Source organism: Paraburkholderia dilworthii (assembly GCF_000472525.1).
GTDB classification, from domain to species: Bacteria; Pseudomonadota; Gammaproteobacteria; order Burkholderiales; family Burkholderiaceae; genus Paraburkholderia; species Paraburkholderia dilworthii.
The window spans coordinates 1-112,298 of the sequence record NZ_AWZT01000011.1; the positions used below are offsets into that span (position 1 = coordinate 1).

Sequence of the window (112,298 nt, forward strand, 5' to 3'; positions counted from 1 at the left end):
CGTGATCACCAAACAAATCCGATCAACGTCGCCGAGGCGAAGCCGACGGCCCGCTGCGCCGACGCAAGCCGCTGGTTGAGAGCAGACCCTTCCGGCGAGCACGCAGTGTGAGGCGGGACGTATGACTGCCTTGTCACTGGCGCCGAATGTGCGGGAGCACGGATTCCAGATGCACCACTGCCCCTCCCGAGCCGGGGGATCCACCTACGAGCTGGCGGTGTGAAGCCGCTTTCTTTGCTTATCTTTCTTTGCGGCGGCAAAGAAAGTAAGTGCCGCCCCGCACAGGGGCAACACTAATAGACCACTGCCAATTCAAGGAAAGGCCAAAGGTCCCAACAACAACAGAACACCACCCTAGGGACAACCAAAATCCCATTATATGACCACATAAATCACATATTGGAGCTTTCTCAAAAACACCCCTACAATCCCCTCCAACAGCAAAAACCAAAAATTCTGCGAAAGCGAAAAAAACCGGAGACAAAGCCAAACCATGCCTAACACAGCCCTCAGGCAGCACCCCCGCGCCCACGACGCCGCGCGCACTCAAGGCCCGCTCTCCGGCCCCGCGCTGTAAGCGCAAAAAACCATCGAAAAGCGAATCGCCATGAACAAAGCGATGCCCAACCACGCCGCGAGCGCATCTGAAGCCGACTTGGCGCCGCGTGCCGATCATGCGTCCAACGGAGCGCCGGGCTCGATTGCTGCCGCCGCCAAAGCGCCGCGTGCCGCCGCCCAGCCCGCCGTGGCAAATGGAATCGCGTTGCCGAGCACGCTGCTCGACATCACGCCGCAACAAGCCGGCACGCAGACGCTTTTGCGCGGCCTCGCGATTCTGGAAGCGGCCGCTGCAGGTGTGCGCGATCTACGCACCTTCGGCGCCGCGCTCGGCACGACGCGCAGCACCACGCATCGGCTGGTGAGCAGCCTCGTTCAGGCGCGCTACCTGCGCCAGGTGCAAGGCGGTTACCTGCTCGGTCCCAAGCTGATCGAACTGGGCACCATCGCGCTCGAACAGATGCCGCTCACCGCAGTCGCGCGTCCGCATCTCGAATCGCTCGCGGAACAGACGCTCGACACGATTCACCTCGGCGTGCGCGATGGCGACGACGTCCTGTATATCGACAAGATTCCCGGCACGCGCGGCCTCGAAATGCGCTCGCGCGTTGGCCACCGGATGCCGCTCGCGTCGACGGGTATCGGCAAGGCGATGATGCTCGACCTCACACCGGACGTCTGGCAGTCGCTCTTCGACGCATCGCGGCGCGCGCTCGCCGGCGTCACGTTCAAGCCCGATAACCGTCCCGACGCGCAGACCTTCATGCAGCGCATGACGAACTACGCCGCCGGCGGCTACACGTTCGACCTGGAGGAAAACGAAGCGTCGATTCGCTGCGTCGCGGCTCCGGTGCGCGACGCGTCGGGCGCGATCGTGGCGGCGCTTTCGGTGGCAAGCACGATTCCGTATATGTCGCTGGAACGCATGGACGAACTGATCCCGGTCGTGCAGCGCGAAGCGCGCGCGATTTCCGAAGAACTCGGCTGGCGTGCCCCGCAACCCACAACCCGCAGGATCAAGCGATGAAACACGCGGGTTCTCCCACACCGCCGGACATGCAACTCGCAGCCGGCGCCGTCCAGGCCAACGCGCCGGCGAACGCCGAAGCCCACAGCCACGCGGCCCTGATCGGGCTCGATTGGGGCACCACGTCGCTGCGCGCGTATCTGTACGACGCGTCGGGCAATGTGCTGGCGACGCGCGCATCGACGGCCGGCATCATGAACCTGCCGCGCAGCGCGGAGCAGGGCGGTTTCGACGCCGCCTTCGAGGACGCCTGCGGCGCGTGGCTCGACGCCGCGCCTCGCACACCCGTCATCGCCGCGGGCATGGTCGGCAGCGCGCAAGGCTGGCTCGAGGCGCCCTATGTCGATGCACCCGCGAACGCGGATGCACTCGCGGCCGGCATCGTCCGCGTGAAGGCGGCTTGCGGCGCGACGCTACATGTCGTCCCCGGCGTGCTGCAACGCGGCGAGTTGCCCAATGTGATGCGCGGCGAAGAAACACAGATTTTCGGTGCGCTGGGTCAGGATGCCCGCGACGCAGACAGCAGCAAGCGCGCACTGATCGGCCTGCCTGGCACGCACGCGAAGTGGGTGGTGGTGCAGGCCGGCCGTATCGAACGGTTTCATACGTTCATGACCGGCGAAGTGTTCGGCGCATTGCGCGAGCACACGATTCTCGGCCGCACGATGGTCACGCCAGATCGTCCGGATTCCGAAGCATTTCTGCGTGGCGTGAACATCGCGCACGACAAGGGGCAGGCGGGCGTGCTCGCAACCGTCTTCAGTTCGCGCACGCTCGGCCTCACGGGAGAACTTTCGCGCGAACAGCAGCCGGACTATCTGTCGGGTTTGCTGATCGGGCATGAACTGGCCGGCCTCGAAGCCGTGCTGAAACAACAGCAGGATTCGCTCGCGGGACAGAGCCTGCGTCTGATCGGCAACGAAGCGTTGTGCGAGCGCTATCGCGTCGCGCTCGCGCAGTTCGGCTGCACGCAGGCCGAGCTCGTCAAGCATGCAACCGAGCGCGGCTTGTGGCGCGTCGCCTTGCAGGCGGGGCTCGTCAGCCCGGCTTCGCATGCGGCGCGCGCCGGTTAGCCACGCACGCCGCCATCCACGAAACAAGGAACCGACATGCAACCTCACATCAATCTGCCCGCTCCGTACATGCCGCACGCGGGGTTGATCGCGGCGTTCGAGGCATGTCCGCTGATCGCGATCATGCGCGGCGTGACGCCCGCCGATGCGGCGGAGCACGGCCAGGCGCTGTACGAAGCCGGCTTTCGCATCGTCGAAGTGCCGTTGAATTCGCCGCAGCCGTTCGACAGCATTGCGGCGATCCGCAAGGCGCTGCCCGCCGATGCGATCGTCGGTGCGGGCACGGTGCTGCATCCGAGTTTCGTCAAGGACGTGAAGTCCGCCGGCGGCGAGTTGATCGTGATGCCGCATAGCGATCCGGAAGTGGTTACCGCCGCGAAAGCGCAAGGCATGGCCTGCGCGCCCGGCGTTGCGACGCCGACCGAAGCGTTCATCGCGCTGAAAAACGGCGCCGACGTGTTGAAGATGTTTCCCGCCGAGCAACTCGGCTGCCAGGTCGTGAAAGCCTGGCGCGCGGTGATCGCGGCGCAGGTGCCGCTCGTGCCGGTCGGCGGCATCGCGCCGGACAACATGGGGCCGTTTTTGAGCGCCGGCGCGAATGGCTTCGGGCTCGGCTCGGCGCTGTATAAGCCGGGCCAAAGCGCGGCGGTGACGGCTTCGCACGCGAAGGCGTTCATCAACGGATTGCGCGTTGCGCGCGCGGGTGCGAAGAAATGACACGATTGGCGGGCAAAGTCGCATTGGTCACCGGCGCTGGGCGCGGCATCGGGGCGGCGATCGCGATTGCGTTTGCGCGCGAGGGCGCAGCGGTTGCGCTTGCCGAGCTCGACATCGAAACGGCGCGGCAGACGGCTCAGCAGATCACATCGGAAACCGGCGCGCGCGTTTTGGCGGTGCACACCGACGTCACCCAATCGGCTTCGGTTCAGCATGCAGTGAGCGAAGCGGAAAAAGCGCTCGGCCCACTCGACGTGCTAGTGAACAACGCAGGCATCAACGTGTTTTGCGATCCGCTGACCATGACCGACGACGACTGGCGCCGCTGCTTCGCGGTCGATCTCGACGGTGTCTGGAACGGTTGCCGCGCGGTGTTGCCGGGCATGGTGGAACGTGGCGCGGGCAGCATTCTGAACATTGCGTCGACGCACGCGTTCAAGATCATTCCGGGCTGTTTTCCGTACCCGGTCGCGAAGCACGGCGTGATTGGCCTCACGCGCGCACTCGGCATCGAGTACGCGCCGCGCAACGTGCGCGTCAACGCAATTGCGCCGGGCTACATCGAGACGCAGTTGGCGCATGACTGGTGGAACGAACAGCCGGACCCAGCCGCGGCAAGGCAGGCGACGATCGATTTGCAGCCGATGAAACGCATCGGCCGCCCGGAAGAAGTGGCGATGACGGCGGTGTTCCTCGCATCGGATGAAGCGCCGTTCATCAACGCCACGTGCATCACCGTGGATGGCGGCCGCTCGGTGCTGTACCACGACTGAGCCAAAGAACCTGAGCCAACCAACAGCGCAGCAAATCGAGCAAAAAAAGGCAGAAAAAAGCAGCAAAGCGAGCAGCACAAAAACAGAAGAGAAACGCAGCAGGAAGCGAACAAAAAAACGCAGCACCGTTTCACCGGACGACGCGCTGGCCGCGTGTGTCACAACCGGTACAAGAAGACGCGGCCGATACCTTCTCGTTATCAATTAGTCAGGAGACACGCAACATGAAACGCAGAATTTTCCTCACGCTGGCAGCAGCGGCGGCGGGTGTTCTTTTTAACGCACCGGTTGCGCAAGCCGCCGATCCGGTCAAGATCGGTTTCCTCGTCAAGCAGCCCGAAGAACCGTGGTTCCAGGACGAATGGAAGTTCGCCGAAATGGCCGCCAAGGAAAAGGGCTTCACGCTGGTGAAGATCGGCGCGCCGTCGGGCGAAAAAGTGATGAGCGCAATCGACAACCTGTCGGCACAAAAGGCGCAAGGCTTCGTGATCTGCACGCCTGACGTCAAGCTTGGACCGGGCATTGTCGCGAAGGCGAAGGCCGACGGCCTGAAGATGATGACCGTGGACGACCGTCTGGTCGACGGCGCGGGCAAGCCGATCGCGTCGGTGCCGCACATGGGCATCTCGGCGTACAACATCGGCAAGCAGGTCGGCGACGGTCTGGCCGCGGAAATCAAGAAGCGCGGCTGGGACATGAAGGACGTGGGCGCGATCGACGTGACCTACGAACAGCTGCCGACCGCGCATGACCGCACGAGCGGCGCAACGGACGCGCTGGTCGCCGCGGGCTTCCCGAAGGCCAACATCGTCGCCGCGCCGCAAGCGAAGACCGACACGGAAAACGCGTTCAACGCCGCTAACATCGCGCTGACAAAGAACCCGCAGTTCAAGCACTGGGTCGCCTACGCGCTGAACGACGAAGGCGTGCTTGGCGCGGTGCGCGCAGCAGAAGGCCGCGGCTTCAAGGCTGACAACATGATCGGCATCGGCATCGGCGGTTCGGATTCGGCGTTGAACGAATTCAAGAAGCCGAACCCGACGGGCTTCTTCGGCACGGTCATCATCAGCCCGAAGCGTCACGGCGAGGAAACCTCGACGCTGATGTACGACTGGATCACGCAAGGCAAGGCGCCGCCGCCGCTCACGCTGACGACCGGCATGCTGGCCACGCGTGCGAACGTCGGCGAAGTGCGCGAGAAGATGGGCCTCGCTTCCAAGTAACGCGCGGTGCGATGAAGAATTGCCGGCGCGTCGCCTTCGATGTGCGCGCCGGCAACGGCAATTGAACATGAGCAGTAGACATAGGCCATGCCTTGCAGGTGTCGAACTACGACGCGAGGCAAGGCGCGGTCGAGATGAAACAGCGAGGAGGCGAAGTGTCAGCGACGCTACGTTTTGACAATATCGGCAAAGTCTTTCCAGGCGTGCGCGCGCTCGACGGTGTGTCCTTCGACGTCAACGTCGGCCAGGTGCACGGCCTGATGGGCGAAAACGGCGCAGGGAAATCGACCCTGCTGAAGATACTCGGCGGCGAATATCAGCCCGACTCGGGCCGCATGATGATCGACGAAAAAGAAGTGCGCTTCACGAGCGCGGCTTCGTCGATTGCAGCCGGGATCGCGGTGATTCACCAGGAACTGCAATACGTGCCCGATCTGACGGTCGCGGAAAATCTGCTGCTTGGCCAATTGCCGAACTCGTTCGGCTGGGTCAATAAAGGCGATGCGAAGCGCTTCGTGCGCGAACGTCTCGAAGCAATGGGGGTCGCGCTCGACCCCAACGCGAAGCTGCGCAAGCTCTCCATCGCGCAACGGCAGATGGTCGAAATCTGCAAGGCGCTGCTGCGCAACGCCCGTGTGATCGCGCTCGATGAACCGACCAGTTCGCTGTCGCACCGCGAGACGGAAGTGCTGTTCAAGCTGGTGCGCGATCTGCGCGCCGACAACCGCGCGATGATTTACATCTCGCATCGCATGGACGAGATTTACGAACTGTGCGACGCGTGCACGATTTTCCGTGACGGTCGCAAGATCGCTTCGCATCCGACACTCGAAGGTGTATCGCGCGACACGATCGTCAGCGAAATGGTTGGGCGCGAAATTTCGGACATCTACAACTATTCGCCGCGATCGCTCGGCGAAGTGCGCTTTGCGGCGAAGGCGATCGAAGGCCACGCGCTCACGCAGCCGGCCAGCTTCGAAGTGAGGCGCGGCGAGATTGTCGGCTTCTTCGGCCTGGTGGGCGCGGGCCGTAGCGAACTGATGCATCTGATCTACGGCACCGAACACAAGAAGGGCGGCGAACTGCTGCTCGACGGCAAGACGATCCGCGTAAAAAGCGCGGGCGAGGCAATCCGTCACGGCATCGTGCTGTGCCCGGAAGACCGCAAGGAAGAGGGCATTGTCGCGATGGCGACCGTGTCGGAGAACATCAACATCAGTTGCCGCCGTCATTATCTGCGCGCGGGAATGTTCCTCGACCGCAAAAAAGAAGCCGAAACCGCCGACCGTTTCATCAAGCTGCTGAAGATCAAAACGCCGAGCCGCCGTCAGAAGATCCGCTTTCTCTCAGGCGGCAATCAGCAGAAGGCGATTTTGTCGCGCTGGCTCGCCGAACCCGATCTGAAAGTGGTGATTCTCGACGAACCGACTCGCGGTATCGACGTCGGCGCGAAGCACGAAATCTACAACGTGATTTATCAGCTTGCAGAACGCGGCTGCGCGATCGTGATGATCTCGTCAGAATTGCCCGAAGTGCTGGGTGTGTCCGACCGCATCGTCGTGATGCGCCAGGGCCGCATTTCCGGCGAGCTGTCACGCAAGGATGCAACGGAACAAACGGTGCTGAGCCTCGCGTTGCCGCAAAGCTCGACGGCCCTGCCTGCAACCGGAACTGCCGCTCAACAGGCGGCCTGAACATCATTTGGACGAAAGTCCGGCAACCCGTGGGGAACGGGAGGAGTCTTCAAAATGCAAGCTAGAGAAAACCTCGCGCAACAGGCCGCCAAGAGCGCCGCCGAAGCGCTGATTCCGCAGACGAGCGACAAGGCCAAATGGTGGCAGCAGATCACCGAGTACAGCTTGATCCTGATCTTCGTGGTGATGTTCGTGACGATGTCGCTGACCGTCGACCACTTCTTCTCGATCGAGAACATGCTCGGCCTCGCGCTGTCCATTTCGCAGATCGGCATGGTCGCGTGCACGATGATGTTCTGTCTGGCTTCGCGCGACTTCGACTTGTCGATTGGTTCGACGGTTGCGTTCGCCGGCGTGTTGTGCGCGATGGTGCTCAACGCCACCGACAACACCTTCATTGCAATCGTCGCGGCGGTTGCGGCGGGTGCGGTGATCGGTTTCGTCAACGGCGCGGTGATCGCGTATCTGCGCATCAACGCACTGATCACCACGCTCGCGACAATGGAAATCGTGCGCGGCCTCGGCTTTATCGTGTCGCACGGCCAGGCTGTCGGTGTGTCGTCGGATACGTTTATCGCGCTGGGCGGCTTGAGCTTCTTCGGTGTTTCGCTGCCGATCTGGGTCACGCTGCTGTGCTTCATCGTGTTCGGCGTGATGCTCAACCAGACCGTGTATGGGCGCAATACGCTTGCCATCGGCGGCAATCCGGAGGCGTCGCGTCTCGCGGGCATCAACGTTGAACGCACGCGCGTCTATATCTTCCTGATTCAGGGCGCCGTCACAGCGCTCGCCGGTGTGATTCTGGCGTCGCGGATCACGTCGGGTCAGCCGAATGCCGCGCAAGGCTTCGAGCTCAACGTGATTTCCGCATGCGTGCTCGGCGGCGTGTCGCTACTCGGCGGCCGTGCGACGATTTCCGGCGTCGTGATCGGCGTGCTGATCATGGGCACGGTCGAGAACGTGATGAACCTGATGAACATCGACGCGTTCTATCAGTACCTCGTGCGCGGCGCGATTCTGCTCGCCGCCGTGCTGCTCGACCAGTTGAAGAACCGCGGTTCGCGGGACTAATTCACTTTGCTCTAAAAGGAATCGAACGATGTCGTCTCCGGCCAATGCAAATGAGCGCCTCGCGAACAACGCATTCGCGCGCTACCCGAGTCTTGTCGACCGCACGGTGTTGATCACGGGCGGTGCGACCGGCATCGGCGCGTCGTTCGTCGAGCATTTCGCGGCGCAGGGCGCGCGCGTCGCGTTCTTCGATATCGATGCAACGGCGGGCGAAGCGCTCGCCGACGAACTCGGCGACTCGAAGCACCAGCCGTTGTTTTTGCCCTGCGATCTGACCGACGTCGACGCGCTGCAAAAAGCGATCGCCGATGTAAAAGCCGCGCTCGGCCCGATCCAGGTGCTGCTGAACAACGCGGCGAACGACAAGCGTCACACCATTGGCGAAGTCACGCGCGAGTCTTTCGACGCGGGCATTGCGGTGAACATCCGTCATCAGTTCTTCGCGGCGCAAGCGGTCATGGAAGATATGAAGGCCGCAAAGAGCGGCTCGATCATCAACCTCGGCTCGATCAGCTGGATGCTGAAGAACGGCGGTTATCCCGTGTACGTGATGTCGAAATCTGCGGTGCAGGGTTTGACGCGCGGTCTTGCACGCGACCTCGGGCATTTCAACATTCGCGTGAATACGCTGGTGCCGGGCTGGGTGATGACCGAGAAGCAGAAGCGCCTGTGGCTCGACGACGCGGGACGCCGTGCGATCAAGGAAGGCCAGTGCATCGACGCGGAACTCGAGCCGGCCGACCTCGCGCGCATGGCGCTTTTCCTCGCCGCCGACGACAGCAGGATGATCACCGCGCAGGATATCGTCGTGGATGGAGGCTGGGCGTGACGGCGACTGTGCACATGGACGCCGGCGCGCAACGTACGCAACGCGCGGCGCTGCTGCTCGACACCAAGTGCACGTTGGGCGAAGGCGCGACATGGTGCGCGAGAACGGGCCGCTTCTACTGGACGGATATCGAAGGCGCCCGTTTGTGGCGCTACGATCCGAGCGACGGCCGCAGCACTTTCTGGCCGATGCCCGAGCGTCTCGCCACGTTTGCGCTGTGCGCCGATGCGCATTACCTGTTGCTTGGCCTTGCATCACATCTGGCGTTTTTTGACATTGCGACCGGAGAGACGCGCCGAATCGTCGACGTGGAAGCGGGGTCGAATACGCGTGTGAACGATGGCCGCTGCGATCGCCAGGGGCGTTTCGTGTTCGGCACGAAAGACGAAGGCTCGCCGTTGCAGGCGATTGGCGGGTTCTATCGGCTCAATCATGATTTGTCGCTGGAGCGTTTGCCTTTGCCCGAGCCGGCCATCTCAAACAGTATTGCGTTTAGTCCCGACGGCGCGACGATGTACTACTGCGATTCGCCCACGCGTGAGATCCGTGCCTGCGACTATCAAGCGGATGGCGGCATCGCCAACGACAGGCTGTTCACGCGCCTGACCGACGCGACGGGCGAGCCCGACGGCTCGACTGTCGATTGCGACGGCGGCTTGTGGAACGCGCAGTGGGGCGGCGCACGCGTCGTGCGTTATGGCGCCGACGGCGTGGAAACGGAGCGCGTTGAAGTGCCCACGGTGCAGCCAAGCTGCGTCGCATTGGGCGGTGCGCAACTGGGCACGCTGTATATCACGAGTGCGCGTATCGGTCTTGATGCAATGGCGCTTGCCGGCGATTCACGGGCGGGCGGCGTGTTTATCGCAACGCCTGCGCGGCGCGGTTTACCGGAGCCAGTGTTTCAGGGCGCGCCCACGTAGCGCAGAATGACGCGGCCTGGTTTTCGTGGCGGTGACTGGAAGAGCGGGGCTGCGGTGATAGGCCGTGTTTGACGGAAACCCAGCAGAAACCGAGCAGCACCCCGCAGCACCCACCAACACTCAGCAGCACCCCAGCAATCGGCACAAATTGGCAGCAAGCAGTTCGGACCAGAGGCGACCGGTTCAAAAAAATCGCCCGGCAGCATCCGTCAGCCACGACGGCAACGTCTCAGCCTCTCGAAGGAGCAGATATGACTGTTGCGAATCTTGTTTCCGCCTCGTCTCAGGCTTCCCAAAGCGCTCAGAGCCGGCGCTCGCGACTCGCGGCGGCGGCCAATCCGGTGCTGCCGGGGCCTAGCACGTCGGCGGTAGCAGTCGGCGAGACATCGGCTGGCGATGTCGCGTGCGTCACGCTCGCCAATGCGCATTTGCGTCTGGACGTCGCGCCGACGCTGGGCGGCGGAATCACGCGTTTCGACTGGCGCGACGACGGCGCGCTCACGCCGATTTTCCGGCGTTGCCGCCATGTCGCCGCCGACACGCAACCGAACGAACTCGCCTGTTATCCGCTGCTGCCGTATTCGAACCGTATCGGCGGCGGGTATTTCAATTTCGCAGGACGGCGCGTCGACGTCGCACGCAATCGCGCGGACGAACCGTTTCCAATTCACGGCGACGGCTGGCAGTCGGCATGGCAGGTCGCCGATTCAGACCGCGAGAATGTGCGCCTGACGCTCGATCGCCATGACGGCAAGCCTTACGCGTTCCGCGCGGCGCAGACTTATAAGCTGGATGGCCCGTCGCTCGTCATCACGCTGGAAATAGAGAACGCGGGCCGCGAGGCTTTGCCTTTTGGGCTTGGCGTGCATCCGTTTTTCGTACGCGACGCCGACACTGAGCTCTCGGCTGCGGCGGGCGGTTTGTGGCTCGCCGGCGACGACTGGCTGCCGGTACGTCACGTGCAGGCGCCGCCCGCGTGGCAGTTCGGCGTCGCATATCCGCTGCCGGAGACCATCGTCAATCACGCGTTCACCGGGTGGAGCGGGCAGGCGGCCGTGGTGTGGCCCAAGCGCCGGCTGTCGCTGAACATCGCCGCCGACACCGATTACTACGTGCTCTACACGCCGCCTGGCGAGGAGTTCTTCTGTTTCGAACCCGTCGATCATCCGATCAACGCGATGAATCTGGCCGGCGGCGCGTGCGAGAACGGCATGACGTTGCTTGGACGCGGCGAGCGGCTCACGAGGACCTTCCGCTTCACGGTCGAACGTACCGGTCTGCGCTCGATGCCGGGCGCGCGGGGATCGCGGCGGCAGTAGAGGCGGCGGCGGCCCGGCGTGAGCCCGACGGTTTGGCCGTGGGCTCGCGGCGACGTGGCGGTTGATTGGCAGGGGTTGGCAGGGGCTGGCAATGACGTGAGGGTAATCGGCGGTAACGGCGGTAACGGCGGTAACCAGGCAAGGGCAGCAATGCCAACAACCGCAACAACGGGCGGTAACGGCGGCAACCCCCAACGCCCACCCACGCGGCACAGGTAAAATACGCGCCTCTTCCGATTACCGGCTCGCCGCGAGGACCCATCATGTCCAACTTCATCCAGACACTCAACGACGCCTGGCAGCGCACGAACTCGCTGCTGTGCGTCGGCCTCGATCCCGAGCCCAGCAAGTTTCCGGGCGCGCTCGCCGGCCGCGCCGACGCCATCTTCGACTTCTGCCGCGAGATCGTCGACGCGACCGCGCCGTACGCGTCGTCGTTCAAGCCGCAAATCGCCTACTTCGCGGCGCATCGCGCGGAAGACCAGCTAGAGCAGTTGATCGCGCACATTCATGCGCATCATCCGGGCTTGCCGGTGATTCTTGACGCAAAGCGCGGCGACATCGGCAGCACCGCCGAGCAATACGCACGCGAGGCGTTCGAACGCTACCAGGCGGACGCGGTGACGGTGAATCCCTACATGGGCTTCGATTCAATTGAGCCGTATTTGCAGCACGAGGGCAAAGGCGTGATCGTGCTGTGCCGTACGTCCAACGCGGGCGGCTCCGATCTGCAATTCCTGGAAACGGGTGTGCGTCCGCTGTATCAGGTCGTCGCGCAACTGGCGGCGGACAAGTGGAATGCGAGCGGCCAGCTGGGACTCGTGGTCGGCGCGACGTTCCCGAAGGAAATCGAGGTGGTGCGCGCGATCGTCGGCGATATGCCGCTGCTGATCCCGGGCATCGGCGCCCAGGGGGGCGACGTGCAGGCAACCGTCAGCGCGGGCCGCACCGCAAACGGCACGGGCATGCTGATCAACTCGTCGCGCGCGATCATCTATGCAGGAAAGGGCGAGGATTTCGCTCAGGCAGCGGCGAAGGCCGCAATGGAAACGCGCGACCGGATCAACGCATTCCGTTGATCGCAAAGTAGCCGCTGGCCATCACGGTCGGCGGCGGCCGTAGCCGCTCAGGCCGCAGCCGTTGGCCCGAGCCGCTCGATGAACGCGGCATGCTGCGGATGCAACGCCTTTAATGCGTCCACATCCGCAAGCTCGAATTCACTGAACTCGAAACCGGGCGCGACCGTGCAGCCCGCGAGCGCGAACGTCGCCGGATCGGCACATTCGGCGGCGAACCACAAACCGGCCGGCACCACAGCCTGGAATACGGTATCGGAATGAGTCAACGCATTGCCGAGCCGATGCGTGACGAGCGCGCCGGACGCGTCCAGCACGTGAACATTCAACGGTTCGCCTGCATAGAAATGCCAGACCTCGTCGGACTTGATCCGATGCCACGCCGAATGCGCGCCGTCGCACAGCAAGTAGTAGATCGCGGTCGACGCCGAACGAGCTTGCGCCGAGCCGCCCACGCGACTCACGCACTCCACCGACCGATAGGTCTCGCTAAAGAATCCGCCTTCCGGATGCGGCTTCAAATGAAAGCGGCGGATCAACTCGTCTTTGGCTGCATGCGAATCCAGCATCCGTTTCTCCCTCCGGCGAGCCTCAATGTTCGCGTTCGTCGAGCAAGGCAAGTACGCCGCGCAGCGCGTGCACCGCGGCCTGCACGCGGATCTGCTCCCGGTCGCCCTTGAAAATCTTCGTTTCAACCGATGTATGCAGCCGGTTGCTCCAGGCGAACGACACCATGCCGACCGGCTTAGTCTCGGTGCCGCCGCCCGGACCCGCGACGCCCGTGATCGACAGCGAGACTTGCGCGCGGCTGTTGCGCAGCGCGCCTTCCGCCATTGCGCGCGCCACCTGTTCGCTGACCGCGCCGTGCTTTTCGATCATGTCAGCGGGCACGCCGATCATTTCGCTCTTCGCCTGATTCGAATAGGTGACGAAGCCGCGCTCGAACCAGCCGCTGCTGCCGGAGATGTCGGTGATGGCGGTCGCGACCATGCCGCCCGTGCAAGATTCGGCCGTAACGAGCATCAGGCGCTCGTCGCGCAGGCGGTTGCTCACGCGGATCGCGAGTTGGTGAACGACGGAATCGGTAGGCATGGCGTCAATCCGGAACGGGGCGCGGCGGTTAAACGGACATGCGCCAGAGCGCAATCACGAGCAAGGTGAAAAACGCGGCAACGAGGTCATCGAACATGATGCCAAAACCGCCCTTCAGCCGGCGATCGAAATAGCTGATGGGCGGCGGCTTCACCATGTCGAAGAAGCGGAACACCACGAACGCCCAGAACTGGCCCGTCAGCGTGACCGGCGTGACCATCAGCAGCACGAGCCAAAACGCGACGATTTCGTCCCATACGACCGGCGACGGGTCGTCGGTGCCGAGCTTCTTCGCGGTGAACCCGCAAATCGCAATGCCGCCGACAAAACCGACCCCAATCAGCACACCCCACTCGACCACGGTTAGATAGCGGCTGAACACGGCGAACGAGGCCCATGCGAACAGCGTGCCGATCGTGCCCGGCGCGATAGGGGACAAGCCGCTGCCGAAACCGAGCGACAGAATATGCAGCGGATGCGAAAGCATGAAACGGGCGGTGGCGCGGCGCGGCTGAGGGCGCTGCGGCTTGGGCGGCTGGCTGCCGACGAGATTATCGGCGGGCGTGAGCGGGCGATCAGTCTGCATGAAAATGGTCGAAGCCTTGCAACGTCAGAGTGAGCGGCGCGCCGGCGGCATCGCGCCAGTCGATAGCCGGGCGGTCGCGCGCCGCTTGAAGAGCGCTTATTGTACCGATGCGCGTGACCGGCACCTCCGCCTCGTGGCCGGCGGCTTGAACGGCGTCGCGCGCAGCCGGCGGCGCGGTGAAGCACAGTTCGTAATCGTCGCCGCCCGCGAGCGTGCAACGCCGCTGCGTATCGAGCGGCAGTTTGCGCAGCGCGGCCGAACGCGGCACAGCGTCGGCGTCGACGGTGGCCCGCATAGTCGAGCGATCGAGGATGTGCTTCAGGTCGCCGGCGAGTCCATCCGATACATCCAGTGCCGCATGGGCGACGCCGCGCAGCGCCAAGCCGAGCACGATTCGCGGCTCCGGGCGCTCGAGTGCGCGACGAAACTGCGCGGCGTCGCCAGCATCGACCGTCCATTCGCCGCGCTGGATTCCGAGCCCGGCGCGTGCGTCGCCGAGCGTGCCGGACACCCAGATGTCGTCGCCCGCCTGTGCGGCGTCGCGGCGCAGCGCGGCTTGCGGCGGCACGCTGCCGAACACGGTGATGCACAGATTCAACGGGCCGCCCGTCGTGTCTCCGCCGATCAGCGCGCAACCATGCCGTTCCGCGAGCGCGAAGAGCCCTTCGCTGAACGCGGCAAGCCACGCTTCGTCGGCTTTGGGCAAGGAGAACGCGAGCGTGAACGCCTGCGGTTGCGCTCCCATCGCGGCGAGGTCCGACAGATTGACGGCGAGCGCTTTATGGCCGAGCGCTTCGGGATCGATATCTGCAAAAAAATGGCGGCCTTCCACCAGCATGTCCGTCGAAATCGCCAGCATTTCGCCGACGCGCGGCGCGAGCAGCGCGCAGTCGTCGCCGATGCCGAGCGAGCCGCGCTCGACGGCCGACGACTGGTCTGCCGCGCGGCGAACAAAGAAACGTTCGATCAGCGAAAACTCTGAGAGCATTGTGAGGAAAAGTGAAGGGACGACTGCCTTTCGCTACGTTTCAGTCTCGGCAGTTGTACCTGTATTGAAGGAATCGGGCCGGCAATTGGGGCTACAATGCCGTCGAACATCTATTCTAATCCGCACTTCGAAGCCCGCCTTATGTCGACTCCCGTCAATAGCAAACTCCGCGAAGCCGCCCTCGATTACCACGAATTCCCGACCCCCGGGAAGATCGCGATCGCCCCCACCAAGCAGATGATCAACCAGCGCGACCTCGCGCTGGCGTACTCGCCGGGTGTTGCGTTCGCGTGTGAAGAGATCGTCGAGAACCCGCTGAATGCCGCGCGCTTCACGGCGCGCAGCAACCTGGTCGGCGTCGTGACGAACGGCACTGCGGTGCTCGGTCTCGGCAACATCGGGCCGCTTGCGTCGAAGCCGGTCATGGAAGGCAAGGCCGTGCTGTTCAAGAAGTTCGCCGGCATCGACGTGTTCGATATCGAGCTGAACGAGTCCGATCCGCACAAGCTGGTCGACGTGATCGCGGCGCTGGAGCCGACCTTCGGCGGGATCAACCTCGAGGACATCAAGGCGCCGGACTGCTTTATCGTCGAGCGCGAATGCCGCAAGCGCATGAAGATTCCGGTCTTCCACGACGACCAGCACGGCACGGCGATCGTCGTCGCGGCGGCGATCACCAACGGTTTGAAGGTCGTCGGCAAAGACATCAAGGAAGTCAAGCTGGTTTCCTCGGGTGCGGGCGCGGCGGCGCTGGCCTGTCTGGACCTGCTGGTCGATATCGGGTTGCCGCTCGAAAACATCACCGTGACCGATCTGGCCGGCGTGGTCTACAAGGGCCGCGTCGAACTGATGGACCCGGACAAGGAGCGCTTCGCGCGTGAGACCGAGGCGCGCACGCTCGCCGAGGCGATCGGCGGCGCTGACGTTTTCCTCGGTCTGTCGGCAGGCGGCGTGCTCAAGCAGGACATGGTCAAGCAGATGGCGGAAAAGCCGCTGATTCTGGCGCTGGCGAACCCGACGCCGGAAATCCTGCCGGAACTGGCGCTGGAAGTGCGTCCGGACGCCGTGCTGTGCACGGGCCGCACCGACTATCCGAACCAGGTGAACAACGTGCTGGTCTTCCCGTTCCTGTTCCGCGGCGCACTGGACGCGGGCGCGACCACTGTTACGCGGGAAATGGAAATCGCGGCGGTCAATGCGATCGCGGAACTGGCGCGCCAGGAGCAGAGCGACATCGTCGCGACGGCTTACGGCATTCAGGACCTTTCGTTCGGTCCGGAATACCTGATCCCGAAACCGTTCGACCCGCGTCTGATCGTCAAGGTCGCGCCGGCGGTGGCAAAGGCCGCGATGGATTCGGGCGTCGCCGAGCGTCCGATCGAAGACATGGACGCGTACGAACAGCATTTGCAGCAGTTCGTGTACCACAGCGGCACGACGATGAAGCCGATTTTCCAGCTCGCGCGCAGTGTCGAGCCGGAGAAGAAGCGCATCGTGTTCGCCGAGGGCGAAGAAGAGCGCGTGCTGCGGGCGATGCAGATCATCGTCGACGAAAAGCTGGCTAAGCCGATCCTGATTGGCCGTCCGGCCGTGATCGAGCAGCGTATTGCGCGCTATGGCCTGCGTCTCGTCGCGGGTCAGGACTATACCGTTGTAAACACCGACCACGACGAGCGCTATCGCGACTTCTGGCAGGAATATCACAAGATGATGTCCCGCAAGGGCATCACCGCTCAGATGGCGAAGCTCGAAATGCGCCGCCGCACCACGCTGATCGGCGCGATGCTGGTCAAAAAGGGCGAGGCGGACGGCATGATCTGCGGCACGATCAGCACGACGCACCGCCACTTGCACTTCATCGATCAGGTGATCGGCAAGCGCGAAGGCTGCGCCGTCTACGCCGCGATGAACGCGCTGGTGCTGCCCAATCGCCAGATTTTCCTAGTCGATACGCACGTGAACGTCGATCCGACGCCGGAGCAACTGGCCGAAATCACCATCATGGCCGCCGAGGAAGTGCGCCGTTTCGGTATCGAGCCGAAAGTCGCGCTGGTTTCGCATTCGAATTTCGGGTCGAGCAACGCGCCGACCGCGCAGAAAATGCGCGACACGCTGGAGATTCTGCGCGAACGCGCGCCCGAATTGCAGGTGGACGGCGAAATGCATGGCGACGTTGCGCTCGACGCCAATCTGCGCCGTGAAGTGCTGCCCGACTCGACGCTCGAAGGCGACGCGAACCTGCTCGTGCTGCCGAACATCGACGCGGCGAACATCTCGTACAACCTGCTGAAAACGGCGGCGGGCAACAACATCGCCATCGGACCGATGCTGCTGGGCGCGGCTCAGCCGGTGCATGTGCTGACGGCGTCGGCGACGGTTCGACGCATCGTCAACATGACTGCACTGCTGGTTGCGGACGTGATCGCGGCCCGCTGATCGGGCCCGCGCCCGGTTGCTCACGGCAGCGGGGCGCAATTCGCGGAAAACCACGACGGCCACTTGTGCCGGCCGGCCTCGTCCGATGAAAAAGAAGGCGTGCCCGCAACGGGCACGCCTTAGGGCGAACAGGGGATAGCCGCCCCAAAATGGCAAACAACCAGGCTTCCATTGCAAGAACTCAGCGCCCCGGATTTCCGGGTAATAAGGCCCGAGTCGCTGCTTTCTTTGCTTGCTTGAGCTCATGTTAGCGTGACCGGGATAAATTTTGTGTCAAAAGTCGTCAAAGCGCGGCTGGTGGGGCTTTCGCATCCAATCGGGCGTTTTTGCAGGCCCGGCGAACGTTGATTCTGGGGACCATTAGCGATACCCTTACGACTTTCATGGTCGTCAAACTCGTGATCTAACAGCCGGGAATCTTGGTAAATGGCACGCAGATGGCAGCGCATCAAGGGCGTGCTGATCGGTGCTGTTGCGCTGTGCGCTTTCTGCGGCGCCGTGCCTCAAGCCGTTGCGCGCAACTACACCGCACCCGCCGGCACGAATGCACAGGCGCAGGGCACCGTCGCGGCGGCGCAACTGCCCCGCGAGGCGGTCAATACATTGAACTTGATTGCCGCGGGCGGGCCTTACCCGTATGAAAAGGACGGCGTCGTGTTCGGCAACCGCGAACGGTTGCTGCCGCCCAACCGGCGCGGCTATTACCACGAATACACCGTTCCCACGCCTCGCTCACGTAATCGCGGGGCGCGTCGCATCGTCTGCGGAGGTCCGCTCAAGCGAACCGACAATTGTTATTACTCGGACGACCACTACACCAGTTTTAATCGTATTGTTGAATGACATCGGGATGAACGGCATGAGCGACAACGTCTACGCGCACGACACCGGAGTCGCGACGGATCTTTTCGCGGCTGGCGACGGCAATCTGTTCCAGCGCGTCATGAAGATGCGCGCCGGCGATCAGGGCCGTGAGAATCGGAACGAGGCTGACAGTGTGGTTTCATCGAACGAGGAGCCCATGAGTCTTTTCAGGACCGTACGACCGAACATCGTACAGTCGATCCGCGCGTTCCGCGTCCAGGATCTCGCCGACGAGGCGAATCAACTCGGACAGCACTTTCTCTATGCGTACTGCGCGAACGCGCAGTCCAAGCAGGAAGTTCTGGAAACCATCGCAACGTCGTTCCTTTTTCCGAAACATTTCGGCAAGAATTATGACGCGCTCTACGATTGCTTGACCGACCTGGTCCACAAGGCCGGCGCGCAGCCGGGCTTCGTGATCGTGCTGGAGCAATTGCCCGTCGCACAGAAATTCGACAAGGAAGGGCGGGAAACGCTGCTCGACGTGTTCCGCGAAGCGGCCGAATTCTGGGCCGAGCGCAAGGTCGCCTTTCGCGTCTTTTATTCGTTCGCCTGAATGCTGTAAGCTTGGCTGCTGAGTTCGCTTTCAGCCGGAACAGAAAGGCCCGCCAATCGGCGGGCCTTTGTCTTTGGCGCTCTCTCAGGTGCTGACGTGCCGCGAGCGCCACTTAAACTGCCGCGCACCCACGGCTGGCGCGATTCCGGCAACCGCCTCGTCCGTCACTTACCAGCCGCCCCAGCCAGCCGCAAGTGCGGACAGAACTGCGATGCCGGCGGTTTCCGTGCGCAATACGCGCGGCCCGAGCCCGACCGCCTGAAATCCGTGATCCGTCGCGGCCGCTTCTTCGGCGGCGGAAAAGCCGCCCTCGGGGCCGACCAGCACGGTGACGGGCCCCTTCGGCGGAACCGCCGGCAACGCGGAGAAAGCGATGCTCGCGCGCGGCGACAACAGGATGCGCAGCTCGTCTTCGGCGGGTACGCGCGGCATCGCGCCGAGCCACGTGGCGATTTCGCGTACCGGCACGACCGTCGGCAGACGGTTGCGCCCGCATTGTTCACACGACGCCCGCACGATGCCTTCCCAATGTGCATGCCGGCGCAGCGCGCGATCACCGCTCAGGCGCACGACGCTGCGTGTGGTGGTCAGCGGCACGAAGCTGGACGCGCCGAGCTCGACCGCCTTTTCGATCAGCCAGTCCATCTTGTCGCCGCCCGCAATGCCTTGCGCGAGCGTGAGCCGGTACGGCGGCTCGACTTCGATGTTGCGGAACTCGCGGATCTTGACGGTGACCGTGCGGCGTTCGATCGCGACGAGTTCGGCGCTGTATTCACCGCCCTCGCCGTTGAAAAGCACGATGGAGTCGCCGGTCTGCAAGCGCAGCACGAGGACGTGCCGGACGACGTCATCGGGAAGTTGCATGATGTCGTCGGGCGAAAGAGGTGTACCGACGAAGAAGCGAGGCATTAGAAAAGTACTCATTAGTTCACGAAAGGTGGCGAGCGAGCGCCCAACGGTAGCCGTCCAGATCCTCCACCTGGGCGAAGCGATCACCCCAGAACTGGTCCTGCGGCTCGCTCAGCGATTTAGCGCCGGCGGCGAGCGCGCGGGCGTAAACCGTGTCGACGTCGTCGACGTAGACATAGAACGATTGCGGTGCAATTGCGCCCGCGCTACGGGGTGTCTTCGCAGTGGAGCCGAACGCGCCTTCTGGCGCGAACATCACGATCAACTGACCTTGATAGGTCATCTCGACGTGCATGACGACGCCGTCGTCCTGCACGCTGTCCCGCAGTTCGAAGCCGAACGCCGCTGTGTAGAACGCGGTCGCGGCACGCGCGTCGCGCACCGTCAGATACGGGGTCAACCAGGGCACACCGGCTGGACGGGAGGCGGTCATGGGCTTCTCCAGATCTATAGGTTGGGGAACGCGTGCGCGGAAGGCAGCAGCGAGTCGCGTATCGAGGGGGCTGGATAGCGGCTCGGGCTAGGCCGTGCATTTTGCCTGCGCTTTAGCTTGACGGCTTTAAGAATTGACCTAGTTTACCGTGCACCGACGGCGATACAGCAAACAGTCCGCCATGCACGGCGGGGCTGTAGTGCTTCAGTGCGTCGATCCGGCGCGCCGCGAGGCGCTCGGCCACCCCATCGGCCGTCAGCGCTGCGGGGTCGAGCGTGTCGCTGGCTGTGGCCATCATCCACAGCGAGCCGTATAGCGGGACAAACGTGCTCATCGTGCGCACCACGGCGAACACGCCGCGCAGGTCGTCGAGCAGGCCAGCAATGCGCTGGGCATGAAAATACGGCGAGCCAAGATGAGCAGACAATGCGGCCGTTGGGCTCATCACGCGCTTGAGCTGACGGTAGAAGCTCGGCGTGTAGAGACCGGCGGCCGGCGAGTCGGGCGGCGTCAGGTCGAACACGATCAGGTCGAACTGCGCGGGCCGTGTGTCGCAGACTGCAGCCACGTAATGCGCGGCGTCGCCGATCACGAGCTCGACGCGCGGGTCGTCGAAAGCGCCGCCGTGCACTTCGGGCATGTGCTCGCGGGTCAGGCGAACCACCTGTTCGTCGAGCTCGGCGACCACGATCTTTTCGATGCCCGGATGCGCGAGCAGTTGCCGCGCGGCGCCGCCGTCGCCGCCGCCCAGCACCAGCGCGGCTTTAGGTGACGGATGAGCAAGCGCGGCCGGATGCACCATGCACTCGTGATAGATGAACTCGTCGCCCGTGGAGGTCATCGGACGGCCGTCCAGCGTGAAGAGGCGGCCCAATTGGCGCGTGCCCCACACTTCGATGCGCTGATACGGCGAATCGACGCACGCGATCAGCGACGCGTGCGGAAATCCGTAGACGGCGTCGGGACCCGGCTGGAAAAGCAACGGTGGCAACGGTGCGCTCAAGGTGGTTTGCTCAGAGAAAGTGGGCGGGTTTCCTTCGTCAAATTGTAAACGGCGACGTGCGCCGCGGCGCCCCGCGCGGAGCAAACCCGGACGCATCGGACGTATCCAGGCCCGCGGCGCCATGCGGCTTTGCGCACAGGGAGCCGGGCAACGTTCTGTTAGAATGTCACGCTTTCAGCCTAGTCCGTTTGCTCTGCCCGTTTCGCGTCTTCCGGCGCCGCACCGTGCGCCGAAGCGAACTGGCCGCCGAGCTCCCGGGCCTCAAGCGCGCACCGCTTTCTGACTCTGTCTCCGGACTCGACATGACGACCCCGTCTCCCGCACCCACTTCCTTGATGGCTAACGCAATTCGCGCGCTGTCTATGGACGCCGTTCAACAAGCGAATTCCGGCCATCCCGGCATGCCGATGGGCATGGCCGAAATCGGCGTGGCCCTGTGGTCGCGCCATCTGCGCCACAATCCGAAGAACCCGCAATGGGCGGACCGCGACCGTTTCGTTCTGTCGAATGGTCATGGCTCCATGCTGCTGTACTCGCTGCTGCAGCTGACCGGCTACGATCTGCCGATCAGCGAGTTGAAGAACTTCCGCCAGATGCATTCGAAGACGCCGGGCCACCCCGAATACGGCGTTACGCCGGGCGTCGAAACGACCACCGGCCCGCTCGGCCAGGGTTTGGCGAATGCGGTCGGCATGGCGCTCGCGGAGTCGCTGCTCGCCACCGAATTCAACAAGCCTGACGCGAAGATCGTCGATCACCATACGTATGTGTTCGTTGGCGACGGCTGCCTGATGGAAGGCATTTCGCACGAAGCCTGTTCGCTCGCAGGCGTGCTGAAGCTGAACAAGCTGATTGCGTTCTACGACGACAACGGCATCTCGATTGACGGCGAAGTGGTGCACTGGTTCCACGACGACACGCCGAAGCGCTTTGAAGCGTACGGCTGGAACGTGATTCCGAACGTAGTCGGCCACAGCGTCGACGCGGTGGATGCCGCCATCAAACAGGCGAAGCAGTCGGACAAGCCGACGCTGATCTGCTGCAAGACCGTGATCGGCGAAGGTGCGCCGACCAAGGCCGGCAGCCACGATTCGCACGGCGCGCCGCTCGGCGACAAGGAAATCGCGGCGACGCGCGCGGCGATCGGCTGGAAATGGGAGCCGTTCGTGATTCCGCAGGAAGTCTATGCGGCGTGGGACGCGAAGGAAGCCGGCGCGCGCCTCGAATCGGACTGGGACAAGGCGTTTGCGGCATACGCGGCGAAATATCCGCAAGAAGCGGCCGAATTCACGCGTCGCACCGGGAAGCAACTGCCGGCCGACTGGAAGGAAAAGGCGAAGGCGATCATCGCCGGCGCGAACGAGCGCGCAGAAACCGTTGCGACGCGCAAGGCATCGCAGCAGGCCATCGAGGCTTTGTCGGCAGTGCTGCCGGAACTGCTCGGCGGCTCCGCCGACCTGACCGGTTCCAACCTGACTAACTGGAAGGCCGCGAAGCCGGTGCGCGTGAACGAGGAAGGCCGCGCGGCGGGCAACTACGTGAACTACGGCGTGCGCGAATTCGGCATGAGCGCCGCGATCAACGGCGTTGCGCTGCATGGCGGCTTCAAAGCTTTCGGCGGCACGTTCCTGACGTTCTCCGACTACAGCCGCAACGCGCTGCGCGTCGCCGCGCTGATGAAGGCGCCGTCCATCTTCGTGTTCACGCATGATTCCATCGGTCTGGGCGAAGACGGCCCGACCCACCAGTCGATCGAACACGTCGCGAGCCTTCGTCTGATTCCGCATCTGCAAGTGTGGCGTCCCGCGGATACTGTCGAAACGGCGGTGGCCTGGACTCACGCGGTCGAACATCACGGCCCGTCGTGCCTGATCTTCAGCCGTCAGAACCTGCCGTTCTCGGAACGCACGGACGCGCAGATCGCCAACATTGAGAAGGGCGGTTATGTGCTGCGCGACTGGAACGACGAGATCGTCGCCCGCAAGATCATCCTGATCGCCACCGGTTCCGAAGTCGAACTGGCGCTGAAGGCGGTCGAGCCGCTGGCGCGTGAGGGCATCGCGGCGCGCGTCGTCTCCATGCCGTCCACCACCGTGTTCGACAGGCAGGACGCCGAGTACCGCGAACGCGTGCTGCCGCACGGCGTGCGCCGTGTCGCGATCGAAGCGGGCGTGACGGATTTCTGGCGCAAGTACGTGGGTCTGGAAGGCGGCGTGGTCGGGATCGACACGTTCGGCGAATCGGCCCCGGCTGGCGTGCTGTTCAAGCATTTCGGCTTCACCGTCGAGCACGTGGTAGAGACGGCTAAAGCCGCACTCGGCTGATCAACGGCCAGGCGTTGCCGCACGCGTGAAGCACGAGCATGAACGCGCGGCAACGCGGCCGGTCAGACGAAACATCGACGTATTTTTTCAGCCATCAGGAGATAGACCATGACGATTCGCGTCGCAATCAACGGCTACGGCCGGATCGGCCGCAACACGCTGCGCGCCTTCTATGAAAACGGCAAGAAGCACGATATCGAAATCGTCGCCATCAACGATCTGGGCGATGCCAAGACCAACGCTCACCTGACGCAATACGACACCGCGCACGGCAAGTTCCCGGGCGAAGTGTCGGTGGACGGCGACTACCTGGTCGTGAACGGCGACAAGATCCGCGTGCTGGCCAATCGCAATCCGGCTGAACTGCCGTGGGGCGAGCTCAACGTCGACGTCGTGATGGAGTGCACGGGCTTTTTCACGACCAAGGAAAAGGCGAGCGCGCACATCAAGGGCGGCGCGAAGAAGGTCATCATCTCGGCGCCGGGCGGTAAGGACGTCGACGCAACGATCGTCTACGGCGTGAACCACAATGTGCTGAAGGCGTCGGACACGGTGATTTCGAACGCATCGTGCACGACGAACTGCCTGGCACCGCTCGTCAAGCCGCTGAACGACAAGATCGGTCTCGTGAACGGCCTGATGACGACCATCCACGCGTACACGAACGACCAGGTGCTGACGGACGTCTATCACGAAGACCTGCGCCGCGCGCGCTCGGCCACGCACAGCCAGATCCCGACCAAGACCGGCGCGGCTTCGGCGGTTGGCCTCGTGCTGCCGGAACTGAACGGCAAGCTGGACGGCTACGCAATCCGCGTCCCGACGATCAACGTGTCGGTGGTCGATCTGTCGTTCATCGCCGCGCGCGACACGACGGTCGAAGAAGTCAACGCGATCATGAAGGAAGCGTCGCAAGGCGCGCTGAAGGGCATCCTCGGCTATAACGACGCGCCGCTGGTTTCCGTCGACTTCAACCACAACCCGGCTTCGTCGACGTTCGACGCAACGCTGACCAAGGTGTCGGGCCGTCTCGTGAAGGTGTCGAGCTGGTACGACAACGAGTGGGGTTTCTCGAACCGCATGCTGGACACGGCTGTGGCGCTTGCTAACGCGAAGTAAGCCGCGTATCACGGCTTTCCGGTCGCCGGCGTGTCATCGTCGGCGGTGTGGTTTGCCGTGATTCAGTTCGGCAACGAAGCCGCTCCCCGGAGCGGCTTTTTTTACGCCTGCGGAGTGGGGAAATAGACGCCGGCGCGTTGCGCGGCGTTCGAGATATGGGTTTCGATGGCTTTGCCAGCTGCGGCTGAATCGCGCGCCTTCAGTGCGTCCAGAATTGCGCGATGCTCGGTGTAGGTCGACAACACCAGCTCGCGCCGGTAAAACGGCATGCGCTGGCTTTCCTTCATGATGTCCGCGCTGCTGCTCAGTATCGACTCAATCGCGGCGTTGCCCGCAATGTTCACGATCCGCATATGGAAGTCGTAGTCGAGGCGCGCGGCCTCGTCCAGTTCGTCACACGCTAGCGCCGTTTGCATAGCCGCAATGTTTTCCTCGAACCATGCGAGGTCCGAATCGCTGACGGCGAGCGCCGCCATGCGGGCAATAAAGCCTTCCAACGCGTAGCGCATCTGATAGGTGTCAGGGAGCGAAGACTGCGCGGCAAAGCGCCAGGATTGCGCCGTCGACGGCTGCGCGCGCTCCACGTACACACCCTTGCCCGGCCTGATGACGAGCAGACCGAGCGCTTCCAGCGTGGACAGCGCCTCGCGCAGCGACGCGCGGCTGATGGCCAGCTCTTCCGAAAGCTGGCGTTGCGCCGGCAGCAGGCTGCCCACCGGATAAACGCCCGCTTCGATCCGCTCGCGGATGGTCGCAATGGCGGCATCGGTCACGGTATGCGGGACGTTTTTCATCAAAGCTCACATGAAAGTATGGTCTGACCAGATTGTAGTACGCCGCTCGAGCGCGCATACGGTCGACCGGCAAATCGCGTCTTCAAGTGCGGCGTCCAATCCGGCAGGACAGGGGTAAACACCGTTTTATCTTTCCTTGACCTCAGTATATCGGCTTCCTACTATCCACCATAACAGTACTGGTCGGACCAGTCTGAACTGATCGAAGTCGAAACCAGGAGGAAGCCGTGCTGAAGTTTCTCAACTCGCTGTTTGGCCGGGTCGTGATAGCGCTGGTGGTCGGCGTCGTGATCGGCGCGATTTATCCGCATTTCGCCCAATCGCTGCGTCCGCTCGGCGATGGCTTTCTCAAGCTGATCAAGATGGTGATCGGTCCGATTGTGTTCTGCGTCGTGGTGAGCGGCATGGCGCACGCAGGCGATCTGCGCAAGGTTGGCCGCGTCGGGCTGAAGGCGGTGGTCTACTTCGAAGTGATGACGACGATCGCGCTCGTGATCGGCGCGGTGCTTGCGTACGCGACGCGGCCCGGTGCCGGCATGAATATAGACCTGCGCTCGCTCGATCCGGCTTCGCTGTCGACCTACACCGAACATGCAAAGAGCCTGAAAGACACCGCGGGCTTTTTGCTGAAGATCATTCCCGATACGGCGTTCAATGCGTTCGCCACGGGCGACATCCTGCAGATTCTGGTTTTTTCAGTGCTGTTCGGCTCGGCGCTTTCATTGCTCGGCAATAAGGCGGAGCGCGTGAGCGGCATGATCGACGAACTCGCGCAGGTGTTCTTCCGCGTGATGGGTTTCATCATCAAGCTTGCGCCGCTCGGCGTGCTCGGCGCGATCGCTTTTACGACCGGCACCTACGGCGTCGAATCGCTGAAGCAGCTCGGCATGCTGGTGCTCGTGTTCTACGCGAGTTGCATCGTGTTCGTGCTCGTCGTGCTGGGCGTCGTGATGCGGCTTGCCGGTTTCAGCATCTTTAAGCTGATTCGCTATCTGCGCGAGGAGCTGTCGATCGTGCTCGGCACCGCTTCTTCCGATGCCGTGCTGCCGCAAGTCATGCGCAAGCTCGAATGGATGGGCGTGAAGGATTCGACGGTGGGTCTCGTGATTCCGACCGGCTACTCGTTCAATCTGGACGGTTTTTCGATCTACCTCACGCTCGCTGTGATTTTCATCGCGCAGGCGACCAATACGCCGCTTTCCACGCACGATCTGATCGTGGTCGTGCTGGTGTCGCTGGTGACGTCGAAGGGCGCCCACGGCATTCCCGGCTCGGCAATCGTGATTCTGGCCGCGACGTTGTCCGCGATTCCGGCGATTCCCGTGCTCGGACTCGTGCTGATTTTGCCCGTCGACTGGTTTGTCGGCATTGCCCGCGCGCTGACGAATCTGATCGGCAACTGTGTCGCGACGGTGGTGGTCGCCGTGTGGGAAAAGGACATCGACCGGGCGCGCGCGCATCGCGTGCTCAACCGTGACGCCGATTTCCGCTATGTCGCCGCCGGCAACGAAGCGGGTATCGAACCGGTGAACGCCAACGGCGCACCGGCCGTTTGAGAGTGGGGCATGTGTGGTCTTCCGGCGCGTGGCGGCGCGTCGGCTTTCATTCGATGAGAGCCCGGTCGGTGCGGTAAGCGAACGAAATGAACCAGTGAAGGCACCGCGCGATGGCACCACGCGATGGCACCAGGCGATGGCACCAGGCGATGGCACCAGGCGATGGCACCAGGCGATGGCACCAGGCGATTTCGTCCGACGAAAAAATGGCCCGGCTGATTCAACTCAGCCGGGCCATTTTTCTGCTCTTTGCAAACCGTTCGACCGTGCCCCCCGACCCGGCCGCCGGCCGCCACCGCGTCAATGCTTGCGATGCGGGCAGTTTTCCTTGGTGCAGACGCCGTACAGCGCCAACGCGTGCTCCTGCAGCTTGAAGCCACGTTCCTTCGCGATGGACTGCTGACGATTCTCGATTTCGGAGTCGAAAAATTCTTCGACGAGCCCGCAGTCGAGGCACACAAGGTGGTCGTGATGCGACCCTTCGTTTAATTCGAACACCGCCTTGCCCGACTCGAAATTGCTGCGCGACAGCAGGCCGGCCTGCTCGAATTGCGTCAGCACGCGATAGACGGTGGCAAGACCGATATCGAGTTCTTCGTGCAGGAGGTTGCGATACACGTCTTCGGCCGTCAGGTGACGCACCGGGCTGTGCTGAAAAATCTCGAGGATTTTGAGGCGCGGAAGGGTCGCCTTGAGCCCGATGTTCTTGAGATCGGTTGGATTGGTCATGACAAGGGATCCCTAGAGTACAATGCTGGGCTCTCATAGTAATGTGTTTTTGCCGTTCTGGTCATCTTCGATGGAATGAAACTCGCGCGGCTCGTCAGCGGGCCCGCACGGTGAGTGAAATGATTTCAAAATCTCAACTGATCTACCGGGGGAGCCGCATGCGGGGTACCTTGATCGCTGTTGCGGCTGTCGCGATTCTTGCGGGATGTTCCACGTACGACAGCCTCACGCAGCGGATTGCTCAAAGCATCACGCCGTACCGGATTACCGTTGTGCAAGGCAATTTCGTTTCGAAAGAAGCCGCTGCGCAAATGCAGGTCGGCATGTCGCGCGCACAGGTGCGTCAGTTGCTCGGTACGCCGCTTCTCGCAGATATGTTCCATGCGGACCGCTGGGACTACGTGTTCTATTTCAAGCGCGGCTCGACTAACGTCGTGCAGCAGCGCGACTTCGTGGTCATGTTCGCCGGCGACCGTGTCGCCAGCTGGAGCGGCGGCGAAGATCTGCCGTCCAACCTCGAATTGCTGGCTGAGATCGACGGCGACAAGCGCGGCAAGAAGGCTGCCGTGCCGAACGTAGCAAGCAGCGCGGGCGCGGCTAGCGCGCCGGTAGCCGCGGCTGCGGCACCGGCCACGGTCGATCCGGTGCGTTCGCCGTCCGTCGAAGGTGCGGCGAGCGCTGCCGCGCCGTCTACCGACGCGAACGCTGAAGCCGCGCAAGCCGCCAATCGTGCGACGAATGCGGTGCAATCGCCGTCGCGCAACGCGCAGTCGTCGGTGCGCTCCACGGCGCCGACCGCGAATGCCGGCGGCGTGCCGCCACAGGGCCCGACGTCCGGCGGCCAGCCGCAGTTCCAGTTCCACCGTCCGCCGCCGCCGCAATCGCCGTCGTCGCAAGATAATCCGGTGGGACCGACGGGTCGGCAAAGCGGCAGCAGCGGTCCGACGTACAACGCGCCGCTTACCGCACCGTCCACTTCGGGAACGAGCGAGTAATCGCGCTGTCCGTGTTTTAAGACGGCCGCTGTGCAATAGCCCGCTGTAACGGCATTTCGCGCTTTGCACGGCGCCGTCCGGTTCTCAGCTGTTTCAATCATGCGCGGCGCGAGGGCGTGCTGCCCGCCGCCGCTTTTGCCCGCCTTCGCCGGGCTGTGTCTTTCGAACCCTGTAGCCATGAAAATTGCGATTGCTGGCGCATCGGGCCGTATGGGCCGCATGCTCATCGAAACCGTTCTTAACGATTCCGACGCCACGCTGTCAGGCGTGCTCGACCGTGCGGGTTCGCCGCAACTCGGTCAGGACGCCGGCGCCTTTCTCGGTAAACAGACCGGCGTGACGCTGACCGACGACATCGAAAGTGTGTTCGCCCAGTCGGACTACCTGATCGACTTCACGCGCCCCGAAGGCACGCTCGTGCATCTGGAAGCGGCGCAGCGTCACAACGTGAAAATGGTGATCGGCACCACCGGCTTCGATAACGCGCAGAAGGCGCAATTGCGCGAAGCGGCGAACAACATCGCCATCATGTTTGCGTCGAATATGAGCGTGGGCGTGAACGTCACGCTCAAGCTGCTCGAATATGCGGCGAAGCATTTTGCGACCGGCTACGACATCGAGATTATCGAGGCGCATCATCGTCACAAGGTCGATGCGCCGTCGGGCACGGCCCTTACGATGGGCGAAGTGATTGCAAATGCGCTCGGGCGCAATCTCGACGACTGCGCGGTCTATAGCCGCGAAGGCGTGACCGGCGAACGCGATCCGTCCACGATCGGCTTTTCGGCGATCCGCGGCGGCGATATCGTTGGCGACCATACGGTGCTGTTCGCGGGCATCGGCGAGCGCATCGAAATCACGCACAAATCGGCGAGCCGTCTGTCATACGCGCAGGGCGCGCTTCGTGCTGTGCGTTTCCTCGAAGGCCATCAGACCGGCTTCTTCGACATGCAGGACGTGCTCGGCCTGCGCTAAGCGCGACGCGCGAGGCGCAACCTGCTTACGCGCGCGAAACCACTTTCCCACGGCGAGATCAGATGGCAGGCGGCAGCGGCATCATCCATTACCTGCAAACCAGCGACGCGATCACGCATGGCGTCGCTTATGTGCTGCTGGCGATGTCGATTGCGAGTTGGTGCTTTCTGATCGTCAAGACCTGGGTGCTGGTGCGGGCCAAACGTCAGGCGACGCGCGCAGTCGCGCGCTTCTGGCAGGCCTCTACGTTGGCCGAAGGCGTGGCGGCACTGAAGCGCGCCGACCGCGAGCGCGTTTTCGCGCCGCTTGCGGAAGCAGCGCTCCATGCAGCGGAAGTCGATATTCCCGGTGCGCTGCTTGCGCGCGTCGAACGCAGCGAGCGTGTGATCAGAGCGCTGCGCCAGGCGCTGAACGCGTCGCAAAGGCGGCTTGAATTCGGCCAGGTGCTGCTGGCTTCGGTGGGCAGCACGGCGCCTTTCGTCGGCCTGCTCGGCACCGTGTGGGGCATTTACCACGCGCTCGGCAGTATCGCGGCGAGCGGTCAGGCGCAGATCGAGAACGTCGCCGGCCCGGTTGGCGAGGCACTCATCATGACGGCCTTCGGTCTGGTAGTCGCGATACCGGCCGTCCTCGCCTACAACGTGCTTGGGCGGCTCGTGCGGCAGTTGTCGGAGGAACTCGACGGTTTCGCGCACGACCTGCACGCGTACGTGTGCGCACCCGCTGGCCAGCCGCAAGCTCCGGTGCGCGGCCAGCAGGCCACGACTCACTAAGCGTACTAACACACGACAGCACTGAGGGCACTAAGGGCACGTCACGGCGGAAGGAGGCGACATGGCATTCGGCGGACTCGAGAAAAAGCAGACGGCCGCGCCAATGGCCGAGATCAACATGACGCCGTTGATCGACGTAATGCTGGTGCTGCTGGTGATCTTCATCATTACCGCGCCTTTATTCACGCATGCGATCCGGCTTGATCTCCCGAAAGTCGCGGCAGCGCCCGCGCGCGAAACGCCGCAAACCATTTCTCTTTCGATCGACGCCGCGGGCAAGCTCTACTGGAACGGCAGCGTCATCACGCTAGAGCAGATGCGCGCGCGCTTCACGCAAGCGGGCAAAGAGACCGACCAGCCGGAAATTCAACTGCACGCGGAGCGCAATACGCGTTATGAGGTGATCGCGCAGGTCATGGGCGCGGCGCAGCAGGCCGGTCTGGAACGGATCGGCTTCGTGACAGACCCACCGCCGCCGGGCACGCAGCAGTAGGCGAGCGGGCGTTCGCCACGCGGCGCAGCCGTCCGCGAACGGTATAATCAGCCCTTTTCCCGCAGTAGGGGAAACGACGCCATTTCATCCAGCAAAAGCACCAAAGCGGCCGGTGCGGAAGCACCGAACCCAGCGATCCCATCACACCATGCACGAAAAATACGTTCCCTCCGACGTCGAATCCGCCGCGCAAGGGCAATGGCGCGCCATCGACGCGTACAAGACGACGGAAACCACCGACAAGCCCAAGTTCTATTGCGTCTCGATGCTGCCGTATCCGTCGGGCAAGCTGCACATGGGGCACGTGCGCAACTACACGATCAACGACGTGATGTACCGCTATCTGCGGATGAACGGCTACAACGTGCTGATGCCGATGGGTTGGGACGCGTTCGGCATGCCGGCTGAAAACGCCGCAATGGCTAACAACGTGCCGCCAGCGAAGTGGACCTACGACAACATCGCTTACATGAAGAAGCAGATGCAGTCGATGGGCCTCGCGATCGACTGGTCACGCGAAGTCGCCACGTGCAGCCCGGACTACTACAAGTGGAACCAGTGGCTCTTCCTGAAGATGCTGGAAAGGGGCATTGCGTACAAGAAGACCGGCACCGTCAACTGGGACCCGGTCGATCAAACCGTGCTCGCGAACGAGCAGGTTATCGACGGCCGCGGCTGGCGGTCGGGCGCGCTCGTCGAAAAGCGCGAAATTCCGATGTACTACATGCGCATCACGCAGTACGCGGACGAGTTGCTGAACGATCTCGAAGGCCTCGGCTGGCCCGAGCGCGTCAAGATCATGCAGCAGAACTGGATCGGCAAGAGCTTCGGTGTGAACTTCGGTTTCCCGTATGAAATCGACGGCGAACACAAGCTGTTGCGCGTGTTCACCACGCGCGCCGACACGATCATGGGCGTGACCTTCTGCGCGATTGCCGCCGAGCATCCGCTCGCCACGCGTCTCGCGAAAGACAAGCCGGAGTTGCAGGCTTTTATCGACGAATGCAAGCGCGGCGGGGTGGCCGAGGCCGACGTCGCGACGATGGAAAAGAAAGGCATGGCGACCGGCTTTTTCGTCACGCATCCGCTCACGCAGGAACAGGTCGAAGTGTGGATCGGCAACTACGTGCTGATGAGCTACGGCGAAGGCGCGGTAATGGGCGTGCCGGCGCACGACGAGCGTGACTTTGCGTTCGTGAAGAAATACGGTTTGCCGATCAAGCAGGTGGTGGCGATCGAAGGCAAGGAGTTTTCGACGCAAGCCTGGGCAGAATGGTACGGCGAGAAGAGCGGGACGCTCGTCAACAGCGGCAAGTACGATGGGCTGAACTACGAACAGGCAGTGGACGCAATCGCTGCCGACCTGAAGGCGCTCGGCGTCGGCGACAAGCAGATCACGTGGCGTCTGCGTGATTGGGGCGTGTCGCGCCAGCGTTACTGGGGCACGCCCATTCCGATCATCCACTGCCCGAAGTGTGGCGACGTGCCGGTGCCGGAAAAAGACCTGCCGGTCGTGCTGCCGGAAGACCTCGTGCCGGACGGCACGGGCAACCCGCTCGCGAAATCCGAAGCGTTCGTGAACTGCACCTGCCCGACTTGCGGCGGCGCGGCTAAACGCGAGACGGACACAATGGACACGTTCGTGGATTCGTCGTGGTACTTCTATCGCTATGCATCGCCGGGCGCACAGACGATGGTCGACGAGCGCACCGATTACTGGGCGCCGATGGACCAGTACATCGGCGGCATCGAGCACGCGATTCTGCACCTGTTGTACTCGCGTTTCTGGGCGAAAGTGATGCGCGATTTCGGCCTCGTCAAGTTCGGCGAACCGGCGAAAAACCTGCTCACGCAGGGCATGGTGCTCAACGAAACGTACTATCGCGAAGACGCAGCGGGCAAGAAGACCTGGTACAACCCGGCCGACGTCACGGTCTCGTTCGACGACAAGGGCCGCCCCGTTGGCGCCGTGCTGAACTCGGACGGCCAGCCGGTCGTACTGGGCGGCGTCGAAAAGATGTCGAAGTCGAAGAACAACGGCGTCGATCCGCAATCGCTGATCGATCAGCACGGCGCGGACACCGCCCGTCTGTTCGTCATGTTCGCCGCGCCACCGGAGCAGCAACTGGAGTGGTCGGGCTCGGGCGTGGAAGGCGCGAGCCGCTTCCTGCGCCGTGTGTGGAGTTTCGGTCACGCGAACGAAGCCGCGCTGCGTGCGGGCGGCCAATTCGACGCCGCGCAACTCGGCGACGCCGACAAGCTGTTGCGCCGCGAGATCTACAGCGTGCTCAAGCAGGCCGACTTCGATTACCAGCGTTTGCAATACAACACGGTTGTGTCGGCCGCGATGAAAATGCTCAACGCGCTCGACGGCGCGAAGGGCGCGCTGCCGGCCGTGCTGCGTGAAACCTACGGTGTGATGTTGCGCGTGTTGTACCCCGTCGTGCCGCACCTGACGTTCCAGTTGTGGCAGGAACTCGGTTACGCCGACGAGTTCGGTTCGCTGCTCGACGCGCCGTGGCCGAAGGTCGACGAAAAAGCGCTCGAGCAATCGGAGATCGAACTTGTGCTGCAAGTGAACGGCAAGGTGCGCGGCGCGCTCACGGTGGCGAAAGACGCGTCGCGTGAATCGATCGAACAGCTTGCAGCCGCGCACGAAATGGTCGCGAAATTCAGTGAAGGCAAGGCACCGAAGAAGATTGTCGTGGTGCCAGGCCGCCTCGTGAACGTGGTCGTTTGACGACCCGGCCGTATCTGCCGGCAGGCATGACGCCGTCGCGCGCGGTGGCGCTTGCCTCCGGCTGGGAATCTACTGCGAACCAGGAGCCAATGTGACTCGCAGATCGCTTTTTCTGACGCTGGCTTGCAGCGTATTGATGTTGTCCGCGTGTGGCTTTCAGCTGCGCGGCCAGCAGGACTATGCATTCAAGCGCCTGTTCATCGCCGGCGGCTCGCCAGCGGCCAGCGCGCGGCTGACGCGCATGGTGCAGGGAGGCAGCGACACGGTGGTCGTGAAGTCGGTGGCCAACGCGGACGCCACTTTGCAGATTTCCGAGGGCCGCAACTTCAGCACGCTGACGCTGAATTCGCTTGGTGTCGTCGAAGAGTACCAATTGAATCTATCCATGAACTACTCGCTGATCGGCAAGGACGGCACCGTGCTGATTCCGCCGAGTGTGATTGCGCTCAACCGCGCGATGACCTATAGCGACAAGTACTCGCAAGCGAAAACCGCCGAGTCGGACATCCTGTTCGCCGACATGGAAAACGACGCGGTGGATCAACTCACGCGCCGTCTTTCGAGCGTGCGGTCGCTTCATCCTGCGCCGGGCGAGCAGGTGCCGGCCGTCGCGCCGCGCGCGCCTTTGCCGCCGCCGCCGCTGTGAGCATCGCGTTTATTCGACACGCTACACATAGCCATGCAACTGCGACTTGACGCGCTCGAAGCGCATCTCGCCAAGGGACTCGCCGGACTGTACGTCGTGTACGGCGACGAGCATCTGCTCGCGCAGGAAGCGTCCGACCGGATTCGCGCGGCGGCTCGCGCGGCCGGCTTTACCGATCGCTCGGTGTTTACTGTCGAGCGCGGTTTCGACTGGAGTTCGCTGCTGGGCGCGAGCCAGTCGATGTCGCTGTTCGGCGACCGTCAACTGGTCGAATTGCGTATTCCGTCGGGCAAGCCCGGCAAGGAAGGCGCCGATGCGCTGAAAGCGCTTGCGGCTGCCGTCAACGACGACGTGTTGACCATGATCACGCTGCCGCGGCTCGACGCGGCCACGCAGAAATCCGCGTGGTTTACGGCGCTTGCCGACGCGGGCGTCGCGTTGAAAATCGATCCCGTTGAGCGCGCGCAGTTGCCGAACTGGGTCGGCCAGCGGCTCGCGGCGCAGGGCCAGCGGGTCGCAGCCGGCGATGAAGGCCGGCGCGCGCTGGCATTTATCGCCGAACGTGTCGAGGGCAATCTGCTCGCCGCGCATCAGGAGATCCAGAAGCTCGGGCTGCTGTATCCGGCCGGTTCGTTGAGCTTTGAGCAGATTCACGATGCGGTGCTCAACGTCGCGCGTTACGACGTGTTCAAGCTCAATGAGGCGATGCTCGCCGGCGATGTGGGCCGCTTGTCGCGCATGCTCGACGGTTTGCGCGGCGAAGGGGAGGCGGCGGTGCTCGTGCTGTGGGCGGTCGTCGAGGAATTGCGCACGCTGCTGCGAATCAAGCGCGGCGTCGCGGCCGGCAAGCCGCTTGCGATGCTGGTGCGCGAAAACCGCGTGTGGGGTCCGCGCGAACGGTTGATCGGGCCGGCGTTGTCGCGTGTCACCGAGACCTCGCTTGAAAAAGCGCTGGCGCTGGCGGCGCGGCTGGATCGCCAGGTGAAGGGATTATCGGGCGGCACGCCCGGCAATCATCGCAATGACCCGCCGCCCGATCCGTGGGACGGTCTGTTCGAACTCGCGATGACGGTCGCGGCGCCGAAAACGGCGCCTGTGCCGCCGCCGCGACCTCGGGCCGGAGCCGCTGCGGCGGCGCGCAGGCCGGCGTGAGTCTCGTCGCTGCGCTGAGTGCCGAGTGCCGAGTGTCTGTCCGGCCGGCCGGCGATTGGCCAGAGCGCAGACCACGCACGGCGTATATGGCTGGAGTGGTCCGCGCCAGTGAGTAAGGTGATCTGACGACGAGTTCGCCGGAAACAGATGCGGCTCAGGGTGCGTCGGCATCGGCTGCATCGACCGCATCGGCTGAATAGATAGCGCCAGCCGCCGTCGCAAGCAAAGCGCCCTGGCCCGACTTACAATCGTTGAATCTTTCGCTAATCAGTCCGTCCGCCGTACGTCGACGTGCGCGGCACCACGAGAATCACAATGGATATCGACCAGTACATGACCGACCTCGGCCGCCGCGCCCGTCAGGCTTCGCGCGCGATGGCGCGGGCGTCGACGGCTGCGAAGAACGCCGCGCTCGCGGCGGTGGCGCGGGGCATCGAGCGTGATGCCGCCGTGCTCAAGGAAGCCAACGCGCGTGACGTCGCGCGGGCGCGCGAAAGAGGCCACGACGCGGCTTTCATCGACCGGTTGACGTTGTCGGACAAAGCGCTGAAGACGATGGTGGAAGGTCTGCGCCAGGTCGCTGCGTTGGCCGATCCGATTGGCGAGATCAGCAATCTGAAGTACCGGCCGAGCGGCATTCAGGTCGGACAGATGCGCGTGCCGCTCGGCGTAATCGGCATCATCTACGAATCGCGTCCTAACGTGACGATCGACGCCGCCGCGTTGTGCCTGAAGTCGGGCAACGCGACGATTCTGCGCGGCGGTTCTGAAGCGCTCGAATGCAACACCGCGCTCGCGAAGCTGATTGGCGAGGGTCTGCAAGCCGCCGGTTTGCCGCAGGACGCGGTGCAGGTTGTCGCGACGTCGGACCGTGCGGCTGTCGGCAAGCTGATCACGATGACAGAGTATGTCGACGTGATCGTGCCGCGCGGCGGCAAGAGCCTGATCGAGCGGCTGATGAACGAAGCGCGCGTGCCGATGATCAAGCACCTGGACGGCATCTGCCACGTGTATGTCGACGACCGCGCGAATCTCACGAAGGCGCTGACCGTTTGCGACAATGCCAAGACGCACCGCTATGGCACGTGTAACACGATGGAGACGTTGCTCGTCGCGCGCGGCATTGCGTCGGAAGTGCTGCCGCCGCTCGGCAAGCTGTATCGCGAGAAGAACGTCGAGTTGCGCGTGGATGCGGCGGCGCGCGCCGTGCTGGCGGAGGCGCGCGTGGGCCCGCTCGTCGACGCGACCGAAGAAGACTGGCGCACTGAATATCTGGCGCCGGTGCTTGCCATCAAAGTGGTCGACGATCTCGATGCGGCGATCGACCACATCAACATGTACAGTTCGCAACATACCGACGCGATCGTCACGGAAGATCACGACCGCGCGATGCGCTTCCTGCGCGAAGTGGATTCGGCCAGCGTCATGGTGAATGCATCGACCCGTTTCGCGGATGGTTTTGAGTTCGGTCTCGGCGCGGAGATCGGCATATCCAACGACAAGCTGCATGCGCGTGGGCCGGTGGGCCTGGAGGGGCTGACTTCGCTGAAGTATGTCGTGCTCGGGCATGGTGAAGGGCGCCAATAAGCGCGACTGCGACGGAAAGCGTGGCCGTGCAACGCGGCCACGCATGAGTGCTTTTTCACCGCCGCGTGCATTGCCGCGACCCTCGGTCACTTCGCGTCGCGATGCATGACCGGCATCATCGCCAACGCCCGTCACAACAACTAACTCACAACCCAAGGATCCCAGATGCTCTGGATCAAGACGCTTCATATCGTTCTGGTCGCTTCCTGGTTTGCCGGCCTCTTCTATTTGCCGCGCATCTTCGTGAATCTGGCGATGGAAACCGACCCGGCCGCCGTGAAACGTCTGCTGATCATGGCGCGCAAGCTGTTTCGCTTCATGTCGTTTATTGCGGTGCCGGCGCTCGCTTGCGGCTTGTGGCTTTGGCTCGCCGTGGGAATCGGACAAGGGCAGGGATGGATTCACGCAAAGATTGGCGTGGTCGTGCTACTGGTGATTTATAACGGCTACTGTGGCGTGCTGCTGCGGACCTTCGAGCGTGGGGAAAACCGTCGCTCGCACAAGTGGTATCGGATGTTCAATGAGCTGCCGGTGCTGGGCATGCTGGCTGCGGTCGCGTTGGTGGTGATTAAGCCGTTTTAGAAAGCGGGTGAATCGATCGCGCCGGGTCGCGGACTTCGATTCGTGAAAGGGCGATTTGCCGGATTTCGGCAAATCGCCCTTTTTGTATTACCGGCATCTGGTTCGTGCGAGCGAAAGTTGACTCAACTTGCCAGACTAGCCACCGTTGCAGCCGCGCTATGGACGAACCGTACGTTGACGAGTCGCGAACGGAGAAGCCGGCAAGCGCTGCTCGAACTGGTCGACGAAACGTTCGAAATTATGGACGAGAGTTAGAGGGCGACCATCCACAGTACAGGGTGATCCACGCGAACTCGACGCTGGCGGATTCGGTACCCGCGCCGGCCTTCATCTCACTGAGAAGCTGAAGATTCCTACCAGTGGTAGGTGCCTTGACGGACGGGGCGTGAGTCCTGTCCGTCAGAAGTCTACATTTTGATGTGACCGAAAGCGCGCCCTTACTGGCGGGATATGCAGCGAGAGCGCCGCACCAATGGATTGAATCTGCGATACGAACGCAACTCTGATCAAATATCTTCGCGCGTCGCTGCTTGGCGGTTGCAGCCTTCCTCGCCGCGTGCACCACTCAGTCGGGCCTGACCTACTTGCGCCAAACGATTAGGGTGCCGAAGCAACGGGCGCCAGTCTATCGGGTGAGCTACCACGGACTGCTCGCTAGCTCCGAGACGTGTGTGCACGTGGCCGAGGACATCTGTAAGGCTCAGTCTGTGACCTGGCTTGAATCGGTCGACGGTATGACAGACGGCAGCATCGATGTGCGCGTGTTTGTAGAGTGACAGGACCTGCTTTCCTTTGACCCGAAGGGCCTGCCATCGAGTAGGCCTTTTTATCTCCGGCCCTTAACTCTCGTCATCGATCCTCAATCGACCGATCACGCCTTTGGCCTGTCCCAGCCGCTCGGCGAGCTGCGGCCCGCGCTTGAGCGCGACCCCAACTGCGAGGATGTCGCCGATCGCCAGATGCGACATACGCGATGTCATCGGCGAAAACACATCGTTTTCTTCCACTACGTTCGAGAACAGGCTGATCGTCGCGATTCGTGCCAGCGCAGAGTTGCCGTGTGTGATCGCGATCACAGTCGCTCCACGAGCGAGCGCTGAGCGAGCCGCCTCGATAATGTCGCGAGTTCGGCCGGTATTGGACACCGTCACCACGACATCGCCGGGCTCGAGCAGCGCCGCCGACATCGAATAAGTGTGCGGGTCGGAGTACGCGACACTGGGCATGCCCAGCCGAAAGAACTTGTGCTGGATGTCCTGCGCGGCAATGCCCGAGCCCCCTGCGCCGTAAAATTCGATGCGCGTCGCATTCGCCAACAGTTCGATGGCTGCGTCGACGCTATCTGGCGACAGGTTGTTGCGCACATCGATGAGCGTGCCGATAGTCCGGTCAAAGACCTTTGCGATCAGGCCCGGCGCCGGTTCATCCGGCCGCACATCCCGATAGACCGCAGGCACGTCGGTCGCAATACCCTGCGCAAGCCGGATCTTGAACTCGCGGAACCCCGAAAAGCCGAGCGCATGACAAAAGCGCGCAATGGTCGGCTGGCTGACGCCTGCGCGTGCGGCGACTTCCGTCATCGACAGATCGAGCACCTCGCGCGGCGCCTCGATCACGTAATCGGCCAGCTTGCGCTCGGACGGGCGCAACTGCTCGCGCATCTCTTCGACCTGGGACAGCATCATTGGAAAACTCGCACTATGCTGGAGAATGCGTGGACTATAGCTGATTGCTGGGAAGGTACAAAAACTACATAGAGGGCGTAGGTATTATCCCTAGGTTTCGTGGCGCTTTCGCCAAAGCGCCAGCTAGCAACGCCTCGCGGCTAATGCGCAATGTCGCGCTGCAACAGGGATTTGAATTGCGGGTGTGTAGTTTTTCTACTAACATTGCCGTCGTCGGTCGATCCGATTCCCCGCGATACTCACCTTGCATCAGGTCCGCGCGCCTGCCGCCAGCGACGAAGGAGCTCAGATGGTTTCCCCGCATTCGCAATTGTTGAAGGTCACGCAGCGCGTGATCGAACGCAGCAAGCCGACTCGCCAGGCGTATCTCGCCCGCATTCATGAGGCGCAGGGCAAGTTTCCGGCGCGCGGCGCGCTCTCGTGCGCCAATCTGGCCCACGGTTTTGCGGGTCTCGAAGGCAACGACAAGCTTGTCATCAAGCAGATCCGCGAACCGAACATCGGCATCGTCTCCTCGTACAACGAGATGCTGTCGGCTCACGCGCCGTACAAAAACTACCCGGACATCATCAAGCAGGCCGCGCGCGAAAACGGCGGCGTCGCGCAATTCGCGGGCGGCGTGCCGGCCATGTGCGACGGCATCACGCAAGGCAATGCGGGCATGGAGCTGTCACTCTTCTCGCGCGAAGTCATCGCGATGAGTACGGCAGTTGCGCTCACGCACAACATGTTCGACGCAGCGCTGTGCCTCGGCATCTGCGACAAGATCGTGCCGGGCCTCTTGATCGGCGCGCTGCAATTCGGCCACCTGCCGACCATTTTCGTGCCGGCCGGTCCGATGACGAGCGGTCTGTCGAACGACGACAAAGCCAAGACCCGCCAGCAGTTCGCGACCGGCCAGTGCGGTCGCGACGCGCTGCTCGAAGCCGAAGCCGCCGCGTATCACGGCCACGGCACCTGCACGTTCTACGGCACCGCGAACAGCAACCAGATGCTGATGGAGATCATGGGTCTGCATCTGCCGGGCTCGGCTTTCGTGCATCCGCATACGCCGCTGCGTGACGCGTTGACCGCGCAGGCTGCGCGCCGCGTGCTCGATCTGACTGTCGAGCGCGGCAATTACATGCCGATCGGCCATGTGGTCGATGAGAAGGCAGTCGTCAACGGCATAGTCGCTCTGCTGGCGACGGGCGGCTCGACGAATCACACGCTGCACCTCGTCGCGATTGCGCGCGCGGCGGGCATCGTGATCGACTGGGACGACTTCGACACGCTGTCGCAAGCCGTGCCGCTGCTCGCGAAAATCTATCCGAACGGTAAGGCCGACGTGAATCATTTCCACGCGGCCGGCGGCGTCGCGTTCCTGGTGCGTAATCTGCTCGAAGGCGGATTGCTGCATGAAGACGTCAACACAGTGGCCGGCCAGGGACTGCAGCACTACACGGAAGAACCGAAGCTGATCGACGGCAAGCTGCAATGGGTGCCGGGCGTACAAGCCAGCGCAGACACCGCTGTATTGCGCGGCATCAAGGAGCCGTTCCAGGCGGACGGCGGCCTGCGTCTGATGCAGGGAAAGTTGGGACGCGGCGTGATCAAGATTTCGGCGGTCGCGCAGCAGCATCGCAAGGTGAAGGCGCCGGCGATTGTCTTCGACTCGCAGGAGGCCGTGCAGGAAGCGTTCGACAATGGCGAACTGAAGCGCGACTTCATCGCCGTCGTGCGATTCCAGGGCGCGCGGGCAAACGGCATGCCCGAACTGCATCGTTTGACGCCACTGTTGGGTGTGTTGCAGGATCAAGGTTTTCATGTCGCGTTGGTCACGGACGGGCGCATGTCCGGAGCGTCGGGTAAGGTGCCGGCGGTGATTCATCTGTCGCCGGAAGCGCTGTTGCAAGGGCCGATTGGCAAAGTGCGCACCGGCGACGTGCTGGTGATCGACGCCGAAGCCGGCGTGCTCGACGTCGAGATCGACGCGGCAGAGTGGGCCGCGCGCCCGAATGCCGTGCCGCTGCATCAGGCGGAGAACGAAGTCGGTTTTGGGCGCGAGCTGTTCGGTGTGTTCCGCGCGGCGGCAGCGCCGGCGGAGCAGGGCGCGTCGGTGTTCGGCCCGATGGTGGGCGAGCGTCCGGCGTCGCAGGGCGAGCAGGCGGCCCCTGCCGTGAAGCATGTGGGTGAGCCGGGCGTAACTGTGGCGAGCACCACGCAGGCGGGGTAAGCGGGCGCCGCCGCGCGATAACTGGCCGAGCCAATGACGCAAAACAGGTAGAACCCGGACTGTGTAGGCCAGTCGACTAGCCCGATCGAGCAACGGACTGACCACGCCGACTGACGAAGCCAACTGACAAACTGACCGCTCCGACTGGCTAAGCGAACCGAGTAGGCCAGGCAAGCCGGCAATCAAGTCAGCCAACTGGGTCAGCCAACAGAGCCAACCAGTCCAGCCAACCAGGCGTGCCAACCGGCAACTGACAGAAACAAGGAGTTTGACTATGACGTCGAAAACAGTAAGCGATATCGTGCGCCTCGGTCCGGTGATTCCGGTACTGGCGTTCGACTCCGTCGAGCAGGGCGAACATGTGTCGCGCGCGCTGCATGCAGGCGGCGTGAAAGTGCTCGAGATTACGCTGCGCACGGCGGCCGGACTGGAAGCGATCGAGCGCGCAAGCCAGCTGGCCGAAGACATCGTCGTGGGCGTCGGCACGATCACGAAGCCCGAGCACTGCGCCCAGGCGAAGAAGGCGGGCGCGCAGTTCGGCGTCTCGCCGGGTCTCACGAAGGACATGCACAAGGCCGCGCAGGACGCCGGCCTTCCCCTTCTGCCGGGCGTGATGACACCGAGCGACATCATCACCGCGCTTGAACTCGGCTATGAGATCGTGAAATTTTTCCCGGCGCAGCAAGCGGGCGGCGTGCCGATGCTGCAAGCTTTTCATGGCCCCTTTCCGACGTTGAAGTTTTGCCCGACGGGCGGCATCACGGCGGAAACCGCCACGCATTTCCTGTCGTTGCCGAACGTGGTGTGCGTAGGCGGCTCCTGGCTCACGCCGAAAGCCGCGCTGGCCGCGCAAAACTGGGACGAAGTCACACGTCTCGCGCGCGCTGCGAGCCAATTGGCTGCGCCCGCTCACTAGTTGCTATCCGCCGCATTCAGTTCAAGCAGCAGCAAGCCAGAAGTTGAAGAGCCTCGTCGATACAGCCTGTCGGGCTGTCGCGGCGAGGCTTCGTTGCAAATAAGCTCGCTAGTTTCGCGGGCGTTTCAGGACAACAGACAGTAAAATTCAGCGTCCGCGTGGTTCGCACATCTGAGGCGCGCCGGTCGCCATGAGACGAGGTGGCTGCCGTGTTCGCACCCACAATCAATAACGCAAAGGAGGAGCTTCATGGAAGCTGTTCACGGCAGCATGCTGCTGGTATATGGGGTGATCGCCATCGCCCTGCTGATCTTGTTGATCACGCGCTACAAGGTCTATCCGTTCCTCGTCCTGATCATCGTGTCGCTGCTGCTTGGGCTCGCGTCCGGCATGCCGATGGCGACCATCGTCAAATCGTTCGAAACCGGTAACGGCAATACACTTGGGCACATCGCGGTAGTGGTGGGTCTCGGCACGATGCTCGGCAAGATGATGGCCGAATCGGGCGGCGCCGAGCGCATTGCCACCACGCTCATCGACTGGTTCGGCGAGAAGAATATTCACTGGGCAATGATGGTCGTCGCGATCATCGTCGGTCTGCCCGTGTTCTTCGAAGTCGGCTTCGTGCTGCTGATTCCGATTGCCTTCAACGTCGCGAAGCGCACCAATAAATCGCTGCTGCTGGTCGGCCTGCCGATGGTCGCGGGTCTGTCCGTCGTGCACGGGCTGATTCCGCCGCATCCGGCCGCAATGCTCGCCGTGCAGCAATATCACGCGGATATCGGCAAGACGATCGCTTACGGGCTGATCGTCGGCGTGCCGACGGCGATCGTCGCCGGTCCGCTGTTCGCGCTGCTGATCAACCGCTACGTCAAGCTGCCGCAAGAGAACGCGCTCGCCGCGCAGTTTCTCAACAGGGACGAAGTGACGCTCTCCGGCACGCCGGGCGGCGCAAACGCAGCGCCGAAGCGTGAACTGCCGAGTTTCGGCATCACGCTCTTTACGGTTCTGCTGCCCGTGATCCTGATGCTGGTGGGCAGTTGGGCCGATCTCGTCTTCGCGCCGAAGACCTTGCCGAACGACCTGCTGCATTTCGTCGGCAACTCGGACGTCGCATTGCTGATCGCGGTGCTGGTCAGCTTCTGGACGTTCGGTGCGAGCCGCGGTTTCAATCGTGAGCAAATCCAGAAATTCTGCGGCGAATGTCTCGCGCCGATCGCGGGCATTACGCTGATCGTCGGTGCGGGCGGCGGTTTTGGGCGCGTGCTGATGGATAGCGGCATTTCGAAGGAAATCGTCGCGGCAGCTACTTCGGCGCATCTGTCGCCGTTGCTGTTCGGCTGGCTGGTTGCGGCGCTGATCCGTCTCGCAACGGGCTCGGCGACGGTCGCAATGACCACCGCATGCGGCATTGTCGCGCCGATCGCGGCGGCAAGCGGCGTACAGGTGAAGCCGGAATTGCTCGTGCTGGCAACGGGCTCCGGCTCGCTGATTTTCTCGCACGTGAACGACGGCGGTTTCTGGCTGATCAAGGAATACTTCGGTATGACGGTGGGGCAGACCTTCAAGACATGGTCGCTCCTCGAGACCATCATTTCGCTGATGGGTTTGGGCTTGACCTTCGCGCTCGCGGCGGTCCTGTAAGGAGTTTTTGATGATTTTGATCGCAATGGGCGTGTCGGGCGCCGGCAAAACGAGAATTGGCGAGATGCTGGCAGAGCGCCTGCACTGCGCGTTCACCGACGGCGACGCGTTTCACAGCGCCGCCAACAAGGAGAAAATGCACCACGGCATTCCGCTCACCGACGAAGACCGGTGGCCGTGGCTCAAAACTATCCGCGCCGCGATCGAAGAAAAGCAGAAGGCGGGCGAGACGGCGGTGTTCACGTGTTCGTCGCTGAAGCGCTCGTATCGCGACATTTTGCGCGACGGCGACAAGGACGTGTGCTTCGTGTATCTGAAGGGCTCGCGCGAGGTGCTGGAAGAACGTCTGACCACGCGTACCGGCCACTTCTTCGATCCCTCGCTGCTGCAAAGCCAACTCGACACGCTCGAAGAACCGGGCGCGGACGAGGCGGTGACGGTGAACATCGAACTGTCGCCGGAACAGATAGTCGACGACGTGTTGAAGCAGGTCGAGCAGCGGTAAGCTCCCGCGCGGAGATTGCCGTTCAGATGCAAAAAAGCCGCTCCTTGGAGCGGCTTTTCTTTTGCCTTTTGCCTTGAAGAACGACCCAGGCTCCTAGCCGATGCGCTTCGCCAGTTCGACTGCCTTGCCGATGTACGAACCCGGCGTCATGGCGAGCAAGCGGTCTTTCGCGTCTTGCGGAATAGCCAGGCCGCCGACGAAGGTTTGCAGCGCCTCACGCGTGATGCCCTTGCCGCGCGTCAATTCCTTCAACTGCTCGTACGGATTTGCGATGCCGTAACGGCGCATCACCGTTTGCACCGGTTCGGCCAGCACTTCCCAGCAGTTATCGAGGTCTTCGTTCAGGCGCTGCGCGTTCACTTCGAGCTTGTCCAGACCGCGGATCAGCGAGTCGTACGCGAGCAGCGAATAGCCGAACGCGACGCCCATATTGCGCAGCACCGTCGAGTCGGTCAGGTCGCGCTGCCAGCGCGAAACCGGCAGCTTGTCGGCGAGATGGCGCAGCGTTGCGTTCGCGAGACCGAGGTTGCCTTCGGAGTTTTCGAAGTCGATCGGGTTGACCTTGTGCGGCATCGTCGACGAACCGATCTCGCCGGCCTTCGTGCGCTGCTTGAAGTAGCCGACCGAAATGTAGCCCCACACGTCGCGGTCGAGATCCAGCAGGATCGTGTTCGCGCGCGCGACGGCGTCGAACAGTTCAGCCATGTAGTCGTGCGGCTCGATCTGGATCGTGTACGGATTGAACGCGAGCTTCAGACGCTGTTCGACCACTTCGCGCGAGAACGCTTCCCAGTCGAACTCGGGATACGCGGACAAATGCGCGTTGAAATTGCCGACCGCGCCGTTCATCTTGCCGAGCAGTTCAACCTGGGCGATACGGTCGATCGCGCGCTCGAGGCGTGCAGCCACGTTCGCGATCTCTTTGCCGAGCGTGGTCGGGCTGGCCGGCTGGCCGTGCGTGCGCGAGAGCATCGGCTGAGCGGCGTGCGCGTGAGCCAGCGAGACGAGCCTCTGATGCACCGAGCGCAGCGCCGGCAGAATGACGTGCTCGCGGGCGCCCGCGAGCATCAGGCCGTGCGACGTGTTGTTGATGTCTTCCGACGTGCACGCGAAGTGGATGAACTCGCTCGCGCGCTCCAGCTCTTCCTGACCCTTTACCGACTCCTTGAGCCAGTATTCGACCGCTTTCACGTCGTGATTCGTGACGCGCTCGATCTCCTTGATGCGTGCGGCGTCGTGCGCGGTGAAGCGCTCGGCCAGTTGCAGCAGAAACTGCTCCGAGGCTTCGGAAAAGCGCGGCACTTCGGCGAAACCCGCGCGCGAAAGCGCGATCAGCCAATGGATTTCAACCGTCACGCGATTGCGCATGAATGCGGCTTCCGAGAGCCACTCGCGCAGGGCTTCGGTTTTCGACGCGTAGCGGCCGTCGAGCGGAGAGAGCGCATTCAGCGCGAACAGGGTGTCGGGGCGGGTGTCGGACATGATGGCGGCTGGCTCTAGGCGTTGAGCGCTCACTGAACGCGCGGTGAGCGGATCGGAACGGAGGGAACCGCGAATTTTACCACCAGAGCGGCGTCTGCCCGGAACGCCGGGCGCCGGATGACGCCAGCCGCCGCAGCGACGCTCAGCTCGGCGAGCCTTCGTAGCAAGGAAACAGCGTAGGCACGATGAACGAAGGCATCGAGTAGCGCGAGAAACAGCGCGACGTCGAGCCCGGATGCACGATGTGCAAGCAACTCGCTTGCGGATCGTCGACGGCGATGACTTTGCGGCCGGCTTCGACCACGGGCCGGATAAAACTCTCGTCGTCGCACAAGTCGATATCGCCGAAAGCGGACACCGCGGCCAGCGCTTTTTCGTACACGTAAGAGAAGCCATAGAACAGCACGAAATCCGCCCCGATCTGCATTTTTTCGTGAAACTCGACGTGGCTCACCGACTGGCCGCTCAATTCGTAGTGCAGGCCGACCTTCGCATTGAGATCCATATAGCCGAAGAATTGCGTGTGCGGTGCGAACATGAAAAAGCCCGACAGCTTGACGAGATCCGCGTGGTTCTCGCGCATCGTCGTGACCATGTGCGCGAGGTAATGAGGCGCGTAGTGGTCGTCGTCGTCGAAATGGGCGATCACCGAACCGCGCGCCTCGGCGATCAAAAAATTGCGCTTCGCACCGATCGAGATCCGCGCCGGCGTATGAAAATAGCGAACCCGCGCGTCTTGCGACGCCAATGCTCGCAGGTACGCGCTCGGCTCGGCGCTGTCGTCGAGAATCAGCCATTCCCAGTCGACTTGCTGGCGCGACACGCAGCGCGCAATGGCCGGCAGCAGGTCTTCGCGATTGGCAGTCGGCGTGATGATCGAGACGAGTGGACGCATGGGCTGGGTCCGCGTTGCGCGGCGAGGTAAGTGACGGTTGTGGATCGGCATCTGCCGGGGCGCGGCCGCTCGTTGCAGCGTGGCGCAAGCAGGTGGAGCGCCGCACGCTTGCGGCCGACGCAAGATAGCGACGTGCGGCGCGCCGAACTATCGGCGGAATCCGATTTTTTGGCGAAGCTGCGATAAGCGGGCGCAAGCAAAGCGGGCGCAAGCAAAGCAGGCGCGCCTCGCGGCACCCACTAGAATGCTGACTTCTTCTTTCTCGCCGGCAGCAGGCTGCGCATGGAACTGAAATGGCTCGAAGACTTCGTTTCGCTCGCGGAAACGCGTAGTTTCAGCCGCTCGGCTGAATTGCGTCATGTCACCCAGCCGGCGTTTTCGCGGCGCATTCAGGCGCTCGAGGCGTGGCTCGGCACCGAGTTGATCGACCGCTCGGTGTATCCGACGCGGCTCACGGCTGCGGGCCAGGTCTTCAACGAGCAGGCGCTCGCGATGCTCTCGCAGTTTCACGAGGCACGGGCGCTGTTGCGCGGCCATACGGCGACGCCCCAAGCGACGATCGAATTCGCCGTGCCGCATACGTTGTCGCTCACGTACTTTCCGCGCTGGCTGCAACGCATCGAGGCGCAGATGGGCCCGATCCATACGCGATTGCGCGCGCTCAACGTGCACGACGCGGCGCTGTCGCTGGTGGAAGGCGGTTGCGATGTCATGATGGGTTATCACCATCCCAGTCATCCGGTCGCGCTCGATCCGGGCCGCTATGACATGCTGACGCTCGGCAACGAGCCGATCAGCCCGTTCTCCGCGCCGGGGCGTGCAGGCCGGCCGCGTCACACGTTGCCGGGCACGGCGCAAGCGCCTACGCCTTACCTGTCGTACACGCCGAACGCATATCTCGGACGCATGACCGAGGTGATTCTGGCCAACGCGCCCGAACGCCTGCATCTGGACCGTCTTTACGAAACCGACATGGCGGAAGGCCTCAAGGCGATGGCGCTGGCCGGCCACGGCATCGCCTTCCTGCCGCACAGCGCGGTGGAAGACGCGGTCGCAGACGGCAAGCTGATCCGGCTCGACCGTGCGAGCCGCGGCACGCCCGAAGGGCAACTCACGCTCACTATGGAAATTCGCCTGTATCGCGACAAGCTGGCCGCCAAAAGCGACGACGCGCGTCAGATCCTTGTGCGGCAGTTATGGGAAGTGGTCTCTGAAGAACTCGCGCACGGCGGCGCATGAAAAACCTGCGTGGCAACGACGCGGATTTGCAGCTTCCCGGAGATTATGCAAAAAAAACATAAGGGGATAAGGAAACGGCATTGGATTTCAAAACGGCCTTTTTCGACAATGCTGCTATTCGATCAACGCCGGAGCGTTCATGTCTTCCCAGCAGCAAGTCGCACAATCCGCCTCATCGTTGCAGTCGGTTCCCTCCTATCTGAATAGCGAAGATCTCGGCCCGTGGGGTAACTACCTGCGCCAGGTCGACCGCGTCGCGCCGTACCTCGGCTCGTTGTCGCGCTGGCTCGAAACCCTGAAGCGCCCGAAGCGCATTTTGATCGTCGACGTGCCTATCGAACTCGATAACGGCACTGTCGCGCACTTCGAGGGCTACCGCGTTCAGCACAACGTGTCGCGTGGTCCGGGCAAGGGCGGTGTACGTTATCACCAGGACGTGACGCTGTCGGAAGTGATGGCGCTGTCCGCGTGGATGTCGGTGAAGAACGCGGCGGTGAACGTGCCTTACGGCGGCGCCAAGGGCGGTATCCGTGTCGATCCGCGCACCTTGTCGCGCGGTGAACTGGAGCGCATGACGCGCCGCTACACGAGCGAAATCGGCATCATCATCGGACCGAACACCGACATTCCCGCGCCGGACGTGAACACGAACGAGCAGATCATGGCGTGGATGATGGACACGTACTCCATGAACCAGGGCCAAACGGCGACGGGTGTGGTGACCGGCAAGCCGATCACGCTCGGCGGTTCCCTCGGCCGCCGCGAAGCGACGGGCCGCGGCGTGTTCGTGGTCGGCTGCGAAGCGGCGCGCCGTATCGGCTTCGACATCGAAGGTGCGCGCATTGCCGTGCAAGGTTTCGGCAACGTCGGCGGAATCGCCGCGCGCCTGTTCCAGGAAGCGGGTGCGAAGGTGGTCGCGGTGCAGGATCACACCGGCTCGCTCTACAAGTCGACCGGTATCGACGCGGTCGCGTTGCTCGATCACGTGGCGAAGACGGGCGGCGTCGGTGGTTTCCCCGAAGCCGACTCGGTGGCGAACGAAGAATTCTGGAGCGTCGAATCCGACATCCTGATCCCGGCCGCGCTCGAAAACCAGATCACCGAAAAGAACGCCGGCAAGATCAAGACGAAGATCGTCGTGGAAGGCGCGAACGGCCCGACCACCACGGCCGCCGACGACATCTTGCACGACCGCGGCATCCTCGTGATTCCGGACGTGGTGGCCAATGCGGGCGGCGTGACGGTGTCGTACTTCGAATGGGTGCAGGACTTCTCGAGCTTCTTCTGGACCGAAGACGAAATCAACCAGCGCCTCGAGCGCGTGATGCGCGAAGCATTTGCCGCGGTGTGGCAAGTGTCGAGCGAGCAGAAGGTGTCGGTGCGGACGGCGGCGTTTATCGTCGCGTGTAAGCGGATTCTGCAAGCGCGCGAAATGCGCGGCCTGTATCCCTGATCGTTGCTTGTAACTCGAGGAAACGGCGGGTCTGCTACCTTGCGGATCTGCCGCGCATTTCATGTGAATGCGCATGCTTGAACGGGCTCCACAAGAGCGCGTGTTGTACCCGGCGGGCGGCATCGTTACGATGCCGCCCGCCTTTGCATATGCGCAAACGTTGACCGACTGCGCGAAGCCGCCGCCAGGCAATAGCGGCGTGCGCGCAACAACAATGGTTTATAGCCATACTTTCAGAATAATTACTTTGCTAAACTGGCGCCGGTTCTTGCCAAGGAGATCAAACATGAAGGTTAAAAAAGCTGCGCTGCTGCTCGCGACTCTCGGACTGTTTACGGTTGGCGCGCACGCGCAAGACGCTGGTACGCTGAAGAAAATCAAGGACACGGGCGTCATTTCGCTGGGCCATCGCGAATCGTCGATTCCGTTTTCTTACTACGACGACAAGCAGAACGTCATCGGTTATTCGCAGGAATTCGCGTTGAAGGTGGTTGAGGCAGTCAAGCAGAAGCTGAACATGCCGAACCTGAAGGTGAAACTGACGCCGGTCACGTCGCAAAACCGTATTCCGCTGGTGCAGAACGGCACCGTCGACATGGAATGCGGTTCCACCACGAATAACGCCGAGCGCCAGCAACAAGTGGCGTTCTCGAACACAATCTTCGTGATCGGCACGCGTCTGATGACCAAGAAGGATTCGGGCATCAAGGACTGGGCGGACCTGAAGGGCAAGACGGTCGTCACGACCGCCGGCACTACGTCCGAGCGCCTGCTTCGCAAGATGAACCAGGACAAGAGCATGGGCATGAACATCATCAGCGCGAAGGATCACGGCGAGTCGTTCCTGACGCTGTCCACCGGCCGCGCCGCTGCGTTCATGATGGACGACGCGCTGCTCGCGGGCGAGCGCGCGAAGTCGAACAATCCGGGCGATTTCGTGATCGTCGGCGCGCCGCAGTCGCATGAAGCTTACGGCTGCATGCTGCGCAAGAACGATCCGGAGTTCAAGAAGGTCGTCGACGACGCAATCGCGAAGGTGGAAACCTCGGGCGAAGCCGACAAGATCTACAAGAAGTGGTTCGAATCGCCGATTCCGCCGAAGGGCCTGAACCTGAACTTCCCGGAAAGCGACGACATGAAGGCGCTCTACAAGAGCCCGAATGACAAGGCAATCGATTAAACCGTAGCTGTTTTTTTGAAACGCTGAATGAAACGGAAGGGGCCACGCGCTTCTTCCGTTTCTTTTTGCTGGAGTCTTGGTCATGTCATATCACTGGAACTGGGGCATTCTGCTGAGTCCGGTCTCCACCGGCGAGCCGACCACCTATCTGGGCTGGCTGCTGTCGGGCTTCTGGGTGACGATTACCGTGTCGCTGTCGGCATGGGTGATCGCGCTGATCGTCGGTTCGTTGTTCGGCGTGCTGCGCACGGTGCCGAACAAATGGGCGTCGGGCATCGGCACGCTCTACGTCGCGATTTTTCGCAATATTCCGCTGATCGTGCAGTTCTTCATCTGGTATCTGGTGATACCGGAGCTGTTGCCAGTCTCAATCGGTACCTGGTTCAAGCAACTGCCGCCGGGCGCGCAGTTCTTCTCTTCGTCGATCATCTGTCTCGGGCTGTTCACTGCCGCGCGTGTGTGCGAGCAGGTGCGCTCGGGCATCAACGCGTTGCCGCGCGGTCAGCGCGCCGCGGGTCTCGCGATGGGCTTCACACAATGGCAGACGTATCGCTATGTGTTGCTGCCGGTCGCATATCGGATCATCGTGCCGCCGCTTACTTCCGAGTTTCTGAATATCTTCAAGAACTCGGCGGTGGCGTCGACGATCGGTCTGCTGGATCTGTCCGCGCAGGCGCGCCAACTCGTCGACTACACGTCGCAGACGTATGAGTCGTTTATCGCGGTCACGCTGGCCTACGTGCTGATCAACCTGGTCGTGATGCAACTGATGCGCTGGGTCGAATCCAAGGCCCGGTTGCCCGGCTATATCGGAGGCAAGTGATGCACCATTTCGACTGGAGCGGTATTCCGGGCGCACTGCCTACGTTGTGGACCGGCGCCATTGTCACCTTGAAGATCACGCTGATCGCGATCGTGATCGGCATTGTCTGGGGCACGGTTCTCGCGATGTTGCGGCTGTCGTCGTTCAAACCTTTCGAGTGGTTCGCGAAGGGCTACGTGACGATTTTCCGTTCGATTCCGCTGGTGATGGTCCTCCTGTGGTTCTTCCTGATCGTGCCGCAGGTGCTGCAGAACGTGCTCGGCCTGTCGCCGGATATCGACATTCGACTCGCGTCCGCAATGGTCGCGTTCTCGCTGTTCGAGGCGGCGTATTACTCCGAGATCATTCGCGCGGGTATTCAGTCCGTGCCGCGCGGGCAGGTGAACGCGTCGTTCGCGCTTGGCATGAACTACGCGCAGTCCATGCGTCTCGTGGTGTTGCCGCAGGCGTTTCGCGCAATGGTGCCGCTGCTGCTTACGCAGGGCATCGTGCTGTTTCAGGATACGTCGCTCGTCTACGTGATCAGCCTCGCCGACTTCTTCCGCACCGCCACGAATATTGGCGATCGTGACGGCACGAATGTCGAAATGGTACTGTTCGCGGGCGCGTGTTATTTCGTGATCTGCGTGATCGCGTCGAGCCTCGTCAAAGGTCTTCAGAAAAAGGTCGCAAGATGATCTCTATCAAGAATGTTTCGAAGTGGTACGGCCAGTTTCAGGTGCTGACGGACTGCACGACGGAAGTCAAAAAGGGTGAAGTGGTCGTGGTGTGCGGGCCGTCGGGTTCGGGCAAGTCCACGCTGATCAAGACCGTCAATGGCCTCGAGCCGTTTCAGAAGGGCGAGATCGTCATCAACGGCCAATCGCTGACCGACAAGAAAACCAATCTGTCGAAGCTGCGTTCGAAGGTCGGCATGGTGTTCCAGCACTTCGAACTGTTCCCGCATCTGTCGATCGTGCAAAACCTTACCCTCGCGCAGATCAAGGTGCTCGGCCGCTCGAAGGACGAAGCGTCGGCGAAGGGCCTGAAGCTGCTCGATCGCGTCGGTCTGCGCGCGCACGCTGACAAATTCCCGGGACAGTTGTCGGGCGGTCAGCAGCAGCGTGTGGCGATTGCCCGCGCGTTGTCGATGGATCCGATCGCGATGCTGTTCGACGAACCCACGTCGGCACTCGACCCGGAAATGATCAATGAAGTGCTCGATGTGATGGTCGAACTCGCGCAGGAAGGCATGACCATGATGTGCGTGACGCACGAAATGGGCTTTGCGAAGAAGGTCGCGCATCGCGTGATCTTCATGGACAAGGGCTTGATCGTCGAAGACGACCGCAAGGACGACTTCTTCGATAATCCGAAGTCGGATCGCGCGAAGGATTTTCTCGCGAAGATTTTGCACTGAAGCCAGGAAGCGCGGCGGGTCTCGTGTGCGATTTTTTCCCGCCAGTGCGCCAACGAAATGCCGCTCGAAAGAGCGGCTTTTTTATTGCTGAAGCGCTGCTATGCCGCGTGCTCAGGACTCGAACGCTGCGGCATCGTCCGCCGCTTCCAGATCGACCTCTGCCCGCGACACGGCGGGTGTGGCCGAGACCGAAGCCGCTATCGTGCTCGTCGAAGCGGACGCATCGAGAGTCGGATTGCGCAGCTTCTCCAGCACCGACGCTGGCACAGGCACATTGACGCGGCCGATTACGTCGCCGTGCTGGAACATCATCAGGTCGCCGGGTTCGAACGCGGTCCACACTTCGTTGTCGGTCAGCGGCTGGGTTGCGATCACAGCGACGCGGTCTTCCGGCGTCGTGTACTTTGCAAAGTCGATCGAGACGTCGGCATCGACCAGATGCGCGGTGGAAAACGGCCAGCACCGCACGATGTAATGCAGATGCGTCGAGCAATGCGCGAACAGAGCCTGGCCGTTGGACATCAGGAAGTTGAACACGCCGAACCGCGTGATCTCGCGCGTGAGCGTTTCAAGCGCGGCGAACAGTTCGTTGAGTGGCGGTTGTTGCGCGCCCGGAAATGCCTTGCGCAAACCTTCCAGCAGCGCGCAGAAAGCGAGCTCGCTGTCGGTCGTGCCCACGGGCTGATAGACCCCACTGAATACCGGCGAATAGTCCTTGAGATCGCCGTTGTGCGCGAAGATCCAGTGGCGGCCCCACAGTTCGCGCATGAACGGATGGCAGTTTTCCAGCAGGATGTGCCCTTGCGTCGCCTTCCGAATATGCGCGATGGTGTTCTTCGACTTGATCGGATAGCGCTTGACCATCTCGGCAATCGGCGAGGTGGCCGACGATTGATGGTCGATGAACAGGCGGCACGCTTTGTCTTCAAAGAAGGCGATGCCCCAGCCGTCGGCATGGTGATCGGTGACGCCGCCGCGCGCCGCAAAGCCGGTGAACGAGAACGTGACGTCCGTCGGCGCGGCGCAGTTCATTCCGAGAAGTTGGCACATGTTGCGGTTAAGCCTGTGAACGGGCGAGCCGTTACAATGATGATTTTCCAAGCATATCACCGAGCCATAAACGCCAAATAGCAAAATTGACGTGTGTTCAGGCCGCAACACGACGGTTTGACCTCATCGTCGGCGTATTGCTCGCGCGTTTGTTCGCATTCGTCGCTGTCTCCCGTTTCGCTTTCGCTCTCCTCTCGCCATGACCGCTTCCAACGCTTCTCCTGACTCCCGCGACTCGATCACGCTCGCCCGCCCGGACGACTGGCATTTGCACGTCCGCGACGGCGCAATGCTTGCCGCTGTCTTGCCGGACACCGCGCGCCAGTTCGGACGCGCGATCATCATGCCGAACCTGAAGCCGCCGGTCACGACCACGGCGATGGCGCAGGCGTATCGCGAGCGGATCGTGGCCGCCATCCCGGCGGGCGCGAAGTTCGAGCCGCTGATGACGCTGTATCTGACCGACAACACGCCGCCCGACGAAATCCGCCGCGCGCGTGAAAGCGGTTTCGTCCACGGCGTGAAGCTGTATCCGGCCGGGGCGACGACAAACTCGGACGCGGGCGTCACCGACATTATGAAGTGCGCGAAAACGCTCGAAGTGATGCAGGAAACCGGCATGCCGCTCCTCGTGCATGGCGAAGTGACGGACTCGTCGATCGACCTGTTCGACCGCGAGAAGGTATTCATCGACCGGGTCATGGCGCCGTTGCGCCGCGAGTTTCCGGCGCTGAAAGTGGTGTTCGAGCACATCACCACGAAGGACGCCGTCGATTACATCCGCGAAGCCGGCGTGACGCCCGATCTGTTGGGTGCGACGATCACCGCGCATCATCTGCTGTACAACCGGAACGCGATTTTCCAGGGCGGCATTCGCCCGCATTACTACTGTTTGCCTGTGCTCAAGCGTGAGACGCATCGCCTGGCGCTGGTCGAAGCGGCGAGCTCGGGCAATCCGCGCTTCTTCCTCGGCACCGACAGCGCGCCGCATCCGAAGGGTTTGAAGGAGCACGCTTGCGGCTGCGCGGGCTGCTATACGGCGCTGCACGCGCTCGAGTTATACACCGAGGCCTTCGACAAGGCCGGCGCGCTCGACAAGCTCGAAGGCTTTGCGAGCTTCTTCGGCGCGGACTTCTACGGTCTGCCGCGCAACGACGAAAAGGTCACGCTGCGTCGGGAGGAATGGACGCTGCCGGCCGAACTGCCGGTTGGCGATACGCCGGTGGTGCCGCTGCGCGGCGGCGAGTCGATCGGTTGGCGGCTGGTGTGAGGCTGTGCTAGATGGAGAATGGCGCGGGCGCGAGTGTGAACGAGGGCGATGGCGAGGCGGCAAGTCTTCGTGCCGGAGCGGCGCTGGGCGTGGGCGCAGTTGCGGCGAGCGCTGCATATGCGCCGAGCGCAGGAAGTTCGGTGAGTGAAGGAAGTGTGCCGAATGCTGTGAGTGGTGTGGCTGCTGGAGGTGCTGGGACTGCTGCAAGTGCGGCAAGTGCGGCAAGTGCGGCAAGCGAAGCAGGTACAGCAGGTACAGCGGGTACAGCGGGTACAGCAGACCCAGCAGACCCAGCAGACCCAGCAGACCCAGCAGACCCAGCGATTGCGGCGACAGGCGTCCAAGCAAACCCGCCGGCAATTGCCGCGACGCCCTCCGTGTGCGCAGATCCCACACGGTCATGCTTCGCAGCGATCGACTGGTCAAAGCCGTGGTTCACGCAATTTGCCGGACGCGGCGAGCGCTGGCAGCGGGCTGCGCTCACGAGTTACGCGGCCTTACTCGTCGAAATGAATGCCGATGCATGCGAGACGCGCCAGACGACAGGCCGCGGTCAGCGTCTCGCGTTCATTGCACAGGACGAATTGCCGCTCGGCGCCGCCTACGAGGCGCACATCGCGTCAACCGGCTGCGTTCCAACACGCCACAATCTGCACGACTTTTTCAACGCGTCGATGTGGTTCGCCTTTCCGTGCATCAAGGCGGCGCTCAACGTGCGGCAGTCGGCGGCAATCGACCTGCTGGGCGTCGGGCCGACGCGCGGCGGCGTGCGCGATGCGCTGACTCTTTTCGACGAGAATGCGCTCCTGTTCGCGTGCGCCGATCCGGGCTTGAGCGCCGCGCTGCGAGCCTTCGACTGGCAAACGCTGTTCGTCCAGCGACGCGACGCCTGGGGCTCGATCTGCGAAGTCCGCTGCTTCGGCCATGCGCTGCTGGAAAAGCTGATGGCGCCGTTCAAAGCCTGCACGGGGCATGCATGGATCGTCGATGTGCCATCGGCCTACTTCAAATGGGACGCCGCTGCACGCGACGCGTGGCTGGACGCCGCCGTCAGCGCCGCTTTGCTGAACACCGACTTCCTGACGAGCCGCCTGTTCGCGCCACTCCCGGTGCTGGGAATTCCCGGCTGGTGGCCCGACAACGAGGCGCCGGACTTCTACGACGACAAATCCGTATTCCGCTCCGGCCGGCGCGCAGATGCTAAAATCGGCGCCAGCAAAGCAGGCCAGGCAGTCGCGGCCTCAGCGGCTTCGGCCAAAGAGGGCGAGGAAAGTCCGGACTCCACAGGGCAGGGTGATGGCTAACGGCCATCCGTGGCAACACGCGGAACAGGGCAACAGAAAGCAAACCGCCGATGGCCCGGTGCAAGCCGGGATCAGGTAAGGGTGAAACGGTGCGGTAAGAGCGCACCGCGGCTGCTGCAAGGCAGACCGGCACGGTAACCTCCACCCGGAGCAATTCCAAGTAGGCAGGCGCGCATCTTCGAGATGCAGGACGGGGCCCCCGTCTCGTCTGCGGGTAGGAAGCTTGAGCGTGTCAGTAATGGCGCGCCTAGAGGAATGGCTGCCACGCGCGTCGCATCTTCGGATGTTGCGCGTGCACAGAATCCGGCTTATCGGCCTGCTTTGCCACCTGACAAAAAAATGCCGGCGTCTTTTCGGGACGCCGGCATTTTTGTTCTTGCGTGCGGGGCTTCAGTTAAGACCGCCGCTGCGGTGTACGCTCGCGCCGTCGAACCATGCGCTCATTTCGCTACGATATCGAACGAGTGCGTCAGTTCGGCTGTTTTCGCGATCATGATCGAAGCCGAGCAATATTTGTCGTGCGACAGGTTGATCGCGCGCTCCACGGTGGCCGGGTTCAGATTCTTGCCGGTCACGGTGAAGTGAAAGTGAATCTTGGTGAACACTTTCGGATCTTCGCTGGCGCGCTCGGCTTTCAGCGTCACGGAGCAGCCGGCAATTTCCTGGCGGCTTTTCTTCAGGATCATCACGACGTCGTAGGCGGTGCAGCCGCCCGTGCCGAGCAAAACCATTTCCATCGGACGCGGCGCGAGATTACGGCCGCCGCCTTCGGGCGCGCCATCCATCGCGACCAGATGGCCGCTGCCCGTCTCGGCCGCAAACGCCATCCCGTCTTGCCCCATCCAGCTTACTTTGCATTCCATGCTGTGCTCCACCGCGCTTCGCTATGTCGAGACGGCATTGTAGCCCGGCGATCCGGTGTCCGCCCGAGGCGCCTCCCAGCCGGAATTATGCGAAACCGCGGGTTGCGTGTTGCAGCGCGGCATATTGCGGTTGATGGCGAAAGGACGGAACTTTTAGGGGTTTTGCTCTAGTCGCGCCAGCGGCGCCGTCACTAGAAGCGCGCCAGCGTTGATTCGTGACGTTAGCGCACAACCCTATCGCGTTCCGTCTGCAACTCGCATTATGAAACTGCATTTCACATTGCAAAGGTTCTTGCGTTGCACAAGGATGCTTCATATAATTGCGTCATCGGTTGCCGCAGTGCGCAACCTCCGCTGTCTCCTCCACCTCCTCCTTTGGTGGATTAAACCCGAACCACTTGTTCGGGTTTTTTTTCGCCCACGCCTTACGCGCTCCGAAGGCCGATTTTGAGCGGCCTTCAGCGTCAGTTCCGCACATTTTGACTTGACCTCGTAAATTCCTTTATAATTCAGGGCTTTTCCGCATTCGCGCCCGCGGAGGAAGAACAGGGAGAGCCTGCACGCGCCTCGATGCGCACACTACAAGCAGGAAAAACACATTGGGCGCAGCAATTTTTTTGGATCGATCATGAAGACGTTTTCCGCAAAAGCCCATGAGGTGACGCGCGAATGGTACGTGATTGACGCGACGGATAAGGTTCTCGGGCGTGTCGCCAGCGAAGTGGCACACCGTCTTCGCGGCAAGCACAAGCCTGAATTCACTCCCCACGTCGACACCGGTGATTTCATCATCGTTATCAACGCCGGCAAGCTGAAGGTCACGGGCAACAAGGCTACTGACAAGAAGTACTATCGCCACTCGGGCTACCCGGGCGGTATCTATGAAACGACGTTCGGCAAGATGCAGGAACGCTTCCCGGGCCGTGCGCTCGAGAAAGCGGTCAAGGGCATGCTGCCGAAGGGCCCGCTCGGCTACGCGATGATCAAGAAGCTGAAGGTCTACGCTGAAGCAACGCATCCGCATTCGGCGCAACAGCCGAAAGCGCTCGAGATCTAAGGGGAGCCCACATGATCGGTAACTGGAATTACGGCACGGGCCGCCGCAAGAGCGCCGTCGCACGTGTGTTCATCAAGGCAGGCAAGGGCGATATCGTTGTCAACGGCAAGCCCATCGCCGATTACTTCTCGCGCGAAACGTCGCTGATGATCGTGCGTCAGCCGCTGGAACTCACGAACCACGGCGTCACGTTCGACATCAAGGTCAACGTGACGGGTGGCGGTGAAACGGGTCAGGCCGGTGCGGTTCGCCACGGCATCACCCGCGCGCTGATGGACTACGACGCAACGTTGAAGCCGGAACTGTCGAAGGCTGGCTTTGTCACGCGTGACGCGCGTGAAGTCGAACGTAAGAAGGTCGGCTTCCACAAGGCACGTCGCAGGAAGCAATTCTCGAAGCGTTAATCGCTTTGGGTGCGAACCGGCTCTTGGGGCTGGAACGCAGCAAAAGCCGCCAACGCTGTCGCGAAGGCGGCTTTTTTTATGGCTGGCGGCGGCTGGTCGATGGTGACCCGACGAATCGGCCGCCACTGAAAGCCGCTTTGCACCAGGGGCGGCGCGACGGCGCGCGGGAGCCCGCGTCGAACGGGTTTGCTGTAAGAACCCATTGATTTTGTGGGCTTCGGCACGATATTGAGATCAGCCCTACAATAGCGGTTAGAAGCTTTCTGGAGAGTTCGAATGAACGCAGTCACCGATACACCCGTGACCGAGATGCCCGCCCCCTTCGTTTTTACCGACGCAGCGGCTGACAAGGTCAAGCAACTAATCGAAGAAGAAGGCAATGCGGACCTGAAACTGCGCGTTTTCGTGCAGGGCGGCGGCTGCTCGGGCTTCCAATACGGCTTTACGTTCGACGAAGCCGTCAACGAAGACGACACCGTCATGAACAAGAGCGGCGTGCAGCTGCTGATCGACTCTATGAGCTACCAGTATCTGGTCGGCGCTGAGATCGACTACAAGGACGACATCAACGGCGCGCAGTTTGTGATCAAGAACCCGAACGCGACTACGACCTGCGGTTGCGGTTCGTCATTCTCGGTCTGATAGCCGGGTAGAAGAAGCATTGCGAAGGAACGGGGCCTCGGCCCCGTCTTCTATTGCGTGCCCGAGCCGACGATACGCACGCGCACGCAACCAACGCGGCCCCCGCTCGCTCAATGACAGCGTGCGTCAACTCGGGTAAATCGCTCCCAGCACACGCTCGGCGCTCGCGCCGGTAACGGCCGGCAAATTACCCGGCAGACGCGCGACGCAGCGCATCGCGAGCCACGCGAACGCGAGCGGCTCGACCTGGCTCGGCGGCACGCCGAGTGCGTCGGTGGTCATCACGGGCACGCCGCTTACGCCGCTGTCTTCCAGCGCCTCCTGTAACGCCTTCAGAATCTCCGGATTGCGCGCGCCGCCGCCGCAGACGTACACCGCCCGTGCGTCCGACGCGTGCCGTTCGATCTCGCGTGCGACCGTCACCGCAGTCAGCGCGACGAGCGTCGCCTGCACGTCGGCCGGCGCGAGCCCGCCGAACGGCCGCAGTTTGGCGTCGAGCCACTCGGCGTTGAACAGGTCGCGGCCCGTGCTTTTGGGCGGCTGTTGCGCGAAGAAGGGTTCGTCGAGCAGCGCGTTCAGCAGCGACCGGTCCACTTGGCCGCCCGCCGCGAAATGCCCGTTCTCGTCGAACGGTTTGCCGAGATGGCGCTGCGCCCACTCGTCGAGAAGCGCGTTCGCCGGCCCGCAATCGAAGCCGCGCACGCTGCCGGTCGCACTCAGGATCGTGATGTTGCTGATGCCGCCAAGGTTGCACACCACGCGCGTTTCGTCTTTCGCGCCGAACACCGTCGCGTGAAACGCCGGTACGAGCGGCGCGCCCTGGCCGCCGGCCGCGACGTCGCGGCTGCGGAAGTCGGCGATCACGTCGATATGCATCATCTCGGCGAGCAGCGCGGGGTTGTTGATCTGCCGCGTATAGCCTTTCTCCGGCCGATGCCGCACCGTCTGTCCGTGCACGCCGATCGCGCGCACTTCCGCGGCGGACACGTGGCAGCCGCGCAGCAGTTCGTGACAGCACACGGTGTAGCGCGTGGCGAGCGCGTTGGCGGCCAGCGCTTCACGTTCGATCTCGTTGTCGCCCGGTTGTTGCAGCGCGAACAACGCCTCGCGCAAGCCCGCCGCAAAACCGACGAACGCCTCGGCCAGCACGACGGGCGGCTCCCCCTCGGCGAACCGGACGGCTACGCCGTCCACACCGTCCATGCTCGTGCCGGACATCAATCCAAAGTAGACGCCGTCTGCGAGGTCTTGCGCCACGTTGCTGCTCCTGATGATGGTTCGTTGCTCATTCATTGCCGCTTCTTTGCGAACGTTTTAGCAGATTATCGATGCAAGCGCGCTCGAATATGAAGTAGGGCGCGGTCCGCGGCACACCGCGTCGCGTGAAAATCCTGCACGCGCGGCGCGCTCCCGGCCCTGTCGGTGGGCGTGGCGGCACGCATCTATGGGACAATCTACTTTTTTCGCGACTTCAAGTTTCCAGCATGAGCACCGAGTCCACCAAGCCTAACGCCGCCTCCGCCTTTCCGATCACTGACGAAGTCCGTCACGCGCTCGCCGTCACGAAGCGGGGCGTCGACGAATTGCTGATCGAAGAAGAGTTCGCTCAAAAACTCGCGAAGAGCCAGGCGACCGGCACACCCCTGCGTATCAAGCTCGGGCTCGATCCGACCGCGCCCGACATCCATATCGGCCATACGGTCGTGCTGAACAAGATGCGTCAGTTGCAGGACCTCGGTCACACGGTGATTTTCCTGATCGGCGATTTCACTTCGCTGATCGGCGACCCGTCGGGCCGCAATGCCACGCGCCCGCCGCTCACCCGCGAGCAGATCGAATCGAACGCGAAGACGTATTTCGAACAGGCCGCGCTCGTGCTCGACCGCGACAAGACGGAAATCCGCTACAACAGCGAATGGTCGATGCCGCTCGGCGCCGACGGCATGATCAAGCTCGCCTCGCGTTACACGGTGGCTCGGATTCTCGAGCGCGAGGATTTCACCAGGCGTTTCCAGAGCGGCGTGCCGATTTCGATCCACGAATTCCTATACCCGCTGATGCAGGGTTACGACTCGGTCGCGCTGAACGCCGACCTCGAACTGGGCGGCACGGATCAGAAGTTCAACCTGCTGGTCGGTCGCGAACTGCAAAAGCAATACGGCCAGGAGCAGCAGTGCATCCTGACCATGCCGCTGCTCGAAGGGCTCGACGGCGTCGAGAAGATGTCGAAGTCGAAGAACAATTACATCGGTATCAGCGAAAAGCCGACAGACATGTTCGGCAAGCTGATGAGCATTTCCGACACGCTGATGTGGCGTTACTTCGAACTGCTGTCGTTCCGTCCGATGGATGAAATCGCAGGCTTCAAAAAAGAGATTGAAGCCGGTCGCAATCCGCGTGATTTCAAGGTCATGCTGGGCCAGGAAATCGTCGCGCGTTTTCATTCGCCAGCCGACGCCGAGCGGGCGCTCGAAGACTTCAACCATCGCGCGAAGGGCGGCGTGCCGGACGACATCCCGGCGGTCACGCTCGCCGGCGCGCCGCTTGCCATCGGCCAGTTGCTCAAGCAGGCGAACCTCGTCCCGTCGACGAGCGAAGCATTGCGCAATATCGAACAGGGCGGCGTGAAGATCGACGGTGCGACGGTGTCCGACAAGGGCCTGAAGGTCGAGCCGGGCGAGTATGTCGTGCAGGTCGGCAAGCGCCGCTTTGCGCGCGTCACGCTCACTGCCTGAGTGCACGTGCGATGAACCGGGTCTCGCACTCAGAGCCTGCCCGATGATCGCGCTGATCCAGCGCGTGCGGCGCGCCGAAGTGCGCGTGGCGGACCGCGTGACGGGCGCAATCGACGCCGGCCTGCTTGCACTCGTGTGCGCCGAGCGTGGCGACACCGAAGCCGCGGCCGAGCGGCTGCTCGCCAAGGTGCTCGGCTACCGCGTGTTCAGCGACGCCGCGGGCAAAATGAACCTTTCTGTGCAGAACCTGGACGGCACCGGGCGCGCGGGCGGTCTGCTGCTGGTTTCGCAGTTCACGTTAGCCGCGGACACCAACAGCGGCTTGCGTCCGAGCTTCACGCCGGCCGCGCCGCCAGATGAAGGCAAGCGTCTGTTCGAATACTTTGTTTCGGCGGCGCGCGCGAAACATCCTGTCGTCGAGACGGGCGAATTCGGCGCCGACATGCAAGTGTCGCTCGTCAACGACGGGCCGGTCACGTTCTGGCTGCAGACTCACGCCTGAGTGTCGCGCAGTTCTTGCGACAATAGCCGTTCGGCACAACCGGCGAACAGCGCCCACTGAATCCCATGACCACGCAGATTCTGTTTATCCGGCACGGCGAGACCGACTGGAACCGCATCAAACGCATTCAAGGGCACATCGACATTCCGCTCGCGGCGGTAGGGGTTGCGCAGGCGCAAAGCCTCGCACGGCGCATCGCCGATCAAGTGAAGCACGGTGCGCGGCTCGACGCGATCTATTCGAGCGACCTGCAACGCGCGCGGCAAACCGCGCAACCCGTCGCGGATGCGCTCGGTTTGCCGGTGCATCTGAGCGAAGCTTTGCGCGAGCGCTCATACGGAGCGTTCCAGGGCCACGACAGTGATGAAATCGCCGCGCGTTTTCCCGACGAATACGCGCACTGGCAAACTCGCGACCCCGGCTTCGCGCCGCCCGAAGGTGAGTCGCAGCGCGCGTTCTACCATCGCGTGCTGCACGCGATTGAACCGCTCGTCGCCGCGCATCCCGGTGGGCGAATCGCTTGCGTCGCACATGGCGGCGTGCTCGACTGCGTGCGCCGCTTCGCATGCGGTTTGCCGCTCAATGCACCGCGCGACTATGCGCTGCTGAATACGAGCGTCAATATTGTCGACTTCGAGAACGGTCGTGCGACGGTTGTGTCGTGGGGCGACGTATCACATCTCGACGCGCCGAGCGCCGACGACAATTTGAAGAAAGTCCCCGAACCGAGTCGTTAATCACTCGCGCCACGCATCAATCGAAGTTGCGCCGCGCCCGTGACGCCGCGCCGCTCAACGAAATTGGGCTCACGCGGCAGCAACCCGCCGACGCGCCATTTCGATACGCCGTCCACCCGACGCCCATCTGATTACTGGGGCGCCGAGGCGCACGTCAAGCCGCCCAACCGCCCGGCGAATCGCCGCTTGCGGTCTGTGAGCCACGCTCACATCCGGCTCAGGTCGCAGCCGAATCCCACAAGCCAGGTAGAGTGCTCGATGCGTCCGGCGCCGCGAGTCCGAAGTGCCGGTACGTCAGCAGCGTGGCGACGCGGCCGCGCGGCGTGCGTTGCAAAAAGCCTTGCTGTATCAGATACGGCTCGAGCACATCTTCGATCGTGTCGCGTTCTTCGCCGATGGCTGCCGCGAGATTGTCGACACCGACCGGTCCGCCGTCGAACTTATGCAGGATCGCTTCCAGCAGCTTGCGGTCCATCAGGTCGAAGCCGACCGCGTCGACGTCGAGCATTCTGAGCGCTGCATCGGCTACTTGAGCGGTGATGTTGCCGTCGGCCTTCACTTCGGCGAAATCGCGCACGCGCCGCAGCAGCCGGTTGGCGATACGCGGCGTGCCGCGCGCGCGCTTGGCGATTTCAAACGCGCCGTCCGGATGAATCTGTGCGTTGAGCAGCGAGGCCGAGCGTGTGACGATGCGCGCCAGTTCCTCGGCGTTGTAAAACTCCAGCCGTGCAACGATGCCGAAGCGATCGCGCAGCGGATTGGTGAGCATGCCCGCGCGGGTGGTCGCGCCGACCAGCGTGAACGGCTGCAAGTCCAGCTTGACGCTGCGCGCGGCCGGCCCTTCGCCGATCATGATGTCGATCTGATAGTCCTCCAACGCGGGGTACAGAATTTCTTCGACGACCGGCGAGAGCCGATGGATTTCGTCGATGAACAAGACGTCGTTGGCTTCGAGATTGGTGAGCAACGCGGCGAGGTCGCCGGCGCGCTCCAGCACCGGCCCCGAGGTTTGCCGCAGATTCACGCCCATTTCGCGCGCGATGATGTGCGCGAGCGTGGTTTTGCCCAAGCCGGGCGGCCCGAACAGCAACACGTGGTCGAGCGATTCAGAGCGACGCTTGGCGGCCTCGATAAAGATTTCCAACTGGCCGCGCACTTTTTCCTGCCCGACATATTCTTCGAGCTGGCGCGGGCGCAACGCGCGCTCGAACGCTTCTTCGTTCGGCGAGACGGGCGTGGCCGCAATGATGCGCTCGGCGGCGAGTTTGTCGGCGAATTTGTCGGTTTCGATCATGCGGTCATTGTACCGCGCGAGGACGGTCGGGAAACCCGGCCGAACGGCCGAGGCGCTCGGCGCTTTGGGCACCTTGCTCGCGAGCCCGGGCGTCATCCTGCGGCCAAGGTGAAGCGTCGCCCAACCGATTTCGCGACACTAAAATGCGTCGCGGCATGTCTCGGGCTCTGTCGAGTTGTACCGCACACCAGCCGGGATTCTGCTTCAAGCCTTGGACAACGCCTTCAACGCCAGTTTGATGCCTTCTGAAACACCCGTGCCGGCCGGTACATTCTTGATCGCAGCCAACGCTTCTTTTTCCGAGTAGCCCAACGCGAGCAGCGCATTCAGGATGTCGGACGCATGGTCCGATGCCGACGCCGCGCCGGCCATCGCGCCCAGGTCCGCGCCGAGCTTGCCCTTCAGTTCGAGCAGCAGCCTTTCGGCCGTCTTTTTGCCGATGCCCGGCACGCGCGTGAGGCGCGCCGCGTCCTGCATCGTGACCGTTTGCGAAAGCTCGTGCACGCTCATGCCCGACAGCACAGCCAGTGCCATGCGCGCGCCGATGCCGGAGATCTTCAACAACTCGCGGAAAGTGGAACGTTCCTCGGCGCTGCCGAAACCATAGAGCAGATGTGCGTCTTCACGCACGATCATCTGCGTGAGCAGCACCACGCGTTCGCCGGTCGACGGCAAGTTGTAGAACGTGCTCATCGGCACGTCGACTTCGTAGCCGACGCCGTTGCAGTCGACGAGCAGATGCGGCGGGTTTTTTTCCAGCAGAACGCCGGCAATGCGACCGATCATGGCGAATTCAAACTTGAGGGAAAGGGCGAGTGTAGCGCAGCGCGTGCGTGCCGCTTGAGGCCAGCCATCGCATCAAGCGAAAAAAGCATCGTGCGGCGAGCAGCACGGAAAAATTATCCAATCAGACGTCCGCGCCTCACGCGCAGTCCTTTTTTTGCAAGCGATGGGGCGATGCCGCCCAGCGTGCTCAATGTCGTACCGCCATGCGCGTGACAGATCGCCATGCCGAGTGCGTCGGCGGCGTCGGTGCTCGGCACGCCCGAAAGATTGAGCAGGCGCACCACCATCTGCTGCATCTGCTCTTTCGTCGCACGGCCATAACCGACCACGGCCTGCTTCAATTGCAAGGCCGTGTATTCAGCGACCGGCACGCCGCCCGCCACTAGTCCGCAAATGGCCGCGCCGCGCGCCTGGCCGAGCAGCAACGTGGATTGTGGATTGACGTTGACGAACACCTTTTCGATCGCCGATTGATCCGGCGAGTGCTGGCGAATCAGCGTCGAGATGCCCTCGAAAATGGTACCGAGCCGCGACGGCAAATCGGCGTCCGCGGTCTTGATGATGCCGCTCGCGACATAGCTGAGTGTATGACCGCTTTGGTCGATCACGCCGAAGCCGGTCACGCGCAAGCCGGGGTCGATGCCGAGAATTCTCATGAAGTGCCGCACATGCGGTTAAAACCAGGTGCCTGCGATACTACAACACACATGGCGCATGACGGCTCGCATGTTACGAGGCAGGCGGAATAAAAACTGCTGCGGCTGACGGAAGGAGGTGACCGCACATGCAGCGCTATGGAAACAGAAGCGGGAAATCCGGCGTCGTGGCTTACGAAATCAGCGATAACTTCGTCGCCGCTCGCTTCAACTCGGGTACGACTTACTGGTATTCGAAGAAGAGCGTCGGTGTGAAACATGTCGCTGAACTCAAGCGACTCGCGAAGCAAGGCGAGGGCCTTGGCACCTACATCAGCCAGCACCCGGAAGTGAGAGACGGCTACGAGCGCAAGGATCCCCCCGACTGACGACTGACGACTGACGCGCGGCGTCGCCGGGCATCCGAAAACAAAACGGCCCGGCGGAAAATTCCACCGGGCCGTTCGATCGTCTCTTACTGCATACGGCGCAACAACACGCCGCTCGTCAAACCGCAATCAATGCCGGAAGTGACGCACACCGGTCAACACCATCGCGATGTTGTGCTCGTCCGCGGCGCTAACCACTTCGTCGTCGCGCATCGAGCCGCCCGGTTGAATCACGCAGGTCGCGCCCGCTGCCACGACCACGTCCAGGCCGTCGCGGAACGGGAAGAACGCGTCCGACGCGACCGCCGAACCGGTCAGCGTCAAACCGGCGTTCTGCGCCTTGATGCTCGCGATGCGCGCCGAGTCCACGCGGCTCATCTGGCCGGCGCCGACGCCGAGCGTCATGCCGTTGCCGCAGAACACGATCGCGTTCGACTTCACGTACTTCGCCACGCGCCATGCGAAGAGCAGGTCGTCCATTTCCTTCGGCGTCGGATGACGCTTCGTGACCACGCGCAATTCCCGCGGCTGCACGTTCTTCGAATCGAGCGATTGAACCAGCAGGCCGCCGCCCACGCGCTTCAGATCGAACGCGTTATGGCCTTCGCCCAGTGCGATTTCAAGCAAGCGTACATTCTGCTTCGCCGCGAAAACCTGGCGCGCTTCGGCACTGAACGACGGCGCGATCAGCACTTCGACAAACTGCTTCGCCACCGCTTGCGCCGCCGTGTCATCCACCTCGCGATTGAATGCAATGATGCCGCCAAACGCCGACGTCGGATCGGTCTGGAACGCCTTCGAGTACGCTTCGTTCGCGTCGGCGCCCACCGCCACGCCGCACGGATTCGCGTGCTTGACGATCACGCACGCCGGCACGTCGAAGGTCTTCACGCATTCCCAAGCCGCGTCGGAATCCGCGATGTTGTTGTACGAGAGTTCCTTGCCCTGCAACTGGTTGTAGTTCGCGAGCGCGCCAGCCGGCACCGACAGGTCGCGATAGAACGCGGCGCTCTGATGCGGGTTCTCGCCGTAGCGCAGATCCTGCACCTTGTTAAAGGCCAGGTTGAACGTTGCCGGATAGGCGTTGCGCGACGAGTGTTGCAGTTCGTCGGTGAGGCTCGTCAGATAGTTCGTGATCGCGCCGTCGTACTGCGCGGTGTGCGCGAACACCTTGGTCGCTAGACGGAAATTCGTCTTGTACGACACCGCATTGCTGTTCGCGCGCATTTCATCGAGCACGACTGCGTAGTCAGCCGGGTCGACCACCACCGTCACGTCGCGATGATTCTTCGCAGCCGAGCGCAGCATGGTTGGGCCGCCAATGTCGATGTTCTCGATTGCGTCTTCCAGCGAGCACTCTTCTTTCGACACGGTCTGCACGAACGGGTACAGATTCACGACCAGCAGGTCGATGGTCGGAATGTCGTGCTTCTCGAGTGCCGCCATGTGTTCCGGCAGGTCGCGGCGCGCGAGAATGCCGCCGTGCACCTTCGGATGCAGCGTTTTCACGCGCCCGTCCAGCATTTCCGGGAAGCCCGTGTAATCGGCGACTTCAGTGACGGAGAGGCCGGCGTCCGCGAGCAGTTTCGCGGTGCCGCCGGTCGACAGGATCTTGACGCCGAGGTCCGACAGCGACTTGGCGAAGTCGACGATGCCGGACTTGTCGGAAACGGAGATGAGCGCTTGCTTGATCATGATGAAGACGAAAAGCCGAAGGGAAACGTGGCAGGGCGCGAAAAACTACAACGAGCTACAAACGGCTACAACAGACCATGCTGTTGCAGTTTCTTGCGCAGCGTATTGCGGTTGATGCCGAGATACTCGGCGGCCAGCGACTGATTGCCGCCAGCCTGCTCGAGCACCACTTCGAGCAGGGGTTTTTCCACGCACGAAATCACCATGTCGTAGACGTCGTGCGGATTGGAGCCGTCGAGATCCTGGAAATACACGTCCAGGCTGTCGCGGACAGATTGTTCGATATTGTTCTTGCTCATGCTGCTAGTCGGTCGGTGTGGTCCTCGCCCTCGGGCCCGGGGTTGCCAACTGCTTCGTCGACGTAGACGAGGCGGTCGGAGATCGCCTTTTGTGCGTCGAAGAATTCGTTGACGGCGAGAAGTTGTTCGCGCGTGGTGTCCAGCGTATTCATGCGATGCCGGAACACGTTGGCGCCGGAAAGGCCGCGAGTGTACCAGCCGATGTGCTTGCGCGCAGTGCGAACGCCCGTAAATTCGCCGTAGAACGCGTAGTGATCTTCGAGATGCTCGTTCATCACCTGCTGGATTTCGTCGATGCGCGGCGGCGCCAGCAACTCGCCCGTTTGCAGGAAATGCTCGATCTCGCGGAACAGCCACGGACGCCCCTGCGCCGCGCGGCCGATCATGATGGCGTCGGCGCCCGTGACGGCGAGCACGTGGCGCGCTTTTTCCGGCGACGTTATGTCGCCGTTGGCAACCACCGGAATACGCACGGCCGCCTTCACCGCGGCGATGGTTTCGTATTCGGCATCGCCGTGATACAGGTCGGCGCGCGTGCGACCGTGCACGGTCAGCATCGAAATACCGGCCGCTTCGGCGAGACGCGCGACGTTCAGCGCATTCTTATTTTCACGATCCCAGCCGGTGCGGATTTTCAGCGTGACGGGCACTGCGTCCGGACCGATGCCTACCGCGCCCACCACCGCCTCGACAATGCGCTGCACGAGCGGCTCGTTCTGCAATAGAGCCGACCCCGCCGCCACGTTGCACACCTTCTTGGCCGGACAGCCCATGTTGATGTCGATGATCTGTGCGCCGTTCGCCACGTTGTAGCGGGCGGCTTCGGCCATCATGGCCGGATCGGCACCGGCGATCTGCACGGCGATCGGCTCGACTTCGCCCGTGTGATTCGCGCGGCGCATGGTCTTCTCGCTTTTCCACAACTGTGCGTTCGACGCGACCATTTCCGACACCGCATAGCCCGCGCCCAGCCGCTTGCACAACTGCCGGAACGGACGGTCGGTCACGCCCGCCATTGGCGCGACGAACAGGTTATTACGCAGATTGTGCGAACCGAGAGTGGGCATGACGTGGACGCGCGCGGGGCCGATTGCACAGTGTTGTCAATCGGAGCGTTCGCGAAGTGCGAGGGAAAACCGCTATTTTAGCGTTAACAGATGGCCTGCATCGGACGGTCGGGCGTCGTAAGCCGTTAAATCTTCTATGAAAGTGGCTCGCGTCATCGGGTTCTGGCGGCTCGGGCAACGGCTTTCAGCGCTGCGAAAACTGGACGAAAGCCGGGCCGAACGTAGACGATAAAGCGAGCCGAGCCGAGCCGAGCCGAGCCGAGCCGAGCCGAGCCGAAACCGAGACGCGACGCGTACTTCGCACCCCGCCGAGGCGCACGGCGCACTCAGCGGCGTTGTCCGAACATCATCTGACGCGCGAGCGCGGTTTTCACCGGCGGCACCAGTTCGAGGGCGGTCAGCGCGAGGCCGCGCATGATCGCGAGCGGCGCAAAGTCGACGGTGAAGAGGCGCGCGAGCATGTCGGTCGCGCCAATCGTCATGCGCCGGTCAAGCGCGCGGCGCTGCGCGAAACTCGCCAGCGCGAGCGGCGTCGGGCCTTCCGCCGACAACGCGTCGGCTAGCGCATGCGCGTCGCGCAAGCCGAGATTGAGCCCTTGGCCCGCGACCGGATGCAGCGTTTGCGCCGCATTGCCGATTGCGACGACGTGGCCCTTCACGATTGTATCGACGGCGTTCAGGCCTAGCGGGAACGACGCGCGCCCCTTGATCTGCGTGAAGCGTCCCATGCGGCCGCCAAAAGCGGTGCCGAGTTCGCGAAGGAAATCGTCGTCGGAAAGTTGCGCACGGCGCGCGGCTTCGTCTGGCGAGCAGCACCAGACAAGCGCGTAGTCGGCGCCGCGCACGCCGCCCATCGGCAGCAAGGCGATCGGACCGTCCCGCGTGAAGCGTTCCCATGCGACATGCGGTTGGGGCGCCGACACAGTTACCGTGCCGACCAGCGCTGTCTGTCCGTAGTCGCGCGTGCCGTGTTTGTCTGAGCGTTTGCCGGGTTGCAAGCCGGCGTCGTTCGGCGCGGATGCCCGCGTGTAGGTTCCGGCCTCGCGCTCGGCGTCTTTTTCGGCGCCGGTGTCAGCGCTTTCACGGACCGCGGCAGTCGCGCGGCTTGTTCCACCGCTGCGTCCGCTGCCGTGCGAACCTTTTTGATCGCCGAACAGACCGCCCTCCGCATTCACCAGAACCCGCGTACGCAACCGGCGCGTGACGCCCGCGGTTTCGATCGGCAGCGTGACGCCGTCGTTTTCCTGGACGGGTGCGGCAGCCGACGTCGAGCGGAACCAGTGCACCGGCGTCGCGTGCACCGCTTCGGCGAGGCCGTGCACGATCGATCCGTAGCGCAGAACGTAGCCGAGCGCCGGCAGGCCGTGCTCGCCGTGGTCGATCAGCGTGCGGCCGAAGTGACCGCGCTGCGACACGTGGATGCGCTGGATCGCGGTGGCGTCCGCGGGCCAGCGCAGCGGTTCGAGGATCATGCGGCTGCCGTGCGAAACGGCGATCGCGCGCGGATCGGCAATCGAATCTTCGGGCTCGCGGGCGTCGACGAGGCCGATTTTGAGCGCGCGCGTCGCGCTGCGGCGCGCCAGCCAGCCCGCGAGCGCGAGCCCCACCGGCCCGGCGCCCACGATCGTCACATCGAAATCGAATGGCTGATCGGACGCAGCAGGCTTCAGAATCACCGTCGACGGGGAAACATCGTTCATTGCGGGTTACTTCCTTGTTTCATGAGCCGCGCGGGCGTCCTGCATCAGCGCCTCGATCTCGTCGGCGGCGACCGGCACGTCGCGCGTCATCAGTTCGCAGCCGGCCGGAGTGACGATGGCGTCGTCCTCGATCCGGATGCCGATGTTCCAGTACTGCTCGGGCACGCCTTCGGCCGGGCGGATGTACAAGCCGGGCTCGATGGTCAGCGTCATCGAAGCCTGCAACGTGCGCCACGGCAGCGCGCCCGCTTCGTCGCGCGGCGCACCGCGCTCGCGGTAGTCGCCGACATCGTGCACGTCCATGCCGAGCCAGTGGCCGGTGCGATGCATATAGAACGGCGCGTAAGCGCGCTCGGCGATCACGTCGTCGACGGAAGCCAACTTCTTGCGATCGACGATGCCGGTGTCCAGCAAGCCTTGCGACAGCACGCGGACCGCTGCCTGATGCGGATCGTCGAAGCTGGCGCCGACCCGCGTTGCATCGACGGCTGCCTGCTGCGCGGCCAGCACGATGTCGTATAGCTCGCGCTGCGCCGGCGTGAAGCGGCCACTCGCGGGGAACGTACGCGTGATGTCGGACGCGTAGCCGTCCAACTCGCAGGCTGCGTCGATCAAAATCAGGTCGCCTTCTTGCGCAATCGCGCTACCGGCCGGGTAGTGCAGCACGCAGGCGTTGGCGCCCGCCGCCACGATCGACGTATAGGCGGGCGCCTGCGCGCCGAATTTGCGGAATGCGTAAAGCAGCTCCGCTTCCAGTTCGTACTCGCGCACGCCAGGGCGGCACGCCGCCATTGCACGGCGGTGCGCTTGCGCGGAGATTTGCCCGGCGCGGCGCATGATCGCGAGTTCGTGGTCGTCCTTGATGAGCCGCATGTCGTCGAGGAGCGGTATTAGATCGCGCGCGGCCGTGGGCGCCGCGATGCCGCTGCGGCCTTGCGCGCGCACGGCGTCGAGCCAGCCGCGGACCTGGCCGTCGAGTTTCTCCGACGCGCCGAGCGCGTAGTGCAGCGACGGCTTGTCGGCGAGGAGCCGCGGCAGGTGCGCGTCGATCTCGCCGAACGGAAATGCGGCGTCGAATCCGAACGCGACGCGCGCGCCGTCCGGCCCGAAACGGAAGCCTTCCCACGTCTCGCGTTCGATGTTTTTCTCGCGGCAGAAGAGGATCGACGCCGGTTCGCCCGGTGCGGCGCTGGCGTCGAGCACGAGCAGCGCCTCGGGCTCGGTGAAGCCGGTCAGATAGTAGAAGTAGCTGTCGTGCCGGTACGGATAATCGGCGTCCCGGTTGCGCAGCGCTTCGGGCGCGGTCGGCACGATGGCGACGCCGGCGCCCGCTGCGCGCAGCGCGGCGAGTACGCGCTCGCGGCGCGTGCGGTAGACGTCGATGGCGATGGTGGGTTCGGTCGGCTGGTTCATCGTGCGATTGTAGCGCCCAATGCGCGGACTCATTTTGCGCCGACGCCGGCACCGGACGACTGGCGCGTTGGCCGTTCGGCGGGCTAGACGGCGCTCACGCGACGCGGCAATGTTGCAATCCATCCACAGCGAGTGTGCGAGCGGCGCGCGAAGAGCGCACGCGCCGCTCGCGCACGCCGCCAAGCACTTATACTTTCGCCGGATTCAGAAAAAGGCAGATGGCAATGATGAAACTCATCGGTTCGCTCGCCAGCCCGTTCGTGCGCAAAGCGCGCATCGTGCTGGCCGACAAGAAGATCGACTACGAGCTGGTGCCCGAGAATGTCTGGGCGTCGGATACCCGCATCCATACCTTCAATCCGCTCGGCAAGGTGCCGTGCCTCCTCATGGAAGACGGCGAAGCGGTGTTCGACTCGCGCGTAATCTGCGAATACGTGGACACGCTGTCGCCGGTCGGCAAGCTGATTCCGCAATCCGGGCGCGAGCGCATCGAGGTGCGTTGCTGGGAAGCGCTCGCCGACGGCCTGCTGGACGCGGCAGTGCTGATCCGCCTCGAAAGTACGCAGCGCACGCCGGAGCAACGGGTCGACGCGTGGGTGGCGCGGCAGCAGCGGAAGATCGACGAAGCGCTCGTCGCCATGTCGCAAGGCCTGGGCAGCAAGCCGTGGTGCGCGGGCAATCATTACACGCTCGCCGACATCGCCGTGGGTTGCGCGTTGGGCTATCTGGACTTCCGCATGCCGGAGTTGAATTGGCGCGAGTCGCATCCGAATCTGGACAAGCATTTTCAGAAGCTTTCGCTGCGTCAGTCGTTTATTGATACTGTGCCGGCTAACTGACTGAATGGGTGAAGCAGAGTTTGCCCGCGATTAACGCAGGTTTCAAAATTGCGTTAATCACCCTTTCATGGTCATGAATTAAAGCTTTCGTTTCTGGTAAAAAGGCGCCTCTCGTCAGGCGCTTTTTTTTGGTCTGCCGCGTGGGCAATGGTCTTGCAGTCATATATTCGGCGTGTTTTAGCGCCGAAAGCGGCCATTGCGAAAAGGCAGCGCCTTTTGGGCGCCGCCAGAACGAATAACATCACAAAGAGACTTTCCCGATGAAACCGTATCGCTTTGCTATTGCCGCTTCCGCCTGCTCGCTGTTTGCCGCGTGCTCCAGTGTCAGCAATCTGGATCCGTCCGCGCTGATTCAGTCTGGCCAGTTGGCGACGCAAGCCGCCACGCTCTCGGATGCCGACGTGCGCGCGTTGACCGACAAATCGTGCGTGCAACTCGACAGCGAAAACGCGATTGCGCCGGCCAACGGCAAATATCAGAAACGCCTGAACAAGATTGCCGCGCAACTGGGCGACAACATCAACGGTACGCCGGTGACTTACAAGGTGTACGTGACCAAGGACGTCAATGCATGGGCGATGGCCAACGGCTGCGTGCGCGTCTACAGCGGTTTGATGGACATGATGAACGACGGCGAAGTGCGCGGCGTGGTCGGCCATGAAATGGGCCACGTGGCCCTTGGCCATACGAAAAAAGCGATGCAGGTTGCGTATGCGACGTCGGCGGCGCGTTCAGTGGCTTCTTCCGCGGGCGGCATTGCGGGCGCGCTGTCCGGCTCGCAATTGGGCGAGTTCTCGGAAAAGCTGATTAACGCGCAATTCTCGCAAACGCAGGAAAGCGCGGCCGACGATTATTCGTTCGATTTGCAGAAAAAGAAGAATCTCGACCCGTCGGGTCTTGTTATGGCGTTCAACAAACTCGCGCAAATGGATGGCGGAAAATCGAGTATGTTGAGTTCGCACCCGGCGTCGCCGGCACGCGCGCAGCATATTCAGCAGCGCATTGCGTCGAATCAGTAATGCGTGCGTGGTTCACCGGTAACGCTTGAGTGGTTGGATAAACGCGCGCTTGCGGCCACGCCGCAGCGCGCGTTTTTTATTGATTATTCGCCGCCGTTTGCGGATTTACCGTTTTTCCGGCGCGCAATGCCTGGCCCAAATGCAAAGCCGAAAGCCAGCAGCAGTAACGAAACGGCGAGCACCGTGTTATTGCCGCTCGTCACATACGGCGTGCGGCCGGCCGTCCCTTGCACGGTGACGTCGAGCGAACCGATCGTGTAGGGCGTGAGCCGTCCGAGCACTTTGCCGTTCGCGTCGATCGCGGCCGTCATGCCGGTGTTGGTCGCGCGCAGCATCGGCCGGCCGGTTTCGAGCGAGCGCATGCGCGCTATCTGCAAGTGCTGGTCGAGCGCGATGGTGTCGCCGAACCACGCAAGATTAGTCGAGTTGATCAGCACGCCTGCCGGTGTATCGCTCTCACGGATGGTCCGCGCGATTTCTTCGCCGAAAATATCTTCGTAGCAGATGTCGACCGCTACCGGCTGATTATGGACGACGAACGGCTTCTGCACCGGCCCGCCTCGCGCGAAATCGCCAAGCGGAATGTTCATCAGGTTGACGAACCAGCGGAAGCCCCACGGCACGAACTCGCCAAAGGGCACGAGATGATGCTTGTCGTAGCGATAGATGTCGCGTGTGCCCGGCGTCACGCCGAACAGGCTGTTCGTATAGTCGACCACGCGGCCCTCAGGCGTGACGGAGCCGCCGATTGCGCCGAACAGGATCGCACTGCCCGTCGAATCCGCAAAGCTGCGTACCGCAGACGCAAACGGCGCCGGTAGTTGCTGCGCGAGCACGGGAATGGCGGTCTCCGGCGTGACGATCAGGTCGGCGGGTTTGGACGTAATCATCTGCTGATACTGATCGATGGCGGCGCGCATGCCCGCTTCCTCGAATTTCATTTCCTGTTTGACGTCGCCTTGCAAGAGGCGCACGGTCAGCGGCGCGTTGGCGGGCACCGTCCACTTCACGAGCGGCAGCAGCAGGCCGGCCGCGATTAGCGCCAGTGCGACGGCCGCCGGCGCCGCGATCCGTGCCGTGCCGCCGCGGGTATTTTCGCCGCTGGCCGCAGCTTCGCGAGACTCCCGCGAACGACGCAGCAGAGCGAGCAGTGCCTGCACGATCAACGCCGCTGCGAGCGCGAGCACCCAGCCGACGCCGTACACGCCCGCGAGTGGCGCGAATCCGGCAAACGGGCCGTCGACTTGCGCATAGCCGCTCGCGAGCCACGGAAAGCCGGTGAACACCGTGCCGCGCAACCATTCGCCGATCGCCCACGCGCTAGCGAAAGCGAGTGCCCCATGCCACGTCGGCGAGAACGGCGTACCGGTGTCGGACGTACCGGTCTGCGACCTGCCATTGCTTGCGTGACCGGCGCAGAACGACCAGACGCCCGCTGCCAAAGCCGGGTACAGCGCGAGATAAAGCGAAAACAGTACGAGCGCTGTGCCGGCGAGCGGTGCGGGCATGCCGCCAAAAAAATGCATGCTGACGTACAACCACCAGACGCCGCTCATGAAGTTGCCGAAGCCAAATGCGCCGCCAGTCAGCGCGGCGCTTTTCCAGCCGGTGGTGCGCGTCAACCAGCCGAAGAAGAACACGAAGATCGCGAGTTCCAGCCAGCCGCCGTGCGGCGTGGGTGCGAACGACAGCGTATTGGCCGCGCCCGCCGCCAGCGCGACGAGGTAATGCCAACGAGGAAGCGAGCGCACGCGTGTCGGCTGCGCGGTGGATGCGCTCACGCCGTGACGGGAGCGGGAAGTAATCGGGTCGGCCATTGTTGCGCGGTCGGCGTGAGGAGTGGCAGGNGGAAAAGTCAGCGTGCGGACAGGGCGGTGGCGCGCCGCAGCATGCCGGGCGTGAGACAGCCTGGCCGCTCAGGTCTGCACGTGTTGCGCTTCGCGCTCGCGCTGACCGGCAAGCGGATCGCGCCGCACCAGTAGCATGTGAACCTGGCGGGCGTCGCCGCGCAGAATTTCGAAGATCAGATCGTCGATGCGAACCTTCTCGCCGCGATGCGGCACGCGGCCAAAATGATGCGTGACAAGCCCGCCGATCGTATCCACTTCTTCGTCCGAGTAGTGAGTGCCGAACGCTTCGTTGAACTGCTCGATCTCGGTCAGCGCGCGCACGCGGAAGCGCCCGTCCGGGGAAGCGATGATGTTGCCGCTTTCCTCGTCGAAATCGTATTCGTCTTCAATGTCGCCGACGATCTGTTCCAGCACGTCCTCGATCGTGATCAGACCGGCCACGCCGCCGTATTCGTCGACCACCACCGCGAGGTGATTGCGATTCACGCGGAAGTCGTGCAACAGCACGTTCAGACGCTTCGATTCAGGGATGAAAACGGCGGGGCGCAGCATGCCGCGCACGTCGAACTCTTCTTCGGCGTAGTAGCGCAGCAGGTCTTTCGCCAGTAGCACGCCGATGACGTTGTCGCGATTGCCCTCGTAGACCGGATAGCGCGAGTGCGCTTTTTCCAGCACATACGGGATGAATTCGGCGGGATTGTCCGCGATGTTGATCGCGTCCATTTGCGCGCGCGGCACCATGATGTCGCGTGCGCTCAGTTCGGTGACCTGGAATACGCCTTCGATCATCGATAGCGAGTCGGCGTCGATCAGGTTGCGCTCGTGCGCGTCCTGCAGAATTTCCAGAAGTTCGGAGCGCGAGTCGGGCTCGGGCGAGATGAAATCGGTCAGACGCTCGAGTAGCGAGCGTTTTTCCTGCGGTTTGTCGGTGTGACGTCGACTGGGATACGTGTCGTTCATGGTAGTGCGCCCGGCAAGACTGGGCGCGCTGTTGCAGAGCATTAAGGATACACCAGGCACATGGCAGGACCGTGTCCCGCCGGGCCGGGCGATGAATGAAACCGGCTGGCAACGGTGCGCCGCAAGGCGCGGGCCGTGGGTCAATCGTAACTGATTACGCGCTGAAAAGCGTTTCGGAGAAAAAAACGGTGGCGCGACGCGTGGGCGGGCGGCGGTTTTGCTCCAGCTTTACTCCGCTTCTTACCTTGACCTGTTGCTTCGCGTGCTTGCATTTGCTTGCTGACCGGTGGAGCGCTTATTCGCCAGCTTGCGGCTGAAAACGCAGTTCAGCGCCAGCAGAACCGGGCTCGCTATTCGCGGCTTGGCAGCGCTCAAGCAGCGCTTCGAGCGCCCGGTCCGGCATGCCGCTTTCGCGCAGCGCGTGAACCGTGCGGCTCACGTACTCGAGCGTCGTCCCATAGCGGCCACTCGCGCAGCCGAACACCGTTTTGACGACCTCGTCGCCGAGCTTGCCGGTGTAGCTCGGCACGTCGCGGCGCATCACGAACGCCAGTGCGTCAACGCGCCGGCCGTCGGCGAGCACGCAGGGCAACCACGCGGGCCGGTAGGAACCCATCGCCATTTCGCGGCGCCATAGTGCTTCCAGATGCGGCATCGCACCTTGCGCCGTGAGACGAAACGCAATGCCGGAGCAGGAGCCGCCGCGATCCAGCGCGAGCACGAGCCCCGGCTGTTCCGGCGTGCCCCGGTTCACGCGTGACCAGAGATACAGCCCGCGGTGATAACCATGCACCTTCGAGCGCGTCGCTTCGACGGTAGGCAGCCCTGGATTCCAGATCAGCGAACCATAGCCGAAAAGCCACAAGTCGCTCTGCCGATTCCAGTCACGCAGCGTGCATTCGAGCGACGCGCGCAACTCATCGTCCGTCAGCAGTCGCGACTCGCCGAGCGTCGGCGGATAGTCCGGGCAGGGCGTTCGGGCGTCGGCGTCAGAGGGAATTGAGCTCACGGTTCGGTCCGGACGGCGGTTAGCGGTAAGGGTCGGGAAAACCGAGCTTGCCGAGAATCTCGGTTTCGATCGTTTCCATTTCCTCGGCTTCCTGCTCGACTTCGTGGTCGTATCCCTGCGCGTGGAGTGTGCCGTGCACGAGCAGATGCGCGTAATGCGCGAGGAGCGGCTTGCCCTGTTCGGCGGCTTCTTTCTCGACGACCGGGCAGCACAAGATCAGATCGCCCGTCACCGGATCGTCCTCCGATTCCGCGTACGCGAAGGTCAGCACATTCGTCGAATAGTCCTTGCCGCGATAGGTGCGGTTAAGCGTGCGGCCTTCTTCGGCGTCGACGAAACGCACGGTCAGCTCGCCGTCGGCAAAAAGCGCGGCCTTGATCCAGCTAGCGACGGTGGCGCGCGGCAGCAGCACCTTGTGCTCCGGCCACGCCTTGGCTGCGGGGAATTGCAGATTCAACGTTAGTTTCGGGGCGCGGCTCATGCTGGCTGGGATTGGTGGGCGAAGTGAGGCGCAAGGCGATGTGCGGAGTGACGCGCAAGCCGGCGGGCGGAACACCGCGCGCAACCCCGAGCGCACTGCCACGCCACGCAGCCCGCAAAACACTGCGCGAGGGGCGGCCCGGGGTGCGGCGCGGAACGTAGCCAGCCGGGAGGCGGCGCATTCAGCGGATTGTCGCGTGCATCGAGCCGCATTAACGCGAATCCGCCGGGCTGGCGGTTTTCTGCGAATGCGCATCGTACGCTTCCACAATCCGCGCGACGAGCGGATGGCGCACTACGTCGGCGCTAGTGAAACGCGTGAGCGCAATGCCGCGCACGTCGGACAGAACCTGCTGCGCTTCGATGAGCCCGCTCTTGTGGCCGCGCGGCAAGTCGACCTGCGTCGTGTCACCGGTCACCACGGCCTTCGAGCCGAAGCCGATCCGCGTGAGGAACATTTTCATCTGCTCGGGCGTGGTGTTCTGCGCCTCGTCGAGAATGATGAACGCGTGATTCAGCGTGCGGCCGCGCATGTATGCGAGCGGCGCGATTTCGATCATCTGCCGCTCGAACATCTTCGCGGTTTTGTCGAAGCCGAGCAGATCGTAGAGCGCGTCGTAGAGCGGACGCAGATACGGATCGACCTTCTGCGCGAGGTCGCCCGGCAGGAAGCCGAGACGCTCGCCGGCTTCGACGGCCGGCCGCGTCAGCACGATGCGCTTGACCTGATCGCGCTCCAGCGCGTCCACCGCGCAGGCGACCGCGAGATAGGTCTTGCCCGTGCCGGCTGGACCCACGCCGAACGTAACGTCGTGCGAGACGATCTGCTTCAGATACTCCCGCTGCGCCGGCGTGCGGCCGCGCAGATCGGCGCGCCGCGTGTACAGCTTCGGGCCGAGCTCTTCGAGGTCGTCTTCGCCGCTGTCGGCGGGCTGGTCGAACGGATGGTCGGGGTTGCCGGGAAAACCCGGCTCGCCGGCTTCGTCGTCGTTGCCATTGCCGTTGCCGTTAGTGCGATGCCGCGCCGGGTGGCGCACTTCGACGAGCGCGAGCTGAATGTCGTCCACCGACAGCGGATCGCGCGCATTGTTGTAGAAGTTTTCGAGCGCGGTAAGCGCAAGCTTCGCGCCGCGCCCGCGAATCGTGATGCGGTGTCCGCGGCGTTGCAGCGTCACGTCGAGCGCCTGCTCGATTTGCCGCAGGTTTTCGTCGAGCGGTCCGCAGAGATTGGCGAGCCGCGCGTTGTCGTCGCGCGGAGCGGTAAATTCCAGGTGCGGCTGAGTGGTTTTCAAGGCGGTGAGTCGATCCTGTCGGTTTCAGTACGCGGGTGGCGTCGGGTGGCGTCAGACGGTGCATCGGGCGCTGCATCGCGCGGCGGGGCCGCGCCGTTGGTTCAGTCGTCAGTCGGTCAATGCGTGATGGCGCCCGCACCGCCCTCTGCATTGTCGTGCACCAGCACGAGTTCCCCACGCAGCGAATGTGGGTACGCTTTGACAATTTTCACGTCGACCATCTGACCGGTCAGCCGCGCATGCGAAGCCACCGGCGCCGGGAAGTTCACCACGCGGTTGTTCTCCGTGCGGCCCGCGAGTTCGTTCGGGTCTTTTCGCGCCGGGCGTTCGACCAGAATGCGCTCCACCTTGCCGACCATCGAATCGCTGATCCGCTGCACGTTCTCTTCGATAGTAGCTTGCAGGTGTTGCAGGCGCTTCAGCTTCACTTCGCGCGGCGTGTCGTCATGCAGGTTCGCAGCCGGCGTGCCAGGACGCGGGCTGTAGATAAACGAGAAGCTGGTGTCGTACTTCATCTCGTGCACGAGCGCCATCATCTTGTCGAAATCTTCTTCCGTCTCGCCGGGAAAGCCGACGATCATGTCGGTGGAAAGTGACAGATCCGGGCGAATGGTGCGCAGCTTGCGGATCACGGACTTGTATTCGAGCACGGTGTAGCCGCGCTTCATCGCCATCAGAATGCGGTCGGAACCGTGCTGCACGGGCAGATGCAAGTGGCTCACGAGCTTCGGCACCTTCGCGTACGTGTCGATCAGGCGCTGCGTGAATTCCTTCGGATGCGATGTGGTGTAGCGAATCCGTTCGATGCCCGGAATATCGGCGACGTATTCGATCAGCGTTGCGAAATCTGCGATCTCCGACGAACCGAGCGTGAGCGCGCCGCGATAGGCGTTCACGTTCTGGCCGAGCAGCGTGACTTCGCGCACGCCCTGGTCGGCGAGGCCGGCGATTTCGGTCAGCACGTCGTCGAGCGGACGCGACACTTCTTCGCCGCGCGTGTACGGCACCACGCAATAGCTGCAGTACTTGCTGCACCCTTCCATGATCGACACGAAAGCGCTCGGACCGTCGACGCGAGCCGGCGGCAAATGGTCGAACTTTTCGATTTCCGGGAACGAGATATCGACTTGCGCGCGGCCGCTTTCGCGGCGCTTGTCGATCATTTGCGGCAGACGGTGCAGCGTTTGCGGCCCGAACACCAGATCGACGTACGGCGCGCGCGCGACGATCGCCGCGCCTTCCTGGCTCGCCACGCAGCCACCGACGCCGATGATCAGATCCGGATTCGCCTCTTTCAGCTCGCGTACGCGGCCGAGGTCGGAGAAGACTTTCTCCTGGGCTTTCTCGCGCACCGAGCAGGTGTTGAACAGAATGACGTCCGCGTCTTCGGGCGTGTCCGTCTTGATGAGCCCTTCAGCCGCACCGAGTACGTCGACCATTTTGTCGGAGTCGTACTCGTTCATCTGGCAGCCAAAGGTCTTTACGTAAACTTTCTTGGTCATCGAGTTTCGCCGGTCGCAGTGGTTAATCTGGGGGCGTCGTATTAGGGGTCAAGGAGATGTGAAAACGTGCGATAAGCCCGCGGAAAAGGCGCTTTTGGCGGAGCGCGCGGCCCGAATGGCCGCTTGCCGCGCACGTTTGCAGCTAGCGCAATATTATAGCCCTTCGTCCCATGCGGCTTCCGAGCCTCGCTTTCCGGCATGCTTGTCGATGTGCTTTCCGGCGCGCTTTTCGAGTCTGCTTGTTAACACGCTTCCTAGTCCGCTTTCACGCCCGCTTCGGCGCGCGACGGATGCGGCGGCTCAAGCTGCTGCGGGTGTGAATCCGGCGGCAATCCCAGCAAGCTTTCCAACTCATCCGACACCCGCGCGAAGCGCTCGCTCAAGAAGTCCAGCAGCACGCGCACGCGCGGCGCCATAAAACGATTGCGGTGGTAAAGCGCATGCAACGGCGCATCGGGATAGCGCCATTCCGGCAACAGGATTTTCAGGCCGTCGGCGCGCAAATCCGCTTCGACGTCCCACATCGACTTGATCACGATGCCATAGCCGCGCAGCGCCCATTCGCGGGCGACGGCACCGTCGTTGGTCTCGCGCGCCGTTTCAAGGGAGACGGTGTACTGCTGCACCTCGTCGCCGCGTGTGAAGCGCCATTCGTTGACCGGGCCCGAGCCGGTGTTGAGCACGATGCAATCGAAGTTCGCCAGATCGCGCGGGTCTTTCGGCTCCCCTTTGCGTGCGATGTATTCCGGCGACGCGCATAGCACGCGCCGGTTCGGCGCCAGTTTGCGCGCGACGAGCGAACTGTCCTGCGGCACGCCGAAGCGGATCGCGAGGTCGATGTCCTCCTGCACGAGGTTTGACAGCGAGTCCGATAGCGTCAGCGCGAACGTGACCTCGGGGTAAAGCGCGTTGAATTCGTCGAGCCAGTGCATCAGCAGATTGCGGCCGAAGTCCGACGTCGCCGACACCCGCACCTTGCCGCGCACCACGCCTTGGCCGGCTTGCAGCGCGGCTTTGGCGTCGTCGAGCGACTGCAGCGCCTGGCGGCAGCAGTTCAGATACAGGCGCCCCTCGTCGGTGAGCCGCAACTGGCGAGTCGTGCGCTCGAACAGCCGTGCTTTCAGGCCCGCTTCGAGTTTCGCGAGGCGCGCGCTCGCTGCGGCCGGCGTGAGCCCCATTTTGCGGCCCGCGGCGGAAAGGCTGCCGTGCTGCGCCGCTTCCACGAAGAGACGAATGTCGCCGAGGTTATCCATAGCTAGCTTCAAATGGCATTTGAAAATGCTTCAAATGCTACGCCAATTATCAAATTGGCGCTCCGCCGCCACAATGCATTTCCCTTGGAACCGATGCGGCGCAGTCAGCCGGCTGAAACCATGCAACTCGATCACGCGACTATCGTCACCGCCGATCTCGAAACCGCGCGGCGTTTCTTCGTCGATGTGGCCGGCTTGACGCAAGGCGCGCGGCCGCCGTTTTCCGTCGACGGTTACTGGCTATATGCGCACGGGCGCCCGGTCGTCCATCTCGTCGAGGCCACCGCGCCCGGGCCATCGCAAAAAGCCGCGCCACGAATCGATCACATTGCGTTCCGTCTGGAAAGCGCCGCCGAGTGGCAGGCGCTGCTCGCGCGCCTGCACACGACCGGCGTCGACTATCAGACCGCGCAAGTACCGCCGATGGGCCCGCAACAAGCCGCCATGCAGGTTTTCGTGGCGCTGGCGCCGGGTGTCGTCGTCGAGTTCGTGACGGCGCTGCATCACGCTCAACCGTAAAATCTGGAGAAGAACAATGCCGATTCCACTACTGGCGCTCGCGATCAGCGCCTTCGCTATCGGGACGACGGAGTTCGTCATCATGGGCTTGCTGCCCGAGGTCGCGCGCGATCTCGCGGTGTCGATTCCATCGGCGGGATTGCTGGTGAGCGGCTACGCGCTCGGCGTCGCGGTCGGCGCGCCGCTTCTCGCAGTCGTCACGAGCAGGATGCCGCGCAAGCTCGCGCTGCAGTTGCTGATGGGCGTGTTCATCGTCGGCAATACATTGTGTGCGATTGCGGCGAACTACTCGGTGCTGATGATCGCGCGCGTGGTGACGTCGTTCGCGCACGGCTCGTTCTTCGGCATCGGCGCGGTGGTGGCCGCGTCGCTGGTGCCGCTCGAGAAGCGCGCCAGCGCGATTGCGCTGATGTTCACCGGACTCACGCTCGCGAACGTGCTCGGCGTGCCGTTCGGCACGTTCGTGGGTCAGGAGTTCGGCTGGCGCGCGGCCTTCTGGATTGTCAGCGCGTTCGGCGTACTGTCGCTCGCGGGCGTCACGGCACTCGTGCCCAATCGCCACGATTCCGGTCCCGCCGGTCTCGGCCATGAAGTGCGCGTGCTGAAGGACCCGCAAGTCTGGACCGCGCTTGCGATGACGGTGCTCGGCTTCGGCGGCGTGTTCGTCGTCTTCACGTATATCGCGCCGATTCTGGAGCAGGTGAGCGGCTTCTCGCCGCGCGCCGTCACGCTGATCCTCGTGCTGTTCGGTGTGGGGCTCACGATCGGCAACACGGTCGGCGGCAAGCTCGCGGACCGCGCGCTGATGCCTTCGTTGATGGCCATTCTCGCGGCGCTCGCAGTGGTAATGGCGATCTTTGCGCGCACGAGTCATTCGCAGGCGGCCGCGGCGATCACGGTGTTCGTGTGGGGCATCGCTGCCTTCGCGACGGTGCCGCCGTTGCAGATGCGCGTGGTCGAGAAAGCGGCCAAGGCGCCGAATCTCGCGTCAACGCTGAACATCGGCGCCTTCAATGTGGGCAATGCAGGCGGCGCGTGGCTCGGTGGCCTCGTAATCGATCACGGCCATTCGCTCGATACATTGCCGTGGGTCGCGGCGGCAGTGAGCGTGGTCGCATTGCTGCTGACGTGGTTCGCGTCGCGCGTGGATGCGCGCGCGTCAGGGACGGCCCAGCGCGGCGTGCAAGTGCGCGAGCGGGCCTGACTGTTTGGGAGCGGCGTGGATATCGAAAGCGTGCGCATGCGTGAAGCAGTGCGAGGACTTGCCTGCAAGTGCATATCAACGAATGCAAGCCCGATCGCATGACATTGCTCGCACCTGTCCGCAAAATAATGGGCCCGCAGCATATGAAAAATCCGCACAAGCTTTGCGAGGAACGCCCTCCGCAATACTGATAACAGTGTGAAGATAACTTCGTTGGGCGCGGCCGGCCGCGATGCTATCTTGCTTCCACTAACCGCTTGCCCGCCGTCCGGCGGCGCTTCTGGAGGCAATCATGCATTCCCCGCTTGCTCTGGTTCGCGATCCCACGGCCGATACCGATGCGCCGCCGCGTGCCGCCGAACCCTTCGATGCACTGGAGCGTCTCGTCGGCGTGAATCTCGCCCGTTTGCGCGCGGAGCGGCAGTTGTCGCTCGATGCTCTCGCGCGCGCCTCAGGTGTGTCGCGCGCAATGCTTGCGCAGATCGAGTCGGCGCGCAGCGTGCCGTCCATCAAGGTGCTCTGCAAGGTGGCGGCCGCGTTGAAAGTGTCGGTCGCGGCGTTTCTGCGACGTCACGCGACCAACGGTTTCGAGCACTTGCCGGCAGAGCGCTCGTCGCGCGTCGTCAGTTCCAACGGGCGCTATTCGGCTCGTCCGCTCTATCCGGACAACGAACCGACCGCCGCGGAATTTCACGAGTTGCGCATTGCGCCGTTGCACACCGAAGCCGGCACGCGCCGTGCGCCCGGCACGACGGTCAACCTCGTGGTCAGCGAGGGCACGCTCGAGGTGAGCGTGCACGACCAACGCCAGTTGCTGGCAACGGGCGACGCAATCGTGTTCGATGCCGATCAGCCGCATAGCCTGCGCAATCCCGGCGACACCGAAGCGCGAGCGTTTCGCGTAACGTTAAAGGCCGAGACACCGCCGCGCTGGGACGTGCCCGCGCCGCACGACACGGCGCGCGAACCCGCGCCCGTTTGATGGAGTGCGCCGGAGCGGAGCGGGCTCGCTTGTCAGCGTCTTGAAGCCGAAGGCGATGGTCAGCATGTCGCTCGGCCGCGAACCCCGCCCGGCAGTAGGGGTTGCGCTGCACTTCGCGCGCGGCTGTTGTATGCTTGGCCCGCCGGTTCTTCCGGCAATCAGTGCGTCTTCAGGGCGGGGTGAAATTCCCCACCGGCGGTATGCCGGCAGCGCGAAAGCGCTAGCCGGCGAGCCCGCGAGCGCCCGCAGTCGTGCGGCTTTCAGCGAACCGAAAGCCGCCGCGGGGTCAGCAGATCTGGTGAGAAGCCAGAGCCGACGGTCATAGTCCGGATGGAAGAAGATGTGCAGATAGTCATGTTCGTTTCCGTGGCGCCGCTCGCAGGTCAGGGCGGGGCGCGAACGCCGCCTGGAGTTTGCAGCGGCGCTCGGCGGGCGCGTCTTTGTCTGTTTGCAATGCCCTGAAACGTTTTTCGCCCAACTTTTGCGATGAGCGTTTCAACTATGTCCTTTGCTACTTTTCCTGCCCCGTCGACGATCGCGGACGATGCCTTCGCCGATCTCCCGCTGCTCGACACCGAACCCGTTCCGCCGCATATCGCCGCCGCGTTGCAAGCAATGCGCGACGGCCGCGCCGTCGTGCTGCAAGACGATGACGACCGCGAGAACGAGGCTGATCTGATCGTATCCGCCGAGCGTCTTTCCGTCGAAACGATGGCACTGCTGATCCGCGAATGCAGCGGCATCGTCTGCCTGTGCCTGCCCGACGAAAAGATCCGCGCGCTCGAACTTTCGCCGATGGCTGCCAATAACGAAAGCCGTCACGGCACCGCGTTCACGATCTCGATCGAAGCGCGCGAGGGCGTGACGACCGGCGTATCCGCACTCGATCGCGTGACGACGATTCGCGCTGCAATTGCCGATACGGCGAAGCCTGCCGACATCGTGAGTCCCGGCCATGTGTTTCCGTTGCGAGCGATGCCAGGCGGCGTGCTCGCGCGGCGCGGACATACGGAAGGCACAGTGGATCTCGCGATTCTCGCGGGGCTGAAGCCCGCGGGTGTGCTATGCGAATTGATGAACGCCGACGGCACGATGACGCGCGGCGCGGACGTCGAACGTTTTGCCGCGCAACACAATTTGCCGATGCTGACGATCGCCGAACTCGCCGAGTTTCGTCAGGCGTTGGCCCGGGCGCGTGAATGCGTCGAGCAGGAAGCTTGATAGCGCGGAATCGAATGGCGCGGCGCGCGTAATGCGATGCGCTGTTCGGCGCGTGATTTGACGCGTTGCTTGATGCTGTGTTTGACGCGTTCGCAGCACGACACGCGCTGAACAAAACCAAAGGCCGACTGCGCAACAGTCGGCCTTTTTGTGTGCGTTACGTTGTGCGTTACTTTCGCATCTTCATACTAGGACTGCACGTCACCGAACTCGCCGCGCATGCCCGCTTCGACCAGCGCGGGCAATTCGTCCATATGCTTCATGATGCGCGTCATGTTCATCCTGCGCAACGCGTCCGCGTAGCCATCGGGAATATGGCTCGCGCCGACGAAAGCGATCGTCTTCATGCCCGCCGCGCGCGCCGCGTTCAAACCCGCCACGCTGTCTTCCACGACGATGCATCGCGATGGATCGACGCCGAGCGTCTGTGCGGCGAACAGATACACATCGGGAAAAGGTTTGGGCCGCGCGACCTGTTCCGCGCTGAAAATGCGCGCGCCGAAAATCTGCTGCAATCCGGCGCGTTGCACCGACGCTCTCACGCGCGCCATGCGGCTGTTGGACACGACCGCTGCCGGCAACGTCACGCGTTGCAGCGCGGTCCGCACACCGTTGATCGGACTAAGCGATGCGGCTAGCGCGAGCTCGACATTGTGTTCGATCGTGTTGAGAAAATCGGCTGGCAGCGCGATGTCGAACGCTTTCTCGATGCCTTCGAGAAAGCGCGACGTTTGCTGTCCAAAGGCCGTCTTGACGATGGGCTCGAAGTCGAGGCCGGGAAAACTGGCCGAGAGCGTCTCGAACATCACGCGGTCAGCGATGACTTCACTGTCGACAAGTACGCCGTCGCAGTCGCAGATAAGGTGGTCGATCATGCCTGGAGGAATGGAAAGCGGGGGCGCGTGAGCGGCAAGCGTGGCCAGCCCATGCGCCCGGGTGAAGCCGTCATGATACGTGCTTTGGCGGGGCATGCGCCGACCCGGCCGCTTTCCGCGAATTCCATCTCCCATCGCGCGAGTTGCACACGCGTGAGCATGGATGCGGCACGATTCGCGTGTGCGTCGGCTATTGATGGCCGCGCGGCAAGATCAGCGCGTATGCAGATACAGATAGAGGCCGGCCGCCACGGCACCGCCAAGCAGAGGCCCGCATACTGGAATCCACGCATAGCGCCAGTCGCTGTCGCGTTTGCCGGGGATCGGCAGCAGTGCGTGCATCAGACGCGGTGACAGATCGCGCGCAGGACTCATCGCGTAACCCGTCGGGCCGCCGAGCGAGATGCCGATGCCGAGCACGAGCAGGCCGACCGGCAGCGCGTCGAGCGCGCCGAGGCCGACTTGCGGCGAAGCGAGATACAGCACGCCAAGAATCAGCACGAAGGTCGCGATCATTTCGGTCAGCAGGTTGTGCGGCACGCTGCGAATCGCGGGCGCGGTGCAGAACACGCCGAGCTTCACGTCAGCGTCGCCTTCTTTCGCAAAGTGCTGGCGATAGGCGACCCACACGAGCAGCGCGCCCGCCATCCCGCCGAGCATTTGCGCCGCGATATAGCCTGGAACCTTGGCCCACGCGAACTTGCCCGCGAGCGCGAGGCTGACGGTCACGACCGGATTCAGGTGCGCGCCGCTGAACGACGCAGTGACGTAGACCGCGATGAAAACGGCCATCGCCCAGCCCATGACGATCACGATCAGATCCGCGCCCTTGCCTTTGGTGCGCGCGAGCAGCACGTTGGCGACAGCACCGTCGCCGAGCAGCACGACGAGCGCCGTGCCGATGAATTCCGCAATGTATGGAGACATTGTTGGGTATCCGAAATATTGTTGTTAGGGAAGCCACAAGACGGGCGGCGTGGCCGGGTTGCGTGGCCTGTTGCTTCGCCGCCTTGTCGTTGCTTTTGTTGTTTCGTCGTTTCGTGGTTGCGTCGCGATTGATCGCGCTTTCGTCGCGCTTCTGTCGCACTTCTGTCGCGGTTTCGTTCAGCCGCGTCGGAGTTGCGTTATGCCGAAAGCTCACCCGCGAACAACGCGAAGGCCGCGCTCAAGGTGTGTCGGCCCACGCTTTGGCGGCGCGAATCGCGCGCTTCCAGCCGTCGAGACATTCGCTGACATCGGCTTGTTCGAGTGCGGGCGTGAAGCGGCGATCGAGCTTCCACTGGCTTTGCAGTTCGTCGACATCTTTCCAGTAGCCGACCGCGAGGCCCGCCAGATACGCTGCGCCCAGCGCAGTGGTTTCCGAAACTTTCGGGCGAACCGCGTCCACGCCGAGGATGTCGGCCTGGAACTGCATCAACAGGTTGTTCGCGCAAGCGCCGCCGTCCACGCGCAATTCGCCGATGCGAATGCCCGAGTCGGCCTCCATCGCCTTCAGCACGTCGAGCGACTGATATGCGATTGAATCGAGCGCAGCGCGCGCGATATGCGCCGAGGTTGTGCCGCGGGTCACGCCGAACAGCGTGCCGCGAGCGCGCGCATTCCAGTGCGGCGCGCCGAGACCGGCGAATGCGGGCACCAGATAAACGCCGTCGCAATGCGGTACGCCGCGCGCCAACGTTTCTATCTCAGCCGCATTCTTGATGATGCCCAAACCGTCGCGCAGCCATTGCACGACCGCGCCGCCAATGAAGATGCTGCCTTCGAGCGCGTAGTTGATCTGATCGCTGATCTGCCAGGCAATCGTGGTGACGAGATTGTTCTTCGATTCGATCGGCTTGTCGCCGGTGTTCATCACGAGAAAGCAGCCGGTGCCGTAGGTATTCTTCACCATGCCGGATTCGGTGCACATCTGACCGAAGAGCGCGGCGTGCTGGTCGCCGGCGATGCCCGCGAGCGGAATCTTCGAGGCGAACACGGTCGTCTTGGTCGGCCCGTACACTTCGGACGAGGGACGCACTTCGGGCAGCATGTTGCGCGGAATGTCGAGCGCGTCGAGTAGTTCGTCGTCCCACTTCAGCGTGTGGATGTTGAAGAGCATGGTGCGCGATGCGTTCGTCACGTCGGTGACATGCAGGCCGCCCTTGGTGAAGTTCCACACAAGCCAGCTATCCACGGTGCCGAACGCGAGGCGGCCTTGCTTCGCTTTTTCGCGCGCGCCTTCGATGTTGTCGAGAATCCAGCGGATCTTGGTCGCGGAAAAGTACGAGTCGATCGGCAAGCCGGTTTTCGCGCGGACTTTGGCTTCAAGGCCCTGCTCTTTAAGCTGGTCGCAGAAGTCGGCCGTGCGGCGGTCCTGCCAGACGATCGCGTTGTAGATCGGATGGCCCGTCTCACGATCCCAGACGATCGTGGTCTCGCGCTGATTGGTGATGCCGATCGCCGCGATCGACGTGCCGTTCATACCGGCGCGCGTCACGGCTTCGGCGGCGACGCCCGCTTGCGTCGACCAGATTTCCTGCGGGTCGTGCTCTACCCAGCCCGGACGCGGATAAATCTGCTCAAACTCCTTCTGCGCCGTCGACACAACATTGCCGAGGCGGTCGAAGAGCATCGCACGCGAACTGGTGGTGCCCTGGTCAAGCGCGAGGATGTACTGATCCTGCATTGTCTCTTCTCCATGCATTTTATGAATCGCCATGACAGCTTACCGGCGACGGGAACGGCTTGTCGTGTCGAACGGGCCGCGCCGCGCGTGTCGGTATAGGCCGGCTCGATTCAGCCGAGGGGTGAAACGGTTTTTATGCTGCGGGCGCGCGGACTTTCTACCAGGTTACGCGCTCTGTCGCTCGGATTCACGAGCGAACCACGCGTCAATGTCGCGTGTGATCGAGTCCAGCGTGCCCGGCTCAACATGAAGGCCGAGTTTCGAGCGGCGCCATAGCACGTCGTGCGCGCTGCGTGCCCATTCGGTGTCGCGCAGGTACGCGAGCTCCGCCTCATGGAGACCCGGTGCAAACGCACGGCCGAGATCGGCGAGCGAGCGCGCGCGGCCGATCACGTTCTTCACTCGCGTGCCGTAAGCGCGGGCGAGACGGTGCGCGAGATCCGCCGGCAACCACGAATGCTGCTGCTTCAGTTCAGCGAGAAAACGCTCGAAGTTTGCCTGCGGAATATCGCCGCCGGGTAACGGCGCGCCGGCCGTCCACGAAGGCGCACCGCTGCCCAGAGCGTGCGTGAGCGTGTCGACGGCTTCCTCAGCAAGCTTGCGAAAGGTCGTGATCTTGCCGCCGAACACCGACAGCAGCGGCGCTTCGCCCGCCGGCGCATCGAGTTCGAGCGAGTAATCGCGCGTGACGGCCGACGGATTGTCCGCGCCTTCTTCCTCGAGCAGAGGCCGCACGCCGGAATAGGTCCAACGCACGTCGGCCGGTGAGATCTTCTGCTTGAAGTAGCGATTGATCGAGTCGCACAGGTACTGCGTCTCGTCGGCGCTGATCGCGACCTGCGCGGGGTCGCCGCGATATTCGAGGTCGGTGGTGCCGATCAGCGTGTAGTCGTGTTCGTACGGAATCGCGAAAATGATCCGCTTGTCCGGATTCTGAAAGATGTACGCGTGGTCGTGTTCGAACAGACGCCGCGTGACGATGTGACTGCCTTTGACGAGCCGCACACTATGCGACGCCGCACGGCCGAGCGCGCCTTGCAGCAGTTCCCCGACCCACGGGCCTGCCGCATTCGCGATCGACGCGGCTCGCACGTCAACGGTCGTGCCGTCTGCGCGCTTGAGTTGCGCGCGCCATTCGCCGCCTGCGCGCACGGCGCTCAGCAGCTTGGTGCGCGTGAGAATTTTCGCGCCGTGCTCGGCGGCGTCGAGCGCATTCAGAACGACGAGGCGAGCGTCGTTGACCCAGCCGTCGGAGTAGACGAAGCCACGCTTGATCGATTCGACGAGCGGCGCACCGGCCGGATGGTTGCGCATCACGATGCCGCGCGAGCCGGGCAGCAGTTCGCGCCGGGCGAGGTGGTCGTACAGGAAAAGGCCCGCGCGAATCAGCCAGGCCGGGCGCAGGTCGGGCATGTGCGGCATCACGAAGCGCAGCGGCCACATGATGTGCGGCGCTGCCCGCAGCAAGGTCTCGCGCTCCTGCAACGCCTTGCGCACCAGTCGGAACTCGCGGTATTCGAGGTAGCGCAAGCCACCGTGAATCAGTTTGGTACTTGCCGAGGAGGTGTGCGCTGCCAGGTCGTCCTGTTCACACAGCAGCACGGACAGGCCCCGGCCCGCCGCGTCGCGTGCAATGCCTGCGCCGTTGATCCCGCCGCCCACGACGAGCAAATCGTATCTCGTGCCTTGCGTCACCTGCTGCGTCTCCTGCGTCGTCCGACAATTGTGTGAAACTCTATCGAACCGATAGTGTTCGTTTTCGAACTTTAATGAACATATTCGAAAAAGTAAAGTTCGCGCTTTCTGAGCGCGTCTCTATCGAACGGCCAAGGTGGTGGCGCAACCGGCGGCCACGGACGATACTCTTGGCAGTAGCCATTTCGAGGTGATTCATGCGTGGAATTTTCATGGTGGGCGCAGCTGCGCTTCTCGCGGGGTGCGTCGCTTCGCCGAGCCTGACCGGCACGATGGGCGCGCCGTCGTTCGTCTCATTGCAGCAGATGTGCAGCGCCCAGCCGGTCGATTACGGTAACGACGCTCAAGGCGTGTATGCGACGTTGTTCGATGCTTATGTGGCGAACCGGCGCGGGCGGTTGTCGAAGGACGATTACTGCGCGTTCCAGACCTCGATCGCGCAGCGCTATACGAGCCAGGGCGCGAGTGCGGACCCGCAGGTTCGCAATCAGTGGGTCGCGTTCTTTACCGAGCAGCGCGCGAGGGCGCTGAGCTGGCGTGCGGCGGTGGACCCGACGTTGCGCAGCGGTTGAAGTCTCGTCATTAGCTGGCGGCGCGTCGCGCTAGCCCAATCGATGATGCGGACGCGACGAACGCACGCCTAATGAAAGCGGGCGCCGCTATGGGCGCCCACGTCGAAACAAACACAGTGAACCGAACATGCGCGGCGGCTGGGCCGCGCGCGTGCGGCCGCGCCGGCCATCAACCGACGACGAGCCCGGCGATGCGCGGGTCGCTTTCAGGAAAGACGTTTGATGGCTCGGAGTGCGCTATCGCCGGATTCCGTTACACGCCATTGTTCATTGCCCGAGGCGAGCCGCTCCAGTTGCACGAGCTGACGTTCGAGGAGGGCGTCGAGCTCTTCTCGCTCCATGTCGACCTGATTGGGAGCGTCCTTGACGAGCAACAACGTGGCGAATTCGTGCGGACTCAGCATCGTTTCTCTCCATGTCAAGCAAACGCGGACAGCCTCGACGGCGACTGGCATGAATGGCAAAGGCCATTGCCAGATGGTCCGCAAAAAGATCAGGCGGGAGGTACAGCTTACGACAGGTTCAGTACTACCGGCGGCACGCGAGCGCGCAATGAACGCCGGGGAACTGGAGTGTAGTCAAGCGAACGTTAAACACCAAACCGGCCCCCGCAAATTTTCCCTTTGACAAGAACTCGTCGCAGAGGCGGTTCAGGGCGCCGGCCAGATTCTTGATTTCACTTGAAGCTCCGTGTGCGCTGCAACATGGCCGCGAAAGCCTGTTAACCGGCTACGTACACCTGGCAATTGGCAGCGTTGAGCGTCTCGGCCATGTCGGGGGGCGGGGCCGCATCGGTGAAGAGCGCATCGATCTGGTCCAGGTGGCCCTGACGAACGAGCGCAGGACGGCCGAACTTGGAGCTGTCGGCGGCGAGAAAAACGGTTCGCGCATGCTGAATGATGGCTTCGGCCACGCGCACTTCGCGGGTATCGAAATCGCGCAGCGTGCCGTCGGTTTCGATGCTGGACGTGCCGATGATCGCGAAGTCCACCTTGAACTGACGGATGAAGTCGATCGCCAGTTCACCAACAATGCCTTTGTCCCAGGGCCGCACGATGCCGCCCGTTACGAGCACCTCGCAATCGGGATAACCGCTCATCATGCTCGCGACGTTCAGATTGTTGGTAATCACGCGCAGCCCGCGATGCCGGTTGAGCGCTCGCGCGACTTCCTCGGTGGTCGTACCAAGGTTGATGAAGAGCGATGCCTGGTCGGGAATGTGAGTGGCCACTAGCGCCGCAATGCGCCGCTTTTCGTCATGGAACATGCGCTGACGCGCGGTGTACGACACGTTCTCGGAGCTGGTCGGCAGGCTCGCGCCGCCGTGATAGCGGCGCAGCAGATTCATGTCCGCGAGCCAGTTGACGTCGCGGCGGATCGTCTGCGGCGTCACGTCGAAGTGCGCCGCCAGGTCGTCCACGGTCACGAAGCCGTCGCGTTGCACCCACTCCAGCAGTTCCTGTTGCCGGGCGTTGAGAGTGAGGCGGGGGTCTCGGGTCATGGTCTCGATAGTGTGGGTTGTTATCGGCGCCTGCCGCGACGGGCGTGGGGCGGATGCTCAAACGAGGGTGCGTGTATTGTAAGACCATCGTGCGAGTCCTCCGTCAACTCGTGCGACATGCATAAGACTGCGCGCGCCGACTCGGTGTGCATTCAGCGCGGCGGCGCATTTATCCATTCGATAAATGAATTTGTTTTTCGAGCCGGATCGCGATGCAATCGAAGGTTTTCCGTTCCGCCCGTGCTTCATCTTTCTTATTGTGTCCGGCGGCTAGCGTCGCCTGACCGTTGCTTTTGAGAGCGTTCGACATGACTGGCTTCAACTGGCAAAACCCTTACCCGACACCGCGCTTGCCTGTGTTCGCGCGTAACATCGTTTCGACGTCCCATCCGCTCGCCGCTCAGGCGGGGCTGCGCATGCTGTGGAAAGGCGGCAATGCGGTCGATGCGGCAATTGCCGCCGCAGCCGCGATCACCATCGTCGAACCAGTTTCGTGCGGTCTTGGCGGCGACGCGTTCGCGCTAGTGTGGGACGGCGGCAAACTGCACGGCCTGAACGCATCGGGCGTGGCGCCGGCTGCCTGGAGCGTGGACTACTTCAAACGCAAATACGGCGAGGAAGACGGGCTCGCAATTCAGCCCAAGCGCGGCTGGGACGCGGTGACCGTTCCCGGCGTCATCGCGGGCTGGGAAGCGCTGCATCAGAAATTCGGCTCGCTGCCGTTCGCCGATCTGATGGAGCCCGCCATCGAGATCGCCGAGCGTGGTCATGCCGTGGCGAGCATCGTCGCTCACAAATGGGCGGCGGCAGTGCCGGAGCTGAAAGATCTGCCGGGCTTCGCGGCCACGTTCATGCCGCGCGGACGCGCGCCGGAAGTGAGCGAACTCGTGCGCTTTCCCGGCCACGCGAAAACGCTGCGCAAGCTCGCGGAACAAGGCTCGCGCGCGTACTACGAAGGCGAGATCGCCGAGCGGATCGCGGCGTTTTCGCGTGAATGCGGTGGCGCGCTGACCGTGGACGACCTGCGCAGCTATCGCGCGGACTGGGTCGAGCCGATTGGCAAGGACTATCGCGGCTACACCGTGCACGAGATTCCGCCGAACGGGCAGGGCATAGCGGCGTTGATCGCGCTGGGCATCCTCGAACAATTCGACGTGAAGGAGTTGACGGTCGACAACGTGGAGTCGCAGCACTTGCAGATCGAGGCGATGAAACTCGCGTTCGCGGACGTCTACCGCTACGTCGCCGATCCGCGTTCGATGGAAGTCACGCCCGAACAGATGTTGGACGACGCCTACCTCGCGTCGCGTGCGAAGCTGATCAATCACAAACGCGCCACGCAGTTCGATTTCGGCATGCCGAAGGCGGGCGGCACGATCTACATGTCGGTGGCGGACGAGCGCGGCATGATGGTCAGTTTTATTCAGTCGAACTACATGGGCTTCGGCTCGGGCATCGTGGTGCCGGACACTGGCATCTCCATGCAGAATCGCGGCTCCGGTTTCTCGATGGACCCGAAGTCGCCGAATGTGGTGGAAGGCGGCAAGCGGCCGTTCCACACGATCATCCCCGCATTCCTCACGCAGCAGGTGGACGGCCAGCAGGAAGCGGTGATGAGCTTCGGCGTGATGGGCGGCGACATGCAGCCGCAGGGTCATTTGCAATCCATCGTGCGCATGCTCGATTATGGTCAGCAGCCGCAGGCCGCGTGCGACGCACCGCGTTGGAAGGTCAACCGCGACTTCACGATCGACATTGAATCGACGCTCGACGCGAAGACGGCCGAGGGATTGCAGAAGCTCGGCCACACGATCAAATCCGTCGACGATCCTTACATGGATTTCGGTTCGGGCCAGTACATCTGGAAGCTCGATCGCAACGATCCGGAGCGCGGTTATGTGGCCGCGAGCGACAGCCGCCGTGACGGTTTGGCCGCCGGCTTCTGAGGGCGCTCAAGGTCTTCGTCAACGCGGCTCGAAAGGCACTTCGAAGTATCTGCGAGCCGTAATTTTCGAGCTGCCATCGCCCGCGTTTTGCGAAGCAAAGCCAGCCTGCCGGGCTGGCTTTTTCTTGCGCGATGCGGTCGTGCTTGCCTCACCGAAACTTTCGTCTATCGTGGAATTGGAACCGCGGCCAATCGGCACGGTCTGTGCTGGGTTGTCTGCAGACTTGCGAAACAGCGGCTAAGATGCAGACACAGGGGTTAACTCTAATTCACGGCGCTGTATCCGACACGGCGAACCGCAACGCAAGGCAGCGCGATAGCAGCGGTTCTGAGCACGCTCCACGAGTCGATACAGCTTTCGGAGCAAGACACGATGCACACAGAGCTGAACCATGTCATGCCCTGGCGGATCGAGGACATCGACCTCACACGCATTGATCGCCAGAAAGCCGTCGCCAACGAAGATCTGTTGTTGCTGCTGTGCGCCGCTTCGTTCATTGAAAGCGGCACCGATCTTTACACCAGTAATCTGAGCAAGTTCTTCGACGGTGATCCTGAAGTTTCCGCGTGGCTCAACAACGAGTGGGAGCCGGAGGAAATGCAGCACGGCCGCGCGCTCAAAACGTATATCGCCTACGTGTGGCCCGAATACGATTGGGACACGGCGTTCCGCAATTTCATGGACGAGTATTCGCTGACCTGTTCCGTGGAAGATTTCGAAAAGACTCGCGCGCTTGAAATGGTGGCGCGCTGCGTCGTCGAAACGGGTACGGCAACGCTGTATCGCGCGATTGGCGAGTGTTCGGACGAGCCGGTGCTCAAGGAAATCACCGACAACATTCGCACCGACGAGGTCCGTCATTACAAGCACTTTTTAAAGTACTTCAAGAAGTACAACAGGATCGAGGGCAATGGTCGGCTCGCAGTTCTGGGCGCGTTAATGCGTCGCGTGATCGAGATCAAGAACGAAGATTCGGAGATCGCATTGCGTCACGTGTTCGCGATCCGTTATCCGGAGCGCGTGCGCGATCAAGCCTACAATCGAGAGCGGGCGGCGCGCATCAATGCACTCGTGCGGCGCAACCTGTCGGCGGACATGTGCGTGAAGATGCTGCTCAAGCCGCTCGACTTGCCGGCGAAGATTCAACCCGGCGTGCATTACCCGCTGGCTAAGATCACGCAACACGTGTTCTTCCGTTAAAGCGGCAGTGCTGATGCCGGCAATGCGCCGGCACGAAAGATGGCCCGCGGATGCGGGCCATCTGCTTTTCAAGGCATCATTGAGGCCAGCCCCTTCCAACCGGATATATCCAATGAGCGACTCCTCCTTGCCCCAGCGCCCGCTCGACCAGACTGCATTCGACGAATGGCCCGACGCGGTTCGCGCGCTGTTCGACGGCTCGTCGCTTGCGAGTAAGACGGGTTTCACGGCTTCGCTGCTGACCGTCGATGTGAATCAGCATATCCGCACGTCGCTGCTCGGCGCAGGCGAGTTGTATGCGCCCGATTCGCGCACGCTGTGTATCGCGCTATGGCCGCAAGCGCGGGCGGCGCGCGCGATTGCGCGAAGCGGGCGCGCGGCATTGAGTTTCGTCTTCGAAGAGGCGTTTTATCAGGTCCAGTTGCTAGCCGCAGCGCTTCCTCCCGCCGATGGCGACGACAGCGGTCTCGTTTATATGAGCTGTTCGATTGATTCCGCGCAAATGCAAAGCGTGCGCTATGCGCGCCTGACAAGCGGCATTACGTTTGAACTGGAAGAAGAGCGAGAGAAGGTGCTCGACCGATGGGAACGGCAGATCGAGCACTTGAAGAGAGCCGCGGCATCGAGGACTTGAGTTAAGCCCGCGCGCCTAGCTGCGCCTGTGGTTGCTTGATCGGGCGAGAGGCGTTATTGCGTTGCGCGAATTTTTGAGCAACGCTTCATGGGGCGAGTTACGGGCCCGGCTCGACCGTCGGACGCGGAGGCCCGACTCAACGACCGGGCAACCACCAGCCTTGGCGGCCGGCCTCCACGGCCGGGCGAAGTCGCCGAACGTGCAGCCATAAGCCTGCGGCTAAACGTCGGCGTCAGCGGGCAAATCTTAACGGCCAAGCGTCAACGGCCGAACCTTCGTGGCCAACGTCAACTGCTAACGTCAGCAGTCAAGCGTTCGCGGTCACCGTTAGCCACAAAACCTCAACGACCACGCTGACCGCTGCGTGCCGGATTGCCCCCGCGCGGCGCATCGTTGCGTGGCTTCGCGCCGCTCAGCAACGCACCGGGGTTGCTGCCTTGCGGCTTGCGCGGCGCGTGCTGCGCAGCGCTGCCTTCATGCGCGACAGCGCGCGGACGGTCATCGTGACGCTGACCGTCGCGGCGCGATTGTCCGCCGTTGCCGGCCGGCTTCGCACCTTGCGGCTTCGGCTGCTGCTGACCGCTCGCGGGACGTTGCCCCGAGCGCTGCCCCGTGCCTTGCGCCGCCTTCGCCGCACCGCCGTTGCCTCCCTTCGGTGCACCTTGACCCTGACGCGGCGAACGTCCGCCACCGCCACCGCCGCCCTGGCCACGTCGCAAGATCGGCTCCGGCTTGGCAGTCGGGTCCGGTTCGAAACCGGCGATCACTTCTTGCGGCACCGGACGCTTGATCAGCTTCTCGATGTCCTTCAACAGTTGCAGTTCGTCGACGCACACGAGCGAAATCGCCTCGCCCGTCGCGCCCGCGCGACCCGTGCGGCCGATCCGGTGCACGTAGTCTTCCGGCACGTTCGGCAGGTCGAAATTGACAACGTGCGGCAACTGGTCGATGTCGATCCCGCGCGCGGCGATATCGGTTGCAACCAGCACCTGAAGCGTGCCGTCCTTGAATTCGGCGAGCGCGCGCGTGCGAGCCGACTGGCTCTTGTTGCCGTGAATCGCCAGCGCGCTGATGCCGTCTTTGGTCAACTGTTCAGCGAGCCGATTGGCGCCGTGCTTCGTGCGCGTGAACACCAGCACCTGAAACCAGTTGTGCTGCTTGATCAGATGCGTGAGCAATTCGCGCTTCTTGTCGCGATCCACCGGGTGAATTTTCTGCGCGACCGTTTCCGCGGTCGTATTGCGGCGCGCGACTTCGATCAGCGCCGGGGAGTCGAGCAGATTGTCGGCGAGCGTTTTGATCTCGTCGGAGAAAGTGGCCGAGAACAGCAGGTTCTGGCGCTTGGGCGGCAGTTTCGCGAGCACGCGCTTGATGTCGTGGATGAAGCCCATGTCGAGCATCCGGTCCGCTTCGTCGAGCACGAGAATCTCGAGATGCGACAAATCGATGGTCTTCTGCTGCATGTGGTCGAGCAAACGGCCCGGTGTCGCGACGACGATATCCACGCCGCTCCTGAGCGCGCCGATCTGCGGATTGATGCCGACACCGCCGAACATCACCGTCGACTTCAGTTTCAGATACTTGCCGTAGGCGCGCACGCTTTCTTCGACCTGCGCGGCGAGTTCACGCGTGGGCGTGAGAATCAGCGCGCGCACCGCGCGCTTGCCCGAAGCCGACGCGAGCGGCGGCATGGAGTTAAGACGCTGGAGGATCGGCAGCGTGAAGCCGGCCGTCTTGCCAGTGCCGGTTTGCGCGCCGGCCAGCAAGTCGCCGCCGTTAAGCACGGCGGGGATTGCTTGCGTCTGGATGGGAGTCGGAGTGGTATAGCCGAGTTCGTGTACAGCGCGGACCAGGGGTTCGGACAAGCCGAGGGAATCAAAAGACATAGAAACTCTTTGCAATGCGGTTTCGCGAACGGCACACGTGGGCCCCCAGCGGGCACAAATGCGGCATGAACACGCCGCTTGGCGTGATCGAGGTCGAGGCCGAAGCCCAGTTCCGTTCGCAGAGAAATCGGCGGCACGCTCGGATGCGTGCCGAATGCTTCAACGCGCTATGCAGACACGTTGACTGGCCTTAAGTTGCATTTCGCCGCCGTGGACGTCACGCGACATAGCGCGCAACGCTGACGAATTGACACAGACTGCCCGCCAGTACGAACAGGTGCCAGATACCATGTCCGTGCCGGATGCGCTCGTCGTTGATGAAGAAGTAGATGCCGGCACTGTAGATGATCCCGCCGGCCACGAGCCAGGCAGTGCCCGCTGCTGGTAACGCTTGAACCAGCGGGCGGACGGCCACGAGCGCGAGCCATCCCATCAGGACATACAGCACCATCGAAACGCTGCGGGTGCGTCGCCCGAGCGTCAGTTCCTGCACGATGCCGAGAGCGGCGAGCCCCCAGCTTACGCCGAACAGCGACCAACCCCACGGTCCGCGCAACGTGACAAGCGTGAACGGAGTATAGCTTCCGGCGATCAATAGATAGATTGCCGAATGGTCGCATTTCTGCAGCACTGCCTTGACACGGGGGCTGCGCACGCTGTGGTAAAGCGTCGAGATAGCATACAGCACGAACAGCATCGCACCGTACACGCTGAAGCTGACCACCTTGTACGCGTCGCCCTCTACCGCGCCCATCGTCACGAGCGTAGCCAGCCCCGCCACCGACAGCACGGCGCCGACGAGGTGGGTAATGCTGTTGAAACGCTCACCGACATGCACGGCTCTTTCCTCCTGCACGGTTTCATCGGGGCAACAGTTGCGCGCGAGTTACCCCAATGATACCGGTCCTCAAAAAACGAAGGGCGCGGCCGCGAATTTCGCCGGCCGCGCCCAGGGTGCATCGAACGCCGCTTAGTCGAGCGGCGCCGAACGCAGATCGGATACTTGCTGCGGCGACACCGCCGTGCCGTGGTTGCCCCACGACATACGGATATATGTCACCACGGCTGCAACTTCCTGATTCGACAACGACTGCGCGAACGGCGGCATGCCGTACGGATGCGGGTTCGCGTCCGTGCTCGGCGGATAACCGCCGTTCAGCACCATGCGGATCGGGTTGACCGCCGACGGCATCTGGATCGACTGGTTGTTCGCGAGCGGCGGGAAGGCCGGCGGCTGACCGAGACCGTTTTCCGCGTGGCACTTCGCGCAGTTGTCAGCGTAGATTTTCTGACCTTGCTTCAACAGTTCGCCGCCGAATTTTTCGGACGTTTCGAGTTGCAGCGGCTCGGGTGCTTCGCTCTTTTGCGGAATTGTCTTCAGGTACGTGGCCATCGCGTTGATGTCCGCGTCGCTCATGTACTGCAGGCTGTTGTGGACCACTTCCGCCATCGGGCCAAACACCGCGCCGCGGTTCGACACGCCGGTCTTCAGCAGATCGGCGATGTCTTTCGTTTCCCAGTCGCCGAGGCCGGCTTCTTTGTTCGACGTGAGCGACGGTGCGTACCAGTTCTGCAACGGGATCAGACCGCCCGCGAAAGCCGCCGAGCTGACCGGACCACCCATTGCGTTGATCGACGTATGGCACATGCCGCAATGGCCGAGGCCTTCGATCAGGTACGCGCCGCGGTTCCATTCGACCGACTTGGTCGGGTCCGGCTTATACTCGCCTTCACGGAAGAACAGCGTGCGCCAGCCGATCAGCATGTTGCGCTGATTGAACGGGAATTTCAGTTCGTGCGGACGGCTCGGGACCGCGACGGGCGGGACCGAGCGCAGATATGCGTAGATCGCGTCCGAGTCGGCGCGCGTGACCTTCGTGTAGCTCGTGAACGGGAAGCCCGGATAAAGCAGGCTGCCGTCTTTCGAGCGGCCGGTGTGCATGGCGCGGTAGAAGTCGTCCTGCGTCCATTTGCCGATCCCGTACTGGTCGTCGGGCGTGATGTTCGGCGTGAACATCGTGCCGAACGGCGTGGCCATAGGCAGGCCGCCGGCGAACTGCTTGCCGCCGCGCACCGTATGGCAGGCGATACAGTCGCCGGCGCGGGCGAGGTACTCGCCCTTCTTGACGAGCACAGCCTGGTCGGCAGGCGTTGCCGCCACGGCCGAGCCGTTATGCAGGTTGTCGCCGCCCGACCACAGGACGGGAACGAGTGCAGCAGCCGCAACCACGACAACTGCCGAGAGGGCGAACAAAGACTTGCGTTTCATTTGAGTGTCTCTCCCGGTGCCTTATTGCGGTTCGCTGCCGCAGGCAAGCGGAGTCTTCATCGAGCGGGCCGGAGCCGGCACGGGGTTTTGTGGAGCCTGTTGCGTGGAAAGCCAGGCAGCGACCGCGTTCACGTCTTCGTCCGTGAGACGCGTAGCGATGGTGTGCATGCAATCCGGTGCGATTGCGTGGCGCGTGCCCGAACGCCATGCGCCGAGCTGTGCGCTGATGTAGTCGGAGTGCAGACCGACGAGACCCGGGATGGCCGGTTCCATGCCGGTCAAGCCCTTGCCGTGGCAAGCCGCGCAAGCCGGGATCTGCTTCGATGCGTCGCCGTTCAGCACGATTTGCTGGCCGCGCGCGAGCGTGGTCGACGAAACGGTCGGCTTGGCCGGCTGCGGATATGGCGGGCGCTGCTTCGAGAAGTAGGTGGCGATCTGATGCAGATAGTCGTCGGAAAGATACGTGACGAGGTAATTCATGGGCGGATACTTGCGGCGCCCTTCGCGGAAATTCTGCAACTGGTTGTACAGATAGTCGGCCGGCTTGCCCGCGAGACGAGGGAAGTAGTCGTTGTCAGTACCTTGACCGTGCGTGCCGTGGCAAGCCGTGCAACCTTGCACGCGCGCTTCCATCGTATCGGGGGCCTTCGGTTGAGTCTGCGCTTTCGCAGCGCTATAGACACCCGCGGAGCCGATCAGCAGAAGGGCAAGCAACGGGCGGAAAATGCGTCTTGAAGACACGCGTAACTCCATCAAAATCGGGGACCTGACCGAACTTCGAGCGGCTCGGTGTGAAGGGCAGCCGGCGCTGCGGCGACGCAGCATTCTATCATCGAAGGGTGATGATGACTATTTGCCGCATTCGACATACTTGCGGCTGTCACCGGCGTGCGACAGTTTGACGCGCATCGCCGCGCGGATCTGCTGCGCTGCTTTCCGACTTCTGCCGCGTGTCGCGGGTGCAAGCGCTATACCCGAGAACTTTTACCCGCGCTATGTTGAACCCACGCGCGCGCGAACCATCGAAGCGTACACTTGCGGGCGCCGGAGCCCGCGCCGGATCGGTTTGTGCGTTTGCGCGCAGCGATTCTCAAGTTTCACGCAGTCCGGCCGGCGCCCGCCGTTCCCTGTTCATCCGCTATCGGCCTTACATGAAGCTAATCAATCTTTCACGTCCGGCGCGGCTTTCGTCCGCGTTCGGCGCCGCGGCGCTCATGCTGGCGTCCACGGCATTCGCGCATGCCCATCTCGTTTCCAGCGAGCCGGCGGCCAACACCGAAGTTGCCGCACCCGCCGAAGTGACCATTCATTTCACCGAGCCGCTCGAGCCGGCCTTCAGCAAAATCGTGCTGGACGACGCCAAAGGCAAGACAGCCGCGCCTGCTGCGTCGCAAGTCGACAAGCAGGATGCGCGCGTCATGCATTTGCCGCTGCCGCAGTTGGGCGCCGGCCGCTACGCGGTGCACTGGATCGCGGTTGCCACGGATGGCCATCGTACGCAGGGCGACTTTGCGTTCACCGTCAAATGAGCATCGACGGATTGTGGATCGGGCAGGTCGCCTTGGCCGCGCTCATGAATGTCGCGTTCGCGTTTACCGTCGGTTCGGCGTTGCTCGGCGCGTGGCTCGCGAACGATGCAAAGGCGAAGGTCGCGCCCGGGCGCGCCGCGTGGTTGCGCGCGCAACGTTCGATGCTGACCGCCAGCGTCGTACTGGTGCTCGCCGATCTCGGCTGGCTGTTATATCAGGCGGCGTCGATGAGCGGCGTTGCATTGCCCGCCGCGTTCGGCTTCCTGCCTACGGTGCTCACACAAACGCACGTCGGCTACGGCTGGAGCGTTGCGTTCGCGGGGGCGCTGGTGTTGCTCGGCACCGCAATGACGAGTCATAGCGGCATGTTGCGCAACGCGCTGCTGTGGCTCGCGGTGATTGCGATCGCCGCAGGCAAGGCGTCGCTCGGGCACGCGGCGGATGCCGGTCCGGCATCGGCAGCTATCGCGATGCAAACATTGCATGTGCTCGTAGCAAGCGTGTGGGGCGGCCTGGCGATCACCGCCGGGCTTGTGGTGTTGCCGGCGCTCGGCGCTTCGACCGCGCGAGGCCTGTTGATCCGCACGGCGACGCAGGTGTCGAACGTGTCGGCGGTCACGGTGGGGTTCGTGCTGCTCTCCGGCATCTTCAACGCCGTGCGCGGCTCGGGCGGCTCGTTCCAAGCGATCGGGTCGAGTACATGGGGCCACGTTTTGATCCTCAAGCTCTCGCTCGTCGCACTTGCGCTCGTGCTTGGCGGCCTCAATCGCTTTCTTGCGCTTCCCCGCTTACGCCGCACGGCATCGACGATGGACGCGCACACTTTTGTCAACGTGCTGTATCTGGAAGCGCTTGCGATGATCGGCGTCCTGGTTACTGCCGCCGCGCTCGCGCATAGCGCGCCGGCGTTCGCGGCGCTCGGCTGAGCTCGGTACACGAGTCACCGGCGCCCGACGCGCGGGCCGTGATGGTCCGCGTCGTTATACATTCAAACAGGCACGAGCGCACTGCATAAAAAAGCGCCGCACGGTTTCGCCGTGCGGCGCAGTACACACGGTCGCCCGGCGTTGGCCAGCGAACCCGCTACTACTCCGAACGTGACAACGCGGTTTTGGCCCGCTCCGGTTCCAATGTCTCCTCGGGAAACATCTCCTGCATCAACTCGCCGGTGTTGCCGAACCATTGGCAGATCAGCCAGTTGCCGGGCGCGAACAGCACCGGCCCGCTCCACGTGACGGTCATTGCAGATCCGCCGGACTTGAGCTTCAGCACGTCGCCGACGCAATACGCAGGTCTGGCGAGCCGAGCCGGTTCTGCAAGTCTTGTGAACAATCGCATGTTGATCATTCGGCGTTCGGCGGATTCACTCGAGACCCAGCCGATGCCCGAGAATCGGCGCGCAAAACAGCGCGATCGCGCAGCCTGCGACCTTGCCTTCGAGTTCGGCTGCTGCTGCATGCGCGCCGTAGACATGCGTGAGCAAATCGGAAAGCTGCGGGATGCAATACACGACTGCGGCGACGATGAACCATTTCTCGACCGCCGCGATGCGCCAGCCGCGTTCATACGCAACGGCCGCGCCGATGACCCGGAGCACGCCGAACAACACCAGCGCGCCGACGGCCGCCTGTTCGCGCAGCAAATAATCCGGAATGAATTCGCCCATGTTGCTTCCCGATGCATTCGTTGTTTGAACGCATTTGAGCAAGGAGTGGGCCATGCATCTGTCTGATGTCGAACAAAGGGTAGCTTAGCCTTTGCAGGCAAGGCTTTGGCAACGCGGGCGAAAGCGCTCAGGAGGCGCGAAAACGCGATTCAAGGCTCGAGCGGCGGGGGGCGTTACGTTACTCAAGCGCGCGCATGTCACGTCACCGTAACGTGCGAGCCTGATTTGCTGAGAGCGCCCAAAAGAAAACGCCGCTCGCAGGCGGCGTCATTCGGCAGGCGGCTGAAACGATTACCACTCGGCGACGCTGCCATCAGCGTGACGCCAAACCGGATTGCGCCAGCGATGACCGACCTTCGCCATTTCGCGCACCTTCTCCTCATTCACTTCGATACCGAGGCCCGGGCCTTGCGGAATCGACACGAAGCCGTCTTCGTATTTGAAGACTTCCGGGTTCCTGATGTAATCGAGCAGATCGTTGCCCTGGTTGTAGTGAATGCCGAGGCTCTGCTCCTGGATGAAGGCGTTGTAGCTCACTGCATCGATCTGCAGGCAGGTCGCGAGCGCAATGGGTCCGAGCGGGCAGTGCAGCGCGAGCGCGACGTCGTAGGCTTCCGCCATCGACGCGATCTTGCGGCACTCGGTGATCCCGCCCGCATGCGACGCGTCTGGCTGAATGATATCGACGTAGCCGCCCGACAAAATGTGCTTGAAGTCCCAGCGCGAATACAGACGCTCGCCCAATGCAATCGGCGTGTTCGTCTGATTGACGATATCGCGCAGCGCTTCAGCGTTTTCCGACAGCACCGGCTCTTCGATGAAGAGCAGCTTGTACGGGTCGAGTTCTTTCGCCAGCACCTTCGCCATCGGCTTATGCACGCGGCCGTGGAAGTCCACGCCGATACCGATGTTCGGCCCGACCGCCTCGCGCACCGCCGCCACGTTGTTGATGACGCCCTGCACTTTGTCGAAGGTGTCGATGATCTGCAATTCTTCGGAGCCATTCATCTTCACGGCCTTAAAGCCACGTTCGACCACGGCGCGCGCGTTGTTCGCGACGTCGCTCGGACGGTCTCCGCCAATCCACGAATAGACCTTGATCCTGTCGCGCACCTGGCCGCCGAGCAGCGCGTGCACCGGCACGCCATGATGCTTGCCCTTGATGTCCCACAGCGCCTGGTCGACGCCGGCAATCGCGCTCATCGTGATCGGACCGCCACGATAGAAGCCCGCGCGGTACATCACTTGCCAATGGTCTTCAATCAGAAGCGGGTCTTTGCCGATCAGATAGTCCGACAGTTCTTCGACCGCCGCAGCCACCGTATGCGCCCGGCCTTCGACCACCGGCTCGCCCCAGCCGACGATACCTTCGTCGGTCTCGATCTTCAGGAAGCACCAGCGCGGCGGAACGATGAAGGTTTCGAGCTTGGTGATTTTCATGTCGTGCGTCTCCGATCACTTGCGAAATATTCGAGGATTTCTATGCTACAACAAAGGCCGCTAAAGTACTATTAATAGTACTATTCGCCAGATATTGAGCGGCAACGCCGCAGGGAGAAAGCTATTCAGCACGATCTGCATGGGCGCGTCGCGCATCTGCTGGCGACTGCGATTCTGCGCGGCGACTACGCGCCCGATTCGATCCTGCCGCGCGAGGCAGAGTTGATGGATACGTTCGGCGTGAGCCGCACCGTGTTGCGCGAGGCGTTGCGCACGCTAACGTCGAAAGGGTTGATCGAATCGCGTCCGCGCGTGGGCACGCGCGTGCGGCCACGGCATGCGTGGAATCTGCTCGATGTCGACGTGCTCGACTGGTATTCGCGCGTTGCCGAGCCGATGCAGTTCGCCCTCAAGCTGCAGGAAATGCGCGAGATGATCGAGCCATACGCCGCGGGTCTCGCCGCCGCTTCGCACTCCGACGAGACATTCGGCGCGCTCGCCGCTGCACACGCGGCGATGGCCGCCGCGCGCAACGTCGACGAATGGGTGCGTGCCGATCTGCAATTTCACCTGAGCGTGTTAATTGCGTGCAGCAACGAATTGCTGATTCCACTCGGCACGCTGATCGAACGCACGCTCGAGGCACAGCTTCGGCTCAATGCGAAACGCGCCGACGTTTTCAACGCGTCGCTCGCCGAACACACGGCCGTGTTCGAAGCGATTCGCGAGCGTGACGCCGCCGCGGCCCGCGACGCGATGGCGCGCCTGCTCGGCGTCACGCGCGCTCGCATCGAGGCATGATCAATCCATCGCCGCATGAGCGGCCGACGCGTCGTGCGTCTTGTGCCCTGGGCGGATCATCAGCAGCAGCGGAATGACAAGCAGTGTCGCGACGAACATCAGCTTGAAATCGTTCAGATAAGCGATCATCGACGCCTGCTGCGTGATCGACGCATTCAGTGCCGCCATGTCGTAGTTCGAGCCGCTCGCAAGCATCGGCTGGATCGCGGGGTTGAACGGCGTGACATTGGCCGCGAGGTCCGCGTGAGAAATCTGCGTGTTGCGCGTCATCAGCGTTTGCACGATCGAGATGCCGATACTGCTGCCGATGTTGCGCATCAGGCTGTAGGTCGCGGTGCCGTCCGCGCGCAGTTCGGGCGCGAGCGTCGAGAACGTCAGCGCACTCAACGGCACGAACACGAGACCGAGCCCGAAGCCCTGTATCACGCCGGGCCACACAATGTCCGACGCCGACAGCACGATCGTGTAGTGCATCATCTGCCACAGCGCGAACGCCGAAATCAGAAAGCCTGCGAGCAGCATCAGCCGCGGGTCGATCCGCTTGAGCAGCCTGCCGGCGAGAAGCATCGCGAGCATCGTGCCGGCGCCGCTCGGCGCGGTGACGAGGCCCGTGGTCGCGACTGGATAGTTCATCAGGTTTTGCAGCATTGGCGGCAGCAACGCGCGCGTCGCGTACATCACCGCGCCGATCACGAAGATGAAGAATGTGCCCGTTGCGAAGTTCGGGTCCTTCAGCAACTCGTATTTGAAGAACGATTTTTTGCCGATGGTTGCCGTATGCACGAGAAAAAACGCGAAGCTGATTGCAGCGATCAACGCCTCGATCACGATCTCGTGCGAACCGAACCAGTCGAGTTGCTCACCGCGATCCAGCATGGCCTGAAGCGCGCCAATCGCGAGACCGAGCGTGGCGAAGCCGAACGCGTCGAACTTCGCGTCGGGCTTCGGCGCGCGCGAGGGCAGGAACGTTGCCACGCCGAACAGCGCGAATGCGCCAATCGGCACGTTGATGAAGAACACCCAGCGCCAGTTGTAGCTGTCGGTGAGCCAGCCGCCGAGCGTGGGGCCGAGAATCGGTCCGACCATCACGCCCATACCCCACACGGCCATCGCCTGGCCTTGTTTTTCGCGCGGATTGATATCAAGCAGGATGGACTGCGACAGCGGCACGAGCGACGCCCCGAAAACGCCTTGCAGCAGACGCGACGCGACGATCTGCGTGAGCGTCTCCGACAAGCCGCATAACGCCGACGACACGGTAAACCCGCCGATCGCGATGATCAGCAGGCGCTTCACGCTCAGCCTGTCGGACAGCCAGCCGGTCAGCGGCGTGGCGATAGCGGCGGCCACGATGTACGAGGTCAGCACCCATGTGATCTCGTCTTGCGACGCGGACAGCGTGCCCTGCATGTGCGGCAGCGCCACGTTGGCAATGGTGCTGTCGAGCGTCTGGATCAGCGTGGCGAGCATGATCGAGATCGTGATCATCGGCCGGTTGAGCGGCGCGGCGGCGCTCGACGGCGAAGAGTCGGTGGACATGAATGTGCGGGGTCGTCGATATAATAAGCATGCTTAGTATATCGGGCGCATGCGGCCGCCAGCATCGGGAATTATGCGGAGGCTGAATTGCGTGCAGAAGGCGTGGCTGCGCCAAAGGCTTTCGTATAATCCGCGCATGAAAACCCAACTGGAAGAGCGCTTCGGCTTTCTGATTTCCGACGTTGGCCGCTTGACCGGCAAGCGTTTCGACGACCTCGCGAAATCGTCGGTCGATTTGACACGCGCGCAGTGCCGCGTGCTGGCCTACCTCGCTCACTACGGCGATATCAACCAGGCGCGGCTTGCGGATTTGCTCGAAGTCGCGCCCATCTCCGCGGGCCGTCTGCTGGACCGGATGGAAGAGGGTGGCTGGATCGAGCGGGTGGCCAATCCACAGGATCGGCGCGAGCATCAGGTACGCATGACGCCGAAGGCCGAGCGAGCGCTCGGCAAGGCGCGCAAAGTGGGCGACGAGGTCGCGCTCGAGGCGCTGAACGGCTTCACCGATGAAGAGGCCGCGCAGATCATCGCGCTATTGCAGCGCGTGCGCGGCAACCTGAGCCGGTTGGTGGATCGTTGATGGAATCTTTCCGCAGCCGGCTTCGGGCGGCTTTTTATTTGGCTTCAGAGCCCGTAGCCGCGCCCGACGGCGGCGCGAGTTCATAGCAGCCCGGCGCTTTCTTGCCGGCTTCCGGCCCTTGCGAATCGATGCATTTGAAGGCGCTCTGATCGCGCTGGACAAAGATGGTGTCGGCCGGGCCGCCGTCGCCGCGAGGCGTGTTGACGACCGCGACGATCTTGTAGCCATTCTGCAGAAGCGTCGACAGCGTGGTCTGGCTCGCGCGCCACTGGTTGTCGGTCGGAGTTTGCGCTTGAACGGCGCTGGTGGAAGCGGCGCCCAGAAGCGCGATCGATGCGATGGCCACGGCGCGCGCGGCGGTGCGGAACGTCATCAAGAAACCTCCTTGAAGTTGCGGGTGTCGCTATCCGTATCAAATGCGGACAGCCAGAACAAAAAAGCCGCTGAACCTTGCGGATCAGCGGCTTTTTCTTGCAACTGGTGGCGAATCAGGGACTCGAACCCCGGACCTGCGGATTATGATTCCGTCGCTCTAACCAACTGAGCTAATTCGCCGAAAGAAGCGAGATTATGAGGATAGCACCGGGGGCTGTCAACCCCCGGTGCGCAACTTTTTCAGTCGCCGCCCATGGTTTTTCGGGCCGAGGCGCCTCAATCCTTCGCGTAGATATCCGAGTCCTTCGTTTCGCGGACGAACAGCATGCCGATCACAAAAGTAATCAGCGCGATCACGATCGGATACCACAAGCCCGAGTAGATGTTGCCCTTCGCCGCGACGATCGCGAACGCCGTGGCCGGGAGGAACCCGCCGAACCAGCCATTGCCGATGTGATACGGCAGTGACATCGACGTATAGCGAATTCGCGTGGGGAACATCTCCACGAGCATCGCCGCAATCGGTCCATAGACCATCGTCACGTAGATCACGAGGATCGTCAGGATTACCACGCTCATCGGCCAGTTGATCTGCGACGAATCGGCCTTCGGCGGATAGCCGGCGGATTTCAGCGTCGTCGAAAGCGACTTGTCGAACGCCTTGCCCTGGTCCTTCGCGTCGGCGGCTTTGCCGTCAAACGTGGAGACCACCGTGTCGCCGACCTTGATCTGCGCGAGCGTGCCCGCCGGCGCCGCGACGTTCTCGTAGTTCAAGCCGGCTTTCGACAATGCGCTTTTCGCGATGTCGCAGGAACTCGTGAACTTCGACGTACCGACCGGGTTGAACTGGAACGAGCATTCGTCCGGATTCGCGATCACGACGATCGGCGCCTTCGCCGTAGCCGTTTCCAGCGCCGGGTTGACGTAGTGCGTCAGCGCCTTGAAGAGCGGGAAGTACGTCAGCGCGGCGATCAGCAAGCCGGCCATGATGATCGGTTTGCGCCCGATGCGATCCGACAGCGAGCCGAAGAACAGGAAGAACGGCGTGCCGATCAGCAGCGCAATCGCGATCATGATGTTGGCCGTCGCGCCGTCCACCTTCAGCGTCTGCGTCAGGAAGAACAACGTGTAGAACTGGCCCGTGTACCACACGACAGCCTGGCCAGCGGTCAGGCCAATCAGCGCGAGGATAACGATCTTCAGATTCTTCCACTGGCCGAAAGCCTCAGTAAGCGGCGCCTTGGACGTCTTGCCTTCCGCCTTGATGCGCTCGAACACCGGCGATTCATGCAGTTGCAGGCGAATCCACACGGAAATGCCGAGCAGCACGATCGACGCGATGAACGGAATGCGCCAGCCCCATGCGCCGAACGCGTCTTCGCCCATTGCCGTACGCACGCCGAGAATCACCAGCAGCGAGAGGAACAGGCCGAGCGTGGCCGTCGTCTGGATCCAGGCGGTGTAGAAGCCGCGGCGTCCGGGCGGCGCGTGTTCGGCCACGTAGGTCGCAGCGCCGCCGTATTCGCCGCCGAGCGCGAGGCCTTGCAGCATCCGCATCGCAATGAAGATCACCGGCGACGCGATGCCGATTGCGGCATAGCCGGGCAGGAAGCCGACGAGGAAGGTCGACAGACCCATGATCACGATCGTGACGAGGAACGTGTACTTACGGCCGACCAGATCGCCGAGCCGGCCGAACACCACCGCGCCGAACGGACGCACCGCGAAGCCCGCAGCGAAGCTGAGCAGCGTGAAGATGAAGCCAGCGGTTGGGTTGACGCCCGAGAAAAAGCTCTTGCTGATGTAGGCCGCGAGCGACCCGGCCAGATAAAAGTCGTACCACTCGAAAACCGTACCTAGCGACGATGCGAAGATCACCCGCTTCTCATCGCGCGTCATCGGCACGGGCGAAATGTGCCCGCCAACGGTAGCCATATGTCGTCTCCAATATTGATATACACGCGGTGCGCCGGCCCGCGGCGCTCCGTGCAACCGATTATTGGAGTGAAAACTTACGGCCTTCTGACATCAACGGCCCAAGTCGCAGTTTTTGCAGCGACGGCAAATTGTTGGATACATCTGTTAAATGGCGTCGAACGGCGTGA

General features: G+C 62.8%; 105 protein-coding genes, 1 tRNA gene, 1 other RNA gene, 1 pseudogene and 1 riboswitch. Of the genes and pseudogenes, 60 read left to right on the top strand and 48 right to left on the bottom strand.

Features of this window, described 5'->3' with window-relative positions:
- The first annotated feature begins 607 nt into the window (after positions 1 to 607).
- From F759_RS0112180 to pyrF, 11 genes are all read left to right on the top strand, one after another.
- Positions 608 to 1,585: an IclR family transcriptional regulator gene (locus F759_RS0112180; RefSeq protein ID WP_027800103.1), complete on the top strand. Its 978-nt coding sequence runs from the start codon at positions 608 to 610 to the stop codon at positions 1,583 to 1,585.
- Positions 1,582 to 2,658 carry a 2-dehydro-3-deoxygalactonokinase gene (locus F759_RS0112185; RefSeq protein ID WP_027800104.1) on the top strand — a complete coding sequence of 359 codons (1,077 nt, stop codon included), beginning with the start codon at positions 1,582 to 1,584 and terminating at the stop codon, positions 2,656 to 2,658. Before F759_RS0112180 ends, F759_RS0112185 begins: the two co-directional genes overlap by 4 nt.
- A gap of 36 nt (positions 2,659 to 2,694) precedes the next feature.
- Positions 2,695 to 3,375 carry a 2-dehydro-3-deoxy-6-phosphogalactonate aldolase gene (locus F759_RS0112190; protein ID WP_027800105.1) on the top strand — a complete coding sequence of 227 codons (681 nt, stop codon included), beginning with the start codon at positions 2,695 to 2,697 and terminating at the stop codon, positions 3,373 to 3,375.
- Positions 3,372 to 4,148: an SDR family oxidoreductase gene (locus F759_RS0112195; protein ID WP_027800106.1), complete on the top strand. Its 777-nt coding sequence runs from the start codon at positions 3,372 to 3,374 to the stop codon at positions 4,146 to 4,148. Before F759_RS0112190 ends, F759_RS0112195 begins: the two co-directional genes overlap by 4 nt.
- A 224-nt stretch (positions 4,149 to 4,372) precedes the next feature.
- Positions 4,373 to 5,371, top strand: coding sequence for an arabinose ABC transporter substrate-binding protein (locus F759_RS0112200; RefSeq protein ID WP_027800107.1), 999 nt, complete (start codon positions 4,373 to 4,375; stop codon positions 5,369 to 5,371).
- A gap of 155 nt (positions 5,372 to 5,526) precedes the next feature.
- Positions 5,527 to 7,065 carry an L-arabinose ABC transporter ATP-binding protein AraG gene (gene araG / locus F759_RS0112205; RefSeq protein WP_027800108.1) on the top strand — a complete coding sequence of 513 codons (1,539 nt, stop codon included), beginning with the start codon at positions 5,527 to 5,529 and terminating at the stop codon, positions 7,063 to 7,065.
- Positions 7,066 to 7,119: 54 nt separating this feature from the next.
- Positions 7,120 to 8,136 (top strand): L-arabinose ABC transporter permease AraH, encoded by a 1,017-nt coding sequence (gene araH / locus F759_RS0112210; protein ID WP_006051875.1) that lies wholly within the window; start codon positions 7,120 to 7,122, stop codon positions 8,134 to 8,136.
- 28 nt (positions 8,137 to 8,164) lie between these two features.
- Entirely contained in the window at positions 8,165 to 8,965 is an 801-nt protein-coding gene (locus tag F759_RS0112215; RefSeq protein WP_027800109.1) for an SDR family NAD(P)-dependent oxidoreductase, read from the top strand.
- Between the two features lie 14 nt (positions 8,966 to 8,979).
- Entirely contained in the window at positions 8,980 to 9,885 is a 906-nt protein-coding gene (locus F759_RS0112220; RefSeq protein ID WP_027800110.1) for an SMP-30/gluconolactonase/LRE family protein, read from the top strand.
- Positions 9,886 to 10,136: 251 nt separating this feature from the next.
- Positions 10,137 to 11,204 carry an aldose 1-epimerase gene (locus tag F759_RS0112225; RefSeq protein WP_027800111.1) on the top strand — a complete coding sequence of 356 codons (1,068 nt, stop codon included), beginning with the start codon at positions 10,137 to 10,139 and terminating at the stop codon, positions 11,202 to 11,204.
- A gap of 263 nt (positions 11,205 to 11,467) precedes the next feature.
- Positions 11,468 to 12,283, top strand: coding sequence for an orotidine-5'-phosphate decarboxylase (gene pyrF, locus F759_RS0112230; protein WP_027800112.1), 816 nt, complete (start codon positions 11,468 to 11,470; stop codon positions 12,281 to 12,283).
- A gap of 47 nt (positions 12,284 to 12,330) precedes the next feature.
- On the opposite strand, the gene F759_RS0112235 is transcribed toward pyrF, so the two are convergent.
- Genes F759_RS0112235 through thiL form a run of 4 tightly spaced genes read right to left on the bottom strand, consistent with a single transcriptional unit; the run spans position 12,331 to position 14,946 of the window.
- Positions 12,331 to 12,849, bottom strand: coding sequence for a cupin domain-containing protein (locus F759_RS0112235; RefSeq protein WP_027800113.1), 519 nt, complete (start codon positions 12,847 to 12,849; stop codon positions 12,331 to 12,333).
- A gap of 22 nt (positions 12,850 to 12,871) precedes the next feature.
- Complete coding sequence (locus F759_RS0112240) at positions 12,872 to 13,372, bottom strand: CinA family protein (protein WP_027800114.1); 501 nt, start codon at positions 13,370 to 13,372, stop codon at positions 12,872 to 12,874.
- A gap of 28 nt (positions 13,373 to 13,400) precedes the next feature.
- Positions 13,401 to 13,958 (bottom strand): phosphatidylglycerophosphatase A family protein, encoded by a 558-nt coding sequence (locus F759_RS0112245; RefSeq protein ID WP_027800115.1) that lies wholly within the window; start codon positions 13,956 to 13,958, stop codon positions 13,401 to 13,403.
- The gene (gene thiL, locus F759_RS0112250; RefSeq protein ID WP_027800116.1) at positions 13,948 to 14,946 is read right to left on the bottom strand and encodes a thiamine-phosphate kinase; all 999 of its coding nucleotides are present in this window, start codon (positions 14,944 to 14,946) and stop codon (positions 13,948 to 13,950) included. Before thiL ends, F759_RS0112245 begins: the two co-directional genes overlap by 11 nt.
- A 96-nt stretch (positions 14,947 to 15,042) precedes the next feature.
- Here thiL and F759_RS0112255 point away from each other — a divergent pair, with 96 nt between their 5' ends.
- The 3 genes from F759_RS0112255 to F759_RS0112265 all read left to right on the top strand — a co-directional run bounded on the left by F759_RS0112255 (position 15,043) and on the right by F759_RS0112265 (position 18,802).
- On the top strand, positions 15,043 to 17,382 hold the full coding sequence (locus F759_RS0112255) for an NADP-dependent malic enzyme (RefSeq protein ID WP_027800117.1): 2,340 nt from the start codon (positions 15,043 to 15,045) through the stop codon (positions 17,380 to 17,382).
- 426 nt (positions 17,383 to 17,808) lie between these two features.
- Entirely contained in the window at positions 17,809 to 18,225 is a 417-nt protein-coding gene (locus F759_RS0112260) for a ribonuclease (protein ID WP_027800118.1), read from the top strand.
- A 7-nt stretch (positions 18,226 to 18,232) separates the two neighbouring features.
- Positions 18,233 to 18,802, top strand: a complete 570-nt coding sequence (locus tag F759_RS0112265) for a barstar family protein (protein ID WP_027800119.1) — start codon at positions 18,233 to 18,235, stop codon at positions 18,800 to 18,802.
- Positions 18,803 to 18,970: 168 nt separating this feature from the next.
- On the opposite strand, the gene F759_RS0112270 is transcribed toward F759_RS0112265, so the two are convergent.
- The 3 genes from F759_RS0112270 to speE form a co-directional block, all read right to left on the bottom strand.
- Positions 18,971 to 19,711 carry a 16S rRNA (uracil(1498)-N(3))-methyltransferase gene (locus F759_RS0112270; RefSeq protein ID WP_027800120.1) on the bottom strand — a complete coding sequence of 247 codons (741 nt, stop codon included), beginning with the start codon at positions 19,709 to 19,711 and terminating at the stop codon, positions 18,971 to 18,973.
- 19 nt (positions 19,712 to 19,730) lie between these two features.
- Positions 19,731 to 20,144 (bottom strand): VOC family protein, encoded by a 414-nt coding sequence (locus F759_RS0112275; RefSeq protein WP_027800121.1) that lies wholly within the window; start codon positions 20,142 to 20,144, stop codon positions 19,731 to 19,733.
- Between the two features lie 112 nt (positions 20,145 to 20,256).
- Complete coding sequence (speE, locus tag F759_RS0112280) at positions 20,257 to 21,147, bottom strand: polyamine aminopropyltransferase (RefSeq protein WP_027800122.1); 891 nt, start codon at positions 21,145 to 21,147, stop codon at positions 20,257 to 20,259.
- Between the two features lie 302 nt (positions 21,148 to 21,449).
- On the opposite strand from speE, the gene tkt reads away from it, so the two are divergent.
- Positions 21,450 to 23,471, top strand: a complete 2,022-nt coding sequence (tkt, locus tag F759_RS0112285) for a transketolase (RefSeq protein ID WP_027800123.1) — start codon at positions 21,450 to 21,452, stop codon at positions 23,469 to 23,471.
- 108 nt (positions 23,472 to 23,579) lie between these two features.
- On the top strand, positions 23,580 to 24,590 hold the full coding sequence (gap, locus tag F759_RS0112290) for a type I glyceraldehyde-3-phosphate dehydrogenase (RefSeq protein ID WP_013589619.1): 1,011 nt from the start codon (positions 23,580 to 23,582) through the stop codon (positions 24,588 to 24,590).
- A gap of 101 nt (positions 24,591 to 24,691) precedes the next feature.
- Here the strand turns inward: gap and F759_RS0112295 are convergent, their stop codons facing one another.
- Entirely contained in the window at positions 24,692 to 25,384 is a 693-nt protein-coding gene (locus tag F759_RS0112295; RefSeq protein ID WP_027800124.1) for a FadR/GntR family transcriptional regulator, read from the bottom strand.
- 227 nt (positions 25,385 to 25,611) lie between these two features.
- Here F759_RS0112295 and F759_RS0112300 point away from each other — a divergent pair, with 227 nt between their 5' ends.
- Positions 25,612 to 26,940 (top strand): C4-dicarboxylate transporter DctA, encoded by a 1,329-nt coding sequence (locus tag F759_RS0112300; RefSeq protein ID WP_027800125.1) that lies wholly within the window; start codon positions 25,612 to 25,614, stop codon positions 26,938 to 26,940.
- A gap of 300 nt (positions 26,941 to 27,240) precedes the next feature.
- On the opposite strand, the gene fur is transcribed toward F759_RS0112300, so the two are convergent.
- The gene (gene fur / locus F759_RS0112305) at positions 27,241 to 27,669 is read right to left on the bottom strand and encodes a ferric iron uptake transcriptional regulator (protein ID WP_013589614.1); all 429 of its coding nucleotides are present in this window, start codon (positions 27,667 to 27,669) and stop codon (positions 27,241 to 27,243) included.
- 158 nt (positions 27,670 to 27,827) lie between these two features.
- Here fur and F759_RS0112310 point away from each other — a divergent pair, with 158 nt between their 5' ends.
- The 9 genes from F759_RS0112310 (at position 27,828) to F759_RS0112350 (ending at position 37,612) form a co-directional block, all read left to right on the top strand.
- A complete protein-coding gene (locus tag F759_RS0112310; RefSeq protein WP_027800126.1) occupies positions 27,828 to 28,664 on the top strand; it encodes an outer membrane protein assembly factor BamE in 837 nt (278 codons plus the stop codon).
- Between the two features lie 177 nt (positions 28,665 to 28,841).
- Positions 28,842 to 29,639 carry a 4-hydroxy-tetrahydrodipicolinate reductase gene (gene dapB, locus F759_RS0112315; RefSeq protein WP_027800127.1) on the top strand — a complete coding sequence of 266 codons (798 nt, stop codon included), beginning with the start codon at positions 28,842 to 28,844 and terminating at the stop codon, positions 29,637 to 29,639.
- Between the two features lie 62 nt (positions 29,640 to 29,701).
- Positions 29,702 to 30,412 carry a MotA/TolQ/ExbB proton channel family protein gene (locus tag F759_RS0112320; protein WP_027800128.1) on the top strand — a complete coding sequence of 237 codons (711 nt, stop codon included), beginning with the start codon at positions 29,702 to 29,704 and terminating at the stop codon, positions 30,410 to 30,412.
- A 61-nt stretch (positions 30,413 to 30,473) separates the two neighbouring features.
- Complete coding sequence (locus tag F759_RS0112325) at positions 30,474 to 30,905, top strand: ExbD/TolR family protein (protein WP_027800129.1); 432 nt, start codon at positions 30,474 to 30,476, stop codon at positions 30,903 to 30,905.
- Positions 30,906 to 31,053: 148 nt separating this feature from the next.
- Positions 31,054 to 33,645: a leucine--tRNA ligase gene (gene leuS / locus F759_RS0112330; protein ID WP_027800130.1), complete on the top strand. Its 2,592-nt coding sequence runs from the start codon at positions 31,054 to 31,056 to the stop codon at positions 33,643 to 33,645.
- A gap of 91 nt (positions 33,646 to 33,736) precedes the next feature.
- The gene (locus F759_RS0112335; protein WP_027800131.1) at positions 33,737 to 34,291 is read left to right on the top strand and encodes an LPS-assembly lipoprotein LptE; all 555 of its coding nucleotides are present in this window, start codon (positions 33,737 to 33,739) and stop codon (positions 34,289 to 34,291) included.
- A 33-nt stretch (positions 34,292 to 34,324) separates the two neighbouring features.
- Positions 34,325 to 35,443, top strand: coding sequence for a DNA polymerase III subunit delta (gene holA, locus F759_RS0112340; RefSeq protein WP_027800132.1), 1,119 nt, complete (start codon positions 34,325 to 34,327; stop codon positions 35,441 to 35,443).
- Positions 35,444 to 35,758: 315 nt separating this feature from the next.
- Positions 35,759 to 37,030, top strand: a complete 1,272-nt coding sequence (locus F759_RS0112345; protein ID WP_027800133.1) for a glutamate-5-semialdehyde dehydrogenase — start codon at positions 35,759 to 35,761, stop codon at positions 37,028 to 37,030.
- Between the two features lie 165 nt (positions 37,031 to 37,195).
- Positions 37,196 to 37,612, top strand: a complete 417-nt coding sequence (locus tag F759_RS0112350; protein WP_027800134.1) for a CopD family protein — start codon at positions 37,196 to 37,198, stop codon at positions 37,610 to 37,612.
- A gap of 839 nt (positions 37,613 to 38,451) precedes the next feature.
- Here the strand turns inward: F759_RS0112350 and F759_RS0112360 are convergent.
- On the bottom strand, positions 38,452 to 39,297 hold the full coding sequence (locus F759_RS0112360) for a MurR/RpiR family transcriptional regulator (protein WP_027800136.1): 846 nt from the start codon (positions 39,295 to 39,297) through the stop codon (positions 38,452 to 38,454).
- Between the two features lie 289 nt (positions 39,298 to 39,586).
- Here F759_RS0112360 and edd point away from each other — a divergent pair, with 289 nt between their 5' ends.
- The 4 genes from edd to F759_RS0112380 all read left to right on the top strand — a co-directional run bounded on the left by edd (position 39,587) and on the right by F759_RS0112380 (position 44,577).
- On the top strand, positions 39,587 to 41,512 hold the full coding sequence (gene edd / locus F759_RS0112365) for a phosphogluconate dehydratase (RefSeq protein ID WP_027800137.1): 1,926 nt from the start codon (positions 39,587 to 39,589) through the stop codon (positions 41,510 to 41,512).
- 274 nt (positions 41,513 to 41,786) lie between these two features.
- Complete coding sequence (eda, locus tag F759_RS0112370) at positions 41,787 to 42,428, top strand: bifunctional 4-hydroxy-2-oxoglutarate aldolase/2-dehydro-3-deoxy-phosphogluconate aldolase (RefSeq protein WP_027800138.1); 642 nt, start codon at positions 41,787 to 41,789, stop codon at positions 42,426 to 42,428.
- Between the two features lie 249 nt (positions 42,429 to 42,677).
- Entirely contained in the window at positions 42,678 to 44,072 is a 1,395-nt protein-coding gene (locus F759_RS0112375; RefSeq protein WP_027800139.1) for a GntP family permease, read from the top strand.
- Positions 44,073 to 44,082: 10 nt separating this feature from the next.
- On the top strand, positions 44,083 to 44,577 hold the full coding sequence (locus F759_RS0112380) for a gluconokinase (RefSeq protein WP_027800140.1): 495 nt from the start codon (positions 44,083 to 44,085) through the stop codon (positions 44,575 to 44,577).
- A 93-nt stretch (positions 44,578 to 44,670) separates the two neighbouring features.
- On the opposite strand, the gene purB is transcribed toward F759_RS0112380, so the two are convergent.
- Complete coding sequence (gene purB, locus F759_RS0112385) at positions 44,671 to 46,059, bottom strand: adenylosuccinate lyase (protein ID WP_027800141.1); 1,389 nt, start codon at positions 46,057 to 46,059, stop codon at positions 44,671 to 44,673.
- Positions 46,060 to 46,201: 142 nt separating this feature from the next.
- Positions 46,202 to 46,954 carry a glycosyltransferase family 2 protein gene (locus F759_RS0112390; protein ID WP_027800142.1) on the bottom strand — a complete coding sequence of 251 codons (753 nt, stop codon included), beginning with the start codon at positions 46,952 to 46,954 and terminating at the stop codon, positions 46,202 to 46,204.
- A gap of 282 nt (positions 46,955 to 47,236) precedes the next feature.
- Here F759_RS0112390 and F759_RS0112400 point away from each other — a divergent pair, with 282 nt between their 5' ends.
- The 6 genes from F759_RS0112400 (at position 47,237) to F759_RS0112425 (ending at position 53,048) form a co-directional block, all read left to right on the top strand.
- Positions 47,237 to 48,193: a LysR family transcriptional regulator gene (locus F759_RS0112400; protein WP_027800143.1), complete on the top strand. Its 957-nt coding sequence runs from the start codon at positions 47,237 to 47,239 to the stop codon at positions 48,191 to 48,193.
- A 139-nt stretch (positions 48,194 to 48,332) separates the two neighbouring features.
- Positions 48,333 to 49,646 carry a Glu/Leu/Phe/Val family dehydrogenase gene (locus tag F759_RS0112405; RefSeq protein ID WP_027800144.1) on the top strand — a complete coding sequence of 438 codons (1,314 nt, stop codon included), beginning with the start codon at positions 48,333 to 48,335 and terminating at the stop codon, positions 49,644 to 49,646.
- Positions 49,647 to 49,932: 286 nt separating this feature from the next.
- Entirely contained in the window at positions 49,933 to 50,826 is an 894-nt protein-coding gene (locus tag F759_RS0112410) for a glutamate/aspartate ABC transporter substrate-binding protein (protein WP_027800145.1), read from the top strand.
- A gap of 82 nt (positions 50,827 to 50,908) precedes the next feature.
- Complete coding sequence (locus F759_RS0112415; protein ID WP_027800146.1) at positions 50,909 to 51,649, top strand: amino acid ABC transporter permease; 741 nt, start codon at positions 50,909 to 50,911, stop codon at positions 51,647 to 51,649.
- Entirely contained in the window at positions 51,649 to 52,326 is a 678-nt protein-coding gene (gltK, locus tag F759_RS0112420; protein ID WP_027800147.1) for a glutamate/aspartate ABC transporter permease GltK, read from the top strand. Before F759_RS0112415 ends, gltK begins: the two co-directional genes overlap by 1 nt.
- Entirely contained in the window at positions 52,323 to 53,048 is a 726-nt protein-coding gene (locus F759_RS0112425) for an amino acid ABC transporter ATP-binding protein (protein WP_006051922.1), read from the top strand. Before gltK ends, F759_RS0112425 begins: the two co-directional genes overlap by 4 nt.
- Before the next feature lie 111 nt (positions 53,049 to 53,159).
- On the opposite strand, the gene F759_RS0112430 is transcribed toward F759_RS0112425, so the two are convergent.
- On the bottom strand, positions 53,160 to 54,098 hold the full coding sequence (locus F759_RS0112430; protein WP_084534246.1) for a class II glutamine amidotransferase: 939 nt from the start codon (positions 54,096 to 54,098) through the stop codon (positions 53,160 to 53,162).
- Positions 54,099 to 54,297: 199 nt separating this feature from the next.
- Between F759_RS0112430 and pyrC the strand changes: the two genes are divergently transcribed.
- The 3 genes and pseudogenes from pyrC to rnpB all read left to right on the top strand — a co-directional run bounded on the left by pyrC (position 54,298) and on the right by rnpB (position 56,999).
- Positions 54,298 to 55,368: a dihydroorotase gene (gene pyrC, locus F759_RS0112435; RefSeq protein ID WP_027800149.1), complete on the top strand. Its 1,071-nt coding sequence runs from the start codon at positions 54,298 to 54,300 to the stop codon at positions 55,366 to 55,368.
- A gap of 377 nt (positions 55,369 to 55,745) precedes the next feature.
- A pseudogene (locus F759_RS0112440) lies at positions 55,746 to 56,564 on the top strand (DUF3025 domain-containing protein); the annotation flags it as partial.
- Between the two features lie 21 nt (positions 56,565 to 56,585).
- Positions 56,586 to 56,999, top strand: an RNA gene (gene rnpB, locus F759_RS40090) — RNase P RNA component class A.
- Between the two features lie 113 nt (positions 57,000 to 57,112).
- Here rnpB and F759_RS0112445 read toward each other — a convergent pair.
- Positions 57,113 to 57,535: an OsmC family protein gene (locus tag F759_RS0112445; RefSeq protein ID WP_027800151.1), complete on the bottom strand. Its 423-nt coding sequence runs from the start codon at positions 57,533 to 57,535 to the stop codon at positions 57,113 to 57,115.
- 628 nt (positions 57,536 to 58,163) lie between these two features.
- Between F759_RS0112445 and rplM the strand changes: the two genes are divergently transcribed.
- From rplM to erpA, 3 genes are all read left to right on the top strand, one after another.
- Positions 58,164 to 58,592 carry a 50S ribosomal protein L13 gene (gene rplM / locus F759_RS0112450; protein WP_020069304.1) on the top strand — a complete coding sequence of 143 codons (429 nt, stop codon included), beginning with the start codon at positions 58,164 to 58,166 and terminating at the stop codon, positions 58,590 to 58,592.
- A gap of 11 nt (positions 58,593 to 58,603) precedes the next feature.
- On the top strand, positions 58,604 to 58,996 hold the full coding sequence (gene rpsI, locus F759_RS0112455) for a 30S ribosomal protein S9 (RefSeq protein ID WP_011489810.1): 393 nt from the start codon (positions 58,604 to 58,606) through the stop codon (positions 58,994 to 58,996).
- 276 nt (positions 58,997 to 59,272) lie between these two features.
- Positions 59,273 to 59,638 carry an iron-sulfur cluster insertion protein ErpA gene (erpA, locus tag F759_RS0112460; RefSeq protein ID WP_007180424.1) on the top strand — a complete coding sequence of 122 codons (366 nt, stop codon included), beginning with the start codon at positions 59,273 to 59,275 and terminating at the stop codon, positions 59,636 to 59,638.
- Between the two features lie 126 nt (positions 59,639 to 59,764).
- On the opposite strand, the gene F759_RS0112465 is transcribed toward erpA, so the two are convergent.
- A complete protein-coding gene (locus F759_RS0112465; RefSeq protein ID WP_027800152.1) occupies positions 59,765 to 60,895 on the bottom strand; it encodes an anhydro-N-acetylmuramic acid kinase in 1,131 nt (376 codons plus the stop codon).
- A 227-nt stretch (positions 60,896 to 61,122) separates the two neighbouring features.
- Between F759_RS0112465 and tyrS the strand changes: the two genes are divergently transcribed.
- The 3 genes from tyrS (at position 61,123) to F759_RS0112480 (ending at position 63,612) form a co-directional block, all read left to right on the top strand.
- Positions 61,123 to 62,373 carry a tyrosine--tRNA ligase gene (tyrS, locus tag F759_RS0112470; RefSeq protein WP_027800153.1) on the top strand — a complete coding sequence of 417 codons (1,251 nt, stop codon included), beginning with the start codon at positions 61,123 to 61,125 and terminating at the stop codon, positions 62,371 to 62,373.
- Positions 62,374 to 62,416: 43 nt separating this feature from the next.
- Complete coding sequence (dtd, locus tag F759_RS0112475; RefSeq protein WP_027800154.1) at positions 62,417 to 62,875, top strand: D-aminoacyl-tRNA deacylase; 459 nt, start codon at positions 62,417 to 62,419, stop codon at positions 62,873 to 62,875.
- A 65-nt stretch (positions 62,876 to 62,940) separates the two neighbouring features.
- Positions 62,941 to 63,612 (top strand): histidine phosphatase family protein, encoded by a 672-nt coding sequence (locus F759_RS0112480; RefSeq protein ID WP_027800155.1) that lies wholly within the window; start codon positions 62,941 to 62,943, stop codon positions 63,610 to 63,612.
- A gap of 217 nt (positions 63,613 to 63,829) precedes the next feature.
- Here the strand turns inward: F759_RS0112480 and ruvB are convergent, their stop codons facing one another.
- From ruvB to ruvC, 3 genes are all read right to left on the bottom strand, one after another.
- Positions 63,830 to 64,906, bottom strand: a complete 1,077-nt coding sequence (ruvB, locus tag F759_RS0112485) for a Holliday junction branch migration DNA helicase RuvB (protein ID WP_027800156.1) — start codon at positions 64,904 to 64,906, stop codon at positions 63,830 to 63,832.
- A 204-nt stretch (positions 64,907 to 65,110) separates the two neighbouring features.
- Positions 65,111 to 65,692, bottom strand: coding sequence for a Holliday junction branch migration protein RuvA (ruvA, locus tag F759_RS0112490; RefSeq protein WP_027800157.1), 582 nt, complete (start codon positions 65,690 to 65,692; stop codon positions 65,111 to 65,113).
- A gap of 113 nt (positions 65,693 to 65,805) precedes the next feature.
- Complete coding sequence (gene ruvC, locus F759_RS0112495; RefSeq protein ID WP_027800158.1) at positions 65,806 to 66,348, bottom strand: crossover junction endodeoxyribonuclease RuvC; 543 nt, start codon at positions 66,346 to 66,348, stop codon at positions 65,806 to 65,808.
- A gap of 128 nt (positions 66,349 to 66,476) precedes the next feature.
- Here ruvC and F759_RS0112500 point away from each other — a divergent pair, with 128 nt between their 5' ends.
- A complete protein-coding gene (locus F759_RS0112500) occupies positions 66,477 to 66,716 on the top strand; it encodes a hypothetical protein (RefSeq protein WP_027800159.1) in 240 nt (79 codons plus the stop codon).
- A 129-nt stretch (positions 66,717 to 66,845) separates the two neighbouring features.
- Here F759_RS0112500 and purH read toward each other — a convergent pair whose 3' ends face one another.
- The 5 genes from purH to F759_RS0112525 all read right to left on the bottom strand — a co-directional run bounded on the left by purH (position 66,846) and on the right by F759_RS0112525 (position 72,890).
- Positions 66,846 to 68,411, bottom strand: coding sequence for a bifunctional phosphoribosylaminoimidazolecarboxamide formyltransferase/IMP cyclohydrolase (purH, locus tag F759_RS0112505; RefSeq protein ID WP_027800160.1), 1,566 nt, complete (start codon positions 68,409 to 68,411; stop codon positions 66,846 to 66,848).
- A 65-nt stretch (positions 68,412 to 68,476) separates the two neighbouring features.
- Positions 68,477 to 68,710 (bottom strand): Fis family transcriptional regulator, encoded by a 234-nt coding sequence (locus tag F759_RS0112510; RefSeq protein ID WP_008919619.1) that lies wholly within the window; start codon positions 68,708 to 68,710, stop codon positions 68,477 to 68,479.
- Positions 68,707 to 69,777, bottom strand: coding sequence for a tRNA dihydrouridine synthase DusB (gene dusB, locus F759_RS0112515; protein WP_027800161.1), 1,071 nt, complete (start codon positions 69,775 to 69,777; stop codon positions 68,707 to 68,709). Before dusB ends, F759_RS0112510 begins: the two co-directional genes overlap by 4 nt.
- Before the next feature lie 326 nt (positions 69,778 to 70,103).
- Entirely contained in the window at positions 70,104 to 71,477 is a 1,374-nt protein-coding gene (locus F759_RS0112520) for a UbiH/UbiF/VisC/COQ6 family ubiquinone biosynthesis hydroxylase (protein WP_027800162.1), read from the bottom strand.
- A gap of 6 nt (positions 71,478 to 71,483) precedes the next feature.
- A complete protein-coding gene (locus F759_RS0112525) occupies positions 71,484 to 72,890 on the bottom strand; it encodes an aminopeptidase P N-terminal domain-containing protein (protein ID WP_027800163.1) in 1,407 nt (468 codons plus the stop codon).
- A 224-nt stretch (positions 72,891 to 73,114) separates the two neighbouring features.
- Here F759_RS0112525 and F759_RS0112530 point away from each other — a divergent pair, with 224 nt between their 5' ends.
- Together F759_RS0112530 and loiP are read left to right on the top strand one after the other, a co-directional pair.
- A complete protein-coding gene (locus F759_RS0112530) occupies positions 73,115 to 73,729 on the top strand; it encodes a glutathione S-transferase C-terminal domain-containing protein (protein ID WP_027800164.1) in 615 nt (204 codons plus the stop codon).
- Between the two features lie 260 nt (positions 73,730 to 73,989).
- Positions 73,990 to 74,748: a metalloprotease LoiP gene (gene loiP, locus F759_RS0112535; RefSeq protein WP_027800165.1), complete on the top strand. Its 759-nt coding sequence runs from the start codon at positions 73,990 to 73,992 to the stop codon at positions 74,746 to 74,748.
- 83 nt (positions 74,749 to 74,831) lie between these two features.
- Here the strand turns inward: loiP and lnt are convergent, their stop codons facing one another.
- The 7 genes from lnt to F759_RS37620 all read right to left on the bottom strand — a co-directional run bounded on the left by lnt (position 74,832) and on the right by F759_RS37620 (position 83,094).
- Entirely contained in the window at positions 74,832 to 76,565 is a 1,734-nt protein-coding gene (gene lnt, locus F759_RS0112540; protein WP_027800166.1) for an apolipoprotein N-acyltransferase, read from the bottom strand.
- 99 nt (positions 76,566 to 76,664) lie between these two features.
- Complete coding sequence (locus F759_RS0112545; protein ID WP_027800167.1) at positions 76,665 to 77,558, bottom strand: HlyC/CorC family transporter; 894 nt, start codon at positions 77,556 to 77,558, stop codon at positions 76,665 to 76,667.
- 295 nt (positions 77,559 to 77,853) lie between these two features.
- Positions 77,854 to 78,567, bottom strand: a complete 714-nt coding sequence (locus F759_RS0112550; protein WP_027800168.1) for a gamma-glutamylcyclotransferase — start codon at positions 78,565 to 78,567, stop codon at positions 77,854 to 77,856.
- A 19-nt stretch (positions 78,568 to 78,586) separates the two neighbouring features.
- Positions 78,587 to 79,048 carry an rRNA maturation RNase YbeY gene (gene ybeY, locus F759_RS0112555; RefSeq protein WP_027800169.1) on the bottom strand — a complete coding sequence of 154 codons (462 nt, stop codon included), beginning with the start codon at positions 79,046 to 79,048 and terminating at the stop codon, positions 78,587 to 78,589.
- 211 nt (positions 79,049 to 79,259) lie between these two features.
- Positions 79,260 to 80,339 carry a PhoH family protein gene (locus F759_RS0112560; protein WP_027800170.1) on the bottom strand — a complete coding sequence of 360 codons (1,080 nt, stop codon included), beginning with the start codon at positions 80,337 to 80,339 and terminating at the stop codon, positions 79,260 to 79,262.
- 116 nt (positions 80,340 to 80,455) lie between these two features.
- Positions 80,456 to 81,841, bottom strand: coding sequence for a tRNA (N6-isopentenyl adenosine(37)-C2)-methylthiotransferase MiaB (gene miaB / locus F759_RS0112565; RefSeq protein ID WP_027800171.1), 1,386 nt, complete (start codon positions 81,839 to 81,841; stop codon positions 80,456 to 80,458).
- 254 nt (positions 81,842 to 82,095) lie between these two features.
- Positions 82,096 to 83,094 carry a LysR family transcriptional regulator gene (locus tag F759_RS37620; protein WP_244438815.1) on the bottom strand — a complete coding sequence of 333 codons (999 nt, stop codon included), beginning with the start codon at positions 83,092 to 83,094 and terminating at the stop codon, positions 82,096 to 82,098.
- A 120-nt stretch (positions 83,095 to 83,214) separates the two neighbouring features.
- On the opposite strand from F759_RS37620, the gene F759_RS0112575 reads away from it, so the two are divergent.
- From F759_RS0112575 to ribB, 4 genes are all read left to right on the top strand, one after another.
- Complete coding sequence (locus F759_RS0112575; RefSeq protein WP_027800172.1) at positions 83,215 to 83,613, top strand: VOC family protein; 399 nt, start codon at positions 83,215 to 83,217, stop codon at positions 83,611 to 83,613.
- A gap of 16 nt (positions 83,614 to 83,629) precedes the next feature.
- Complete coding sequence (locus F759_RS0112580) at positions 83,630 to 84,817, top strand: MFS transporter (RefSeq protein ID WP_027800173.1); 1,188 nt, start codon at positions 83,630 to 83,632, stop codon at positions 84,815 to 84,817.
- A 292-nt stretch (positions 84,818 to 85,109) separates the two neighbouring features.
- Positions 85,110 to 85,799: a helix-turn-helix domain-containing protein gene (locus tag F759_RS0112585; RefSeq protein ID WP_027800174.1), complete on the top strand. Its 690-nt coding sequence runs from the start codon at positions 85,110 to 85,112 to the stop codon at positions 85,797 to 85,799.
- A 161-nt stretch (positions 85,800 to 85,960) separates the two neighbouring features.
- Positions 85,961 to 86,145, top strand: a riboswitch (FMN riboswitch).
- Between the two features lie 155 nt (positions 86,146 to 86,300).
- Positions 86,301 to 87,020 carry a 3,4-dihydroxy-2-butanone-4-phosphate synthase gene (gene ribB / locus F759_RS0112590; protein ID WP_027800175.1) on the top strand — a complete coding sequence of 240 codons (720 nt, stop codon included), beginning with the start codon at positions 86,301 to 86,303 and terminating at the stop codon, positions 87,018 to 87,020.
- A gap of 188 nt (positions 87,021 to 87,208) precedes the next feature.
- On the opposite strand, the gene F759_RS0112595 is transcribed toward ribB, so the two are convergent.
- The 4 genes from F759_RS0112595 to glpD all read right to left on the bottom strand — a co-directional run bounded on the left by F759_RS0112595 (position 87,209) and on the right by glpD (position 92,255).
- A complete protein-coding gene (locus tag F759_RS0112595) occupies positions 87,209 to 87,895 on the bottom strand; it encodes an HAD family hydrolase (RefSeq protein ID WP_027800176.1) in 687 nt (228 codons plus the stop codon).
- A gap of 213 nt (positions 87,896 to 88,108) precedes the next feature.
- Entirely contained in the window at positions 88,109 to 88,822 is a 714-nt protein-coding gene (locus F759_RS0112600; protein WP_027800177.1) for an MIP/aquaporin family protein, read from the bottom strand.
- Between the two features lie 238 nt (positions 88,823 to 89,060).
- A complete protein-coding gene (glpK, locus tag F759_RS0112605; RefSeq protein WP_027800178.1) occupies positions 89,061 to 90,560 on the bottom strand; it encodes a glycerol kinase GlpK in 1,500 nt (499 codons plus the stop codon).
- A 165-nt stretch (positions 90,561 to 90,725) separates the two neighbouring features.
- Complete coding sequence (gene glpD / locus F759_RS0112610; protein ID WP_027800179.1) at positions 90,726 to 92,255, bottom strand: glycerol-3-phosphate dehydrogenase; 1,530 nt, start codon at positions 92,253 to 92,255, stop codon at positions 90,726 to 90,728.
- Between the two features lie 197 nt (positions 92,256 to 92,452).
- On the opposite strand from glpD, the gene F759_RS0112615 reads away from it, so the two are divergent.
- Positions 92,453 to 92,827: a hypothetical protein gene (locus tag F759_RS0112615; protein ID WP_027800180.1), complete on the top strand. Its 375-nt coding sequence runs from the start codon at positions 92,453 to 92,455 to the stop codon at positions 92,825 to 92,827.
- A gap of 206 nt (positions 92,828 to 93,033) precedes the next feature.
- Here F759_RS0112615 and F759_RS0112620 read toward each other — a convergent pair whose 3' ends face one another.
- The 3 genes from F759_RS0112620 to F759_RS43010 all read right to left on the bottom strand — a co-directional run bounded on the left by F759_RS0112620 (position 93,034) and on the right by F759_RS43010 (position 94,638).
- Positions 93,034 to 93,231 (bottom strand): hypothetical protein, encoded by a 198-nt coding sequence (locus tag F759_RS0112620; RefSeq protein WP_006049938.1) that lies wholly within the window; start codon positions 93,229 to 93,231, stop codon positions 93,034 to 93,036.
- A gap of 317 nt (positions 93,232 to 93,548) precedes the next feature.
- Positions 93,549 to 94,328, bottom strand: coding sequence for a DeoR/GlpR family DNA-binding transcription regulator (locus tag F759_RS0112625; protein ID WP_027800181.1), 780 nt, complete (start codon positions 94,326 to 94,328; stop codon positions 93,549 to 93,551).
- A gap of 169 nt (positions 94,329 to 94,497) precedes the next feature.
- Complete coding sequence (locus F759_RS43010) at positions 94,498 to 94,638, bottom strand: hypothetical protein (RefSeq protein WP_161633313.1); 141 nt, start codon at positions 94,636 to 94,638, stop codon at positions 94,498 to 94,500.
- Here F759_RS43010 and ggt point away from each other — a divergent pair.
- The 3 genes from ggt (at position 94,637) to F759_RS0112650 (ending at position 98,108) form a co-directional block, all read left to right on the top strand.
- Positions 94,637 to 96,274, top strand: coding sequence for a gamma-glutamyltransferase (gene ggt / locus F759_RS0112635; protein ID WP_027800182.1), 1,638 nt, complete (start codon positions 94,637 to 94,639; stop codon positions 96,272 to 96,274). The genes F759_RS43010 and ggt overlap by 2 nt on opposite strands.
- A gap of 372 nt (positions 96,275 to 96,646) precedes the next feature.
- Complete coding sequence (locus F759_RS0112645) at positions 96,647 to 97,474, top strand: ferritin-like domain-containing protein (RefSeq protein ID WP_027800184.1); 828 nt, start codon at positions 96,647 to 96,649, stop codon at positions 97,472 to 97,474.
- A 112-nt stretch (positions 97,475 to 97,586) separates the two neighbouring features.
- Complete coding sequence (locus F759_RS0112650) at positions 97,587 to 98,108, top strand: hypothetical protein (protein ID WP_027800185.1); 522 nt, start codon at positions 97,587 to 97,589, stop codon at positions 98,106 to 98,108.
- A gap of 341 nt (positions 98,109 to 98,449) precedes the next feature.
- Here the strand turns inward: F759_RS0112650 and F759_RS0112655 are convergent, their stop codons facing one another.
- From F759_RS0112655 to F759_RS0112670, 4 genes are all read right to left on the bottom strand, one after another.
- Entirely contained in the window at positions 98,450 to 99,994 is a 1,545-nt protein-coding gene (locus tag F759_RS0112655) for a DEAD/DEAH box helicase (RefSeq protein WP_027800186.1), read from the bottom strand.
- Positions 99,995 to 100,211: 217 nt separating this feature from the next.
- Entirely contained in the window at positions 100,212 to 100,832 is a 621-nt protein-coding gene (gene trhA, locus F759_RS0112660) for a PAQR family membrane homeostasis protein TrhA (RefSeq protein ID WP_027800187.1), read from the bottom strand.
- A 132-nt stretch (positions 100,833 to 100,964) separates the two neighbouring features.
- Complete coding sequence (locus F759_RS0112665; protein ID WP_027800188.1) at positions 100,965 to 102,263, bottom strand: c-type cytochrome; 1,299 nt, start codon at positions 102,261 to 102,263, stop codon at positions 100,965 to 100,967.
- Between the two features lie 21 nt (positions 102,264 to 102,284).
- Positions 102,285 to 103,016, bottom strand: a complete 732-nt coding sequence (locus F759_RS0112670) for a c-type cytochrome (protein WP_033379637.1) — start codon at positions 103,014 to 103,016, stop codon at positions 102,285 to 102,287.
- A gap of 398 nt (positions 103,017 to 103,414) precedes the next feature.
- On the opposite strand from F759_RS0112670, the gene copC reads away from it, so the two are divergent.
- Positions 103,415 to 103,792, top strand: a complete 378-nt coding sequence (gene copC / locus F759_RS0112675) for a copper homeostasis periplasmic binding protein CopC (protein WP_027800190.1) — start codon at positions 103,415 to 103,417, stop codon at positions 103,790 to 103,792.
- Positions 103,789 to 104,718, top strand: coding sequence for a CopD family protein (locus tag F759_RS0112680; RefSeq protein WP_027800191.1), 930 nt, complete (start codon positions 103,789 to 103,791; stop codon positions 104,716 to 104,718). The genes copC and F759_RS0112680 overlap by 4 nt, the downstream gene beginning before the upstream one ends.
- 160 nt (positions 104,719 to 104,878) lie before the next feature.
- Here the strand turns inward: F759_RS0112680 and F759_RS0112685 are convergent, their stop codons facing one another.
- The 3 genes from F759_RS0112685 to dgoD all read right to left on the bottom strand — a co-directional run bounded on the left by F759_RS0112685 (position 104,879) and on the right by dgoD (position 106,898).
- Complete coding sequence (locus F759_RS0112685; RefSeq protein WP_027800192.1) at positions 104,879 to 105,130, bottom strand: YodC family protein; 252 nt, start codon at positions 105,128 to 105,130, stop codon at positions 104,879 to 104,881.
- A gap of 25 nt (positions 105,131 to 105,155) precedes the next feature.
- Complete coding sequence (locus F759_RS0112690) at positions 105,156 to 105,458, bottom strand: hypothetical protein (RefSeq protein WP_027800193.1); 303 nt, start codon at positions 105,456 to 105,458, stop codon at positions 105,156 to 105,158.
- A 291-nt stretch (positions 105,459 to 105,749) separates the two neighbouring features.
- On the bottom strand, positions 105,750 to 106,898 hold the full coding sequence (gene dgoD, locus F759_RS0112695) for a galactonate dehydratase (protein WP_025602604.1): 1,149 nt from the start codon (positions 106,896 to 106,898) through the stop codon (positions 105,750 to 105,752).
- 93 nt (positions 106,899 to 106,991) lie between these two features.
- Between dgoD and F759_RS0112700 the strand changes: the two genes are divergently transcribed.
- Positions 106,992 to 107,699 carry a FadR/GntR family transcriptional regulator gene (locus F759_RS0112700; RefSeq protein ID WP_036024229.1) on the top strand — a complete coding sequence of 236 codons (708 nt, stop codon included), beginning with the start codon at positions 106,992 to 106,994 and terminating at the stop codon, positions 107,697 to 107,699.
- Here F759_RS0112700 and F759_RS0112705 read toward each other — a convergent pair whose 3' ends face one another.
- The gene (locus tag F759_RS0112705) at positions 107,700 to 109,238 is read right to left on the bottom strand and encodes a DHA2 family efflux MFS transporter permease subunit (RefSeq protein ID WP_027800195.1); all 1,539 of its coding nucleotides are present in this window, start codon (positions 109,236 to 109,238) and stop codon (positions 107,700 to 107,702) included.
- A 136-nt stretch (positions 109,239 to 109,374) separates the two neighbouring features.
- Here F759_RS0112705 and F759_RS0112710 point away from each other — a divergent pair, with 136 nt between their 5' ends.
- Positions 109,375 to 109,818 carry a MarR family winged helix-turn-helix transcriptional regulator gene (locus tag F759_RS0112710; RefSeq protein ID WP_027800196.1) on the top strand — a complete coding sequence of 148 codons (444 nt, stop codon included), beginning with the start codon at positions 109,375 to 109,377 and terminating at the stop codon, positions 109,816 to 109,818.
- A 34-nt stretch (positions 109,819 to 109,852) separates the two neighbouring features.
- Here the strand turns inward: F759_RS0112710 and F759_RS0112715 are convergent, their stop codons facing one another.
- The 3 genes from F759_RS0112715 to F759_RS0112725 all read right to left on the bottom strand — a co-directional run bounded on the left by F759_RS0112715 (position 109,853) and on the right by F759_RS0112725 (position 112,128).
- A complete protein-coding gene (locus F759_RS0112715; protein ID WP_027800197.1) occupies positions 109,853 to 110,191 on the bottom strand; it encodes a hypothetical protein in 339 nt (112 codons plus the stop codon).
- A gap of 105 nt (positions 110,192 to 110,296) precedes the next feature.
- Positions 110,297 to 110,373: transfer RNA gene (locus tag F759_RS0112720), tRNA-Met, on the bottom strand.
- Positions 110,374 to 110,469: 96 nt separating this feature from the next.
- A complete protein-coding gene (locus F759_RS0112725) occupies positions 110,470 to 112,128 on the bottom strand; it encodes an MFS transporter (RefSeq protein WP_027800198.1) in 1,659 nt (552 codons plus the stop codon).
- Positions 112,129 to 112,298 lie beyond the last annotated feature (170 nt).

What these genes read in the sequence shown, in the direction of transcription:
- dgoD (WP_025602604.1), bottom strand. Translation starts at nt 106,898, where the DNA reads ATGAAAATCACCAAGCTCGAAACCTTCATCGTTCCGCCGCGCTGGTGC.
- glpK (WP_027800178.1), bottom strand. Translation starts at nt 90,560, where the DNA reads ATGCAGGATCAGTACATCCTCGCGCTTGACCAGGGCACCACCAGTTCG.
- F759_RS0112400 (WP_027800143.1), top strand. Translation starts at nt 47,237, where the DNA reads ATGGAACTGAAATGGCTCGAAGACTTCGTTTCGCTCGCGGAAACGCGT.
- F759_RS0112445 (WP_027800151.1), bottom strand. Translation starts at nt 57,535, where the DNA reads ATGGAATGCAAAGTAAGCTGGATGGGGCAAGACGGGATGGCGTTTGCG.
- F759_RS0112680 (WP_027800191.1), top strand. Translation starts at nt 103,789, where the DNA reads ATGAGCATCGACGGATTGTGGATCGGGCAGGTCGCCTTGGCCGCGCTC.
- pyrC (WP_027800149.1), top strand. Translation starts at nt 54,298, where the DNA reads ATGACCGCTTCCAACGCTTCTCCTGACTCCCGCGACTCGATCACGCTC.
- F759_RS0112480 (WP_027800155.1), top strand. Translation starts at nt 62,941, where the DNA reads ATGACCACGCAGATTCTGTTTATCCGGCACGGCGAGACCGACTGGAAC.
- edd (WP_027800137.1), top strand. Translation starts at nt 39,587, where the DNA reads ATGGTTTCCCCGCATTCGCAATTGTTGAAGGTCACGCAGCGCGTGATC.
- F759_RS0112390 (WP_027800142.1), bottom strand. Translation starts at nt 46,954, where the DNA reads ATGCGTCCACTCGTCTCGATCATCACGCCGACTGCCAATCGCGAAGAC.
- F759_RS0112245 (WP_027800115.1), bottom strand. Translation starts at nt 13,958, where the DNA reads ATGCAGACTGATCGCCCGCTCACGCCCGCCGATAATCTCGTCGGCAGC.
- dtd (WP_027800154.1), top strand. Translation starts at nt 62,417, where the DNA reads ATGATCGCGCTGATCCAGCGCGTGCGGCGCGCCGAAGTGCGCGTGGCG.
- F759_RS0112545 (WP_027800167.1), bottom strand. Translation starts at nt 77,558, where the DNA reads ATGAACGACACGTATCCCAGTCGACGTCACACCGACAAACCGCAGGAA.
- miaB (WP_027800171.1), bottom strand. Translation starts at nt 81,841, where the DNA reads ATGACCAAGAAAGTTTACGTAAAGACCTTTGGCTGCCAGATGAACGAG.
- F759_RS0112585 (WP_027800174.1), top strand. Translation starts at nt 85,110, where the DNA reads ATGCATTCCCCGCTTGCTCTGGTTCGCGATCCCACGGCCGATACCGAT.
- erpA (WP_007180424.1), top strand. Translation starts at nt 59,273, where the DNA reads ATGAACGCAGTCACCGATACACCCGTGACCGAGATGCCCGCCCCCTTC.
- F759_RS0112325 (WP_027800129.1), top strand. Translation starts at nt 30,474, where the DNA reads ATGGCATTCGGCGGACTCGAGAAAAAGCAGACGGCCGCGCCAATGGCC.
- F759_RS0112575 (WP_027800172.1), top strand. Translation starts at nt 83,215, where the DNA reads ATGCAACTCGATCACGCGACTATCGTCACCGCCGATCTCGAAACCGCG.
- F759_RS0112415 (WP_027800146.1), top strand. Translation starts at nt 50,909, where the DNA reads ATGTCATATCACTGGAACTGGGGCATTCTGCTGAGTCCGGTCTCCACC.
- ruvA (WP_027800157.1), bottom strand. Translation starts at nt 65,692, where the DNA reads ATGATCGGTCGCATTGCCGGCGTTCTGCTGGAAAAAAACCCGCCGCAT.
- ruvC (WP_027800158.1), bottom strand. Translation starts at nt 66,348, where the DNA reads ATGAGAATTCTCGGCATCGACCCCGGCTTGCGCGTGACCGGCTTCGGC.
- tyrS (WP_027800153.1), top strand. Translation starts at nt 61,123, where the DNA reads ATGAGCACCGAGTCCACCAAGCCTAACGCCGCCTCCGCCTTTCCGATC.
- F759_RS43010 (WP_161633313.1), bottom strand. Translation starts at nt 94,638, where the DNA reads ATGTCGAACGCTCTCAAAAGCAACGGTCAGGCGACGCTAGCCGCCGGA.
- F759_RS0112645 (WP_027800184.1), top strand. Translation starts at nt 96,647, where the DNA reads ATGCACACAGAGCTGAACCATGTCATGCCCTGGCGGATCGAGGACATC.
- F759_RS0112260 (WP_027800118.1), top strand. Translation starts at nt 17,809, where the DNA reads ATGGCACGCAGATGGCAGCGCATCAAGGGCGTGCTGATCGGTGCTGTT.
- purH (WP_027800160.1), bottom strand. Translation starts at nt 68,411, where the DNA reads ATGATCAAGCAAGCGCTCATCTCCGTTTCCGACAAGTCCGGCATCGTC.
- F759_RS0112225 (WP_027800111.1), top strand. Translation starts at nt 10,137, where the DNA reads ATGACTGTTGCGAATCTTGTTTCCGCCTCGTCTCAGGCTTCCCAAAGC.
- F759_RS0112295 (WP_027800124.1), bottom strand. Translation starts at nt 25,384, where the DNA reads ATGAAAAACGTCCCGCATACCGTGACCGATGCCGCCATTGCGACCATC.
- F759_RS0112235 (WP_027800113.1), bottom strand. Translation starts at nt 12,849, where the DNA reads ATGCTGGATTCGCATGCAGCCAAAGACGAGTTGATCCGCCGCTTTCAT.
- F759_RS0112265 (WP_027800119.1), top strand. Translation starts at nt 18,233, where the DNA reads ATGAACGGCATGAGCGACAACGTCTACGCGCACGACACCGGAGTCGCG.
- loiP (WP_027800165.1), top strand. Translation starts at nt 73,990, where the DNA reads ATGAAACCGTATCGCTTTGCTATTGCCGCTTCCGCCTGCTCGCTGTTT.
- F759_RS0112690 (WP_027800193.1), bottom strand. Translation starts at nt 105,458, where the DNA reads ATGGGCGAATTCATTCCGGATTATTTGCTGCGCGAACAGGCGGCCGTC.
- rpsI (WP_011489810.1), top strand. Translation starts at nt 58,604, where the DNA reads ATGATCGGTAACTGGAATTACGGCACGGGCCGCCGCAAGAGCGCCGTC.
- F759_RS0112520 (WP_027800162.1), bottom strand. Translation starts at nt 71,477, where the DNA reads ATGAACGATGTTTCCCCGTCGACGGTGATTCTGAAGCCTGCTGCGTCC.
- F759_RS0112655 (WP_027800186.1), bottom strand. Translation starts at nt 99,994, where the DNA reads ATGTCTTTTGATTCCCTCGGCTTGTCCGAACCCCTGGTCCGCGCTGTA.
- F759_RS37620 (WP_244438815.1), bottom strand. Translation starts at nt 83,094, where the DNA reads ATGGATAACCTCGGCGACATTCGTCTCTTCGTGGAAGCGGCGCAGCAC.
- F759_RS0112650 (WP_027800185.1), top strand. Translation starts at nt 97,587, where the DNA reads ATGAGCGACTCCTCCTTGCCCCAGCGCCCGCTCGACCAGACTGCATTC.
- ggt (WP_027800182.1), top strand. Translation starts at nt 94,637, where the DNA reads ATGACTGGCTTCAACTGGCAAAACCCTTACCCGACACCGCGCTTGCCT.
- F759_RS0112625 (WP_027800181.1), bottom strand. Translation starts at nt 94,328, where the DNA reads ATGACCCGAGACCCCCGCCTCACTCTCAACGCCCGGCAACAGGAACTG.
- F759_RS0112430 (WP_084534246.1), bottom strand. Translation starts at nt 54,098, where the DNA reads ATGTGCCAACTTCTCGGAATGAACTGCGCCGCGCCGACGGACGTCACG.
- ybeY (WP_027800169.1), bottom strand. Translation starts at nt 79,048, where the DNA reads ATGAGCCGCGCCCCGAAACTAACGTTGAATCTGCAATTCCCCGCAGCC.
- F759_RS0112620 (WP_006049938.1), bottom strand. Translation starts at nt 93,231, where the DNA reads ATGCTGAGTCCGCACGAATTCGCCACGTTGTTGCTCGTCAAGGACGCT.
- F759_RS0112185 (WP_027800104.1), top strand. Translation starts at nt 1,582, where the DNA reads ATGAAACACGCGGGTTCTCCCACACCGCCGGACATGCAACTCGCAGCC.
- dusB (WP_027800161.1), bottom strand. Translation starts at nt 69,777, where the DNA reads ATGCCCACTCTCGGTTCGCACAATCTGCGTAATAACCTGTTCGTCGCG.
- eda (WP_027800138.1), top strand. Translation starts at nt 41,787, where the DNA reads ATGACGTCGAAAACAGTAAGCGATATCGTGCGCCTCGGTCCGGTGATT.
- holA (WP_027800132.1), top strand. Translation starts at nt 34,325, where the DNA reads ATGCAACTGCGACTTGACGCGCTCGAAGCGCATCTCGCCAAGGGACTC.
- copC (WP_027800190.1), top strand. Translation starts at nt 103,415, where the DNA reads ATGAAGCTAATCAATCTTTCACGTCCGGCGCGGCTTTCGTCCGCGTTC.
- F759_RS0112705 (WP_027800195.1), bottom strand. Translation starts at nt 109,238, where the DNA reads ATGTCCACCGACTCTTCGCCGTCGAGCGCCGCCGCGCCGCTCAACCGG.
- ribB (WP_027800175.1), top strand. Translation starts at nt 86,301, where the DNA reads ATGTCCTTTGCTACTTTTCCTGCCCCGTCGACGATCGCGGACGATGCC.
- araH (WP_006051875.1), top strand. Translation starts at nt 7,120, where the DNA reads ATGCAAGCTAGAGAAAACCTCGCGCAACAGGCCGCCAAGAGCGCCGCC.
- lnt (WP_027800166.1), bottom strand. Translation starts at nt 76,565, where the DNA reads ATGGCCGACCCGATTACTTCCCGCTCCCGTCACGGCGTGAGCGCATCC.
- F759_RS0112375 (WP_027800139.1), top strand. Translation starts at nt 42,678, where the DNA reads ATGGAAGCTGTTCACGGCAGCATGCTGCTGGTATATGGGGTGATCGCC.
- F759_RS0112670 (WP_033379637.1), bottom strand. Translation starts at nt 103,016, where the DNA reads ATGGAGTTACGCGTGTCTTCAAGACGCATTTTCCGCCCGTTGCTTGCC.
- fur (WP_013589614.1), bottom strand. Translation starts at nt 27,669, where the DNA reads ATGACCAATCCAACCGATCTCAAGAACATCGGGCTCAAGGCGACCCTT.
- F759_RS0112665 (WP_027800188.1), bottom strand. Translation starts at nt 102,263, where the DNA reads ATGAAACGCAAGTCTTTGTTCGCCCTCTCGGCAGTTGTCGTGGTTGCG.
- F759_RS0112425 (WP_006051922.1), top strand. Translation starts at nt 52,323, where the DNA reads ATGATCTCTATCAAGAATGTTTCGAAGTGGTACGGCCAGTTTCAGGTG.
- F759_RS0112600 (WP_027800177.1), bottom strand. Translation starts at nt 88,822, where the DNA reads ATGTCTCCATACATTGCGGAATTCATCGGCACGGCGCTCGTCGTGCTG.
- F759_RS0112580 (WP_027800173.1), top strand. Translation starts at nt 83,630, where the DNA reads ATGCCGATTCCACTACTGGCGCTCGCGATCAGCGCCTTCGCTATCGGG.
- F759_RS0112350 (WP_027800134.1), top strand. Translation starts at nt 37,196, where the DNA reads ATGCTCTGGATCAAGACGCTTCATATCGTTCTGGTCGCTTCCTGGTTT.
- F759_RS0112380 (WP_027800140.1), top strand. Translation starts at nt 44,083, where the DNA reads ATGATTTTGATCGCAATGGGCGTGTCGGGCGCCGGCAAAACGAGAATT.
- ruvB (WP_027800156.1), bottom strand. Translation starts at nt 64,906, where the DNA reads ATGATCGAAACCGACAAATTCGCCGACAAACTCGCCGCCGAGCGCATC.
- pyrF (WP_027800112.1), top strand. Translation starts at nt 11,468, where the DNA reads ATGTCCAACTTCATCCAGACACTCAACGACGCCTGGCAGCGCACGAAC.
- F759_RS0112240 (WP_027800114.1), bottom strand. Translation starts at nt 13,372, where the DNA reads ATGCCTACCGATTCCGTCGTTCACCAACTCGCGATCCGCGTGAGCAAC.
- F759_RS0112685 (WP_027800192.1), bottom strand. Translation starts at nt 105,130, where the DNA reads ATGCGATTGTTCACAAGACTTGCAGAACCGGCTCGGCTCGCCAGACCT.
- F759_RS0112510 (WP_008919619.1), bottom strand. Translation starts at nt 68,710, where the DNA reads ATGAGCAAGAACAATATCGAACAATCTGTCCGCGACAGCCTGGACGTG.
- F759_RS0112500 (WP_027800159.1), top strand. Translation starts at nt 66,477, where the DNA reads ATGCAGCGCTATGGAAACAGAAGCGGGAAATCCGGCGTCGTGGCTTAC.
- F759_RS0112200 (WP_027800107.1), top strand. Translation starts at nt 4,373, where the DNA reads ATGAAACGCAGAATTTTCCTCACGCTGGCAGCAGCGGCGGCGGGTGTT.
- F759_RS0112525 (WP_027800163.1), bottom strand. Translation starts at nt 72,890, where the DNA reads ATGAACCAGCCGACCGAACCCACCATCGCCATCGACGTCTACCGCACG.
- leuS (WP_027800130.1), top strand. Translation starts at nt 31,054, where the DNA reads ATGCACGAAAAATACGTTCCCTCCGACGTCGAATCCGCCGCGCAAGGG.
- gltK (WP_027800147.1), top strand. Translation starts at nt 51,649, where the DNA reads ATGCACCATTTCGACTGGAGCGGTATTCCGGGCGCACTGCCTACGTTG.
- F759_RS0112615 (WP_027800180.1), top strand. Translation starts at nt 92,453, where the DNA reads ATGCGTGGAATTTTCATGGTGGGCGCAGCTGCGCTTCTCGCGGGGTGC.
- F759_RS0112320 (WP_027800128.1), top strand. Translation starts at nt 29,702, where the DNA reads ATGGCAGGCGGCAGCGGCATCATCCATTACCTGCAAACCAGCGACGCG.
- F759_RS0112595 (WP_027800176.1), bottom strand. Translation starts at nt 87,895, where the DNA reads ATGATCGACCACCTTATCTGCGACTGCGACGGCGTACTTGTCGACAGT.
- F759_RS0112410 (WP_027800145.1), top strand. Translation starts at nt 49,933, where the DNA reads ATGAAGGTTAAAAAAGCTGCGCTGCTGCTCGCGACTCTCGGACTGTTT.
- F759_RS0112220 (WP_027800110.1), top strand. Translation starts at nt 8,980, where the DNA reads ATGGACGCCGGCGCGCAACGTACGCAACGCGCGGCGCTGCTGCTCGAC.
- F759_RS0112715 (WP_027800197.1), bottom strand. Translation starts at nt 110,191, where the DNA reads ATGACGTTCCGCACCGCCGCGCGCGCCGTGGCCATCGCATCGATCGCG.
- rplM (WP_020069304.1), top strand. Translation starts at nt 58,164, where the DNA reads ATGAAGACGTTTTCCGCAAAAGCCCATGAGGTGACGCGCGAATGGTAC.
- F759_RS0112725 (WP_027800198.1), bottom strand. Translation starts at nt 112,128, where the DNA reads ATGGCTACCGTTGGCGGGCACATTTCGCCCGTGCCGATGACGCGCGAT.
- F759_RS0112180 (WP_027800103.1), top strand. Translation starts at nt 608, where the DNA reads ATGAACAAAGCGATGCCCAACCACGCCGCGAGCGCATCTGAAGCCGAC.
- F759_RS0112710 (WP_027800196.1), top strand. Translation starts at nt 109,375, where the DNA reads ATGAAAACCCAACTGGAAGAGCGCTTCGGCTTTCTGATTTCCGACGTT.
- F759_RS0112255 (WP_027800117.1), top strand. Translation starts at nt 15,043, where the DNA reads ATGCCGTCGAACATCTATTCTAATCCGCACTTCGAAGCCCGCCTTATG.
- F759_RS0112275 (WP_027800121.1), bottom strand. Translation starts at nt 20,144, where the DNA reads ATGACCGCCTCCCGTCCAGCCGGTGTGCCCTGGTTGACCCCGTATCTG.
- F759_RS0112310 (WP_027800126.1), top strand. Translation starts at nt 27,828, where the DNA reads ATGCGGGGTACCTTGATCGCTGTTGCGGCTGTCGCGATTCTTGCGGGA.
- purB (WP_027800141.1), bottom strand. Translation starts at nt 46,059, where the DNA reads ATGTCCGACACCCGCCCCGACACCCTGTTCGCGCTGAATGCGCTCTCT.
- F759_RS0112215 (WP_027800109.1), top strand. Translation starts at nt 8,165, where the DNA reads ATGTCGTCTCCGGCCAATGCAAATGAGCGCCTCGCGAACAACGCATTC.
- thiL (WP_027800116.1), bottom strand. Translation starts at nt 14,946, where the DNA reads ATGCTCTCAGAGTTTTCGCTGATCGAACGTTTCTTTGTTCGCCGCGCG.
- tkt (WP_027800123.1), top strand. Translation starts at nt 21,450, where the DNA reads ATGACGACCCCGTCTCCCGCACCCACTTCCTTGATGGCTAACGCAATT.
- F759_RS0112195 (WP_027800106.1), top strand. Translation starts at nt 3,372, where the DNA reads ATGACACGATTGGCGGGCAAAGTCGCATTGGTCACCGGCGCTGGGCGC.
- dapB (WP_027800127.1), top strand. Translation starts at nt 28,842, where the DNA reads ATGAAAATTGCGATTGCTGGCGCATCGGGCCGTATGGGCCGCATGCTC.
- F759_RS0112190 (WP_027800105.1), top strand. Translation starts at nt 2,695, where the DNA reads ATGCAACCTCACATCAATCTGCCCGCTCCGTACATGCCGCACGCGGGG.
- F759_RS0112345 (WP_027800133.1), top strand. Translation starts at nt 35,759, where the DNA reads ATGGATATCGACCAGTACATGACCGACCTCGGCCGCCGCGCCCGTCAG.
- F759_RS0112405 (WP_027800144.1), top strand. Translation starts at nt 48,333, where the DNA reads ATGTCTTCCCAGCAGCAAGTCGCACAATCCGCCTCATCGTTGCAGTCG.
- F759_RS0112530 (WP_027800164.1), top strand. Translation starts at nt 73,115, where the DNA reads ATGATGAAACTCATCGGTTCGCTCGCCAGCCCGTTCGTGCGCAAAGCG.
- F759_RS0112270 (WP_027800120.1), bottom strand. Translation starts at nt 19,711, where the DNA reads ATGCCTCGCTTCTTCGTCGGTACACCTCTTTCGCCCGACGACATCATG.
- gap (WP_013589619.1), top strand. Translation starts at nt 23,580, where the DNA reads ATGACGATTCGCGTCGCAATCAACGGCTACGGCCGGATCGGCCGCAAC.
- F759_RS0112360 (WP_027800136.1), bottom strand. Translation starts at nt 39,297, where the DNA reads ATGATGCTGTCCCAGGTCGAAGAGATGCGCGAGCAGTTGCGCCCGTCC.